98 protein-coding genes and 4 pseudogenes (2 of these 102 only partly in view) are annotated in these 115,343 nt (G+C 61.8%); 36 read left to right on the forward strand and 66 right to left on the reverse strand.

Translation table 11 applies throughout. The features are described from left to right. Window positions 1-948, reverse strand: the 5' portion of a protein-coding gene (gene pstS / locus AARI_RS17060) for a phosphate ABC transporter substrate-binding protein PstS (RefSeq protein ID WP_013350489.1). The gene continues 195 nt to the left of window position 1, outside the view; the window shows 948 of its 1,143 coding nt (coding positions 1-948); its start codon is at window positions 946-948; the stop codon falls past the left edge of the window. A 515-nt stretch (window positions 949-1,463) separates the two neighbouring features. On the opposite strand from pstS, the gene AARI_RS17065 reads away from it, so the two are divergent. Next, window positions 1,464-1,724, forward strand: a complete 261-nt coding sequence (locus AARI_RS17065) for a GlsB/YeaQ/YmgE family stress response membrane protein (protein WP_013350490.1) — start codon at window positions 1,464-1,466, stop codon at window positions 1,722-1,724. Between the two features lie 144 nt (window positions 1,725-1,868). Here the strand turns inward: AARI_RS17065 and AARI_RS17070 are convergent, their stop codons facing one another. After that, complete coding sequence (locus AARI_RS17070) at window positions 1,869-2,300, reverse strand: hypothetical protein (protein WP_013350491.1); 432 nt, start codon at window positions 2,298-2,300, stop codon at window positions 1,869-1,871. A gap of 444 nt (window positions 2,301-2,744) precedes the next feature. Between AARI_RS17070 and AARI_RS17075 the strand changes: the two genes are divergently transcribed. Beyond that, a complete protein-coding gene (locus AARI_RS17075; RefSeq protein ID WP_013350492.1) occupies window positions 2,745-3,884 on the forward strand; it encodes a carboxylate-amine ligase in 1,140 nt (379 codons plus the stop codon). A gap of 20 nt (window positions 3,885-3,904) precedes the next feature. Here AARI_RS17075 and AARI_RS17080 read toward each other — a convergent pair whose 3' ends face one another. From AARI_RS17080 to arsB, 3 genes are read right to left on the reverse strand one after another with little or no spacing between them, the layout of a single operon-like run. Beyond that, window positions 3,905-5,338, reverse strand: a complete 1,434-nt coding sequence (locus AARI_RS17080; protein ID WP_013350493.1) for an FAD-dependent oxidoreductase — start codon at window positions 5,336-5,338, stop codon at window positions 3,905-3,907. 42 nt (window positions 5,339-5,380) lie between these two features. Further along, the gene (locus AARI_RS17085) at window positions 5,381-5,794 is read right to left on the reverse strand and encodes an arsenate reductase ArsC (protein WP_102599251.1); all 414 of its coding nucleotides are present in this window, start codon (window positions 5,792-5,794) and stop codon (window positions 5,381-5,383) included. Window positions 5,795-5,808: 14 nt separating this feature from the next. After that, window positions 5,809-6,891: an ACR3 family arsenite efflux transporter gene (gene arsB, locus AARI_RS17090; RefSeq protein WP_013350495.1), complete on the reverse strand. Its 1,083-nt coding sequence runs from the start codon at window positions 6,889-6,891 to the stop codon at window positions 5,809-5,811. A 111-nt stretch (window positions 6,892-7,002) separates the two neighbouring features. Between arsB and AARI_RS17095 the strand changes: the two genes are divergently transcribed. After that, window positions 7,003-7,377, forward strand: a complete 375-nt coding sequence (locus tag AARI_RS17095) for an ArsR/SmtB family transcription factor (RefSeq protein ID WP_013350496.1) — start codon at window positions 7,003-7,005, stop codon at window positions 7,375-7,377. Between the two features lie 163 nt (window positions 7,378-7,540). Here the strand turns inward: AARI_RS17095 and AARI_RS18845 are convergent, their stop codons facing one another. Together AARI_RS18845 and AARI_RS17105 are read right to left on the reverse strand one after the other, a co-directional pair. Continuing rightward, entirely contained in the window at window positions 7,541-7,804 is a 264-nt protein-coding gene (locus tag AARI_RS18845) for a CDGSH iron-sulfur domain-containing protein (protein ID WP_013350497.1), read from the reverse strand. Further along, window positions 7,801-8,664: an iron-containing redox enzyme family protein gene (locus AARI_RS17105; protein ID WP_013350498.1), complete on the reverse strand. Its 864-nt coding sequence runs from the start codon at window positions 8,662-8,664 to the stop codon at window positions 7,801-7,803. The genes AARI_RS18845 and AARI_RS17105 overlap by 4 nt, the downstream gene beginning before the upstream one ends. A 284-nt stretch (window positions 8,665-8,948) precedes the next feature. On the opposite strand from AARI_RS17105, the gene AARI_RS17110 reads away from it, so the two are divergent. Both AARI_RS17110 and AARI_RS19440 read left to right on the forward strand, forming a co-directional pair. Continuing rightward, the gene (locus AARI_RS17110) at window positions 8,949-9,449 is read left to right on the forward strand and encodes a hypothetical protein (protein ID WP_013350499.1); all 501 of its coding nucleotides are present in this window, start codon (window positions 8,949-8,951) and stop codon (window positions 9,447-9,449) included. Window positions 9,450-9,800: 351 nt separating this feature from the next. After that, on the forward strand, window positions 9,801-10,016 hold the full coding sequence (locus AARI_RS19440) for a DUF2188 domain-containing protein (protein ID WP_013350500.1): 216 nt from the start codon (window positions 9,801-9,803) through the stop codon (window positions 10,014-10,016). 122 nt (window positions 10,017-10,138) lie between these two features. Here AARI_RS19440 and AARI_RS17115 read toward each other — a convergent pair whose 3' ends face one another. The 3 genes from AARI_RS17115 to AARI_RS17125 all read right to left on the reverse strand — a co-directional run bounded on the left by AARI_RS17115 (window position 10,139) and on the right by AARI_RS17125 (window position 12,745). Then, window positions 10,139-11,101 carry a cation diffusion facilitator family transporter gene (locus tag AARI_RS17115; RefSeq protein ID WP_013350501.1) on the reverse strand — a complete coding sequence of 321 codons (963 nt, stop codon included), beginning with the start codon at window positions 11,099-11,101 and terminating at the stop codon, window positions 10,139-10,141. Further along, complete coding sequence (locus AARI_RS17120; RefSeq protein WP_013350502.1) at window positions 11,098-11,529, reverse strand: transporter substrate-binding domain-containing protein; 432 nt, start codon at window positions 11,527-11,529, stop codon at window positions 11,098-11,100. Before AARI_RS17120 ends, AARI_RS17115 begins: the two co-directional genes overlap by 4 nt. Before the next feature lie 136 nt (window positions 11,530-11,665). Next, entirely contained in the window at window positions 11,666-12,745 is a 1,080-nt protein-coding gene (locus AARI_RS17125) for an IS110-like element ISAar18 family transposase (protein WP_013350503.1), read from the reverse strand. A gap of 446 nt (window positions 12,746-13,191) precedes the next feature. On the opposite strand from AARI_RS17125, the gene AARI_RS17130 reads away from it, so the two are divergent. From AARI_RS17130 to AARI_RS17140, 3 genes are all read left to right on the forward strand, one after another. Next, on the forward strand, window positions 13,192-14,388 hold the full coding sequence (locus AARI_RS17130; protein ID WP_013350504.1) for an IS110-like element ISAar17 family transposase: 1,197 nt from the start codon (window positions 13,192-13,194) through the stop codon (window positions 14,386-14,388). A gap of 342 nt (window positions 14,389-14,730) precedes the next feature. Then, the gene (locus tag AARI_RS17135) at window positions 14,731-14,922 is read left to right on the forward strand and encodes a hypothetical protein (protein ID WP_041649138.1); all 192 of its coding nucleotides are present in this window, start codon (window positions 14,731-14,733) and stop codon (window positions 14,920-14,922) included. Window positions 14,923-15,022: 100 nt separating this feature from the next. Beyond that, the gene (locus AARI_RS17140; protein WP_231849409.1) at window positions 15,023-16,243 is read left to right on the forward strand and encodes an MFS transporter; all 1,221 of its coding nucleotides are present in this window, start codon (window positions 15,023-15,025) and stop codon (window positions 16,241-16,243) included. 69 nt (window positions 16,244-16,312) lie between these two features. Here the strand turns inward: AARI_RS17140 and AARI_RS17145 are convergent, their stop codons facing one another. Together AARI_RS17145 and AARI_RS17150 are read right to left on the reverse strand one after the other, a co-directional pair. Then, on the reverse strand, window positions 16,313-17,356 hold the full coding sequence (locus tag AARI_RS17145) for a hemolysin family protein (protein ID WP_013350506.1): 1,044 nt from the start codon (window positions 17,354-17,356) through the stop codon (window positions 16,313-16,315). Continuing rightward, window positions 17,353-18,699 carry a hemolysin family protein gene (locus AARI_RS17150; protein WP_013350507.1) on the reverse strand — a complete coding sequence of 449 codons (1,347 nt, stop codon included), beginning with the start codon at window positions 18,697-18,699 and terminating at the stop codon, window positions 17,353-17,355. Before AARI_RS17150 ends, AARI_RS17145 begins: the two co-directional genes overlap by 4 nt. Before the next feature lie 329 nt (window positions 18,700-19,028). On the opposite strand from AARI_RS17150, the gene AARI_RS17160 reads away from it, so the two are divergent. Beyond that, entirely contained in the window at window positions 19,029-20,261 is a 1,233-nt protein-coding gene (locus AARI_RS17160) for a glutaminase (RefSeq protein ID WP_013350508.1), read from the forward strand. An 8-nt stretch (window positions 20,262-20,269) separates the two neighbouring features. On the opposite strand, the gene AARI_RS17165 is transcribed toward AARI_RS17160, so the two are convergent. Together AARI_RS17165 and AARI_RS17170 are read right to left on the reverse strand one after the other, a co-directional pair. Then, window positions 20,270-22,174 (reverse strand): glycerophosphodiester phosphodiesterase, encoded by a 1,905-nt coding sequence (locus AARI_RS17165; protein WP_013350509.1) that lies wholly within the window; start codon window positions 22,172-22,174, stop codon window positions 20,270-20,272. A gap of 120 nt (window positions 22,175-22,294) precedes the next feature. Next, window positions 22,295-22,765, reverse strand: a complete 471-nt coding sequence (locus tag AARI_RS17170; protein WP_013350510.1) for a hypothetical protein — start codon at window positions 22,763-22,765, stop codon at window positions 22,295-22,297. Window positions 22,766-23,091: 326 nt separating this feature from the next. Between AARI_RS17170 and AARI_RS17175 the strand changes: the two genes are divergently transcribed. After that, window positions 23,092-24,009: an LLM class flavin-dependent oxidoreductase gene (locus AARI_RS17175; RefSeq protein WP_013350511.1), complete on the forward strand. Its 918-nt coding sequence runs from the start codon at window positions 23,092-23,094 to the stop codon at window positions 24,007-24,009. A 66-nt stretch (window positions 24,010-24,075) separates the two neighbouring features. Here AARI_RS17175 and AARI_RS20180 read toward each other — a convergent pair. From AARI_RS20180 to AARI_RS20305, 7 genes and pseudogenes are all read right to left on the reverse strand, one after another. Next, window positions 24,076-24,254, reverse strand: a pseudogene (locus tag AARI_RS20180) (ectoine/hydroxyectoine ABC transporter ATP-binding protein EhuA); the annotation flags it as partial. Between the two features lie 28 nt (window positions 24,255-24,282). Next, window positions 24,283-24,975, reverse strand: coding sequence for an Abi family protein (locus tag AARI_RS17180; protein WP_013350512.1), 693 nt, complete (start codon window positions 24,973-24,975; stop codon window positions 24,283-24,285). Between the two features lie 230 nt (window positions 24,976-25,205). Beyond that, window positions 25,206-26,603, reverse strand: a complete 1,398-nt coding sequence (locus AARI_RS17185) for an IS1380-like element ISAar12 family transposase (protein WP_013350513.1) — start codon at window positions 26,601-26,603, stop codon at window positions 25,206-25,208. Window positions 26,604-27,296: 693 nt separating this feature from the next. Continuing rightward, complete coding sequence (locus tag AARI_RS17190) at window positions 27,297-28,337, reverse strand: M14 family zinc carboxypeptidase (protein ID WP_041650389.1); 1,041 nt, start codon at window positions 28,335-28,337, stop codon at window positions 27,297-27,299. Between the two features lie 104 nt (window positions 28,338-28,441). Further along, a complete protein-coding gene (locus AARI_RS17195) occupies window positions 28,442-28,936 on the reverse strand; it encodes a hypothetical protein (RefSeq protein ID WP_041649143.1) in 495 nt (164 codons plus the stop codon). Further along, the gene (locus AARI_RS17200) at window positions 28,929-30,476 is read right to left on the reverse strand and encodes a sodium/proline symporter (protein WP_013350516.1); all 1,548 of its coding nucleotides are present in this window, start codon (window positions 30,474-30,476) and stop codon (window positions 28,929-28,931) included. Before AARI_RS17200 ends, AARI_RS17195 begins: the two co-directional genes overlap by 8 nt. Then, window positions 30,473-30,601: a hypothetical protein gene (locus AARI_RS20305; protein ID WP_255209574.1), complete on the reverse strand. Its 129-nt coding sequence runs from the start codon at window positions 30,599-30,601 to the stop codon at window positions 30,473-30,475. The genes AARI_RS17200 and AARI_RS20305 overlap by 4 nt, the downstream gene beginning before the upstream one ends. A gap of 102 nt (window positions 30,602-30,703) precedes the next feature. Here AARI_RS20305 and AARI_RS17205 point away from each other — a divergent pair, with 102 nt between their 5' ends. Beyond that, on the forward strand, window positions 30,704-32,305 hold the full coding sequence (locus tag AARI_RS17205; protein WP_013350517.1) for a PucR family transcriptional regulator: 1,602 nt from the start codon (window positions 30,704-30,706) through the stop codon (window positions 32,303-32,305). A gap of 91 nt (window positions 32,306-32,396) precedes the next feature. Here the strand turns inward: AARI_RS17205 and purU are convergent, their stop codons facing one another. Then, window positions 32,397-33,269: a formyltetrahydrofolate deformylase gene (gene purU / locus AARI_RS17210; protein WP_013350518.1), complete on the reverse strand. Its 873-nt coding sequence runs from the start codon at window positions 33,267-33,269 to the stop codon at window positions 32,397-32,399. A gap of 440 nt (window positions 33,270-33,709) precedes the next feature. Between purU and AARI_RS17215 the strand changes: the two genes are divergently transcribed. Continuing rightward, window positions 33,710-34,378, forward strand: a complete 669-nt coding sequence (locus AARI_RS17215; RefSeq protein WP_013350519.1) for a GntR family transcriptional regulator — start codon at window positions 33,710-33,712, stop codon at window positions 34,376-34,378. Window positions 34,379-34,405: 27 nt separating this feature from the next. Here AARI_RS17215 and AARI_RS17220 read toward each other — a convergent pair. Continuing rightward, window positions 34,406-35,548 (reverse strand): annotated as a pseudogene (locus AARI_RS17220) (BCCT family transporter); the annotation flags it as partial. Between the two features lie 9 nt (window positions 35,549-35,557). Here AARI_RS17220 and AARI_RS17225 point away from each other — a divergent pair. Then, window positions 35,558-35,896 (forward strand): MFS transporter, encoded by a 339-nt coding sequence (locus AARI_RS17225; RefSeq protein WP_049862690.1) that lies wholly within the window; start codon window positions 35,558-35,560, stop codon window positions 35,894-35,896. 70 nt (window positions 35,897-35,966) lie between these two features. On the opposite strand, the gene AARI_RS17230 is transcribed toward AARI_RS17225, so the two are convergent. The 17 genes and pseudogenes from AARI_RS17230 to AARI_RS17315 all read right to left on the reverse strand — a co-directional run bounded on the left by AARI_RS17230 (window position 35,967) and on the right by AARI_RS17315 (window position 61,226). Continuing rightward, window positions 35,967-36,263 carry an antibiotic biosynthesis monooxygenase family protein gene (locus tag AARI_RS17230; protein WP_013350520.1) on the reverse strand — a complete coding sequence of 99 codons (297 nt, stop codon included), beginning with the start codon at window positions 36,261-36,263 and terminating at the stop codon, window positions 35,967-35,969. Window positions 36,264-36,365: 102 nt separating this feature from the next. Beyond that, a complete protein-coding gene (locus tag AARI_RS17235; RefSeq protein WP_013350521.1) occupies window positions 36,366-36,896 on the reverse strand; it encodes an ASCH domain-containing protein in 531 nt (176 codons plus the stop codon). 79 nt (window positions 36,897-36,975) lie between these two features. Then, window positions 36,976-39,570, reverse strand: a complete 2,595-nt coding sequence (locus AARI_RS17240) for a sigma-70 family RNA polymerase sigma factor (RefSeq protein WP_041649146.1) — start codon at window positions 39,568-39,570, stop codon at window positions 36,976-36,978. A gap of 307 nt (window positions 39,571-39,877) precedes the next feature. Then, entirely contained in the window at window positions 39,878-41,185 is a 1,308-nt protein-coding gene (locus tag AARI_RS17245) for a glycoside hydrolase family 10 protein (protein WP_013350523.1), read from the reverse strand. Next, the gene (locus AARI_RS17250; protein WP_013350524.1) at window positions 41,182-42,546 is read right to left on the reverse strand and encodes a glycosyltransferase; all 1,365 of its coding nucleotides are present in this window, start codon (window positions 42,544-42,546) and stop codon (window positions 41,182-41,184) included. The genes AARI_RS17245 and AARI_RS17250 overlap by 4 nt, the downstream gene beginning before the upstream one ends. Continuing rightward, window positions 42,543-43,463: an ATP-grasp domain-containing protein gene (locus AARI_RS17255; protein ID WP_013350525.1), complete on the reverse strand. Its 921-nt coding sequence runs from the start codon at window positions 43,461-43,463 to the stop codon at window positions 42,543-42,545. Before AARI_RS17255 ends, AARI_RS17250 begins: the two co-directional genes overlap by 4 nt. Beyond that, the gene (locus AARI_RS17260) at window positions 43,463-44,371 is read right to left on the reverse strand and encodes a PIG-L deacetylase family protein (RefSeq protein WP_157867187.1); all 909 of its coding nucleotides are present in this window, start codon (window positions 44,369-44,371) and stop codon (window positions 43,463-43,465) included. The genes AARI_RS17255 and AARI_RS17260 overlap by 1 nt, the downstream gene beginning before the upstream one ends. 609 nt (window positions 44,372-44,980) lie before the next feature. Further along, window positions 44,981-46,147 (reverse strand): annotated as a pseudogene (locus tag AARI_RS17265) (ISL3-like element ISAar19 family transposase); the annotation flags it as partial. Window positions 46,148-46,155: 8 nt separating this feature from the next. Next, window positions 46,156-47,463: an ISL3-like element ISAar19 family transposase gene (locus tag AARI_RS17270; RefSeq protein WP_013347368.1), complete on the reverse strand. Its 1,308-nt coding sequence runs from the start codon at window positions 47,461-47,463 to the stop codon at window positions 46,156-46,158. Window positions 47,464-47,688: 225 nt separating this feature from the next. Then, complete coding sequence (locus AARI_RS20310) at window positions 47,689-52,326, reverse strand: SdrD B-like domain-containing protein (protein ID WP_049862691.1); 4,638 nt, start codon at window positions 52,324-52,326, stop codon at window positions 47,689-47,691. Between the two features lie 579 nt (window positions 52,327-52,905). After that, the gene (locus AARI_RS17280) at window positions 52,906-54,105 is read right to left on the reverse strand and encodes a helix-turn-helix transcriptional regulator (RefSeq protein ID WP_081461191.1); all 1,200 of its coding nucleotides are present in this window, start codon (window positions 54,103-54,105) and stop codon (window positions 52,906-52,908) included. 81 nt (window positions 54,106-54,186) lie between these two features. Further along, entirely contained in the window at window positions 54,187-55,212 is a 1,026-nt protein-coding gene (locus AARI_RS17285) for a hypothetical protein (protein WP_013350529.1), read from the reverse strand. 119 nt (window positions 55,213-55,331) lie between these two features. Then, window positions 55,332-55,646: a hypothetical protein gene (locus tag AARI_RS17290; protein WP_013350530.1), complete on the reverse strand. Its 315-nt coding sequence runs from the start codon at window positions 55,644-55,646 to the stop codon at window positions 55,332-55,334. A gap of 258 nt (window positions 55,647-55,904) precedes the next feature. Next, on the reverse strand, window positions 55,905-57,287 hold the full coding sequence (allB, locus tag AARI_RS17295) for an allantoinase AllB (RefSeq protein ID WP_013350531.1): 1,383 nt from the start codon (window positions 57,285-57,287) through the stop codon (window positions 55,905-55,907). A 151-nt stretch (window positions 57,288-57,438) separates the two neighbouring features. Then, complete coding sequence (gene gcl, locus AARI_RS17300) at window positions 57,439-59,232, reverse strand: glyoxylate carboligase (RefSeq protein ID WP_013350532.1); 1,794 nt, start codon at window positions 59,230-59,232, stop codon at window positions 57,439-57,441. Window positions 59,233-59,501: 269 nt separating this feature from the next. Beyond that, window positions 59,502-60,401, reverse strand: a complete 900-nt coding sequence (locus tag AARI_RS17310; protein WP_013350534.1) for a 2-hydroxy-3-oxopropionate reductase — start codon at window positions 60,399-60,401, stop codon at window positions 59,502-59,504. 33 nt (window positions 60,402-60,434) lie between these two features. Continuing rightward, window positions 60,435-61,226, reverse strand: coding sequence for a hydroxypyruvate isomerase family protein (locus AARI_RS17315; RefSeq protein WP_013350535.1), 792 nt, complete (start codon window positions 61,224-61,226; stop codon window positions 60,435-60,437). Between the two features lie 700 nt (window positions 61,227-61,926). On the opposite strand from AARI_RS17315, the gene AARI_RS17320 reads away from it, so the two are divergent. Both AARI_RS17320 and AARI_RS17325 read left to right on the forward strand, forming a co-directional pair. After that, window positions 61,927-63,390, forward strand: coding sequence for an NCS1 family nucleobase:cation symporter-1 (locus AARI_RS17320; RefSeq protein WP_065763537.1), 1,464 nt, complete (start codon window positions 61,927-61,929; stop codon window positions 63,388-63,390). Between the two features lie 9 nt (window positions 63,391-63,399). Then, window positions 63,400-64,146, forward strand: coding sequence for an aspartate/glutamate racemase family protein (locus AARI_RS17325; protein ID WP_013350537.1), 747 nt, complete (start codon window positions 63,400-63,402; stop codon window positions 64,144-64,146). Window positions 64,147-64,475: 329 nt separating this feature from the next. Here AARI_RS17325 and AARI_RS17330 read toward each other — a convergent pair whose 3' ends face one another. From AARI_RS17330 to AARI_RS17340, 3 genes are all read right to left on the reverse strand, one after another. Beyond that, window positions 64,476-65,006, reverse strand: a complete 531-nt coding sequence (locus AARI_RS17330) for an ASCH domain-containing protein (RefSeq protein WP_013350538.1) — start codon at window positions 65,004-65,006, stop codon at window positions 64,476-64,478. Window positions 65,007-65,049: 43 nt separating this feature from the next. After that, complete coding sequence (locus AARI_RS17335) at window positions 65,050-65,361, reverse strand: hypothetical protein (protein ID WP_013350539.1); 312 nt, start codon at window positions 65,359-65,361, stop codon at window positions 65,050-65,052. A 703-nt stretch (window positions 65,362-66,064) separates the two neighbouring features. Continuing rightward, the gene (locus AARI_RS17340) at window positions 66,065-66,751 is read right to left on the reverse strand and encodes an NAD(P)H-binding protein (RefSeq protein WP_013350540.1); all 687 of its coding nucleotides are present in this window, start codon (window positions 66,749-66,751) and stop codon (window positions 66,065-66,067) included. 176 nt (window positions 66,752-66,927) lie between these two features. Here AARI_RS17340 and AARI_RS17345 point away from each other — a divergent pair, with 176 nt between their 5' ends. From AARI_RS17345 to AARI_RS19815, 7 genes are all read left to right on the forward strand, one after another. Then, window positions 66,928-67,149 (forward strand): hypothetical protein, encoded by a 222-nt coding sequence (locus AARI_RS17345; protein ID WP_013350541.1) that lies wholly within the window; start codon window positions 66,928-66,930, stop codon window positions 67,147-67,149. A gap of 9 nt (window positions 67,150-67,158) precedes the next feature. Next, window positions 67,159-67,686, forward strand: coding sequence for a DUF488 domain-containing protein (locus AARI_RS17350; protein ID WP_013350542.1), 528 nt, complete (start codon window positions 67,159-67,161; stop codon window positions 67,684-67,686). A gap of 293 nt (window positions 67,687-67,979) precedes the next feature. After that, window positions 67,980-68,966, forward strand: a complete 987-nt coding sequence (locus tag AARI_RS17355; RefSeq protein ID WP_013350543.1) for a siderophore ABC transporter substrate-binding protein — start codon at window positions 67,980-67,982, stop codon at window positions 68,964-68,966. A gap of 100 nt (window positions 68,967-69,066) precedes the next feature. Further along, window positions 69,067-70,038, forward strand: coding sequence for an ABC transporter permease (locus tag AARI_RS17360; RefSeq protein WP_013350544.1), 972 nt, complete (start codon window positions 69,067-69,069; stop codon window positions 70,036-70,038). 4 nt (window positions 70,039-70,042) lie between these two features. Then, complete coding sequence (locus AARI_RS17365; protein ID WP_013350545.1) at window positions 70,043-71,077, forward strand: iron chelate uptake ABC transporter family permease subunit; 1,035 nt, start codon at window positions 70,043-70,045, stop codon at window positions 71,075-71,077. Continuing rightward, window positions 71,074-71,829, forward strand: coding sequence for an iron ABC transporter ATP-binding protein (locus AARI_RS17370; RefSeq protein WP_013350546.1), 756 nt, complete (start codon window positions 71,074-71,076; stop codon window positions 71,827-71,829). The genes AARI_RS17365 and AARI_RS17370 overlap by 4 nt, the downstream gene beginning before the upstream one ends. Before the next feature lie 286 nt (window positions 71,830-72,115). Beyond that, window positions 72,116-72,280, forward strand: coding sequence for a hypothetical protein (locus AARI_RS19815; RefSeq protein WP_157867188.1), 165 nt, complete (start codon window positions 72,116-72,118; stop codon window positions 72,278-72,280). Here the strand turns inward: AARI_RS19815 and AARI_RS17375 are convergent. Together AARI_RS17375 and AARI_RS17380 are read right to left on the reverse strand one after the other, a co-directional pair. Beyond that, window positions 72,277-73,548: an MFS transporter gene (locus tag AARI_RS17375; RefSeq protein WP_013350548.1), complete on the reverse strand. Its 1,272-nt coding sequence runs from the start codon at window positions 73,546-73,548 to the stop codon at window positions 72,277-72,279. The genes AARI_RS19815 and AARI_RS17375 overlap by 4 nt on opposite strands. A gap of 363 nt (window positions 73,549-73,911) precedes the next feature. Next, window positions 73,912-74,694 (reverse strand): carbonic anhydrase, encoded by a 783-nt coding sequence (locus AARI_RS17380; protein ID WP_013350549.1) that lies wholly within the window; start codon window positions 74,692-74,694, stop codon window positions 73,912-73,914. Between the two features lie 271 nt (window positions 74,695-74,965). On the opposite strand from AARI_RS17380, the gene AARI_RS17385 reads away from it, so the two are divergent. The 6 genes from AARI_RS17385 (at window position 74,966) to AARI_RS17410 (ending at window position 81,167) form a co-directional block, all read left to right on the forward strand. Further along, the gene (locus AARI_RS17385; protein WP_013350550.1) at window positions 74,966-75,601 is read left to right on the forward strand and encodes a TetR/AcrR family transcriptional regulator; all 636 of its coding nucleotides are present in this window, start codon (window positions 74,966-74,968) and stop codon (window positions 75,599-75,601) included. A gap of 4 nt (window positions 75,602-75,605) precedes the next feature. After that, a complete protein-coding gene (locus tag AARI_RS17390) occupies window positions 75,606-77,210 on the forward strand; it encodes a carboxyl transferase domain-containing protein (protein ID WP_013350551.1) in 1,605 nt (534 codons plus the stop codon). Between the two features lie 12 nt (window positions 77,211-77,222). Further along, window positions 77,223-79,283: an ATP-binding protein gene (locus tag AARI_RS17395; protein ID WP_013350552.1), complete on the forward strand. Its 2,061-nt coding sequence runs from the start codon at window positions 77,223-77,225 to the stop codon at window positions 79,281-79,283. Next, a complete protein-coding gene (locus AARI_RS17400; RefSeq protein ID WP_013350553.1) occupies window positions 79,280-79,804 on the forward strand; it encodes a MaoC family dehydratase in 525 nt (174 codons plus the stop codon). Before AARI_RS17395 ends, AARI_RS17400 begins: the two co-directional genes overlap by 4 nt. Beyond that, a complete protein-coding gene (locus AARI_RS17405) occupies window positions 79,797-80,597 on the forward strand; it encodes an HpcH/HpaI aldolase/citrate lyase family protein (protein WP_041649151.1) in 801 nt (266 codons plus the stop codon). The genes AARI_RS17400 and AARI_RS17405 overlap by 8 nt, the downstream gene beginning before the upstream one ends. Before the next feature lie 66 nt (window positions 80,598-80,663). Further along, a complete protein-coding gene (locus AARI_RS17410; RefSeq protein WP_013350555.1) occupies window positions 80,664-81,167 on the forward strand; it encodes a hypothetical protein in 504 nt (167 codons plus the stop codon). Here AARI_RS17410 and AARI_RS19450 read toward each other — a convergent pair. Continuing rightward, the gene (locus tag AARI_RS19450; RefSeq protein ID WP_081461194.1) at window positions 81,066-81,581 is read right to left on the reverse strand and encodes an MFS transporter; all 516 of its coding nucleotides are present in this window, start codon (window positions 81,579-81,581) and stop codon (window positions 81,066-81,068) included. The genes AARI_RS17410 and AARI_RS19450 overlap by 102 nt on opposite strands. Before the next feature lie 1,005 nt (window positions 81,582-82,586). Here AARI_RS19450 and AARI_RS17415 point away from each other — a divergent pair. Beyond that, window positions 82,587-82,949: a transcriptional regulator gene (locus AARI_RS17415; protein ID WP_226910790.1), complete on the forward strand. Its 363-nt coding sequence runs from the start codon at window positions 82,587-82,589 to the stop codon at window positions 82,947-82,949. A 38-nt stretch (window positions 82,950-82,987) separates the two neighbouring features. On the opposite strand, the gene AARI_RS17420 is transcribed toward AARI_RS17415, so the two are convergent. Then, the gene (locus AARI_RS17420; RefSeq protein ID WP_157867189.1) at window positions 82,988-83,338 is read right to left on the reverse strand and encodes a hypothetical protein; all 351 of its coding nucleotides are present in this window, start codon (window positions 83,336-83,338) and stop codon (window positions 82,988-82,990) included. A 197-nt stretch (window positions 83,339-83,535) separates the two neighbouring features. Next, window positions 83,536-83,904 carry an MFS transporter gene (locus AARI_RS17425; protein WP_157867190.1) on the reverse strand — a complete coding sequence of 123 codons (369 nt, stop codon included), beginning with the start codon at window positions 83,902-83,904 and terminating at the stop codon, window positions 83,536-83,538. A gap of 101 nt (window positions 83,905-84,005) precedes the next feature. On the opposite strand from AARI_RS17425, the gene AARI_RS17430 reads away from it, so the two are divergent. Continuing rightward, a complete protein-coding gene (locus AARI_RS17430; RefSeq protein ID WP_013350558.1) occupies window positions 84,006-85,307 on the forward strand; it encodes an MFS transporter in 1,302 nt (433 codons plus the stop codon). Between the two features lie 93 nt (window positions 85,308-85,400). Here AARI_RS17430 and AARI_RS17435 read toward each other — a convergent pair whose 3' ends face one another. Beyond that, entirely contained in the window at window positions 85,401-85,838 is a 438-nt protein-coding gene (locus AARI_RS17435; RefSeq protein WP_013350559.1) for a DUF6069 family protein, read from the reverse strand. 881 nt (window positions 85,839-86,719) lie between these two features. Here AARI_RS17435 and AARI_RS17440 point away from each other — a divergent pair. After that, window positions 86,720-87,554, forward strand: a pseudogene (locus AARI_RS17440) (IS5 family transposase). A 338-nt stretch (window positions 87,555-87,892) separates the two neighbouring features. Here the strand turns inward: AARI_RS17440 and AARI_RS17445 are convergent. Continuing rightward, window positions 87,893-89,200, reverse strand: coding sequence for an ISL3-like element ISAar20 family transposase (locus tag AARI_RS17445; RefSeq protein WP_013349741.1), 1,308 nt, complete (start codon window positions 89,198-89,200; stop codon window positions 87,893-87,895). A gap of 94 nt (window positions 89,201-89,294) precedes the next feature. Here AARI_RS17445 and AARI_RS20470 point away from each other — a divergent pair, with 94 nt between their 5' ends. Beyond that, window positions 89,295-89,732 (forward strand): GtrA family protein, encoded by a 438-nt coding sequence (locus AARI_RS20470; RefSeq protein ID WP_407637063.1) that lies wholly within the window; start codon window positions 89,295-89,297, stop codon window positions 89,730-89,732. A 1,094-nt stretch (window positions 89,733-90,826) separates the two neighbouring features. Here the strand turns inward: AARI_RS20470 and AARI_RS17455 are convergent. The 4 genes from AARI_RS17455 to AARI_RS17470 all read right to left on the reverse strand — a co-directional run bounded on the left by AARI_RS17455 (window position 90,827) and on the right by AARI_RS17470 (window position 94,081). Beyond that, window positions 90,827-92,272, reverse strand: coding sequence for an IS481-like element ISAar22 family transposase (locus AARI_RS17455; RefSeq protein WP_013348684.1), 1,446 nt, complete (start codon window positions 92,270-92,272; stop codon window positions 90,827-90,829). 519 nt (window positions 92,273-92,791) lie between these two features. Continuing rightward, window positions 92,792-93,247: a DUF6069 family protein gene (locus AARI_RS17460; RefSeq protein ID WP_013350562.1), complete on the reverse strand. Its 456-nt coding sequence runs from the start codon at window positions 93,245-93,247 to the stop codon at window positions 92,792-92,794. A 121-nt stretch (window positions 93,248-93,368) separates the two neighbouring features. Next, window positions 93,369-93,698 carry a DUF202 domain-containing protein gene (locus AARI_RS17465; protein WP_013350563.1) on the reverse strand — a complete coding sequence of 110 codons (330 nt, stop codon included), beginning with the start codon at window positions 93,696-93,698 and terminating at the stop codon, window positions 93,369-93,371. Continuing rightward, window positions 93,698-94,081, reverse strand: a complete 384-nt coding sequence (locus AARI_RS17470) for a YidH family protein (protein ID WP_013350564.1) — start codon at window positions 94,079-94,081, stop codon at window positions 93,698-93,700. Before AARI_RS17470 ends, AARI_RS17465 begins: the two co-directional genes overlap by 1 nt. 149 nt (window positions 94,082-94,230) lie before the next feature. Between AARI_RS17470 and AARI_RS17475 the strand changes: the two genes are divergently transcribed. The 3 genes from AARI_RS17475 to AARI_RS17480 are packed head-to-tail and all read left to right on the forward strand — an operon-like array spanning window position 94,231 to window position 96,622. After that, on the forward strand, window positions 94,231-95,277 hold the full coding sequence (locus AARI_RS17475; RefSeq protein ID WP_013350565.1) for an MBL fold metallo-hydrolase: 1,047 nt from the start codon (window positions 94,231-94,233) through the stop codon (window positions 95,275-95,277). Then, window positions 95,274-95,672 carry an MFS transporter gene (locus tag AARI_RS20200; protein WP_226910583.1) on the forward strand — a complete coding sequence of 133 codons (399 nt, stop codon included), beginning with the start codon at window positions 95,274-95,276 and terminating at the stop codon, window positions 95,670-95,672. The genes AARI_RS17475 and AARI_RS20200 overlap by 4 nt, the downstream gene beginning before the upstream one ends. A gap of 29 nt (window positions 95,673-95,701) precedes the next feature. After that, window positions 95,702-96,622: an MFS transporter gene (locus AARI_RS17480; RefSeq protein WP_231849410.1), complete on the forward strand. Its 921-nt coding sequence runs from the start codon at window positions 95,702-95,704 to the stop codon at window positions 96,620-96,622. Window positions 96,623-96,657: 35 nt separating this feature from the next. Here AARI_RS17480 and AARI_RS17485 read toward each other — a convergent pair whose 3' ends face one another. The 8 genes from AARI_RS17485 to AARI_RS17520 form a co-directional block, all read right to left on the reverse strand. Then, a complete protein-coding gene (locus tag AARI_RS17485) occupies window positions 96,658-97,584 on the reverse strand; it encodes a LysR family transcriptional regulator (RefSeq protein ID WP_013350566.1) in 927 nt (308 codons plus the stop codon). A 31-nt stretch (window positions 97,585-97,615) separates the two neighbouring features. After that, a complete protein-coding gene (locus AARI_RS17490; RefSeq protein WP_013350567.1) occupies window positions 97,616-97,903 on the reverse strand; it encodes a hypothetical protein in 288 nt (95 codons plus the stop codon). A 106-nt stretch (window positions 97,904-98,009) separates the two neighbouring features. Then, window positions 98,010-99,239, reverse strand: coding sequence for an acyl-CoA dehydrogenase family protein (locus AARI_RS17495; RefSeq protein WP_013350568.1), 1,230 nt, complete (start codon window positions 99,237-99,239; stop codon window positions 98,010-98,012). A gap of 28 nt (window positions 99,240-99,267) precedes the next feature. After that, window positions 99,268-100,479, reverse strand: a complete 1,212-nt coding sequence (locus AARI_RS17500; RefSeq protein WP_013350569.1) for an acyl-CoA dehydrogenase family protein — start codon at window positions 100,477-100,479, stop codon at window positions 99,268-99,270. A gap of 266 nt (window positions 100,480-100,745) precedes the next feature. Then, window positions 100,746-101,714, reverse strand: a complete 969-nt coding sequence (locus AARI_RS17505; protein WP_049862693.1) for a FecCD family ABC transporter permease — start codon at window positions 101,712-101,714, stop codon at window positions 100,746-100,748. Between the two features lie 70 nt (window positions 101,715-101,784). Further along, on the reverse strand, window positions 101,785-102,834 hold the full coding sequence (locus tag AARI_RS17510) for a FecCD family ABC transporter permease (RefSeq protein ID WP_013350571.1): 1,050 nt from the start codon (window positions 102,832-102,834) through the stop codon (window positions 101,785-101,787). A gap of 1 nt (window position 102,835) precedes the next feature. Beyond that, on the reverse strand, window positions 102,836-103,690 hold the full coding sequence (locus AARI_RS17515; RefSeq protein WP_013350572.1) for a siderophore-interacting protein: 855 nt from the start codon (window positions 103,688-103,690) through the stop codon (window positions 102,836-102,838). 24 nt (window positions 103,691-103,714) lie between these two features. Further along, complete coding sequence (locus AARI_RS17520; protein WP_013350573.1) at window positions 103,715-104,719, reverse strand: ABC transporter substrate-binding protein; 1,005 nt, start codon at window positions 104,717-104,719, stop codon at window positions 103,715-103,717. A 182-nt stretch (window positions 104,720-104,901) separates the two neighbouring features. On the opposite strand from AARI_RS17520, the gene AARI_RS18855 reads away from it, so the two are divergent. Next, window positions 104,902-105,672, forward strand: a complete 771-nt coding sequence (locus AARI_RS18855) for a 4'-phosphopantetheinyl transferase family protein (protein WP_013350574.1) — start codon at window positions 104,902-104,904, stop codon at window positions 105,670-105,672. Window positions 105,673-105,694: 22 nt separating this feature from the next. Here the strand turns inward: AARI_RS18855 and entS are convergent, their stop codons facing one another. The 4 genes in view from entS to AARI_RS17545 are tightly spaced (at most 49 nt apart) and all read right to left on the reverse strand, a layout consistent with a single transcriptional unit that may run on beyond the window. Further along, complete coding sequence (entS, locus tag AARI_RS17530) at window positions 105,695-107,047, reverse strand: enterobactin transporter EntS (protein WP_013350575.1); 1,353 nt, start codon at window positions 107,045-107,047, stop codon at window positions 105,695-105,697. Continuing rightward, window positions 107,044-107,238, reverse strand: coding sequence for an MbtH family protein (locus AARI_RS17535; protein WP_013350576.1), 195 nt, complete (start codon window positions 107,236-107,238; stop codon window positions 107,044-107,046). Before AARI_RS17535 ends, entS begins: the two co-directional genes overlap by 4 nt. Window positions 107,239-107,287: 49 nt before the next feature. Next, window positions 107,288-111,316, reverse strand: a complete 4,029-nt coding sequence (locus AARI_RS17540) for a non-ribosomal peptide synthetase (RefSeq protein WP_013350577.1) — start codon at window positions 111,314-111,316, stop codon at window positions 107,288-107,290. Then, a protein-coding gene (locus AARI_RS17545; protein WP_322786116.1) for a condensation domain-containing protein crosses the window boundary here: on the reverse strand, window positions 111,316-115,343 show its 3' portion. 2,590 nt of this gene lie beyond the right edge of the window; the window shows 4,028 of its 6,618 coding nt (coding positions 2,591-6,618); the start codon falls outside the window, past its right edge; the stop codon is at window positions 111,316-111,318. Before AARI_RS17545 ends, AARI_RS17540 begins: the two co-directional genes overlap by 1 nt.

Here is a 115,343-nt window from a genome sequence, read left to right on the forward strand (position 1 = left end):
CACCATCGGGTATGCGCCTTCTGCAGTGGTTTTGCGGTCCAGCTCCAAGGAGATGTCATGCTCGTTGCGTCCCTCGACGCGGTGGGATTCAGCCACAGCAGCGGCCGCCGCTTCACCGGTCACAGCCACGAAATCATCGCCTACCTTCAGCTTCACCTTGCCCAGCGAGTCATCCACCAGCGAATCATCGGCGTAGGTCACCGCACCTTCGGCACGCGTCACGGTGGTCACCACTCCGGCATTGCCCTGTGCCTTTTCCAAACCGGTGGCATCGGGCCAGCCGCCATCTGGCTCATGCGGCCAAGCTTCGGGAGCTACAGTGTGCAGGTATTCGGTGAAGTTCTCGGTAGTTCCCGAATCATCAGCACGGGCCACTCCGGTAATTGGCAGTTCTGGCAGTTCTACCTCTGGATTCAGCTTTGCAATGGCCGGATCCTGCCAGGAACGGATCTCGCCGGAGAAGATCCGGGCAATCGTCTTGGCATCCATATTCAATTCCTTGATGCCTGGCAGGTTGAACGCAATGGTAATCGGGGAAATATAGGCAGGGATGTTGATGGCCCCCTGCGGTCCGCAGGTTTCGATGGACCGCGCGATTTCTTCATCCTTCAAGAACGCGTCAGATCCGGCGAACTCGGTGCCGCTAGCCAGGAAACCGGCACGACCCGCACCGGAACCGACTGAGGCATACTGCACCTGCACCTTGGGGTGCTGCGAAGAAAATGCGGTGGTCCAGGCATTCATTGCGGAGTTCTGCGCGCTGGAACCTCCACCGGTCAACGTGCCTTGGAGAGTGGATTTGTTGGATTCGGCGGCTTTGCGCTGTTCCTCGCCCAATGGGTAGTCGGAGCCGCAACCTGCCAAGAGCAGTGTCATTCCGAGCGCGGCGATCGCTGTGAAACCTGCAGGTCGGGCAAAAGCATGTTTGGCAGAGCGAGTTTGGCGCAAGAGAACTCCTGGTACTTCAAGGTGAACATGAGGTGGCGTTAAGTAACCAGTCAAGCATTGTCCGCCGTTTTCCTGAAACCCGCCATGTCACAGATGGACTGGAAAACCTGGCTCATCACTCCTTTCCTGAGTGCCAGCTCAAGATATCTGTCCCAGTTTGTGACGGACGGCTCATATTCCTAATGTCGCTAATAGATAAATTGCAAGCATGAGTTTGGTCCTGTTCGAAACCATGGTTTGCCGCAGCACGGCAGTAATCGCCTGCACCGCGCAAGACCAGTTCGCATGGCCCGGAACCAGCTGGCGGGAGAGGGAATCAGCGCAGTAATCGAAGCCGGATTCCCCGGATCGCAGTGATGCCCTCGCGGTATCCACGGATTTTGACATGCTTTCCTGAGTGTTTCCTGTTCGTTTTGATGTCGATTTTATGAATCAGCTGTGCGGCTTGTAGTGTCCTTCAAGTGCATCGCAGTCTTGATGCTGAACGAAGTTACTCGATCCTTTTGGATGAAGTCATGGGTTTCATTGGCTGGATAGTCCTAGGCCTCATCGCAGGCGCCATTGCCAAGGCGATCAAGCCCGGCGAGCAAGGTGGCGGCTGGATCGCTACGTTGTTGCTGGGTGTTGTAGGAGCCATTGTTGGCGGGTGGATCGGATCCGCTGTCTTCGGTGTCGGAGTCAGCGAATTCTGGAGCTTGTCGACGTGGCTGCTGGCCATCGGCGGTGCGTTGCTTGTCCTCATTATCTGGGGTCTGATCACGCGCAAGAGGGCCTAGCCCGCACAACGGCCAGGGGTCTTGCCTTTCGAGGGCAGGACCCCTGGCCTCTGCCCGGGCACTGGAGAGTTCCCGGGCCGCAGCACGGCATGGATTCGACGCTACGCGTAGCTTGAATGCCTCAGCGTCCAAAGTGACCAGAGATTAGGAATGCCGGTAGGACAAATGTGCGCCCCGCTGGCTTGGAACATATTCCGGAAGCCGGTGGGCTACTGCGGTGCAGTCCCAGTATTTCACTCGGAAAGACAGCACGCCTTCCTTGGCGACCTGCTCGACGAATGATTGGGCGGTAAAACCAGAAGGATAGGCATCTACGGCGTTGAGAGCCGCGTTGGGCAGTGAGACATGCACCAGGCAGAGCTCAGAAGTGCGCGGATCAAGCATGACCAGCAGGACTGGAGACCCGTGCACGGAGGCAAGCCCCATGACGTCGGTGAACGACTCGGAGGGTTCTGCGATGACCACCGGCATTCCCTTGCGCCACCCGCTTCCCTCCAGGTGCTTGCGTCCTTCTCGCGATTCCAGCAGTTCGCTGACGCGCTTGGCAGTATTCGATCTGACTAGATTTGGGGTCATCGTTTTCCTCCGTTGTTTCCGTAACTTTCCGAGTACTCCCCATGAGTCACGCTGCTCGAGCTTTCAGATCGGGCTTGAGGCGATAACCGCCGCAACGATATCCGGCACTTGCAACAGAGTGTCTTCCCAACGTAAGCCCTTTGAGTCGAACAAGATAGCCCTGAAATAACGATATTGCTCTGACTTGGGCATAAATATTCAAAACATACTTAAATAACGGTCAGATGACGTAACATCGTTGCCGCCTACAAAAGGGATTCCCCAAAAGGTGCCGGATTCACGATGGCCAAGGCGGATCACGGCGATTTCCGCAACTTCCAGAAGATTTCTGAAGATTGACTGGAAATTCCTTGCCACCGGGACCGCACTGCGCACCGCGCATTAACCTAGCTCCACCAGCCAGCGACACAGCTGGCCGGAATGCGAGATGGGAGGGGACGCAACATGCGCAAGTTCGGCGTAGAAGAAGTGCTCCTGCTGGTTGATGCTGCCACGTTACGGCCCTCGCCACTGGGAGAGCAGGCAGTGGTGCTGCATCACGGGATCACCTCCTCGGGGAGCGGCTTGGCAACCGAGTTGAAACAGGAGCAGATCGAATCCGTCTGTCCGCCGCAGACAACGCTGGAAGGCCAGCTGCAGGCCATCCGCAGCGGACGCGCCGCAGCCGATGCCGCTGCGCAGGCTGCCGGCGGACGCGCGGTCGCGCTGGCTACATCTCCAGTGGCTGCTGCCTCGCATTTCACCAGCTCGGCGCGGTTCGCGATGATTGCCGATCGCTTCGGCATGACCGCCAAAGAGCAGCTCACCAATGGCTTCCACGTCCATGTGGAGGTATCTTCCATCTGTGAAGCTGTGGCGGCACTGGACCAGATCCGCGTGTGGCTGCCGACGCTGCTGGCGCTAAGCGCCAATTCGCCTTTCTGGCAAGGGGCGGATACCGGCTTCGCTTCCTACCGTTACCAAGCCTGGTCACGGTGGCCGACTTCCGGGCCCACGGAATTCTTTGGAGCCGACACCGGCTATTTGAACTACGGGCAATCACTGCTCGACACCACGGTTCCGCTGGATCAGGCAATGATCTATTCCGATGCGCGGATCTGCGAGCACCAGTCGACGCTGGAAGTGCGCATTGCCGATGTCTGCCTCGAAGCGGAGCATGCAGCAGTGCTTGCCGCCATCATCCGCGCCCTGGTGGAAACCGCCGCACGCGATCCGCAAATTCAACCGCCTGGAATTCCCGCATCCTTGCTGCGTGTGTGGTCGTGGGAAGCCAGCCGCAGCGGTACGGAAGGGAAGCTGATCCATCCTCGCTCAGGAACCCCAGCGCCGGCAGCTGAAGTAGCTGGAGCGCTGCTTGAGCAGCTCGAGCCGGTCCTTGAGGACTACGGGGACCTGGACCAGGTCCGCTTCGAGGTGGCGCGCATTCTGCGCGATGGTTCCGGAGCCCGGGCCCAGCGCCAGGCTTTTGCATCCCGAGGCCGGATTCCAGACATCGTTGCCATGGCTATCGACAGGACGCACGCCGGAGCAGCGGAGGCGGCAGCCTCGCCATTGTCCGTCGGCCGCGCCCCTGCGCCGGACTAGTGCGATTGCTCGCCGACCGGTTACTTGCCGGCCATTTCCTTGTTGCCGTGCAGCGTCCCGGTGGACAACCCCAGGGTCACCGGCTGGGGGCCGCTGCAGCAGGAATCAGCCACGGCTTCTTCGGTGCCGCAGGAGGAGTCGGAATCGGATTCGCCAGGAGCATCGCAGGAACCGCCCAGGTCCGTGGAGCACACACCAGTTTCCGGCAGGTCCAGCTCCACGCGGTCAGCGGCCTGGCTGTCGCCGGACAAGGCCGCGGCGATGGAGCGGACCTGCTCGTAGCCGGTAGCCATCAGGAAGGTTGGCGCGCGGCCGTAGCTTTTCATGCCAACGATGTAGAAGTTCTTTTCCGGGTGCGCCAGAATCTTCTCGCCGTGCGCGCTAACCGTACCGCAGCTATGGAATTCAGGGTCAATCAAGGGACCCAGCTGGCGTGGTGCCTCCACGCTTTCATCCAGGTCCAGGCGCAGCTCCGAGAGCATGGACAATTCCGGTCGGAAACCGGTAGCGGCGATAATGCGGTCTGCCTGCAGTTCCCGGCCGTCGGCCAAGGTGATGTTAACCAGCTCGCCGCAGTCCATCGAGGCAATCGAGACGTTTTCCAGCAGTTCCACGTTGCCGTTTTCCACCAGCCTGCGCAGGGAGGTGCCTAGTTGCCCGCGGGCTGGAAGCTGGTCGGCAGCCCCTCCGCCGTAGAGGCGGATCGGGTTCGCCGCGCCGCGCAGGCCCCACTGGATTTTGGTTTCCGGGTACTGCTTTTGCAGGCGTCCCAGGGCAATGATGGTGTTCGCCGCTGAATGCCCTGCGCCGAGCACCAGCAGGGACTTGCCCGCAAGCTCGGCTTGGTCAACACCCAATGGATCAGGCAATCCACAGATGATGAAACCTTGATCGAGTGCTTCGGCCTCGCCGATTGCGGGAATGCCTGCACGGCCCACGGGGCTGGGCTGATGCCAGGTGCCGCTGGCATCAACCACTGCGCGCCCGAGGAGGTCCACCAGACCATCAGCGGTTTCGGTGCGCACCAAGAACGGTGCGTCATCGCGGCCTGCGGTACGAGTCTTGTCTGCTCCGCGCCCGTCCTCCAGCACCCGGCTGACCTTCACCACACGGTGGCCGTAGCGGATGCGCGGCGCCAGTTCGGGGTGCGCCGCCAAGGGTTCGAGGTATTCGCTGAGTAGTTCGCCACCGGTGGGCAGCTTGGTGATGCGTGGTGCTTCCCAGTCCCCCGCATAGCCTTCCGTCGCGGTTTCCAGCAGGCGGCGGGCGGCGGCATCGATGTTGAATCGCCATGGGGAGAAGAGCTTGATGTGGGACCACTGCGAAATGGCGGCCCCCGCAGTGTTTCCGGATTCAAGAACCAGCACCTCCTGGCTGCGCTCGCGCAGGTGCGCGGCGGTGGCAAGGCCTACGGGGCCGGCGCCGATAACGATGACCGGAAGGTTCTGGTTCATGGAATTCTCCTTGATGGCTGCGGGTATTGGGCCGGAAACTGCTTATGCGGCGGGAAGCAGTTCTGAGATCAGGTTTTCGATGCGCTCACGGATCTCATCGCGGATCGGGCGGACCCCGTCCACGCCCTGGCCTGCTGGATCCTCCAGCTTCCAGTCTTCATAGCGCTTGCCGGGGAAGAATGGGCAGGCATCGCCGCAGCCCATGGTGATCACGACGTCGGAGTCCTGTACGGCCTCGGTGGTCAATACCTTGGGGATCTCGGTGGACATGTCGATGCCCACCTCGGCCATTGCTTCCACAGCCGCTGGGTTCACCGAATCAGCGGGCGCGGAGCCGGCTGAGCGGACCTCGATGCGGCCTTCGGAGAGGTGGGACAGGAAGGCAGCGGCCATCTGCGAGCGGCCGGCGTTGTGCACGCAGACGAACAGGACCGAAGGCTTGGTGGTGGAAGTCATCAGTTGCATATTCCTTAGGCAGAAGTGGTGGAAGATTCGAAAGCTGGGAAGAATTTGCGTGCCCACAAGGCGACGTAGACCAGCGCTACAAGGATGGGAACCTCGATCAGCGGGCCCACTACTCCGGCCAAAGCCTGGCCGCTGGTGGCGCCGAAGGTGGCGATGGCCACCGCGATGGCCAGTTCGAAGTTGTTGCCGGCGGCGGTGAAGGCCAGCGTGGTGGTGCGCGGGTAGCCGAGCTTGAGCCAATGGCCGATGAGCATGCCCGCGCCGAAGACCACGACGAAGTAAGTCAGCAGCGGGATGGCCATGCGCAGCACATCCAGCGGCTTGGAGATGATGTTATCGCCCTGCAGGGCGAAGAGCAGCACGATGGTGAACAGCAATCCGCGCAAGGCCCACGGGCCGATTTTCGGCAGGAACTTGTTCTCGTACCAGTCCCTGCCCTTGGCCTTTTCACCGAAGGTGCGTGTCAGGTAGCCGGCCACCAGCGGGATGCCCAGGAAGACCAGCACCGACGCGGTGATGGCGCCGATGGAGAACTGCGCGCTGGTGGTTTCCAGTCCCAGCCAGGATGGCAGCAGCTGCAGATAGAACCAGCCCAGGGCACCGAAGGCGATGACCTGGAAGACGGAGTTGATGGCTACCAGCACTGCGGCCGCTTCGCGGTCGCCGCAGGCCAGGTCATTCCAGATGAACACCATCGCGATGCAGCGGGCTAGGCCCACGATGATCAGGCCGGTGCGGTATTCGGGAAGGTCAGCGAGGAAGACCCAGGCCAGTACGAACATGAACGCCGGGGCGAGGACCCAGTTGATCACCAGCGAGGTGATCATCAGCTTCTTATCGGCCAGCACACGGCCGGTTTCGTTGTAGCGGACCTTGGCCAGCACCGGGTACATCATGACCAGCAGGCCAATGGCAATGGGCACCGAAACGCCGGCGATGGTGAACTTGTCCAGCAGCTGGCCGAGTCCCGGGAAGATCCGTCCTAGTCCTAAGCCGATGGCCATGGCCAGCAGGATCCAGAGGGCCAAGTAGCGGTCGACAAACGACAGCTTTTGGGCCACAGGGGCAGTATCGGGCGCGGATGTCACTGAATCATCACTCCAAAGTTGAGGTATCGACGATTGTCGATGTCTCGAGTATGATTTCTTATATCGACGTTTGTCAATCTCTGACGCCTGCCAAGAAAAGAGCCGAGGTCCGTGAGCACAGCCACCGTGAAACCTGCCAGCGGGAATTGCGGCGTGCCAGCAGCCGACGTCTGCTGCGCGCCATCGCCCGGAGAGGCAATCCTGAATGCCGGGGAGGCCGAAGCGCTGGCGCTGCGCTTCAAGGCCCTGGGGGATCCCAACCGCCTGCGCATCCTATCCATTGTCTCCGCCAGCGAGTCGGCAGAGACGTGCGTCTGCGACCTGCCCGAACCACTGGGCCTCAAGCAACCGACGGTCTCGCACCACCTGAAAATCCTGGTGGATGCCGGAATCCTGCACCGCGAAAAGCGCGGGGTGTGGGCGTACTACTCTGTCGTGCCTGGCGCATTGGAATCCTTGGGCGCCAGCCTGGCGACCAGGCCCTAGACTGGCTTGCTGCAACTGCATTCCGGGAGCCTGGGGTCGCGCAACCTGGCATCCATCCAATAGCTCCATTTCCCTGCCCTCGCAATCAGCTCAGCGAGCAGCATCGAAACGATGCAGGTGCCAGCATTGCCGGCTCGACATGGACCGGATGCGCAATAGCCCATTACAGGCAAGACCCCGACGCCCTTGCCGTCGGGCACGAGCCAGTACCCTGCTTCGGACGCTCGAACTTCATGAGCTTATGCGTGCCATCGGAAAAGGGCTTGATGGCAGAGCCCCCGCAGCGGCATAGCGCTACGGGTCCTTGCCGGGCGTCGATGGATTGCCCCTCGGCATCCACGATTTCAAAATCTCCCCTGAGCAGCAATGGGCCCTGCGGGCAGACGGTAATCATGGCTGCTCCCGAAGCGCTGTGTCCGTCGATCATACGACTGCCCCTGCCCCGGCATGCAACGCCGATCTGCCAGCTTCCCACGCGTCCGAGTACTTCGCGCCGGCCAACGCGTCAACGGCGGCCGCGGCTTGGGCGCCGAAGATTATGTCGGGTACCGGATCCGGTTCGTCTTCAGCCAGCCCGCCAGCTAGGTCGCGGCCGGCGATTTGCTCATGGACCGCATCAGCTTCCACATGCTCATCGAAGTAATCGGTCACCGGGGATTCATATCCCAAGCGCCGGAACCCGCGGGCATAAGCCGCCTGGGGTATCGAGGAAGTCATCTCGTACAGGGCCAGGTGGCCGGTGATGGCTCCCCGAAGCCGCCGGTGCATGCCGAAGAGCGAAATCATGTTCACTGCCGCCAGCGTCACCGCCGGAATGCTGTCTATGTACGCGCCGAAGTCATCACGCAGGCCCAGGCCCCTCATCGTCTTCCTGAACAGCTCGCTATGCATTCGCGGCAAATGCCCATTTCCGTACTCATCAGCCTGGATCTCCACCATTGCGGTTTTTGCACAGCCCTCAAGTTTAGGGATCGCCCAGGTATGTGGATCAGCTTCCTTGAGCTGGTAAATCGACTTAAGAATCAAGAATTCGCGTGCTTGAGCGGCATCGACCTGGCGCTGGATGAACTTCGAGACCGACGGTCCAGCATCATCAGCAGCGAGCTCGAACAGGGCTTGGGCCACCTCGGACGACATCGGTTCCACGCTGGGAAGCGGACCTGCCACATCGCGAAGCGCTTGCTCGAAGTCCTCCTCGATCCGGGCTCGAAGCGAAATGAGCCCGGGGTCCCATTCCCAGCGATCATCGACCTCTGCAAATCCCCGATGGTGCAGTTCGTAGAGCACGAAAAGGCTCAGCTGCAGGGGGCAGTGCCCGTTCGCCGGTCAAGCGAGCGTTCGGATAGGTAAGTCCCCGGTGCTCAGTTGGCAGTCCGAAGCAACGCCACTTAAATGAATCGTCTCCGATCCGCAGATTCCGCTTCGCCCTGCGGAACAGGAGGCATCCTCAGAAGAACACTCCACGATGATCACCGAGCGCCAAAAGCGAAACCCGGGGAATCCCACGGCTCAACGCCGCAGGGCTTCGTGGGCGGTCGCCTTTCTGAGAACTGCCATCAACGGAGGATTAAGTGAACACGCCTGAACACCAAATGCGCGCCATGCAACACGTCGAGAGACTTTTGAATTGCCCCGAGGCCAGAACCCATCTCATTGCGTACGGCTGGACGGAGGGCATGCCCGTGGTATTTGTGCAACGCTCTGATCTGGCGGATGAAGTCATGGGCTTCGTATCGGTCCATGGGCGGGCTGTACTTTTGGTTCTTGATGATGGCCAGGCTGATGGCCTGCAGCTATGGCGCATCACAGTACCCAGCCCGCTCTTTCCCAAAGTTTCCCCTTTGCCAGCTGGCACCACCAGCAGCGAACTCTGTTTCAGACAGTGCACGGAGAAACTGCTGCTCTTTCGCGTCGCTTTTTGGTCCCATAGCGCGGCAATCCATGAGATTCCCTGCTTTGTCCGCATCGACTGGCCCAGACAGGCATCCCCCTCGCCCGCGGATATCGGCGAGGCCGACAGAGTAGGCCGAGCCGCAACGGACGAAGTCCCCAGGCCGCCACACGCTGGCTGAAGGATCCGTACGGTAGTTCCAGGCAAATGGGCGCTGTCTGGCGCTTGGGCCATGGCCTGAAAGTACAGCGGCCATTCTGCTTCGGCTGCGCGCTGGCGCGTAATCCGTTCTCCTTGCTGACGGGAGAGATTGGGCTCACTATCAGTGGATTTCCCGGTTTATAACGGCTGTCCCTCGTGATTGTTTTCGTGTTTTCCCGTTTTTCGGCACGATTGAAGGCCACGGAGAGATTCTTCCAAGCGCAAGCGACGATCCTCTTTTCTGGAAATCGCCTGCGAGCAACCGCGTTCTGCCAGGATAGCTGGCATATTAAAGTAGACGACCAGTCATCGGATCCAGCGAGAGGGCTTCATGAGCACGAACCATTTCCATGTACTAGCCAAAGAGGAATCGTGGGTCGTCACATTAGGCGGCATGCATCTGAAAACGTGCGACTCGCAATCCGGGGCCTACCGCGAAGCCGTAGCCAAGGCTGCGGAACTCGGAGCCGGTGAAATCTACGTGCACGATGAAGATGGCGAACTGTCCTGGCACGAATCAGTGCCGCACGATCACCGGAAGAATTAGTCACTGCCGTTCCGGCCAAGCTGGGCTGCTGGCTCCAACACCAGCGCCCTGCCGCGCAGGTTCTCCTCGCCGGATCGCCGTGCTTCCACTGCGCTCCAGGCGAGGGGCCCGGGCCTCGGTTTTCAGCCCTGCTTGAGGAATTCAGGCAGCTCGGGAACTATCGTCACCACCACGTCATAAGCTTTCCAATCGGTTCCTTCAAGCAATTTTCGCGCTTCCTCTGATTGGGCAAGTGTCACGGTTTCGGATTCCGGAACGATGAACGCTTCCGTGTGCTGGACCTGGCCGAGTTCGCGCACCCATAATCCCGCAGTGCGAACCCAATCCAGGGAATGAAGCTGTTCCTCCATGGCCGGGATCAGCGGGTGCGGATCCGTGCCGTCGATGCCCTTGGAACGGCGATCCAGTAAATCCGTCGTCGCGGACTTAGTGCTGTCCCAGCCGTCCTTGAGAATGCCGGCAGCGATCACCAGGGCCGCCGTGGAATCCAGCCACCACAATCCAACGCCGATTCCGGCCACGCCGACGATCGAAGCCGCATTGGTCTGCCAGTCGGCCTTGGCCATTTTGGAGTCAGCGTAGAGCAACTTGTTGTGCAGGGGTTGGGCAGCCTTGATTTTCAGCCGACCCAGCACCACGGCCGGTGCCGCGATCAGCGCCATGACCGCCATCATGATCCATCCTTGCCATACCGTATGGCCAAACAGGTTCATGGTCCCGATGGTCGGGTGCTCGAGTTTAACCAGAGCCGATACTGATTCGTACGCGAGCATCGCTCCGACGACGAGCAACGCTACTCCTGCGACCAGATGCCCGGCTCCCATGGACCGGTGGTAGCCGTAGGGGTGGGAGGGCCGACGAGTCCTCCGGGTGAACTGCAGTGATGCCAAGAAGGCCAGCTGCGGCAAGACTGAAAGCATGTCTTCGATCCACGCTGTGCGCATGGCCTGCGAATTCCCCACTACTAGTGCAACAAGGGTAATAGTGAGCGCCGTGTATCCGATGCTGATCCACTCTAGCTTCGCGGCCCGCGCCATGAGTTCACGTTGTTCGTGAGGCAAATGGGTTCCGGGAGAGTTTTTCATGGCATCTCCTGCGTCTGGTCCAGGAAATATTCAAGCTCGGACAGGAAAGCGTTTTCGCCCGGAGGCACGAGCAATACAATTTTCTTTTCCTTGCCTTGGGCATCGGTGGTGGTCGTGTAGGGAAGAGTTACTCCAGCCTTTTCCGACCACGGTGTCTTGGAGGTGATGCCTCCTGCCACCAAATCCAGCTGGCCTGCTTTCAGTTGCTCGACTAGCTGCTCTTCACCGCCAATGGTCCATTGAATTTCCGCACCTGCATGCTGGGCAAAGTCTTCTATGAGCGCTGGTTCGGCGCCCTGGGGTGCTCCATCCCGGATTTCCACGAAATCCGAAGCAGGAGACACGCCGACCCGAAGTGTCCCTGCACGGACTGTGTCCAGGGTTCCCTCGGGGTCCACCGGCACCGCTTGGACGCAGGCTGTCGCCAAGAAGACGCATCCAAGCGCCGCTGCCCGTTATCTTTTTGATAGTCCCTAAAAAGAGGATCATAGGGACTGTCGGCCGACCAATCTCGGCATGGTGTCTTGCCCCTGTCTAACCAATGATCCGAATCTTCTATATCTGTCAACAAGACGAAAGCGGGGCGTCGGGCAACGAATGAAGTGCGTTTAATATGCGATACAGGCGCCTGGCTAAGTACCTTTTCAAAATTCTCCGGACTTCACGTGACGACTTGCCTTCGGGCTTTCTCCGTTCTGCGTAAGCACGAGTGTCTGGATCGTGAATTGTTCTCACGATAGTAGCCATATGCAAAGCGCTGTTCAGCCGACGATCACCACCACGATTCAACCTATGGCGCTCAACATTGCCAGATGAAGCAGGAATAGGATTAACGCCAGCCAACGCGGCAAATGCTGCCTCGGAACGCACCCGGCCAAGATGCGACCACGCAGCATAAACCACCGCTGCAGTCACCGGACCGACACCGGTAACCTCAAGTAGTGGAGCAGCAGGGCTGGACTCGATCAGCTCCGTGATCTTCTCTTGGTTGTCCTTGAGATCAACGTTGAGCACGAGCACACGTTTCGCCATTCGAGTCGACTCAGCACGAGCAAACACACGATCAATGCCTTCATCACGCTCTCGCCACGAAGAAACCTGGACGATCTGTGTTTCAGTCAGTGGTTTCCGAGCGTCAACACCTAAATCCACGATCCGCAAAAGGGCAGTGAGAGCATTGATCTTTGACGTCCGCTCCAGAGTCATCTGTTCCCTCGCCGCGGTCAGAACCCGCAATGCCGCCCGAATCCCATCGGCCTGCCTCGGAATCCGCAATTCTTGCTCAATCAACGGCAGGGCCGCAGCGGCAATCGCGGCGGCGTCAATTGGATCGGTTTTTCCAGCGCCACGCCGGGCAGGGGCATACCGGCGGGGAGCTTCGACCACACGATAGCCGCTATTGGACACCGCACCGGCTAATAGTGCTCCATAGCTGCCGACGCCTTCGATAACCCAAAGTACTCGAACTTCACTTTGAGTTCTTCGATTGACCCACGCGATTGCACGTTTCCTGCCGGCAAGCGAATTGGGAAAACTCTCCGTCCCTATCTGCTCGCCGTTTGGAGCGATCACGGCGTAGGTGTGGGTTCGCGCGTGGGTATCGACGCCGATAATAAACGCGTAAGTGTTCGCGATCGTGGTCATCGTGAGTTCCTCTCGATTAGGCAGCCCTACCCGCTGCCTCCCGGTGGGCCGATGAGCCGGCGGTGTTCACTCGCGAGGCATTCCTGTGATGAGCCACAACGCTTTACGTTGGGCAATCTTCTTATCAAGCCATCGAAACGGACAAGATCGGCGCTGGTCACATCGTCGCAACCGGACAATTCGGATCCAAGGCCACCAGATCGCCGAGGGGGTGTTGAGTCACAGTCGAGACGAGGTAACCAGAACCTACCCTGCCAGCCAGTCACAGACCAGCCACCTCAATACTCACAGGGGGGTGTTGCCACCGAGATTGGGATGGCAGCGTGGTGATTGCTGATTAGGGGCGCGGCGCCAGAAAATGGACGCCTGTCATAACGTGGATGTAAGACTTCGCTACCGACGGTTGGTCGACCTTGAACAGAAACTAGTTCAAAGGAGCACTAGCCATGATCACCACGGACATCGATATTTTCCTCGGACTCGACGTAGGGAAAACCGACCACTGGGCCTGCGCCGTCACTAAGGACGGCACCAAAATATGGAACAAGACCCTGCCTAACGACGAAGCCAAACTCGTCTCGGTCTACCAGAATCTCAGTGCCAAAGGCACCGTCCTGGTCGTCGTGGACCAGCCAGCCACCATCGGAGCCCTCGCTGTTGCGGTCGCCCAGAACCTCGGTATTCCGGTGGCCTACCTGCCCGGACTTTCGATGCGGCGGATCGCAGATATGTATCCCGGCACGGCGAAAACCGACGAAAAAGACGCGTTCATCATCGCGGACGCGGCCCGCACCATGCCGCACACGCTGCGCAGCATCCAGGTCTCTGATGAGGATGAAGCCACCTTGGGCATGCTCACCGGATTTGATCTGGATCTAGCCAGGCAGATCACCCAAACCAGCAACAGGATCCGCGGACTGTTCACCCAAATCCACCCACCACTAGAACGAATCCTCGGCCCATGGCTGGAACACGACGCGGTACTTGAAGTCCTCGCAGCCTGGCCCACCCCAGCCGCGCTGAGGCATGCCGGCAAAGCCCGGATCGATGCGAAGCTGAAGAAATACGGAGCTCGCCGGCACACCGCGTGGGCTTCAACCGTCATCGACGCCTTGGATGAACAGAGCGTCATCGTGGTCGGCACCGACGCCGCAGGCTTGGTCATCCCTCACCTAGCACGACAAATGATTTCCTTGCACGCACAGCGAGCTGATGTTGCTGCACATCTTGAAACCATGGTGGAGGCCCACCCTCTTTACCCGGTCCTGACATCCATGCCAGGGGTCGCTGTCAGGACCGCCGCGATCATCATTGCCGAGATCTCCGGCAAGACCTTCACCAGCGCCGCAGCGTTGTCTTCCTACGCTGGTTTGGCACCGACCACGCGCCAGTCAGGGACTTCGATCAAGTCCGAGCGAGTCAGCCATTCAGGCAATAAACGATTGAAACGTGCGCTCTTCCTTTCGGCGTTCGCGTCCATCCGTTTCGATCCAGCCAGCCGCGAATATTACGACCGGAAACGAGCTCAAGGTAAACGCCATAACCAAGCACTCATCGCGTTGGCGCACCGTCGACTGACGGTCCTGTTTGCGATGATCCGGGATGGCTCACTTTATGATGTTCCGGAGCTGAAAATAGCTTGACACAGAACATAGGGGCACCCCCCTCACCTTCCGAGCGTGGAACGAACTTTGCCAGAACATCATTTCTCCTGAGCTTGATCGGGCCGGGTGGACTCCAAACTACTCCGAGGGCTCGAGTTGCAATGGAACGCCAGAGAAATATCGGCGAATTCCCAGCTCGCTACTTAAACCTGCCGAAAGACTGAACCGCGCCGATCTGAAATTTCGCGAAGCCATGGGCAAGCTCGGCGACGGGCACGAGCAGAGAACGGTCATCACCTTGGCCGGGTATCTCCGGCACTAAGAATTTGTGGTCTGTCCATACCGGCACCTGCTTGGACTGCAACAACCTTAGTTCGCCAGATGCAGTCCCTGGCCGCCGGGTTGCCACTGGGCAAGGATTTGCTTCTGCTAATTAGCATCGACTGGCAGAACATCCCAGTGGGCCTGGTGTCCAGCACCGCCAGCTTCCTGTGCTCGGTCATGATCGTGCAATTCGCCCTGGACTACTGGCTCTATACGTGCTTGCCACACGCGGACATTCCCATTCAATGACACGAATGCCAGATCGCCGCCCGGCCCGTGCCACAATCCGAAGTGGAGAACTGCGCCCGGAACCCGTTGGCGCGTCCAATGCGAGGAGGCATCGGCAGCAGTGCAAGCCAATATGGAGCAGGCCCAGCAACGGACCAACGCGGCCTGGATCATCATCGTGGCCTCCGGGGTCGTGGCAGGCCTGCACATCTGGAAGCTCGCCCCGGCGCTGACCGTCATCCAGGACGAGCTGCGCTTCTCGCTGATCTTCTCCGGCGTACTGCTAGGCGTGGTCCAGATTGCCGGCATGGCCGGCGGGCTGGCCGTTTCCCTGCTCTCGGAAGTCATCTCCCAGCGACGCACCCTGATCCTCGGCCTGCTGCTGCTGGTGCTCGGCAGCGCGCTGGGCGCCTTCGCCCCCAGTGCTCCGTTGCTGCTGGCCACCCGCATCCTGGAAGGCGCGGGTGTCATCATGGCCACCGTCATGGGGCCGGGACTGGTGCGCCTGCATGCCCCGATCAGGAACCTGAATATGGCCGTGGGGTGGTGGGCCGCCTACATGGGCATGGCCACCTTCATCGGCGTCTTCTCCACCGCGCTGGTGCTCCAGCACCTCTCCTGGCACCTGTGGTGGGGCATCCTCGCGTTCATCACCCTGCTGCCCATTCCGCTGATCTTCAAGTTCGTGGGCGCGGATGAACCCGCCGGATCGGCGGCTCTGCGCGAGGCCGCCCAGCGCATCGCCATCACCGCCCGGGCATCGCGTGTGTGGATCAGCGGACTGATTTTCGGGTGCTACACGGTGCAATGGATGGCAGTAGTGGGGTTCCTGCCCACCATCTACGAGGAATTCGGATTGGATCCGGTGGCCGGTGGTTTGGCCTCGGCCGTGGTGGGCGGGCTGAACGCGGTGGGCGCGATCATCTGCGGAGGGCTGCTCCAGCGTGGCGCCAATGGGCGCACGCTGCTGCTAGCCGGTTTCGCGCTGATGTCCCTGGCATCGTTCTGCACCTTCGCCTTCGACTACCCGCCTGGGTTGCTGTGGATCCAGATGATCTGCGTTGGCTTCTTCTCGCTGGCCGGAGCGGCCATCCCGACCACCATGACCCGCGTGGTGGTCGACCTGGCTCCGCCCGGCGGTTCGGCCCCTGCCTCGATGGGGCTGACCCAGCAGATCTTCAACATCGGCAACTTCACCGGCCCGATGCTGCTGGCATCCATGGCGACACTCACCGGCGGCTGGAATGCCACCTGGTTGCTGACCACAGGCTTCGCGCTGCTCGGGGCAATGCTGACCTTGCTGCTTTCGCGCAAGAACTCGCCCTTCGCCACGGCGGATTAGTCCCCGGTGCCAGAAAGGGCCGAAGCCAGGACGGAATCCCGTCCTGGCTTCGGCCCGTGCACTGCGCGGCTAGCTGACGCTGCGGTGCTCGTCCCTGATCTGGCCGACCAGCTCTGCGAGCATGTCTTCCAAGGTCACCATGCCGGTGACCTTGCCCGTTTCGCCATCACGCACCAGGGCCAAATGGGCTCCGGAGAGCTGCATTTCCTGCAGCGCGGTGCGCACGCTTTGCTGATGCCCAAAGGACGGCAGCTCGCGGATGCCGCTGCGCTGCAGCGGCTGCGTCCGGGCTTGCGCGTCGGCGCCGAGCACGTCCTTGACGTGGACATAGCCCACCGGGGTGCCGGCGGCGTCCACCAGCGGGAAGCGCGAGAAGCCATGCGCGGCCGCCGCCTCGATCTGCTCTATCGTGGCATCCACCGGCAAGGTCTGCACCTTATCGAAGCTGATCGCTACGGACTCGATGCTCCGGGCATCGAAGTGCAAGGCGCCCAGCAGCAGCTGCTCGTCATGCGCATCGAGCAGGCCCCCCTCCCGGGATTCGGCCACCATGGAAGAGACCTCGTCGCGGGTGAAGGTGCTGGCCACTTCGTTCTTCGGAACGACGCCGAAGATCCGCAGCACCAAGTTGCCCATGGCATTCATCAGCCACAGCACCGGGCGCAGCACCTTGACCAGGACGACCATGCTCGGGCCCAGGATCAGCGCCATGCGCTCGGGTCCGGCCAAGGCCATGTTCTTGGGCACCATCTCGGCAAGCACCACGTGCAGGTAGGTCACCGCGATCAGCGCAATCGCGTAGGACAGCGCGTCGATCATGCCTGCCGGAACGCCGACGGCTTCGAAGGGCCCGGCCACCGCGTACTTCACCAGCGGCTTGGTGACATAGCCCAGCGCCAGCGAGCAGACGGTGATGCCCAGCTGGGCACCGGCCATGACAAGCGAAACGTTCTCGATGGCCCACAGCGTCATCTTGGCGCTGCGGTTGCCTTCCATGGCCTTGGGCTCGATGATGCTCCGGCGCGCGGAGATCAGCGCGAATTCGGCGCCGACAAAGTAGAAGTTCGCTGCCAGCAGCGCGACCGTCACCAGAATTCCCATAAGGTCGCTCATCGTGCGTCCTCCCCTTCTGCCTGCTCGGACACCGTCACGTCGACACTGGCGATCCGCTGCCCATCGGTGGCGTGGATGGTGAATTCAAGTTCCTTATGTGGTCCACCGGGCTCGCCCGGGACCACGAGGCGCACGACATCGCCCACCTCGCCGAACTTGCCCAGCTGCACGGTCAGCAGTCCTGCCAAGGTCTCGTAGTCCGAGTCCTCGGGGATCTGGCAGCCCAGCAGCTCATTGGCCTCATCCGGGCGCAGTGCCGCATCCAGCCGCCAGGAGTTCCCGGAGAGCACCTGGATGGTGGAATCCTCCGGGTCGTGCTCGTCGCGCACTTCGCCGACGATTTCCTCCACGAGGTCTTCCAGCGTGAGCATGCCGGCGACGTCGCCGGTTTCGTCGATCAGTACCGCCAGTTGCAGCCCGCCGTTGCGCATCTGGTCCATCAGCTCATCGAGCTCGATGGTATCCGGGACCAGGAAGGCATCTTCTGCGCTGTCTCCGGCCGCGGACTGTTGCCGCTGCGCGTAGGGGATAGCGAGCAAGGCGCGGATGTGAACCATGCCCAGCACGCGGTGCCCGCCTTCGTCCACCAGCGGGAAGCGGGAATGCCCGGTACGTGCGGCAAGCTCCAGCACTTCGTGCACCGTTTCCTGGGCGGTCACGGTGATCATCCGCGACCGGACGGTCATCACATCATGGGCCCGGCGGTTGCCGAAGGCCACGGTCCGGCGCAGCATTTCGGCAGTTTCCGAGGGAAGCAGTCCTTCGCGGGCCGAGTGCCCCACCAAGGCCACCAGCTCCTCGGCCGAACGGGTCGAGGCCAGCTCTTCTTGCGGCTCGATGCCGAAGCGGCGGACAATCCAGTTGGCGTTACCGTTGAAGAATGCGAGGAAAGGCTTGGTCACGACGCTGAAGCCGCGCTGGAACCCCACTACGGCCTTGGCCGTGGCAAATGGCTTGGCAATGGCCAAGTTCTTCGGAATCAGTTCGCCGAAGACCATCGTCAGGATGGTGGCCAGCACCAGCGCGATGCCTATGGACACCGAACGGGCCAGCGTCTGGTTGAGTCCGAAATCCTGCAGCGGTCCAACCACCAGGGCGGCGATGGCAGGCTCGGCCAAGAAGCCGATTCCGAGATTGGTCAGGGTAATGCCCAGCTGAGCCCCGGAGAGCTGGGTGGAAAGGGTGCTCATGCCCTTGAGCACACCGGCAGCGCGGCGGTCGCCCTTTTCGGCGGCTTGCTTGACCTGGCTGCGGTTCACCGTGATGAGTGAGAATTCTGCGGCTACGAAGAGGCCACACCCCAAGATCAGGATGATGGCTATGCCCAGCGAGATCCACTCCATTGTTCACACCCCCTGTCCTGCGGCGCCTGTCCGGCAATCCTGCCGGGCAGAGGGTTGGATAAGTGAGATCTACAATCGCCTGAAGCGTCCATCATTCCCTTCCGACCGAAGTATCTTCCTCCGGTCTGACATGCTTCCAACTATTCTCCAGCACCATTTCGGCGATTATGCCCGGGGAGGGCAATTGTTTGCCATATCCTCGGAATCCGCACAGCATCCTCACAACTACCGGCCCGGACTGCCATGCAATTGCGCGCGGCACGCTAGGTTGGAAAGCAGCAGCCAGCACGAAATGAGCACCCTCCGATTCGAAAATAAGGAATGGCACCATGCAGAACCCGATACCCGATTATCTGCACGAAGTTCTCGACGCCCTGCGCGATGACACCTCCGGCGAGCGCGCCAGCTACATCCCGGAGCTGGCCGATGCTGATCCGGACAAGTTCGCGCTGGCAGTCACCACCGCCATGGGCAGCACCTACACCGCTGGCGATGCGCAGGACGAGTTCACCATCCAATCCATCTCCAAGCCCTTCGCCTATGCGGCGGTGATCATGGATCGCGGGCTGAGCCACGTGCTGGAGCACATCGGGGTGGAGCCCTCCGGCGAGGCCTTCAACGAACTGTCCTTGGAAGATGGCACCAACCGCCCGAAGAACCCGATGATCAATGCCGGGGCCATCGCCGTGCACGGCCTGCTGGTGGGCGAAGAAGCCACCGGGGCGCAGCGCGTGGACCGGGTGCTGGAATTATTCTCCCGGCTGGCCGGACGCCAGCTGTCCATCGATGAAGAGGTATTCGCTTCCGAGCTGGGCACGGCGGACCACAACCTGTCCATGGCCCATATGCTGCGCAAGCACAAGATCATTGCCGATGACCCGCATGAGGTGGTCTCCGGCTACACCCGGCAGTGCTCCATCCTGGTCACCGTTGCGGACCTGTCAGCCATGGCCGCGACCCTGGCCAATGGCGGGGTGCAGCCGTGCACCGGGGAACGGATCATGGATTCAGCCATCGCACAGCAGGTGATGTCCGTGATGGCGGTGGCCGGCATGTATGACGGCGCCGGGGATTGGCTAACTAGGGTCGGGATTCCCGCCAAGTCCGGTGTGGCCGGCGGCCTGGTGGGCGTATTACCCGACCAGGTGGGCATCGGTGCTTTCTCCCCACGCCTTGATTCCCACGGCAACAGCCAGCGATCCCGGCTCGCCTTCGAGCGGCTTTCCACGGATATGGGCATGCATTTGTTCGCGCCCAGCCCCGGCCGGCTCGATGTTATCGATGTCCGCCGAAGCGGGGTGAGGGAAACGTTCCACCTGCAAGGCAACGTGCAGTTCACCGCGGCCGCCGAGCTGCTGGACTTGATGGCTGAATCGGATTACGGCGAAGAAGTGCACATCGACATTTCCCGGGCCTTCTCCTTCACCGACGTGGCCCGCAGAATGACCTTGGAAGGGTTGCGCCGCTTGCGCGATGAAGGTCGCCGGGTGTTCCTCCATGACCCGCTGCAGTCCCTGGCGGATCCTGATCTGGGCGACGGGACGTACCCGGAAACCCCGTAGGCCCGGGATTACCGGAAGATATCCAGGTAGGCCAGCGAGTAGCCCACCTGGTATTCGGAGGCGGGGTTGGTGGCCACCATCGCTCGGTTATCCACCGCCAGCTTCACATTGTCGGTGACAATGCCGTCCACCGGAATGCTCAGCAACTGGCGGATGGTCGCTTGGTCATTGACGGTCCACACGTAGACTTCCTTGTCCCGTGCATGGGCTTCGGCAAGTAGTTCTTCGCTGAAGGAAGCCTGTTCCACGGTGTAGAAGTCCCCGTTGGTCTTCGGCAGTCCGCCGAAGCTCATGGCCACGGTCAAACCAACGCGCAGCTTAGGCCGCTGCTTCTTGATCTCTTGGACGGCATGCCCGTTCAGCGAATGGTAGATGTTCTTTTCGGTGGTGCCGGTGGCATCGACTTCAGCCAGGAAGCGCTTGAGGTAGCCTGCCTTCTCGTGACCGGTGACCTTCAGCTCCACCAGAACCTGGATACCCAGCTCATCGGCGCGCTTCAGGTACTGTCCCATGGTGGGGATTTTGTCGGTGAATCCGCCTTCACGGACCGTGACTTCCTGGACCTCAACCAAAGTCATCTCATAGATGTTCTGGTTCCTTCCCGCAACCATCAGCAGGTTGGTGTCGTGGCTGGCTACGAAGTGCCCGTCCTTGGTTTCTTGGAAATCGGCTTCGACAACATCGGCTTGGTTCGCCGCGGCAGCTTCCAGCCCGCCCAGGGTGTTTTCCACTCCGCCACCGGAATAACCGCGGTGACCGATGACCAGCGTATTCTCTGCACCTTCGGTGGTGTCACCCATGGCCGGCATGGCGGAGAAACTCACCGAGATCACCAAGCCGAAGGCCACCGATGCCAGCGAAGCCCGGGTGCCCCTCTGCTGTGCCGTGCGGTGTGCCAGCGAGCGCTCTTCGAGGATGACTGGCAGGCCCAGGCGTTCGCGGCACAGTGCCACCAGAACTTGGATCATCACGACGGTCGCCGCACCGATAATCAAGAAGCCCAACGAGTGCCCCAGTCCAATGCTGATGCTGGCCAGCATCGCCGAGGTCTGGGCCGTGACCAGGGAGTCGGCAAGGTCGGTGCCCCAGACCAGCAGCTCGACCATCACCGAGGCGCCCAGCACCGCGGCACCCAGCGGGATGCCCAGCAACAGCAGGTGGCGGAAGAAGTTCTTATGGGTCGCCCTCAGGCTCTCGCCCACTGCCGCCAGCGGGCGTTTGCGCCCCACTACCAAGAGTGGCAAGGTGAGGATCAGGCGCAGATTGGCATAGATAATCGCGGCGATCATCACCGCATAGATTCCCGTGCTCAATGGCGCCTTGAGGTACTCGCGGGTGATGAACGGCGGGATTCCCACGCCTTGGATCAGCACCGAAGACAATCCGAGCCCGCCCATGGGGAGAGCCAGGAAGAAGTACACCAGCATCACCGGCGAAGGATAGGAGAGCAACCGGCCCAAGCACTTGGCTACGTCCTGGCACATGGCCCAAACGCTCGGCGGCTGGCCGGATTGCTGCCGGTTTACCATCACCACGATGGTGGTGAATTGGAGGCTGACCGCGATCAAGGCAATCATCGCAATAGCGATCAAGAGCGCCACCGACACCGGGTGGGCCAGGATTGCCGGGTAGGTCCGGTCGGTGATGTTGCTTAGCGAGCTGGCTTCCAAGGCCTTGCCGAAAAGGTACTTAATGACTGGCAGGACCACGAAACCGTTGATCGACTGCATCAGGACAATGATTCCGAGATAGCGGAAGATCCGCGCATGGCTCAGTTTCATGATGCGTGCCAAGAAGGGCACAGCTTCGAGGAATTTCGGCCAGCCCTGCCGCAGGGTTGGGGGTAAGGCAGGGGAATTCTTCTGGCGTTGCCCGCCGGTTTTCATTCCGTTGTCCACTGAGCCAAATCCCATTTCCGCCACTCTAGTCTGCTAGAACGGCTAGCTACTATTCTAACTCCGCCCCTTGTGTTTTCCTGTATGCAGCGTCGGCGCACTCTGCTTGCCCCTACCCTTGGTTGAGGCCAGTTGTTCCTAGCGTTCGAAGGCCGGTGTGATCGCTGTGCACTCCACCGGTTCGCCTGGTGCACCGGTTTGAGTGGCGATGGCTTTTCGCCCATCGAGCAGGATGCGGCAGGTCGCGGTGCTGCCCTCGCCCGGGGTGGCCGTCACCGCGGCTTCAGCCTGGGCGGTAATGATGCTGTCCACCGACCAGCTGGATCGCGATGAGTCTTTGCCCTCGACCACCAGCATCGCGTTTTCCACTTCCACCGGGCTGCCTGGATCTCCGCGCTTCTCTGATTCCAGATATGACACTGCATCCAAAGTGCCGCCCCCGCCGGAAACTTCGATTTCATAGGTTACCGCCCAGGCATCGGAGATGGCCTTGTCATAGGAATCCACGGCACCGCATCCTGCAAGGCCGCAGGCCAGAACCATGAGCGAGCTGGCCACTGCCAGCCGCGAGGAGAGACGCGATGGGGATAGGTCCGTGGTGCGATGCATGCTGATCCTTTGCAGAAATTCCGGTGTGCGGGTGTTCGGTTTTCCAGCCTAGGCCGGATGCGCGGAGCATGCATGGCAATCAAGAATGATCTCAGGTTCCTTGGCATCAGCCTCAGGTAGGAGAACCGAGCGGCCTGCAATTGCTCCGAAAGACGCCGTGGATGAGCAGGCCGAGGACATGCATGACGCCGGAAGTTACATGGCGTCCCGGATAGCCATCTGCCCGTAGTGACGGAGTAAACTCACCCACGGATCGCCCACCGTCGAAAGGACCTGACCATGCCGTTGCGGCAGACCCTTGACAGCCATGCAACAGGAAACTTCGCATGAGACTCTCCATACTCGACCAGGTCCCGCTCACCGAGCATGCACCCACCGTCCCCGAAGCACTTTCCAGCGGCCTGCAGCTAGCCCAAGAAGCCGAACACCTGGGCTATCACCGCATCTGGTTTGCCGAGCACCACCACTCGAAATCCTTTGCCAGTGCCGCCCCGGAAATGATGACTGCGCTGGCGCTGGAACGCACCAAGAGAATCCGCATCGGCACCGGTGCGATCCTCTTGCCCTACTATCAGGCGCAGAAAGTCGCAGAGTCCATGGGCTTGCTGGTAGCCGTGCACCCGGACCGGGTGGATATCGGGGTAGGGCGCGCGGCACTGTCCGATCCGCACTATGCGCAGAAGATTGCCGCCCTGGTCCATGATCTCGACGCCGTCCACGAGCCCTCGGATACCGAACCGGCAGGCCGCCTCTGGGTTCTGGGTGCCGGCGGTTCCACCGCCCCGTTGCCCGGGACGCTTGGTGCCGGCTACGTGCATGGCCACTTCCTGCGTCCAACCGGCGGCGAGCCGGCCACCCGCGCCTACCGTGAAGCGGTGGCCAATGCCGGGCACCGCGCGCACACCGTGCTGGCCGTTCGCTTCGCCACCGCGGACACCGAGGACAAGGCGCAGGCCCTGGCCGATGCGCTGTTGCTGTGGCGGGTACGCAAGGACTTGGGCAATGACGGCCCGGTCCCCTCAGTTGCCACCGCGGCCAGCTACCGCTGGAGCGACCAGGAACGCGCCCGCGCGGCCGAACGCCGCCAGGCGCTGATCGTGGGAACCCCGGATTCAGTCCGCGACCAGCTGCTGGCCCTGGCCGAAGCCCACGGGGCAGATGAGCTGATGCTCAATACCCTTGTCTGCGATCCGGCAGACCGGCTGGAATCCTACCGGCTACTGGCCCAAAGCTTCAGCAAATAGCACAAATGGCCACTGCCCTCCCGAACGCTTGAAGCGTTGGGAAGGCAGGGGCGATTTCCGGTTTTCCTACAGTACGCTGGTCAAGAATTGCCGGGTGCGCTCATGCTGCGGGTTGGCGATGATTTCCCTTGGATCCCCGATTCCACCACGACACCGCCGTCCATGAAGGTCAAGGTATCCCCCATCTCCCGGGCGAAGGCGATCTCGTGGGTCACCACGATCATGGTCATCCCCGAGGCCGCCAATACTGCTTAGACTGATACTGCGACAGGTCTAGGGCCTGGAATTAAAAACCTCTGCCACAGACGATGATGCGAGCACACGAGCTTTAGCCTCCGGATTAATTCGTTCTAGAACAGTCATCATTTCCGTGTGAACGATAGCGGGGTCAAACTCATGAGCAAGGTTAAAGATTTGTTCTTGGTGAGCAATACGATTTCTCAAGATGTGCACTGTGCCTATGATGCGGTCAATATCGCTTCGCTGCGGCTTGCCGGAGAAGGCCTTATGGAGGTAGGTAACCCATAGCGACTTTTCATGAGCACTAGTTGTCATATAGCGCCAGAACCCGAAAGTCAGTTCAGCGATTACTTTCCCCGCCTCGGCGTTTTTCTTTCCACAGTTATCAATTGCGCGAAAAACTTGCCGGCGATTCTTTTCGTTAATATCCGACCCACGCTTCAGTCCGTCAGAATGCGTTTTAACACGCCATAACGGAACAACTACGGGCGATTGCGGATCCAGCAACCAGTGGGTCGAATTCTTCCAGGCACTACTAATGGCTTTGTCATAGGCGTTGCGTAAGGCCACTTCAAAGTGCGAGAAGTCTTTTAGCAAGGCGGCCGACAGGGAGGCGTTCCATTCATAGAGTGCGAGCGCGTCGCCCCTGTCTCCGCCGGCCGAATCCACGTAACGCTGGAAGCGAGGAGAGCCTAGCCATTGATCGATCCAGAAGTCGCTACTCATGAGCTAGCCTCCGGCGGTTAAAGTTCTTAGCCCCGGCAACATAACCCACTAACCCAGATCTTTCATGGAAGCGCAGAACCCCACCGGAACCGGCACCCCACCAGTATCCAGTGGGGTTCTTGATTTCTAGTACGACAAAGAGCGCCATATCGCTGACGCCAGCGCCGGCCACCACACACCGAAATATTGTCCCTCCCACTTGAAAACACTAATGACTAGTACTTGAACACTCAGGTTCGCAGTGAACCGACGCCCCAACGCTGACGCAATCCGTTGATTTGTTCCTTGAGTAACGTGACTAATCGAGCTTCCGGCGTTTGATCATTGATCAGCAACCGGGGTTGGCGACCGCTCTTAGTCAGCTTCCCGGCCATAGACCACACCCGGTACCGCCACCGTTTCAAATCCCAGCTCCCGGCCTGATGCCCCGCAGGCAGTACCACCAACTGCAGCCACAACGTCAGATTCAACGCAAACATGGCCAAGTTAGCCCACGCTTGATTCGCCGCGAACGAAGCGAATGGCAGTTTGCCCAGCCCTGCGGCTTTCAGCGACTTGATCCTGTTTTCACAACGCCCACGGGCGCGATGACGGGCATCCAAGAAAGCGGGATCGTAGCGTGGAGAGTTCGTCAGAAACGCGGTCACTCGATTCCCATCAGTGTCGAACAGGCTTGCTTTCGCCCCCGGATGCAACGGCTCAGCACGAAGATAAATTCTGGTTCCTGGCGGGTAATCGTTTAGTTCAATGACCTTGGAAGCATCAATCACCCACGCGTTATTACGGTGTTCACCGTCCGCGGTGAGCGCTGGCTCCCAGTACTTTTTCTGATTGATCCACCGCACGAAGCGTTCCTTGACCACGGGCAACGTATATGAGGTGGAAAATTGCAGACCCAAAGAATCAACATGCTTCAAGAATTCTCGGGTGGCGCCAGCGCTATCGGTGCGGACCATGATCTTCTCACCGATCAACGTTGTCTGTTCGTCATAGAATTCGTCTGGTAGTTGTTCCAGTGCTTCGGTCAGGATGCTGATATGGTCCTTCGCTGAGTTTGCTGCCTTATTTCCTGGGCGCAAGCGTACGGCGAGGACTTCACCGGTGCCGTTGGTTTTTCCGTAGTCGGCCATGGCGATCATCGGTGAGTAGCCGTACCCGCCTTTATAGTTGCCTTTGGCACCTTCTTTGTCTGAATGAACGTTGACTAGGGACGCGTCGATGTCGATGGTCAGAGGATTGGTTCGGGATGCCCGTATTGCGGGGTTGCGTTTGCCTGCTGCTGCCCATAGTTTGGCCCGCACTTGCCGGTGCATGGTCGCGAATGCGTAGTCAAAAGCCCCGGGATGTTTACTGATTCTGCTGAAGAACCGGCTGAACGTCGGGTCAGAGGCAACCGGACCGAAGAGGCCTTGAGTGGTCCGTAGCTGGTCGGTATCGCTGACTTGCTCGCCGCCGGCGGCGAGCATGAGGGACAAATCTGCGATCATCTTCCCGGGCCGGTGAACGGCTAAAGCAGGAACGAATTGCGAGAGCCTGTTATCGCAGAGCTTGCGGAAACCCAGCGCGTTGAGCAGGTCGCTCAGGGTGGTAAGCCCTGCGTGGGAGACCAGGGCTTGGTTCGTGGTCATGGTTGGTACGTAGGGGTAAAGGCCGGTATTGTTGTTCACCGAGAGAGTGATCCTTTGAACTGCTGAGAATATGGCTTAGACACCTTTATTTTCCCAGTTCAGGATCGCTTTTTCCTCGTTAATGACGCTTAATTACTGGCCCCGTCATGAAATACTTGGGCTAACGCAGGCCATCGGTCAACCGGGGCTTTCAAGTAAATAATTCTAGGGGCGCTTACCTACGGAAGCAACATAGAGCCTTGGCCGCCGCACCGGGACTGCTGCTCAGCACGGTGATGCGCTAGCCAAACAGCCTTTTTAGCAAAATGCATAAAACCGCTCAGCACTTTGCAAAAAAGATCAGCAAAAAGCGTTCATTCTTGCCATTGCGGGTGAATATCGCCCATCCGTAAGCTCGTTCCAACACCAAACTACGAGCGAATGGGAGGCACCACATGACGCGCTTTGCGGGATAAGAAACCCGCGCTAGCCGCACTCTAGCCGCCAGTGCATGGGTCCCGAGTTTGGATCCGGACAGCAGAACCCTGCCTCAACGAGGCAGGGTTCTGTTTTCCCCCACGGGCGGGCATTGCGGATGCGCATGGGTCTTATTTTCCTTCCCTGGCCGGCACTCGTTCAGCCGGCGGTATCCCGCGCCCTGCCTGCGCAAGGCCTGATGGCGGACCGTTCCCGGTCCGCCATCAACGGTATTCGCTATTCGTCGTTTTCTTCGCCCGGCAGGCTGGCCTGCTCCGGCAGGCTGTCCCAGAACGAGGTGTCCATGGTTTCCACGGAGCCATCGGCCACGGCCTTGATGGTGCTCTCCAGCGTCAAGATGGTCTGCTGGCGCAGATAGCCATTGGGCTTCTGTCCGAGCACGTAGTCGGACCGGTAGTGGTCGCTCATCCCGCGCATCTCGAAGAGCAGGGTGGAAATGCCGTATTCGGCCGCGATACCATTGCGCGCAATGGTGTTCGCGGTGCCGCCCACGTACTTGCCCAGATGCCCCCAGCCGGTGGGATCGACGTTCTGGTAGACCACGGCGCCCAGGCGCTTGGAGCCTTCGCGCACCTCCTCGGAGACATCCTCAGTTGTCGGATAGAGGATCGATCCGGAAACGAGCTTCCCGTCCACCGCCGAGCGCGTGCCCTGGTGGTGCAGGTCGATCATGTAGTCGATGTCGTAGGCAGAAAGCACATTGTTGTGCAGCGCTTGGATTTCGGGCTGCGTCTTGGCTACGTGATCCCGGTTGATGTCCACGTTGTTCGCGTTGTAGCGGGTCAGGTGCCGGTCTCCCGAAGCGATGTAGTCATCGAGCGGGAAGTCCACATCTCCCATGGCGCCGTCTGGGTTGAGCATCGGCACAACCAGGATGTTGACATCCTCCAGGACCTTGGCCATCCGGCCGGTTCCCAGGTGCTTGATGACTTCCAGCGCACCCTCGGTGGTCAGCTGCTCGTTGCCGTGCTGCTGGGTGAGGAACATGATCGTGGGATTTGCCGGGTCCGAGAGGTACTTGGCCAGGAACAATTCGCGCCCCTTGGCCGAGTGGCCGATGACTTCCAGTTCCATGGCCGATTGCTTGGCATCCTGCTTGCGCAGCTCGGCGGCCATCGATTCATGGGTATGCAAGATCGAGGTGTTGACCGTTTCATTGCCGTTGTGGTTCGGGCCTTCGCCGACGGCATTGGCCGGGGCTAGTCCCAAGCCAAGGAGCAGTGCCGAGCCTGCAAAGATGCAGGAGCTCTTCTTCAGCACACGGGTTGGGAGTGCTTTGAAATATTCTTCATTGAATTTCCGGTGTCTTCCTGTGATGGGACGGATCATGCGGGTTGCGCCGGCATGCGGCGCTTCTGGCATCAACTGCCGATGAAGAAGTAGCCGCCGTTCAGCCCATCCACCATGACGCGGTAGGACGTGCCTTCAAGCTTCGCTTCGATCACCCAGTTGGGTTTCCAGACCTTGGCAACACTGCGCTGCTCCTTGATGCCGCCGCGCCAGGCCAGCCGGGCCCGGCGCAGGGCCGCCGTGGAGAGCAGGGCTGCGGCCCGCTTTCTGGCAGTGTCGAAATCAATGGTGTTCCACCGCGGATCGGCCACCTGGTCCAGCGCTTGGGCCGATGCGCCTTCCTGCACCTGCCACGGGTCGGAGACAAAGGCCTTTCCCGAGTAGTAGTCCACCAGGGCATGCGCCTGCCCGGTCTGCCCGGCCAGCTGCGGAACGTCGAAGATGAATCCGGCAAAGGGATGATGGCGCAGCTTGGCCGACACGACCTTCATTCCCGGCGCCTTGGCGGCAAGGATGCGCTGCGCATCCTGGGCTCCAACCAGGGTTTCCAGCACCAATTCATTCATCGCGGGCGGCCATTTCCGCCTGGCCGGCGAGCAGGGAGTCCTGGCCGATGAGCATCTTCTTCGGAATGGGGCCGATCTTCGCGGTTTCCTCCAGCGCCCGTCCAATATGCTCCGGCACGGGATTCGATTTCTGGGTGGCGAGGCTGCCAATGACCATTGCCAGCGTGGAAGCCAGAATGCCGGTGACCATCGGGTCGATGCCTGTAGTTTCCGGAGCCCCGGAAACCTGCCACAGCACCGAGACCGCAGTACCGGCAATCATCGAAGAGATCGCGCCCACGGTATTGGCTTTCTTCCACCACACCGCGCAGACATAGGACGGGACAAAGGCGCTGCCCAGCACAGTGGTCGAGAAGATCACCACGGCAGCCACTGCCGGAGGCTCAAAGGCCGCAATAGCGAAACCGATAATCGCCAGCGCCAGCACGGTGACGCGCGAGACCCACACCATCTGCCGGTCGCTCATCTTCTTGCTGATGAACCGGGCGTAGATGTCCTGGCTGGCGATGGTGCCGGCCTGCAGCAGCAACGCGTCGGCGGTGGACATGATGGCGGCCATGATCGCCGCCATCACGATGCCCACGGCGAAGGTCGGCAGCACCGCGTCCGCGACCTCGAAGATCGCGGTTTCCGGGTTGGCTAGGTTCGGCAGGAGGATCAGCGCGAACATGCCGACCAGGTAGGGACCCGGGATGAACAAGAGGTTGAAGATCAGCGAATAGGCCCCGGCGGTGCGGGCCACCGAGGGCTTCTTCATGGCCATGTGGCTGACCACTACATGCGGCCAGCCCATGTAGCCGATGGAGAAGACCAGCAGCGCCCCGAGGATGACGCCCCACTGGCCCTGGTAGCCCAGATCAGCGCCCCACATGGTCAGCAGGTTCGGGTTGATTGCGCCTACGGCCTCATTGCCCTTGGTGAAGCCGCCGATGGCGATCAGCGTGGCCACCAGGATCCAGACCATGCCCACCACCATGATGATGGCCTGCACGAAGTCGGTGTAGGCCACCGCGAGGTAGCCACCCAGGAAGGTGTAGAGCACGATCACGCCGATGGCGATGGCCAAGGCTACCGGGAAGGACACTCCGGAGACCATTTCCAGTCCGCGGCCGCCGGCGATGAATTGCGCGAGGACGTAGAAGAACATGCAGAACAGTGCCACCGGTGCGGCAATGAGCCGGATCCACTTCGAGGGGTAGCGGTGCTCCAGGTACTCTATGGAGGTGATGGAGCCCAGGATCTGGGAGAGCTTGCGCATGCGCCGGCCGAGGACCGAGAGGTTCAGGATTCCACCGCCCAGATCGCCCAGCGCGTACCACATGCTGAAATACCCCTGGGTATAACCCATGGATCCAGCACCCATGAACATGTAGCCGGACATGGATGAGCTTTGCAGGCGAAGTGCGGTGACGCCCGGACCGAGGCTGCGTCCGCCCAGCAGAAAGCCCTCGGCATCCTGCTTGCCGCGCTTCATCGCCCAAACGCCGATGCCTGCCATGGCGACGAAGTAGATGACCAGGAACAGGATCTCGATGCTCATCGCTGCTCCTCCGCATCCTCATGCTTCCAGCCGCGGCTGAGCCACAGGAAAACTCCGGTATAGATCACCCAGAGGGCCGGAACCCCGATGATGACCATGGTCGTGAACGCCGGAAGTCCAAACATCGACGCATTCCCCCTCAAAAACCGAACACTCTGTATTGTGTGAAGCGAATCACTATAGATCCACGTGATTGACAGTTTTGCACAGCTGGAGGCTGATCAACAGTGACACTTGTAGAGAAAACACGCGATGCACGGACAAACTGTCCGGACCAGTCGATCGCCACCATGGACCAGCTGCTCCAGCTGCCCGCGGTGCTCGCCGGGAACCCGCAGCTCTTTGCCGATCAGGCGTCATTGAACCGTCATGTTGGCTGGGTCCACGTGCTGGAGAATTCGGACCCGAGAACCTACCTGCGCGGCCAGGAGCTGGTGCTGACCACGGGCATCGGGTGGGGCCCGGAGACCTGCTTCGAGCAGTACGTTACCGAATTGGTCGAGCTGGATTCCGCCGGGCTGCTGCTCGAGCTCGGCACCCATTGCCCAGCTGTTCCGGCGGCGCTCATCCAGTCCTGCAAGGAGCACTCCTTCCCGCTGGTGGCATTGCACGAACCAGTGGCTTTTGTGGAGATCACCGTGGCACTGCACCAGCTGCTCTTCACCTCCCAGACCCGGCGCATCGAGGCCGGCGGCGAGGTCACCGCCCATTTCACCGCGCTGATGCAGCTCGGCGCTCCGGCCGAAACCATACTCCGGGACTGCGCCAGGCTGCTGAATGCCACGGTGGTGCTGGAGGATTCAGGCTACAACGTGCTGCGCCATGCCAGCGCCGTTCCGATGCCCGCGGACTTCTTCGAGCACTGGCAAGACCGTTCCCGCAGCTTGCACGTGACAGGCAATGCTGGACGCCAGGTGATCCCGGTGCAGATCCATGGCAGGCATTTCGGTTCTTTGATCGCCCCGGACACTGCCACTCATCCGGCAGGATCCCTGCATGTGCTGACAATGGCGGGCATCGCGCTGGGCACCGAGCTCCTGCGCAAGCAGGAACCTGCCTCGTTGGCTTTCGATACGGCCTGTGAACTGCTTGACGACCTGATGCTGCGAAAGGACGCGGACTCGGACCTGCTCGCCGGGAAATTCGAAGCCTCCGGGTTCCCGGTGCACCACCGGCAGCTGCGTGGTTTCGCGATCCCGCTGGCCTCGTGCGCCGACCTGAGAGCAGCAGCCAGGCAGATCGAGCGCACTATCGGCAAGGATCTGCGTCCGGTGATCGGTGCCCGGAATGCGCCCGCGTCCAAGCTCTTCGGCTTCTTCTCCGCTATCCCCGGCAAACTGCCGCCAGACTGGCCCCAGACCTTGCACCTGGATGAGGTGGCCGGATATTTTGACGGACCGCTCTATCTGGGTGCGGCCGTAAATGACTTCGGCCTGCTGGCAGATTCCATCAGGCAAGCCATCGGCGGATGCGAACTGTCCCTGGCTGCAAACCAGCCGGTCGTGCTGGCCGAGGAGTATCCACTGGCACTGCTTGCCCATGAACTGCGCCATGAACCGGCAATGCAGCGCCTGCCGCAGCAGGTGCTCGCCCCGATCCTGGCTTTGGATCCTGCCCGGCGCACCGAGTGCCTGAGGGTCCTCCGGGCCTATTTGGCTTCACCGACCAACCGATCCCAGGCGGCTACCCGCTGCCAGCTCTCCCGGTCGGTGTTCTACCAGCGGCTCGGACTGCTCGAATCCCTGCTGGACATGGATCTGAATGATGCGCAGTCCCTGACCATCTTGTCGCTGGGCTTGGCCGTCTACCAGCAGAGCGTGGCAGCATGAGGTCCCGCTCCGCTGGACGTGTGAGCCCCGGGACGCAGAAAGCCAGCCACGTCGCGATGCGAACGTGGCTGGCTTCCAGAAGTTGCAGCCGCTAGCGCAGCACGACGGTGCGCGAGCCGCTGAGGAAGACCCGGTCCTCGCAGTGCCAGCGCACCGCATCGGACAGGGCTTTGCACTCGGTGTCGCGGCCGGCGGCCACCAGGTGCTCGGGCTCGTAGCTGTGGTCCACTTCCTGCACCCGCTGGGTGATGATCGGCCCCTCATCCAGCTCGCTGTTCACGTAGTGCGCCGTGGCGCCCACGGTCTTCACCCCGCGTTCGAATGCTTGGTGGTACGGCTTGGCCCCCTTGAAGGAGGGCAGGAAGGAGTGGTGGATGTTAATGGCCCGGCCGGTGAGCTTGCGGGTGAGGTCGTCGGAAAGCACCTGCATGTAGCGGGCCAGCACTACCAAATCAACCTCGAAGCGGTCCACTAGGTCCATCAGCTTGGCCTCGGCCTCGGGCTTGCTCTGAGCGGTGACCGGAACGTGGAAGAACGGGATGCCGTTCCACTCGACCTGTTGCCGGTGGTCCGGGTGGTTGGAGACCACTGCCGCGATTTCCACCGGCAGCTCCCCCATCCGGGCCCGGAAGAGCAGATCGTGCAGGCAGTGGCCGAATTTGGAGACCATCACCACCACGCGCTTCTTCTTCCCGGAGGGGCGCAGGCCCCAGGTGGCCTGGTGCTCGTCGGCGAGCTTGCCGAGGCTCGATTCGAGTTCCGCGATCTCCGCGGGCGCATCCCTGGCCTCGGCGACATCGAATTCGATGCGCATGAACAGCGTGCCGGAACGCTGGTCATCATGCTGCTTCAGTTCCCGGATGTCGCCATGGTGCTTGAGCAGCAGCCCTGTGACCGCATGCACGATGCCCGGTCGCTCGGCGCAGGTGAGGGTCAGGACATATTTGTTGTTCGGTTCGGTCATCGTGCCGCTCCTTGGGTTCGCCGAGGTGGCGAAAGCTTCGCCATGGCTCGTGGTGGTGGTGGGGGAAATGATGATGGCTGCTTCTGGTATCCGCCGCGAGGACCTGCGCCGCGGCATCCCAGAGACTTGTCAGGGAGCTATCGCCGGAGGAAATCCGTGCCGGCCCCTGCCGTGGCGGCAGCTATCGGCTGACTCAGCAACCTCTGATCGACTACTGATATATCAATAGCTGATCACAATACTATGTGTGTCGGAGCACAGCGTCAACAACTTTTCCGGCAGATTTTCCATCAGGATTCCGCTGGCCGCTTCCCGGGTTGCCGCCGGGCGGCATGCCGGGGCCAATTGGGCGCACTGGCCCCGGAAAAACGCCGAAATGGAACCCGGGAAGATACTCTTTGTGTGTCGGTAAATGTTTTTTGACCAGTGAAGAGAGCGATATGCCAAGGCCCATCGAATTGACCAGCGCTGCAGCGGAGCCAGGATCCATGGCCGCTCGCGCCTACAACGCGTTGCGCGACCGGCTGGTTCTGCTCGAAATCGCACCTACGCACCCGATCCACGAACCCCAGCTGGCCGAGGAGCTCGGCGTCGGACGCACCCCGATGCGAGAAGCCCTCAAGCGGCTGGAAACCGACCACTTGGTGGTGTCCTATCCGCGCCGCGGCACCTTCGCTACCGCGGTGGATTTCCACGAGCTGAACTACATTTCGGAGATGCGCCAGGTGCTCGAGCCGCTGGCCGCCCGCAATGCCGCCGCGAACAAGGACCCGCAGATCCGCCAAGAGCTGGCCGGCTACCTGGAGCAGATCGACACCCTGGATCCTGCCCTCGACCAGCGTTCGCTGCTCTTGCTGGATGTGCGCATCCACCGGCTCATCTACAAGGCGGCGGCCAACAAGCACCTGGAGGAAACCCTGGTGCGCCTGGACAACCTGGTGACCCGGATCTGGTGCCTGGTCATCGACCAGATGCCGCCGATCGCCGAGCATATTTCCGAGCATTCGGCCCTGCTGCGCGCCATCCTCGACGGCGACGCGCAGCTGGCGGCGCGGCTGGTCTCCGAGCATGTGGCCCACTTCGAGCAGGCCCTGCGCCGCGCCCCTTAGCCGAACTTGTTCCGGGCGCCCCGGACGCTAGCGTCCGGCACCCTCGGGTTCCAGGTCCGCATCGAGCTGCGGCTGGGAGCCGCCCGGCCGGGAATCCAATTCTCCGGACACTGGTTCCGGGCGGCTTGCAGGCGGCGCCGGGGTTGCCGCGACAATGGAATTCTCCCTGGTCATCAGGCTGAACTGCTCGCCCTCATGGCGGTCGATCCCGTCGTCCACTGCCTGCTCGAGCACCTCCATGGCCACCTTGCCACGCAGCACCAGGGGGTCACGGCTCAGGTCTTTCCACAGCGCCACGCACAGCAGCAGCATCACCAGCACGAATGGCAGGGCCGAGACGATGGTGATGTTCTTCAGGCCGTTCAGCGCCTCCGCCGGATGGTCCCCGCCGGCCAGCAGCATCACGGCCGCTACCGCGCCCACCGAAACGCCCCAGAAGACCACCGACTTCTTCGAGGGTTCCTGCGCGCCGCGCTCGCTGAGCGCTCCCATCACGATCGAGGCGGAGTCCGCTCCGGTGACGAAGAAGATGGCAATCAGCACTACGGCCAGCCCCATCAACGCGAGGGAGAACCACTCGGGGAACGGCAGTGCGCCCAGCAGCTCGAAGAGCACCGAGTTGAAGTCGATATCCGGTGCCCCGTCCACCATCCTGGCCAGCGCCTGGCCCATGTCCCCGTTGCGCTCGGCTCGTTCCTGCAGGCCGATGGCGCCGCCGCCGAAGATGGCGAACCAGATCAGCGTGACCGTGGAGGGAACCAGCAGCACGCCGGTAACGAACTGGCGGATGCTGCGCCCGCGCGAGATCCGCGCGATGAACAGGCCCACGAACGGGGTCCAGGAAACCCACCAGGCCCAGTAGAAGATGGTCCACGACGAGAGCCAGGTGGCCATTTCGCCATCGCCTGAGGACGCGGTGCGCGATGCCATCTCGGGCAGGTCCGCGATGAAGGAGCCCACGGCGTTGGGGATCATGTTCAGGATGAACAGCGTCGGCCCGCCGATGAAGACGATCAGGGCGAGAATGACGGCCAGCACCATGTTGATATTGGAAAGCCACTGGATGCCGCGCTCAATGCCGGAGACGGCCGAAGCGACAAACAACGCGGTCAGGATCGCGATGATCAGCACCAGGATCCCTGAGCCCACGGACGGCAGAATGCCGACGGACTGCTCTGGTTGCTGCACTCGGCGCTCTGGGAGATCCTGCTGAGCATGCTGGTCTTCGGCATCGGCATGGGCGCCAGCTATGCGGCCATGCCGGCATTGATTGCCCGCAGCGTGGCAGCCCAGGAACTCGGCAGCTCCGTGAGTTTCAACCAGGTGCTGCGTACCGTGGGTTCATCCTTCGGCACTGCGATTTCCGCCGCCATCATCGCCACCCACCCCGGGCTCCTGGGCGAAGCCAGCCCCGAAGGCATCAACATGACGTTCCTGCTCGGCGCCCTGCTTTGCATCGTCCTCGGAGCGGCGTTGCTGGCCGATTCGGCACGACGCCGGTTGAGGAAGAACAGGTAGGAAAGCCCTGGATGCAGCAAACGCCTCGGTGCCGTGATGGCAACGAGGCGTTTTCCCGATTTCGAAATGCCTAGAGCTCGACGATCTCGAATTCCAAGAGCTCAGCCCCGGACGCGACCGGCTTCTGGCCCGCGGCGCCGGAATGGGCCGCATCGGCGCGCTGCTCACGCCAGTTCTCGAAGTCCTCGCGCGTTGCCCACTGCGTGTAGACAAAGTACTTGTCTCCGCCGTTGACCGGGCGCAACAGCTTGAACCCTTCGAAGCCTGGCGAGGAATCCACCACATGCTTGCGGGCAGCGAAACGCTTTTCCAGCTCCGTCCCAGCTTCGCCGGGAACCGACAGGACATTGATGACGACAATCGACATGTTCAACCTTTCTTGACCGGGCTTCGTTCACGGGAAGCCCCCTGTCCCCACCCTACGCCAGCGCATTCTTGGCAGCAGGCGCACGTGACGAAGTTCGGCCGGCTAGTCGACATGTGCCTCTGGCCAGCAAATTTCAAAACGCTCCAAGATCAGTTCTCCCCCGGCTTTGCCGGTGTCTTCAGGTTTCCAATCAATTCCTATGGACTTCTGCGTACGGCGCCAGAATTTTTCATGTTCTGCGCGCCAGTATTCCAGCGAGAGATCCCCTTCGCCCTCGGCCGCGGCAAACTGCGCGTCTACCTCGAAGAATGAGGAGCGCTCGACGGAGAGCACTCGCAAAATCGCCCGCGGCTGCCCTTGCCCATCGCAAACAATGCAGTGGTCTTCCGGTTGCGGGACACGTTCGTTGTAATAGACGTAGTCGCTAGCCAGAGACGAAGTCGCTCGCTTGGTTCCGTGCAGCATTTCATTCAAAAGCTCATCGGCAAGCGCGGGATGGTCCCCGAAGGATTCGGCGATATGGTGCGGTGCATCGGCCCGCGGAATCCCTTTGCTCGCCAGATACTCAAACCACATCTGTTCAGCAGCTTCTGCATCGACGGGAGGCAGCTCAGGAGCACAATTTTCTGTCATGTGTCGATCCTAGCCGCGGCGCGCATTCCGCCTGGGCATGGAATGGCCGTTGCAGGACAGACGGACTGCCGGACTGCGCCTAGAGTCCTGGAATCTCGAATTCGAACCTCTCCTTCGAGTTCCCTCGGCTCTCAAATGCGATAGTCCGGTCCCCAAGCAGGTAGAACTGCTTCAACTTTAACGTCGCTGGGCCTTCGCAGGTAAGCCTGAATGAATTGGCTCTTACGTGCGAAGAAACGCAATTCCCCTCGTAGGTCATGTTATCCAGCCAAAGCCAGTTAAGCCGCACTTCGAAACTTATGGGATCGCTTTCTGAAGCTCCGTTGATATCGAAGATGTAATTCGCAAAGAATCCGCCTTCCTCTTGTGTCATGACGACCTGGAATTCAGAACCGTCTTGCCCGTCTTCCGGCTCAGCGCTCGGCTCAGCCGTAGGCTCCTGAGTCGGTTCAACCGTTGGTTCAGGGGTTGGTTCCGGAGTCGGCTCGACCGTAGGCTCTTGAGTCGGCTCGACCGTAGGCTCTTGAGTCGGCTCGACCGTAGGCTCTTGAGTCGGCTCGACCGTAGGCTCTTGAGTCGGCTCGACCGTAGGCTCTGGAGTCGGCTCGACCGTAGGCTCCACCGTAGGTTCAGCGGTTGGTTCCGGAGTCGGCTCGACCGCAGGCTCCACCGTAGGCTCTTGAGTCGGCTCGACCGTAGGCTCTTGAGTCGGCTCGACCGTAGGCTCCACCGTAGGTTCAGCGGTTGGTTCCGGAGTCGGCTCGACCGCAGGCTCCACCGTAGGCTCCACCGTAGGTTCAGCGGTTGGTTCCGGAGTCGGCTCGACCGTAGGCTCTTGAGTCGGCTCGACCGTAGGCTCTTGAGTCGGCTCGACCGTAGGCTCCACCGTAGGTTCTGGAGTCGGCTCCACCGTAGGTTCTGGAGTCGGCTCCACCGTAGGTTCAGCGGTTGGTTCCGGAGTCGGCTCGACCGTAGGCTCCACCGTAGGTTCTGGAGTCGGCTCCACCGTAGGTTCAGCGGTTGGTTCCGGAGTCGGCTCCACCGTAGGCTCCACCGTAGGTTCTGGAGTCGGCTCCACCGTAGGTTCAGGGGTTGGTTCCGGAGTCGGCTCCACCGTAGGTTCCGAGGTTAGTTCTGGAGTCGGCTCCACCGTTGGTTCCGGAGTCGGCTCGACCGTAGGCTCCACCGTAGGTTCTGGAGTCGGCTCCACCGTAGGTTCTGGAGTCGGCTCCACCGTAGGTTCAGGGGTTGGTTCCGGAGTCGGCTCCACCGTAGGTTCCGAGGTTAGTTCTGGAGTCGGCTCAAAAGTTGATTCAGAGGTCGCTTCAGGCGATGGCAAAGTCGCTGGCACACGTGTCAGCGGGGAAAATGGCTTCGTGGATGGCGACTCCACTTGGTTTGTGAATTCTAGTTTGTCCTTGCCATCAGGAACAGGCTGTCCCGTCATATCCCGCAAGAACACGTCACGGCTCATTACGGCGGATGGCGTGCCCCCATCCATCGGGGCTTCGACTCCTTGCACTTGCGACTGGGTCTGGGCCGCGCTGTCCGGTATTGCCCATTCCCTTTCATCCTGCACGATCAGTTTAGGTATCAGACCGATAGCGGACGCTGTTACGGCGACACTTACCAAGCCAACGCCTAAAGTGACGGCTAGGCTGCTACCTCCTGCAAGACTCAATCCGGCACCTGATGCAACAGCGGTTGCTGTCCCGGCAGTAGCTCCACCAGCTGCCGTCGCTGTGGCAGCTGAAACTCCCATCCCTGCAACACCTCCCGCGGCAGGAATCCCCAGCGCAGTAATCCCTCCAACAACCAGAGGAAGGACGTAAGCACGCAAAGTTGCACCGATTTCGTCCAGTTCCCCGAACACTACTGCGCAATTCGGGCACGATTTCAAATGGGCTTTGACACTACGCTCATTCCGGTTCCCAAGCGTCCCGCGGATCAAGGCGGGCAGATGTTCGCGAATGTCGGCGCAACTCGCGGGCACCCCGGACTGGCCATTCAAATGCGCGGCCAAGTACGCTTCGCGCAATCCCTCTCGCGCGCGTACCGCTAATGCGGAAACCGCATTGGGCGTAATTCCTAGAATTGGCGCAACGTCTCTCGGCGGCAGTTCTTCTACTTCGGTGAGCCACAGCACCGTCTTCCAGCGCTCAGTCAAGGCCTTGAACGCGACGATAGCAAAGGTGGATTCATGGCGTTCCATCGCATCGTCCGCGTGCGCATCGCCTGGCAGGAATTCCTGGACGTCTTCGACAGTAATCTGCTTTGAGGCCGACTTGTTCCTGGAAAAAGCTTCGCGCGATACAGCAGTCATTAAATAGGCGCGGAAGAACTCATCGGGTCCTGCTCCACGCTCGATGATGCGAAAGACCCGCAGGAAAGCTTCGGAGACGACATCCTCGGCATCGGAGGGAGAGTTCGTATGCCTAAACGCTACGTTCAGCGCCACTTGCCTGTGCCGTCGATACAGGTGGTCTTGGGCTTCGCGGCTTCCGTTCCTAACGCCCCGAATTAAATCTGCATCGCTGACTTCAGCAAAGCGTGCCCCAGAATCTATTGTCATTACGTCCCCATAACGTTTCGCGCGACAAGGCCGGCACCCGCCGCCGATCACCCCAAGGATTCCCCAACCCCTGAAGCCGGCAAACGGCAACCAATTCCCCATCGACGATTCCGCCCGAATTTGGGCGGCATTTTCATCCTTTAGAACCTATCAGGATTTTTCCAATATATCTATAAAATGGACTTGAAAATCCTGAAAGGTGGGCGAGTTCCATCCCCCAAGCTTGCAAGTCACCCACCCGTCAGCACCTTCCCCATAAGACAACTGGACGACTCGAATCCCCATAATTCCTTGCTGCCCAGTTCAGCGCGTACACCTCTTAGATACGCGAGAACGGGAATCATGACGCAAGAAACCGGATTAATTTGGAAATTTTTTCTTCGGGCTGGAATTCGCATAGATTCCGCGGCTACCCCGCATCCTGGCGCGCGTCAGGAAGCTGGCTCCAGGCACCTTCCAAAACGGACCAGATGCTGTCGTCCATCAATGAAGTGGGGGTAATGGAGACATGCAGCAATGAATGGTCCTCGGCATTCCGCAGTTCCTTGCTCACGGAACTGCTGCCCATGGCGCCTTCGCCTTCCCAAAGCCCGATTTCCAAGGAATACTTTTCAGGTTCCTGCTTGATGTACCGCTGCACCAATTCGTTTGTCGAAAACCGATTGGACGATGCAATGCCCCGGAAATTCCAGATGTTCAGGCGGTCGACCACCTGCAGAAGCTGCCCGTAGTCTTGGCCGGAATCAGGGCGCCCCCTTGGATCCTCGTTGGCAGGTGAGCGCACATCCATGGTGAGCACCGGACCGGTTTCGTCCAAGCTGTCAGCCACTTTCTTCATGATGGAGGTGACCGTCTTTGACCGCCATAGATAGATTTGCTCTGACGTGGAATCAATCGTTCCGTCAGCCGACCTTGGCCAATCAGAGCGCTCGCTGAACTTCTCGAAATTCTTCAAGTCATCATCGCCGAACGTGTAGCTGGGGAACATCAGCTCGGTGACGTTGATGCCATCGGGTGCATAGCGCCGAACCGCTTCGCTGACCAGCCCGACAAGCCTTGTTTCAAGTCCGCCCTCTTTCCACGCCGAAATACTTGCCCAGTTCTTGGATGGATGTCCCTCGGTGTTGATTCCTGCTAGCGATGGCTGGCGTTCCAACTCTCTGCCCAGCAGGGTATCGATATTCAAGTAGATTGCTCGACGTTTGCCCTGCGCATCGCAGCGGAAGGCACTAATCGCTTCGGCAACGTAGTCCCGACCAGTTTGCGCGACTTCGCTTGATTCGACATCACGTTGGGCTGGCCAGGGGAAAGCCACCCAGTCGAGACGTCCAATGGAGAGCGATACTCCCGTCGCGTTGACCGAATCCAAACGGCGGGCAATTTCCGGGATGCGGGCAGGATCTTCGGCGGTGATATCTTCAAAACCGACGTTCACCACTCTGGAGAATTGGGGATGTTGGGAGCCTGTTTTGGTGAGGTGCATACTGAAGTCGTCTCCAGGGGAACTGGCGCCGTCTGCGCGAGGGGAATCTTGGCAGGCACGCTGCGGGGGCAACGGCGCGACCACCTTGGGGTCCGGCGTCGGGGCCGGTTGATGCGCTGTAGAAGTCTGGAATCCGGTCATGTAGTAGGCGGCCAGCGAAAAAATGATCGCCAACCCCGCAATGGCTGCCACTGCCAGTTTCCGGCGTTGATGTTGGTTCTTTGCCGTGCTCATGATCTGCTTCCGAGAATGGCAGAGAACTCACCGCTGGAAATGACACCGGTTCTTTGCAGCTTGTTCCATTTGGCTGGCCTCCCGCGGATTTCAAACGCGACCGCTGCGAGCATGGTGAGCCCCATCCCCGTGGCGTAGAACGGCCATAGCGGAAGGGTCCATAGGTTCGCCAGATCCCTCCATGCTGTGTTCAGCGCGATGCCAAGAACCACCGAAGCCAGGGTGACTCCGATGCCAATCCAACCGATGACCATCGCGGTGCGTCCAATTAAGGTTGCTTCTTCGCCGCCGCCGAAGGTAATTAACCCGGCAGGGATGAAATAGAGCAACCCCGCAAGCACCAGGATCTGGGCCAGGGGCACCACCACCATCGTGAGGAAATTGAACAGCAGGAATACGCCGAAGGGCCCGAACCGGAGGTTGCCGTGCATCCGCCAATGTATCTTGATCGATTGCAGCAGGCCCCGTGCCCAGCGGACACGTTGCTTCCACAACGCCTGCAGCGTAGAAGGCGACTCCGCCAGGACAATCGCGCGTGGTTCAAAAACCACACGATATCCGGCACCGTAGAAGCGCCAGGTCAATTCCAAGTCCTCTCCAACCGTATCGGTGCGGAACCCGCCAAGCTCCCTGACCAGATCGGCACGGAATGCGCCTATGTTCCCGGAAACTACTGGCAAGCAATGAATCAAGGACAGCGCCCGCCGCACAACACCCGTTCCCAGATGCGAAAGGACCGAAAGCATCTTGGTCAGCACCCTGTCCAGGTTTACAGGCCGGTCATCACCGCAGACCGCGCCGACTTTCCCATCACGGAATCCAGTGAGCAACCACGGAATAGTCACCGGCGAAAAAATTCCGTCGGCATCGACAAAAACCAGGATCTCTCCAGTAGCGACGGCTATCCCGCGATTAAGTGCCGCGCCTTTGCCGGCGTTCTCCTGGCTGATGGCCCGCACCAGGCGATGTTCCTGCGCCAGCTCATGCATCAGCCGTGCGGTGCCATCGGTGGATCCGTCATCGACAATCACCACTTCAGCGAGGTTTCCCTTGTTGCGCACAATTGATTCAACGCAGGCGCGCAACACCACTTCCTCGTTGTAGGCCGGGATGATTACCGATACCTTGTAGTCCGGGGTCAGCCCGAAATGCCTCGACGCCCGGGTTTGGCGGCGGGGACGAATGACCGCGTTTGCCCGGCTGCCAGGCGGTAACGCGGAAAGCTTCCCACTGCGGGTGAAGAGCAGGCCCCTGCGGCATTCAAAAAGCAAGGCCAAGGGGATCAGCAGCAGCTTCAACACACCCACGGAAAGGATGACCGTGGTCAGCGTGTAATAGCCAAGAACAAGTGCCGAGCTCATGCACAGCCAGCTTGCGCCGTGGACGCCACCCCGGCCAAGCGCAATGCAGCATCCAGCAGTTCCGGCGCCGACTGGCTGTTGGCTCCAAAACGGGCATTGACCTCGAGCACCACCGGTTGCCCATCGCCGCCCAGGCGCACGTCCATGTCTACCGGCCCGACCAGTTCGAGCGACTGCACCGCACTCCTGACGATCCGCGCCACATGCGCGGCGATTGGATCGTCCAACTCGCAGCGGCGCACCGATACTGCGTTGCCCACAAGCCCTTCGCGCAGTTCGGTCTTCTCCACCACCACGCAGGCCTCGATGTCCCCGGTATCAGGGTTCCTGAAGATCATCGGCGCGAATTCGCGTCCGGGGGCAAAGCGCTGCACCACATCCCGCGTGCCAGCCGATACGCGGCCCGCCCCGAGATCCCCTGCCGTAACCAGTCGGACACCTCGCCCTCCGCGCGATACGCGTGGCTTGATGATGATCTGCTCTTCCGGGCTGAACTGTGCCAAGGCTTCGCTGTTGCCGGCGTTGATCCGGGCAAAGTCTGGGACGGGCACATTGTCCCCTCGCAAAGTCAGCATCGTGTAGTACTTGTCATCGCTGATCAGCACGGATTCTTCTGAGGAAATCAGCAATCGGGCTCCGGCCAATTCCAGCAGTTCTCGGATGCGCGCTGCCGAAAGGACCGGGAGTTCTTCGCTGACGGTCGGGATAACCAGTTCAACTGAATGCTCGAGAACAATCTCTTGAAGCCGAGTGGGGTACTGCTGGTCGCTGGCTGCGGGAACCTGGTGGAAGGCGTCGAGCAGCGGATCAATAGTTGGCACCATGTCAGCGCCGATGACGCTGTGTCCTCGCGCATGCAGCTGGCGGGCAAGCGAGCTTCCTGCTGGGCCGCCGACCCCGGTGACTAGGATCTTCATTAGAAATCCCCCACTGTAGTTGATACGAGGCGCATTACTTCGAATCCTTCGGCCCGCTGCTGCTTGACCTGATTGCCACGGAAATTAGCCATGGACTCGATCCGTGCACGGGTCATATAGGGTTTGTTCCGCTGATCTGCATGGAGTTTGATGGCTTCGACTTTGACGTTGGTGTAGTTCTCGACGTCAACGAAGAAGCTTGGAGAGAAATCGTTGCCCACAGAGGGGCTCTCGAAGCAGAGTATGGAGGGCAGTCGCCTCCCGGCGCGCATTACTGCACGGTGCACCGCCTCGTGGTCTTGGTGGATATCAGTAGCTGAATGAGTCAGCACGACATCCGGTTCGAAAGCAGCGATTTCCTCCTCGATCGCTGCAACCATCAGGTTGGAATTCTCCGACAGCCGCGTATCGCAAAAGGACCACACCGTATGGGACTGGGCGCCCAGATAACCAGCTCCGCGTCGGGCTTCTTGAATCCTGCGAGGAGCATGTCCGCCGCTTTCGCCCTGCGACATGACGACAATACGCACATCATGGCCGGCATCGACCAGTTTCGCGATGGTTGCACCGCAAGCCAGCTCGACATCATCGGGATGCGCTCCGACAGCCAGGAAGCGTCGCGGACGGGTGTTGTTCTGAGGCCTTCGTTGCAACGCCAACATCGTCAGACAGAAAATCAACAGCGAGATGGCCATCATTATGGCCACTACTGCCCCGATTTCCGACTGCTCTTGGGAAAGAAGATGCAAGCAGGCCGCAGCGATGAGTACCAAGTTGCCAGTAATCCAGGCAATAATGATGGTCTTGTAATGCGTAAAGTCGCGCACCAGCCATCGGCGGCCCCGCCGACTCAATGCGCTGAAGACCGCCGTTATAGAGGCCACAATGCCGAAGATTGCGAGTGTCATACTCATGACGTTCCCTTTCTATGGAGCGTTCAGAAGCGGATCCACTTCGTTTTTGAGGCTCGTCCTGGCGGCAGCGTAGAAAACGAGATTCCCCATGCCGTGCCGGAGTGGTTTGGAGATTTCTTGGGCACGTGTTTTCTTGCCAACGATGAACATCCATTCGATGGATCCATAGAGGTAGAGGGCATTGGGGCCTACTTCGTGACGGCACTTTCGCAGAAATTCTGACAATACGTATCGGCGAGCAAGCAATCCCCGTGATGGCGAGAGCTGCACGTGTCAGCCCAATACTGGTTTCAACGGAGGGCCCTAAATCTTGGCGGCTTTTCGCTGATGGCTCGCCGGGCGGAGAAAAACAAGTGCCTGAAATTCAGGATGACCAGTGATTTGATCGAGACGTCCTGAGATCCACAAATCCCTTGAAGTCGAGGTTCTGATGAGGGCACTGGACGGACAAGGAATCAGCAACACCCCATACGGGCAGACCTGTTGAGTCAAGCTCAGGGCGGTTTGGAGCAACTGTCCGTTTTTGCACATCGTCCGGATACGCAAAACGCCCGACTGGAAAATTATTTCCAGTCGGGCGTATGCGCGAACTTTCGTGGCTCTTCAGGATTGAGGGTGTAAACGCCGTCTAAACCCACCGGTCTCCAACAACGACCGGGCGATATAGTGCGCCAGATTCTTGAACCCCAACGCGATACCTCGCAGATGCTCCAACCTGCCATTCAAAGCCTCGGTAGGACCATTCGAACTACCAATATGATCAAAGTACGCGAGAATGTCCGTCTTCCTCCTGCGCAGGGTGCCGCCGAGCTTTTTCAGCTCCGGCAACCCTTTCGGTACCTTCGTGCCAACTTCGTTGATCAGTTGCTCCAAGGCCCACCGTCCGACCTCGGGCTTCGGTTGCCGGTAGGCATCCACCATCTTCTGATACACGCTCCAGACCAATTGAACCGGCTCATACTCCGGCTCCTTGAACAGGTCTTCAAGCTTGGTCTTCTGCTTTTCCGTAGCCAAGGATAGTCCCGTGGTCAGCGTTCGCCTGCACTTGTAAAGCGGGTCATCCTTGCGTCCTCGACGCCCATGTTGCTCACGTTGAATCCGTTGCCGGGTCTGGTCCAGCGCCTCGGAACCTAGTTTGACTACATGGAATGGATCCAACACCTCCACCGCGTGGGGTAGCTCCTCGACGGCAGCTGTTTTGAAGCCGGTGAAACCGTCCATTGCGACGACTTCAATGCCCTGTTTCCATTGTTCTTCTTGATCAGCCAGCCAGGTTTTGAATACAGCTTTGGATCTTCCAGGGACCATGTCGATCAGTCGTGCGGTACCGGTGCCGTCACGCACCGCGGTGAGGTCCACAATCACGGTGACGTATTTGTCGCCGGTTCGGGTATGCCGCCAAACATGTTCATCGACTCCCAGCACTTTGACCCCGTCGAAGCGGGTTGGATCATCAATCAGTAAGCGTTGACCTTCAGCCAGCACAGCCTCATTGGCGGTATTCCAGGTGACGCCGAGGCCTTCGGCAATTCGGGAGACTGACAAGTGGTGGCAGACCAGTCCAACCAGCGCCCAGCGTAGCCCGGTCCTGCTGATTTTCTGGCGTGGCGCTACTGCTTGGGACAGCTCTTCACGCCAGACTCGTTGGCAATTGGCGCAACGGTAGCGGCGGTGTTTGATGACTAGGACAGTGGGACGCCAGCCCAATGGTTCGTGGGCGAGGCGGCGAGTGACGGTATCGCGTGGAATGCCTGCTGCTCCGCAGGTTTGGCGGCTCTTCAGGATTGAGGGTGTAAACGCCGTCTAAACCCACCGGTCTCCAACAACGACCGGGCGATATAGTGCGCCAGATTCTTGAACCCCAACGCGATACCTCGCAGATGCTCCAACCTGCCATTCAAAGCCTCGGTAGGACCATTCGAACTACCAATATGATCAAAGTACGCGAGAATGTCCGTCTTCCTCCTGCGCAGGGTGCCGCCGAGCTTTTTCAGCTCCGGCAACCCTTTCGGTACCTTCGTGCCAACTTCGTTGATCAGTTGCTCCAAGGCCCACCGTCCGACCTCGGGCTTCGGTTGCCGGTAGGCATCCACCATCTTCTGATACACGCTCCAGACCAATTGAACCGGCTCATACTCCGGCTCCTTGAACAGGTCTTCAAGCTTGGTCTTCTGCTTTTCCGTAGCCAAGGATAGTCCCGTGGTCAGCGTTCGCCTGCACTTGTAAAGCGGGTCATCCTTGCGTCCTCGACGCCCATGTTGCTCACGTTGAATCCGTTGCCGGGTCTGGTCCAGCGCCTCGGAACCTAGTTTGACTACATGGAATGGATCCAACACCTCCACCGCGTGGGGTAGCTCCTCGACGGCAGCTGTTTTGAAGCCGGTGAAACCGTCCATTGCGACGACTTCAATGCCCTGTTTCCATTGTTCTTCTTGATCAGCCAGCCAGGTTTTGAATACAGCTTTGGATCTTCCAGGGACCATGTCGATCAGTCGTGCGGTACCGGTGCCGTCACGCACCGCGGTGAGGTCCACAATCACGGTGACGTATTTGTCGCCGGTTCGGGTATGCCGCCAAACATGTTCATCGACTCCCAGCACTTTGACCCCGTCGAAGCGGGTTGGATCATCAATCAGTAAGCGTTGACCTTCAGCCAGCACAGCCTCATTGGCGGTATTCCAGGTGACGCCGAGGCCTTCGGCAATTCGGGAGACTGACAAGTGGTGGCAGACCAGTCCAACCAGCGCCCAGCGTAGCCCGGTCCTGCTGATTTTCTGGCGTGGCGCTACTGCTTGGGACAGCTCTTCACGCCAGACTCGTTGGCAATTGGCGCAACGGTAGCGGCGGTGTTTGATGACTAGGACAGTGGGACGCCAGCCCAATGGTTCGTGGGCGAGGCGGCGGGTGACGGTATCGCGTGGAATGCCTGCTGCTCCGCAGGTTTGGCACCAAGGGATCGGGTTGGTGACGTGGCAGAGGATTTCGGCTTTCGCTGCGCTCAGGTGTTGCCCGATTGCGGTCAGTCCCAAGCCGTCAAGATTGGTGAAAGTGGTGAGGTCTGGTGCGGTGAAGGTAGGATTGAGCAACGTCGAGGTCTTTCGAAAATGGCTAGTGTAGTAACTTCCATTCTTCTGGAAGACCTCGACTTTTTCGTGCTCGGCGACATGCCCGGGAATCGGGGTGTTGGTTTCAGGTGGTTACACTCTTATTCCTGAAGAGCCACTTTCGTCAACAGCCTAGATGGTCGATCTTACGACGATCGCTAGAGCCTGCTCGATGAACAGTTCATAGCCTCATTCGATTCATAGGCTTCAGCCATGACGGCGGTTGCTGCGCCGAGACATCAGCACACCGGCAGCTGCCAAGAGGAGTCCAGCAATCAACACGTACATCGCAGTGAACCCGGTGTCTGCAAGCTTGTCATCCTTTTCGGACGACTGCGGAGCTTCGGATGAGTCCTCAGTCGGAGTCGACTTCTGAACGACGTTTTCCTCGGCTTCATCGGATTCACTAGGTTCCGTAGAACCCACAGTCGAGTCAGTAGGCTCAGCCGGATCAGTCGAGTCAGTAGGCTCAGCCGGATCAGTCGAGTCAGTAGGCTCAGCCGGATCAGTCGAGTCAGTAGGCTCAACCGGATCAGTAGGCTCGGTCGGCTCAACAGTAGGTTCCGTAGGGTCCACAGTCGGCTCAGTCGGGTCAACAGTAGGTTCCGTAGGGTCCACAGTCGGCTCAGTCGGGTCAACAGTAGGTTCCGTAGGATCTACAGTCGGCTCGGTCGGCTCAACAGGCTCAGTCGGGTCAACAGTAGGTTCCGTAGGATCCACAGTCGGCTCAGTCGGGTCAACAGTAGGTTCCGTAGGATCCACAGTCGGCTCAGTCGGGTCAACAGTAGGTTCCGTAGGATCCACAGTCGGCTCAGTCGGGTCAACAGTAGGTTCCGTAGGATCCACAGTCGGCTCAGTCGGGTCAACAGTAGGTTCCGTAGGATCCACAGTCGGCTCAGTCGGGTCAACAGTAGGTTCCGTAGGATCCACAGTCGGCTCGGTCGGATCCACAGTCGGCTCAGTCGGGTCAACAGTAGGTTCCGTAGGATCCACAGTCGGCTCAGTCGGATCCACAGTCGGTTCCGTAGGATCCACAGTCGGCTCAGTCGGATCCACAGTCGGCTCAGTCGGATCCACAGTCGGCTCAGTCGGATCCACAGTCGGCTCGGTCGGCTCAACAGGCTCAGTCGGGTCAACAGTAGGTTCCGTCGGATCCACAGTCGGCTCGGTCGGCTCAACAGGCTCGGTCGGGACTGGCTTGACGACAAATCCGAAGTCCAGGGTTGGATCGCGGTCGCCGTCGTTGGTCAGCCCCTCGGACTTGGCTTCCCAAGTCGAGGAATCGCCTTCGCGATCGGTGCCGTTCTCAACCGTTGGAACATAAGGAGCCAATGGCTCCTTGGAAGCTTCCTGGTCGATAATCACGGTGTACGACTGTCCGTCTTCGAGAACCGGAAGATTCTCGAAGGTGTAGAAGCCGTTTTCGTCGGTGGTGGTCGGTCCTACAGGATCACCGTTAACATCGATCACCGGTTCGCCCTCAGGGCCAACCAGGGTGAGAACGACGTTTTCGATCCCAGGCTCGGCATCGTCCTGGATGCCATCCTTGTTCTCATCAACCCAGACGTAGTCGCCAACAGAAACCTTCGGTTCCTGCTTCAGGACTACACCGGCATCCCACGTCGGGTCGATACCCTCGGTAGCCTTGACTTCCTGATCAGAGTATTCCTTGGTCAGGGCGGTGTTCTGCTCGTCCAGGGTGAACTTGATGGTCAGGCCGGTCTGCGGATCAGCATCCGAGTCGGTGGCATCATCCTCGCCAGCATCCTGCGAAGTGAACTCGTACTTCGCAGCCTGCTCTTCGGTCAGCTCGAACTTCACCTGGTAATCGCCAGCTGGCAATTCATCGAAGATATAGCGGCCGTTGGCATCGGTGGCCGTCTCGCTGACGACCTCGCCATTGCCATCAAGTAGAGCGACCTTGACGCCTTCAAGGACCTCGGCATCACCCTGGACGCCGTCCTTGTTGCCATCAACCCAAACGTAGTCGCCTACGGCAAAGGTCTTGGCCGGCGCCTCTCCCGGGACGTTGTAGAAGACGGCGGCTTCGGACGAGCCGTCCGCGGCAACGGTGACCTCCAGCAGTTCTTCGGAAAGCTCATACCCTGCTGGGGCAACGACTTCCTTGACCTTGTAGGTGCCTGGGGCGGGAACCGTCACGTTCTTGATTTCCTCGCCGGAAGCCACGCGCAGGGCACCGTCCATGACAAAGACATCATCGACGACAACCGTGCCTTCAGCGTCCAGGATCTGGAAGCGGGCGTTCTCATCCGAGATGACGTTGAGAGTATCTTCTGCATCGACCTTGGAAATAGACAGCGGGTAGCCATCGGTCGGCGTAATCGTTGCCTTCGTGCTGCCGATGATGTTCTCGATTGCCACGTCTGCTTCGAAATCAACGATCTCGACGAGGACGTTCACCGAGGCAGCACCCTGCGAGGCATCAAGTACCGTACCCTGCTTCTGGTACAGCACCACGGTGCCGGACGGAGCATCGGCGCTCGGAGCGTCGTAGCGGGCCTGGACGTTGCCCTTCAGGTCCTGGACATCCATGCTCGCATTGATGTGGGAATCAACGCTGGAATCCGGGACGAACCCGAGGAATTTCATTCCCGCTGGCAGCACGTCAACGACGTCGAAGATCTTGACACCGGTGTAGTTGCCGTGGGGAATCAGTGCCACGTTGTATACGTACTTCGGCTGGACCAGTTTCCCGTCCGGATCGACTTCAGCGCGAAGATTCTGGGTCCAGTCCTGGTTCGGGCTGTCGCGCACGCTCTTGCGGATCTCCGCTTCGTCGCCGTACGAGGTCGCTTCGCTCACGGCCTCGGACCAGTACAACGCCTTGCCGTCTTCGCCGAAGAGGGTGGCCTTGTTCTTGATCTGCAAGGTCTGCTTTCCAGCGAATTCCTTGGTGTTCAGCGTCAGGTCAAGGGAGAACTGCTTGTCGATTCCCCACTCGGCGACCTTGCCGGCGCCGGCTTCGCTCAGCTTGATGACCAGCTGCTGCTGGTCATTGAGCGAGACAGTGAAATCTTCGGGCGCCATGGTGCGCCACCATTCGTAGGTGGCGGTAATCTGCGAGGCAATCTGCTCGAGGTCGCTGACCTCGAAGACCTTGGTGTCCACGTAGTCGATGATCGTGCTCTTGGTCAGGTCGATGCCCTTGCCTGCCCCAACGGTAAAGGTGTACTTCACCGGAGCCGAAGTGCCGGGATCAATCTCGACCATGGCTGCATCGCTCCTCTTCTTGAAGTAGTTCGGTGCGTTGAACCCTTCCTCATTGGATTCCTGGGCCAGCAGGTTCACAACGTTGTTGTACCCATTCTTGCCCGGCCCGTATTCCGTGTTCAGTTTCCATTCGGCGCGGTTTGCCAGCTGGTACTTGCTTTGGCCCGGTACATCGGTCCAGCCTTTGGAAAGGCCGCTGACGGTGTGGATCGTGGCCTTCGCGCTGACCGATACATTCAGATCGGTTCCCTTGCCGATGTTGATGTGCATCTTCTGGCCCTCAACGAAGTACGTTCCCACGTAGTCGTCGCCGGCAAAAGCGGCCAGGGCGACCGGAGCAATCTGCTCCAGCTCGATGCCCGTAGCGGTCACGAAGGAAGGGTCCCCGGTATTCCAGGTGGCTTGGGTCGGCAATGCATCGGAGATGATGACGTTATCCGTCAGAGTCTTCTTGACGTTGGAACCGTCCCAGGAGCGCAGATCCGAGGCGATGGTATAAGTGATGTCCTGGGCGGGATCCAGGGTGCCGTCCTCGGCAGGATCGACGTTCTGCGAGCTCCAGTTAGCGCTCTTCTTCAGTCCGCCGCTGTTCGGTCCGGGCAGGCCGGAAACGGTACCGGCGATGTTTCCGCCGATGCTCATGGTCGCTTCGCGGTCCGCCTCACCCAAGGTTGCGGTGTTCTTCAGGTTGACGCGGTAGCTGCCGCCATTTTCCTTGTTGACCTTGTCCGCTTCGGCCTGCAGCTGTGCTTCCAGGGCTGCGCGTGCGGACTCATCGGCAACGGCGGCCTTGTAGGTGATCACGGTCTGGGAAGGACCTGGCAGATCCAGCTCGCCAGCAAAGGTACTCCCGTTGACGACGGGGGCGAATTCCACGGCGGATTGGGCCTTGTTCAAGCCGTTCTCGTCCCAGGTGCTTTGCGCCGCGGTGAACGAGCCCGCTATATAAGACATGGTTTCCGGCAGGACATCGGAAATTGCATAGCCCGGATTAGCGGCATTGGTGCCAACGGTGAGGGTGTACTCCACTGGCGCACCGATGACCGCCGGGTCAACGCTGACCTTCTGGGTATCCGGATCGTATTTCATGAACTTGTTCAGATTGCCGTTTTTGGAAATGTGCTTGCTCGAGCCGTCATTCACGTTGGCGAATTCGTCGCCGCCGTTCTTGATGATCACCTCAAGCGAGCTCTCTTCGCCGTCAACCGACCAGGAGATCTTATCCAGCGAGCTGTTTTCGACCGGGTTCACTACGAAATCCAGGGCGAGGACGCCCTGGCCGCTGCCAGCGGGCCATGGGTCGGCGAAGGTCACCAGCACGGTGTTCGGATCATTGGGATCCTGCTGGATGGACTTCACCGCATCATTGCCGGCCGGAACAGAAGCCACGGACACGTTCGCACCGAGCTTGATGGCCACGGTCGATCCCGGAACCACCTTGGTTCCGTCGTACTGGAGCATCATGGTCAGCTGCTGGTTCTCGGTGACTACGGATGTGCCATCGAATTTCTCGTTGCCGAGATTGACATCAACGCTGATACCGGGAGTCGCGGCCGCAGCGATGGTTCCACCCATACCCATCACCGAACCGAAGGACAATAGCACGGCCAGCATGATTGCCAGGACCGAGCGCAGTGCGCCACTGGTTCTAATGGGTAATTGATCTGGTGTGGATGCATCTCCAGACGCAGAACGCCGTCTATACATTTATTGTGTCCTCCGGGAATGTACGAGTTCAATCGGATTCAGGATTTTTCCTTAGGCCAACTAGAACCATAACCGCGCGAGAATCACCCGGGATTTGACGTGCGAACCATAATTTTCAGCTCTTTCACATGTACCGGATCCATTACCGAGCCCGCGTTCCCGGTATGCGTTCCCCGCCGGATGCAGAGACCTGGGGCTTCCCTTTGCGCCCCTGGCTTCCCAGTCAGAGACCTGGATGGAGGAAAATGCTCCGAATAAGCAAGCTAACCGGGGTTTCCGCACCATTCGACAGCATTTGCTGGTCCTCGATTCGCGGCTGCGACGGGCAGGCGAGAAACCAGCCAACGATCTCGCTTGGGGTAATGCGGGCCACAAATGCCTATCACGCTGCGCCTAGCCACAGAATTGGCCCTCCGGTGCAATTTCAGATCCGCGTTTAATCGTTTCACCCTGGAATTCACCCTTCTGGCCAATTCTTCCTAGGATTCAAAGCCCCAAGGTCCGTGCTTGGAGCAGCATTTGTTCCAGGCTCGTTGCCCCAAGTTTCCGGTACAGGCTTCGGATTTGGGTCTTGATGGTGTTCTCCGACCGGAAAGTTTCTTCGGCTATTTCCTTCCGGCTCTTTCCCTCGCGCAGGTGCCAGAGCACCTCCCGTTCACGGGGTGTGAGTGCGGGCCGGGCAACGGGCCCGGAATGCTGTTCGCCAGCCAACCGGGTGAGTCGATGGTCGAATTCCGGAGCGAGTTCAAGCAGGCTGCCGATCGCAGTCCAGCCGGGAATCAGTTTGAGCATAGCAATTTCATAAAGGCCGCCTGAATCCTCATGGATCAGCCGGATCATCGCGACACTCTCGCCGGTTGGTCCTGCCGCGCTGCGCGCAATGATTTCCGCATACTTGGCCAAGTTGCTGCCAACGCGAAGCCCCATGGATTCCCTGCCGTGGCGCAGCTGTGCCATGGCCGCGTCCGGATCGCCATCGACAAGGTTCTTCACTGCCAGCAATGCCGGATCGATTGCGCTGCGGTCGAACTCTTCGGAAAAATAGGAACGTTCGAGCAGTGCGACGGCGGCCAGAATGTCATCAAGCAGCCCTCGCGCCAGCGGAGCTCGCGACGACGCGGAACGTTGCCTGCGCAGTTGGAGGATGAGTTTTTCCGCTGCGGATGGCAGGCCCAGGATGATCTTCTCTGCGGCTAGCAAGTAGGCGTGCACCGGCCACAATTCGTTCATGTCAGGGGTTCGGGGAAGCTTTGACAGCTCGAATCGCACCAGTTCCGCGTCGAGGGTCCTCAGCGCAAGGCACGCGCGAGCCAGGATCGCTTCGCGATCCACACTCGCAATGTCCCGGCTCACTTGGGAAAGGTGCTGTTCGTGTTCGCTCAAGTAGCCAGCGGCGGCAGCGGCGTTGCCTTTCAGCGCATGCAGCAATGCAAGTTTTCCGGCCGAGCCTGAGAGCAAGAAAGCATTGCCGGTTCTCCGAGCGGATTCCAGCGCCAGTTCGTAGGATTGCTGCGCTTCAGTTCCCAGCCCGGCCATGAATAAGCTGTTGCCTGCCTGGGCCTGGGCCAGCGCTGCCAGTGTTGGCCTGACCGCATTGGCCGCATAGGCTTTGTGCAGCGCGTTGCGCATCCGCAGCGCCGCTTCCCCGGACTGGACATACATGCCGTTCATCCGCAGGTAGAGCATTTCCAGCAGGCCGATGCTTACCGCCCAGGCACCCGGGCTAAGGTAGTGCCGGTCCGCTTCCTGCCGCAGGGCTTGCGCCAGCTAATCTTTCTGGTATTCGTCAGCCAGATGCGGAGCTTGCAGGCCAGAATCGTTGCCCGTGAACTCGTCGAGAATCCTCAGGCCCAGCCCGAAGTAGGCGTTCTTCCCGGAGATAAAAGGCGGGATGCGCTGGGCCAGTTCGATGAACTTCGCGAAGTCCAGCAAGAGCAGCTCATTCCAGTGTCCAGTTACCAGCCGATTAAGCACGCTCCAGCGTTGCTGTTCAATTGCGGCATCCGCAGTGGCCTGTAGCCCGTGCACGCTGGTTACCGCTTCGAGCGATGCCTCTTCGAGGAGCTCCATCCGCTGTGCACCGGCAGCTTGGATCCGCTCGCGCAGCAGAGCGCGCACCATCGATGGCATCAGCCACCCTTGTTCCGGATGCTCCTGCAAGAGGCCAGCCTGGACCAGGTCGTTTAGGGTGTGAGGGTCGGAGCGGAAATGGCTGTAGAAGATTTCCACCGTTGATTGGTCGAAGACTGGCAGGATAGCGGCTTCTGACAAGTCCCATTCCGGATCGTGGTGCGCCAGCCAAGTGGAGAGTGCTGCACGCAGCTTCTGGCGTGCTGGATCAGCTAGGCGAGGATCACGCACCAGAAGCTGGACCGCCCCGAGCCACCCTCCGCAGTTGCTGTAGACCTCGGCGGCGGCTTCCCAGGAGCCGGCACCGTCTCCGAGCATTGCGGCGATCTCAGCTTGATCCAAAAGCAGGTCGCGTTGCTGGGCAAAAAGGATCTTGGCCGTCAACGTCAAATGCCACACTGTATGCCCCGGCGCAAGCACCACGGCAGCGTGGAGCTGCGGATCCTGGGCTAGCTGCAGGGAAATCTTCTCGAGTTCTTCCAGCGCTTCGTATGGGTGCTCCGAGAAATCATGGACGACACCTTTTCGGTCGCCGATCCAGGATCTTGCAAACCAGGTCCGCCCGGTTTCGGGCGCTGCGCTCACCAGCAAGAGGCGTGACTCGGGATCTGCCCAGCGCAGGAAGCGCGGCAATGCCGGGTGCACCCGGGTTGTCTCAACCACCGCTACACCTCCAGGCCATTATCGCGCGGGCCAACCCGAGTGCAGCCCTGTCTAGATATTGAGACTACCAATCTCGTCTTTGACTAACCACCGTGTGGCGGCCGCTCTAGCCGCGACCCTCATTGGCTGTCTTCGAAACCGCGGTTCAAGGTTCCTGGCCGGCGCAGATCCCCGAGCGGCGAAAGCACATCGATGCGCGGCGCGCGGCCCTGATTTGCCGGTTCCCCGGGACGAGCGAAATGAGCTGGCGAAGCATAGCCGGTGCGCTTCTCGTTCCGGAGTTGGCGGCGCCAATGGACATAGGTCTTGATCCCGAAAGCCAGCAGCACGGCCATGACCACGAGCCCGAGGACTACGGAGGCCTGGACGACCTCGCCCAGGGAAAGTTCGTCGACATCCTGGGTCAGCATCGAGGCAGCAGTATTCGCGATCATACCCAATTCCTATTATCTAGAGTTGCGACTGCTTCATCCCCAAGTGGATGCCAGTCTATGGGCTGCATTGGCACAGTGGCCGGTGACACGGCAATCGATACGCGTTTGCTATCAATTGCTGGAACGCCCGGGAACCACGTGATGAATACGTTGCAAACCGCAGTGGTTCGCCGCTGCGGATCGGCTAGAGTTTCCAGCGGAAAATGGCTTCGGCATCCTGCTTGCGCAGGATGCCGAAGCCATAGATCGTTGCGGAGCCTAGCTCTCGCGGCGAATCAGCTGCCCCGTTGGCTTCTGGAAGTCCACGTCGGCCCCGGCAATGATGGACCGGCGGACCACGCCGCTTAGCGTCTTGCCCTGGTACGGGGAGATCGGGTTCTTGTGGTGCAGCTTCTGAACGTCCACCTCGAAGGTGTCCTCCGGAGCGAAGACCGCGAAGTCGGCATCCTTGCCTTCCTCGATGCTGCCCTTGGCGCTCAGGCCGGCAAGCTTCGAGGGATTCACGCCCATCCACTGCACAACCTGTTCCAGCTTCAGTCCGCGCTTCTTCGCCTCGCTCCAGATCAGGGGCAGGCCCAGCTGCAGCGAAGCCACTCCGCCCCAGGCCACGCCGAAGTCGCCGTTCTCCACATCCTTCAGATCGATGGTCGATGGGGAATGATCCGAAACGATGCAGTCGATGACGCCTTCTTCCAGGCCCTTCCAGAGCAGCTCGCGGTTGTCGTTCTCGCGGATCGGCGGGCAGCATTTGAAGGCGGTGGCGCCGTCGGGGATTTCCTCGGCCAGCAAGGTCAGGTAGTGCGGGCAGGTTTCCACGGTGAGCAACACGCCCTCGGCCTTCGCTTCGCGGATCATCTGAAGCGCATCCGAGCTGGACAGGTGCAGCACGTGGGCGCGCACTCCGGTCTTGCGGGCGCGTTCGATCACCTGCGCGATAGCGGTGTTCTCGGCATCGCGCGGGCGCGAGTCCAGGAAGCCGGCGTACTTGCCGCCCACCGGCTGCGGGGAGTTGCCGATGATATCGGAGTCCTCGGCGTGCACGATCATCAGCGAGTCGAAGGAGGCCAGTTCGGCCATGTCCTCTTCCATCTCGCCAACGCTCAGGGACGGGAACTCGTCGACTCCCGAATGCAGCAGGAAGCATTTGAAGCCGAAGACTCCGGCCTCGTGCAGCTCACGCAAATCCTTCTTGTTGCCCGGGATGGCACCGCCCCAGAAGCCGACGTTGACATAGGCGTTCTTGGAAGCGGCCGCGCGCTTGATATCCAGTGCTTCGAGGTTCACCGTGGGCGGGATGGAGTTCAGCGGCATGTCCACGATGGTGGTCACGCCGCCGGCCGCGGCGGCCTTGGTAGCCGACTCGAAGCCTTCCCACTCGGTGCGGCCTGGCTCGTTCACATGCACATGGGTATCAACGAGCCCGGGCAGCAGGACCTCGTCGGAGGCCACCTCGATGACGCGCTCTGCGGCCAGCCCGGCACCCAAATCCTGCACGGTAACGATCTTTCCGTCGCGCACGCCGATTTCGCGCGGGGCAATGCCTTGGGCGGTCAGTACTTGCTGGCCGCGCAGCACCAGGTCATAGGTGGTCTCGGTGGCGGTCGGGGACGATGTGCGGCCAACAGCTTCGTTGATGCTCATGAGGTGTTCCTACTCGTTAATTGCTAGGTGCTCTTGGGGCTCGGCAGCTCTATGCCAAGTCTAGATTGTTGTGGCGCGGGGCACACCCATATTGGTGAACCGGTGCCCCGCGCCAAACTTTGCGGGTTGGAGGTCAGCGACGACTGCCCTTTCACGCACCCACGGTGGCCGTGGCTGCCATCGGCACCAACGCGGTTGGTGCATCGGCGGCGTCCAAGGCCAGGTCTTCGAATTCATTGACGGCGTCCAGTTGCGCACCCATGGCAATGTTGGTGACCTTTTCCAGGATCACTTCCACCACGACCGGCACCTGATGCTGCTCGGCCAGCGCGTTGGCCTGCGCGAATCCGGCAGCGAGCTGGCTCGGATCCTCGATGCGCACGGCCTTGCAGCCCAAGCCTTCGGCGACCTTCACATGATCCACGCCGTAGCCCTTGGTCTCCGGGGAGTTGATGTTATCGAATCCCAGGGAGACGTGGTAGTCCATCTCGAAGGCGCGCTGGGACTGGCGGATCAAGCCCAAATAGGAATTGTTGACCACCACGTGCACGTACGGCAGCTTGAACTGCGCGCCGACGGCCAGCTCCTCGATCATGAACTGGAAGTCGTAGTCGCCGGAGAGGGCCACGACCTTTTCCCCGGGCTTGCCACGCACCACGCCCAGGGCCGCCGGTCCGGTCCAGCCCAGCGGGCCGGCCTGCCCGGCATTGATCCAGTTGCGCGGCTTGTAGACATGCAGCATCTGCGCGCCGGCGATCTGGCTCAACCCGATGGTGGACACGTAGGTGGTGTCCTGTCCGAAAGCGGCGTTCATTTCCTGGTAGACGCGCTGCGGCTTGATCGGGATGTTCTCGAAGTTGGTCTTGCGGTGTCCGGTGGACTTGCGTGCGGTGCACTCATCGGCCCACGCCGAATAGTCGGGCAGGGTGCCGGCGGCCTTGCATTCGCGCACGACCTCCAAGATGGCGTCGATGGCGGCCCCGGCATCCGAGGTGATCCCCAGATCAGGGGAGAACACGCGGCCGATCTGCGTGCCTTCGATATCCACGTGGATGAACTTGCGTCCCGCGCGGTAGGTGGCCAGATCTCCGGTGTGGCGGTTGGCCCAGCGGTTGCCCAGGCCAAGCACCACATCCGATTCCAAGAATGTCGCGTTGCCGCACTTGGTATGGGTCTGGATGCCCACCATGCCCGACTGCAGGCGGTGGTCATCAGGGATGGAGCCCCAACCCATCAAGGTCGGGGAAATCGGGATGTTCAACTCTTCGGCCAATGCAACCAATTGCCCACTGGCGTTGGCGTTGATAATGCCGCCGCCAGCGATGATGATCGGCTTTGCTCCCGAAAGGAGCAAGTCCACGATCTTCTCGGCCTGGCCCCGGGTGGCCGCCGGCTGCTGGACCGGCAATGGCTCGTAGGCGTCGATGTCGAAGTCGATTTCGGCCATCTGCACGTTGATCGGCAAATCGAGCAGTGCCGGGCCGGGCCGGCCCGAGCGCATGATCTGGAAGGCCTTGGCGAAGGTGCCCGGAACCAGTCCCGGTTCCAAGATGGTGGAGGCGTATTTGGTGACCGGCTTGGCGATGGACTCGATGTCCACCGCCTGGAAATCTTCCTTGTGCAGCACATTGGTCGGAGCCTGCCCGGTGATGCACAGCATTGGAATGGAGTCGGCGATCGCGGCATACAGCCCGGTGATCATGTCGGTGCCGGCCGGGCCGGAGGTGCCAAGGCACAGGCCGATCTTGCCGGTGGCCCGCGAGTAGCCGTCGGCGGCATGGCTGGCACCCTCGACGTGGCGGTGCAGGGTGTGGCGGATTCCGCCGTGGGCCTTCATGGCCGAATACAGCGGGTTGATGGCAGCGCCTGGCAGGCCGAACGCCTCGGTGGCGCCTTCCTTGGCCAGGATCTGCACGACGGCGTCGATTGCGCGCATCTTGGGCATGGGAATACATCCTTTGGAGCAAGAGTGGGAGAAAGAAAAGATACCTGCGGCGGGAAGCCAAGGTGCATAAGTCACCACAACACCGCTTCCTTGAGCACCAGCTGCCGGCGATGAACTGGAACAAAGCCCATTGCGCGTCGGGTGCGGCGCTCCGGACCCTTGCCGTGTACCAAGGGCCAGAGCGCGTCGTGCTGCAACCGATAGTGCGCAGCCGCCAGCTGAAGAAGCGGGTGACCTCGTTGTTCCCGCCGTAGGAAGATTTGGTGGTGCTAGGCCGGGACCGGGGCGTCAATCTTTCCGGCCAGGCGCTGTACCCCGCGGAAGAGGCCTGAATGGTCCAATGCCCCGTCGCCGGAAGCCACGGTGGAGGTGACCAGCTGGGCAACCAGTGCGCCCAGGGGCAGCACGACCCCCGCCTCGCGGGCCGCGGAGGTCACGATGCCCATGTCCTTGTTGTGCAGGGCCAGGCGGAAGCCGGGGGCGAATTCGCGGTCCAGGATCTTCTGGGCCTTCTGGTCCAGGACCTTGGAGCCGGCCAGTCCCCCGCCGAGCACCGTGATGGCCGCGTCGGTGTCCACGCCATAGGCTTCGAGGAAGATCACGGCTTCGGACAGGGCCTGGATGTTGGCCGCAACGATCAGCTGGTTGGCCGCCTTCACGGTCTGCCCGGAGCCCGAAGGGCCCACCAGCACGATGGTCTTGCCCACCGCTTCGAGCACCGGCTTGGCGGCCTCGAAGTCAGCCTGCTCGCCGCCGACCATGATGGACAGCATGCCCTCGATGGCTCCGGCTTCGCCGCCGGAGACCGGGGCATCCAGCGGGCGCAGCCCGGCATCGAGGGCCGTGGCGGCCAGTTCGACGGCCACGTCGGGGCGGATCGAGGAGTTGTCGATCCATAGCGCGCCGGGCTTCGCGTTCGCGAAAACGCCGTCCGCGCCGAGAACGACAGCTTGGACATCAGGGGAATCCGGGACCATCGTGATGATTGCATCCGCGTCGGCCACGGCTTCGGCGATGGAAGCGGCCTTGGTTCCGCCAGCGGCGGCCAGCTCGTTGCCCGCCTTGTCGCTGCGGTTGTAGCCAGTGACGTTGTAGCCGGTGTTGATCAAGTTCTTGGCCATCGGCAGGCCCATAATGCCCAGTCCGATGAAGGCGATGTTCTGCGACATGTGATTCTCCAAAATCTGTAGTGGGGTAGGCGGTTAGGCGTTGGCGTTGGCCAGCCAGTTGAAGGCGGTAGCCGCATCCTGCTTGTACTCCAAGGCCACCTTGCCGGTGTAGCCCAGTTCCATCGAGCGGCTGATCCACTGCTGCAGCGGCAAGTTGCCAGTTCCCGGGGCTCCGCGGCCTGGCGCGTCGGCAATCTGTATATGCCCGAAGTCCTTGGCGTGCGCTTCGATGACCGCAGCGACATCATCGCCGTTGACCGCCAGGTGGTAGAAGTCGGCCAGCAGTGCGATATTTGCCGCACCCTGCGCCTTGACCGTGTTGACGACTTCCAAGGCCTGGGCCGCGGTTTTCAGCGGATAGGCCTCGGTGCCCGAAACCGGCTCAATGAGCACCGTGCCGCCGACCTCGGCAACGCCCTGCGCTGCCGCGACCAGGTTTTCCAGGGCCAGTTCGTCTTGGGCGGCCGGGCTGGCGCCGTCGATGCGATTCCCGTATAGGGCGTTGAAGGCTTTGCATCCGGTGGCCTGGGCGATGGCCACAACCACGTCGATATTTGCCTTGAATTCCGCTTCGCGCCCAATCCAGGAGACAAGGCCCCTGTCCCCTGCCGGCATGTCGCCGGCGAAGAAGTTCAAGCCGTCGAGCTGGACGCCGGCGTTCTTGAGGGAGGCAACGAAATCGTCGACCTGCTTGTCGCTTGGTGCCGCTTCGCTAAATGGCCACCAGAATTCAACGCTGTCGAATCCCGCCTGCTTGGCGGCTTGTGCGCGCTGCAGCAATGGCAGCTCGGTGAGCAGGATCGAGCAGTTCAGAGTGTATGGCACTTGCTTTCCCTTCGAAAACAGCTTCCAAGTATTCCGCTTTGTGGAAGTTCATTTTTGCTTTACGAAAACTCTAGGGCGAGACGCCAATCACTGTCAAGGTATTTCAACCCCGCTTCACTCAAGCTTGGATTCCAGCCCTTCCGCCCATGAATTCCATCGCTTCTTCCATCTCGGCGCCATAGCAAAGTCCGCCATACGAACGCCACATTGCGCAGGTTTTCCGTCATCTGCTTCATAAAATCCCTACTCAAGAAATATCGCGGGGTGAAAATCGCATATTCTATTGCGATAATGTGATGCACCGCATACAGCGGTGGCTACTCACCTGGCAGATATCTCGGAGTGCCCCCTTTAGCTCAGGAGCAGCCATGCTTTCACCACAGTGCCTCATGCGCCCCGCGCGGCACGCAGTTCGACTGCCTCTGCCAGCCATGCCCTTGCTTGGTTCGCCGGCAGAGTTCTATATCAATTTCGGGCAGCCAATTTACCCTTAAGCGGGCCATGTCCCGGTCCAGCGCCTTCGCGCCCGGGAACAGAACGTCTCACTAACCCAAATTCCGTCACCCCGAATTCCCACTACGGCATCGCCATGTCCGGAAGCGAATCAGTGACTCTTTGACAAGGACGTCAACATGCCGCAGGCAACCCCCGAGATGCTGCCCGCTTCGCAGGCCGCACCTCAAAAGACCCCCCCACAGCCATCGACCAGGCCAACCCCTTCGAGCTGAGCGCTTCGCTCTACAACAAGGACTTGGCGCCGACTACCCGCAAGGCACGCACCTGGAACGCCTACAGCATCCTTACGCTGTGGGCCAATGACGTGCATTCACTGGGCAATTACGCATTCGCCATCGGCCTCTTCGCCCTGGGCATGACCGGCTGGCAGATCCTCGGTGCTCTGGGCATCGGTGCGGTGCTGCTCTTCGCCCTGCTGAATCTATCCGGCTTCATGGGCGAGAAGACCGGGGTGCCCTTCCCCGTAATGAGCCGTATCGCCTTTGGCATTACCGGCGCACAGATCCCGACCTTGCTGCGCGGAGCGGTGGCCATTGTCTGGTTCGGCATCCAGACTTATCTGGCAGCGCAAGTGCTCTCGGTCAGGGTGATCGCGGTTGCGCCGGAAGCCGCGAGCCTTGAGCTGACCAGCTTCCTGGGCCTCAATACCCTCGGCTGGATCTGCTTCGTGGCCCTGTGGGCCATCCAGCTGGTGATTGTCAGCTACGGCATGGAAATGATCCGCAAGTACGAGGCCTTCGCCGGTCCGGTCATTCTGGTGAACTTCCTGTCCCTGGCCATCTGGATGCTCTTCGAATCCGGCTTCAACGTGTCCATGAGCACCGGGGTGCCGAAGTCCGGCATCGAAATGTGGACCGCCATGTTCGGCGCCGCTGCCCTCTGGGTCTCCATCTACGGCACCTTCGTGCTGAACTTCTGCGACTTCACCCGCGGTGCCGCTACCAAGCAGGCCATCGTCAAGGGCAACTTCTTCGGCATGCCGCTGAATATGCTTTTCTTCGGAGCCATCGTCGTGGTTCTGACCGGAACGCAGTTCTCCATCAACGGCCAGGTCATCACCTCGCCGTCCGATGTTGTCGGGGCAATCCCGAATACCGTCCTGCTGCTGTTGGCTTCGGCCGCACTGCTGGTGCTGACCATCGCGGTGAACCTGATGGCCAACTTCGTTGCACCGACCTACGCGTTGACCAACCTGTTCCCGAAGAAGCTGGACTTCCGCGGGGCCGCTTTGATCTCCGGTACCATCGGCTTGGTCATCTTGCCTTGGAACCTCTACAACTCGCCGGAAATCATCAATTACTTCCTGGGCGGCCTGGGCGCGCTGCTCGGCCCGCTGTTCGGGATCATCATGGCCGACTACTGGCTGATCCGCAAGGCCCGGATCAACGTCATGGACCTGTACCGCTCGGATGCCAAGGGCATCTACTACTTCACCCGCGGCGTGAACTACCGCGCCGTGATTGCTCTGGCCATCAGCTCGGTCATCGCGCTGCTGCTGGCCTTCGTCCCAGCCATGCACGTGGTCGGTCCCTTCGCCTGGTTCCTCGGATCCGCCGCGGGCGCCTTAGCCTACCTGGCGCTGGCCAAGCGCCAGCACGACCTGGCCGACATCGATGGTGAGCCGATCGCCGTGACACCAACCTACTAGGACGGCATCATGCGAATTCTTATTTTGAATGTCAACACCACCGAATCAATGACCCGCGCCATCGGCGACTCGGCCCGCCAAGCCGCGTCCCCGGGCACCGAAATCGTGGAACTGACCCCGGATTTCGGGGCCGACTCCTGCGAGGGCAACTTCGAGAGCTACCTGGCGGCCATCGCCGTGATGGACAAGGTGATGAGCTACCGCGAGCCGTTTGACGCAGTCATCCAAGCCGGATATGGCGAGCACGTGCGCGAAGGGCTGCAGGAACTGCTCGATGTCCCCGTCGTAGACATCACCGAAGCGGCCGCTTCCACCGCCCAGTTCCTCGGTCACAAGTATTCGGTGGTCACCACGCTGGATCGCACGGTGCCGCTGATCGAAGACCGGCTGAAGCTCGCCGGGCTGACCGATCGACTGGCCTCGGTGCGTGCCAGCGGCCTGGGCGTGCTGGAGCTGGAATCCGATCCGCAGCGTGCGGTCGCCGCCATCGTCGAGCAGTCCAAGCAGGCGGTGGAACAAGACAAGGCCGAAGTCATCTGCTCGGGATGCGGGGGCATGGCCGAGCTCGAAGAACAGGTCAAGGCGGCCACCGGCGTGCCGATCGTCGACGGGGTGCGCGCCGCGGTGACCATCGCCGAGTCTCTGGTGCGCCTGGGACTGAGCACGTCCAAGGTCCGCACCTACGCTCCCCCACGTCCCAAGAAGGTCACTGGCTGGCCGATATCTGTTGAGTCGGCGAGTCTGGCTGCCCGCTAGCTGATGCCAAGCTAAACAGCAGTTACAGCTAAGTGGAACCACAGCCTGCCGACATAGAGTTGTAAGTACCTCATGAAGGTGCGAGTGATGACATGAGAAACCCCGATGCTTCGGCATCGGGGTTTCTTTCGTCTGAAGTTGTTTTCAAAATTTGCTGCACGCACCAGGAAAGGAATTCCACCAGCAAGCTTCGTTGGGCTGCCGGGGTCCAGGTTCCCTTGTTCAGCTCCGGACGTTGGGTAGACAACCGGTCCGGCCTCCCCGTGAATCAAGAACGCTTCGATCGTTTACCGCTCTAGCAACTCGGCTGAGCAGTGAAGCGTGTGGCTTTAGTCAGCGAAGGATGGTGGCCAGCAAATTTCGAATCGTTCCTTGATCAGTTCCCCACCGGGCTTCGTCGTTTCTTCGGGAGTCCAATCAATACCAATTGATTTCTGGGTTCGACGCCAGAACTTGTCGTGTTCACGACGCCAGTGCTCCAGTGACTGATCGCCCTCGCCCTCGGCCACGGCGAAGTCCGCATCAACGTCAAAGAAGGAAGATCGTTCCACGGAAAGCACGCGGAAGATCATTCGGGGCTGACCTTTTCCATCGCAGACGATGCAGTGGTCGCCAACCTGCGGGACACGCTCGTTATAGAAGGCATAGTCACTGGCTAAAGACGAGGTGGCACGCTTGGTTCCGTGGAGCATCTCATGCAACAGTTCATCGGCAAGCGCAGGGTTATCACCGAAGGACTCTGCAACATGGAACGGCTCCTGGTCCGCTGCAATGCCCGCGCTGGCTATATACTCCGCCCACATCTCTTGCGAGGCTTCAGCGTTAACCGGCGGCAATTCTGCAACGGAGTTTTCAGTCATGGCTTGATCCTAGCCGGATATTCTTGTCCGCAACCACCAATTCCTAATCCAGGAAGTGCCGAACTGCTGCAGTTCCTCGCATCTGCCCAAAAGTAGTCCGCGCTTCGGATCGCGAAGAAACCGGTGCCGGGGTTTTCTCATCGCCATCCACGGGTTCTGGAGCCAGTTCTTCCCTGCGCGCATGAGTATTGGTTGAAACAGTCCGTCGTCGCCAGTGAACATAGGTCTTGATGCCGACTATCAGGACGACGGCCAAAACGATCGCCATGATAACGACAGATACCTGCACAACTTCGCCGATCCCGAGCTTGCTGACGTCCTTGGTGAAGATGGATGCTGCAGAAATCAGATTCATTTCAGGTCCCGCATTCGACTTGTTGCCCGGTCAGTTCTTCTTCTTCTTCTTCTTCCTGCCAGTCTATGAAGCCGATGCGCTGGATAAAGGAAATTGAGCGAATCGATACGAGTTTGTTACCCGACTCCCAGAATTCTGCAGGCGAGGATGCAGGAACTTGATCGGACGCCGACCTGCCGTTTATATCTCGCTTTGGCCCGGTTCCAGTTATCACCTATCCGGCCATCGCAAGACGTACGAAGCTTTGCCCATTCAGGGCCCAGGATACAACCCCGAGCATCTTTGGGAGAGCACTTGTTCTCGAAGATCCGCGGGCTTTCGAACATTCCAACAGAAATTTCTGCGGTGACGAATTGCCAGGTCCAACTGTTCTCGAACCACTACCCAGAGCATCGCACCTTGGGGAAAGTCCACCCGTGTACCCAAAATACGAGCTTCGGTGCGCCACCTGCATCGGAATCAAAACCAGCAAGCGAAGGCGGATTGGCTGGATTATTCACTTACCAAGCCAAATAGCAGTTCGATCCCAGTGCGCTCACAGTGAAGGGTTCTAGAGTTATAAGTACCTCATGAAGGCGCGAGTGATGACAAAGAAAACCCCGATGCTTCGGTATCGGGGTTTTCTTATTTCTCCGGCACTACTGACAGGTCTGTGCCTTTAACGCATGCTGGTGTTACGCAGAGCGTGAAGCCTTACTCTGGGCTAAACGATCGCTTCCACGATCGGCATTCCACCGTCGTAGAAGTTCACCGTTGCCCGGCGAGCTGCGTTGTTGGCCAGCACGTGCGTGATGACCTCGGCGACATTTTCGCGCGAGGTATTCGGTGCCTCGCCCTGGGCTGGCTCCCCACTGAGGTTGCCTTCCTGATCAGCCAAGACCACCCGCTTGCTGGCCGGCTGCTGGGTCAGGACGCCTGGGCCGAGAATGGTGTAGTCCAGCTCGGTCTCGCGCAAGAAGGCATCCGCGTCATGCTTGGCCTTGGCATAGGTGTAGAAGGAATCCTGCGGATCCAGAGTATCCACATCTACCAGCGCGCGGCTGTAGGAAACCATTACATAGCGCTTGACTCCGGCCTGCTGCGCGGCTTTCATCGAGCGCACGGCACCCTCGAAGTCCACTGAGCGGGTGCGCTGCTCATTGCCCCCGCCGGCACCGGCTGAGAAGACCACGGCGCTGGCTCCCTTGAAGGCATCTGCCAACTGGTCAATATCCGAACTTTCAATATCCAGCACTACCGGATTAGCTCCGGCAGCTTCCACTTCTGCGGCGTGCTCGGCATTGCGGATCATTGAGTCCACCGCATAACCCCGCTCGACAAGCTTTGGGGCGGCCAGCAAGGCTACCTTGCCGTGACCTCCAATAAGGACTACTCGATTTTCTTCAGCCACTTGGGCCTCCTTCTGATCGGTACTCGTATCTCTAACAACAGCGCTGCCTACTGCACTATTCCTCATAGCTCGGCAATCAGCACGAGTCTGGGTGCTCCCTCAATGCCGGTTAACTTTTCCATCGATGAGCGTACGCTCGGGTGCAAAGCAATCGCACCCGATGACAGGACCGGCTCATGACGCAGAAAACCCTGAACTTGGAACTAAGCAACGACCAGTTCGCTGATCTCACAAACGCCCTGGAAGACCATCGAGAGTACTTCAAGAAACGTGCCAGCGAAGCCCAGCTGGGCTTCGGACTTGACACCGGCTATTGGCAGTCCCGCGCAGCCGAAGTCCAGGAGCTGCTGCAGCTGGTGCAGGGCACTGCCAAGCAAAAGCAGCAATCCTCAGAATAGGGATCACTGATGGCAGAGATCTTCACCGTTGGCCACTCCGATCGCACGATTGGCGAATTCATCAGCTTACTGACGCAGCAGGGCATCGAGCATGTCTTGGATGTACGCAAACTTGCCGGATCCAGCAAGTATCCGCATTTCAATGCGGACACCCTGGCCCAGTCGCTGGCGCAATCAGGCATCGGATATTCCCACGCCCCTAAGTTGAGCGGCCGGCGGCCGGTGAGCAAGGAGGTGGATTTCGAGGTCAATGCGTGGTGGACCAACCGCAGCTTCCACAATTACGCAGACTACGCGTTGAGCCCGGAATTCCTCGCCGCCCTTGACCAGCTCATCGAGCTCTCCGCCCAAGAACGCACGGCCATCATGTGCGCCGAGGCCGTGTGGTGGCGTTGCCACCGGCGGATCATCGCCGATCATCTCATTGCTCGCGGCCAGAACGTCCTGCATCTAATAGACGCCCATGAACCGAAACCCGCACAGCTCAGCGATGGCGCACAGCTAGGTGAACAAGTGACCTATCCGCGCAAGCCATAGCCTTCTTTTAGGTCCGCTCCTTTTATGACGGCCATTTCTGGCACTTTTGCATGCCGCAGCCAAATCAATTAGCGAAGACATCTGGGCGTTATTTGCTCCGAAAATCCCCCAGTCAGATGGGGTAACACTCACCAGGAAGAAATTACATAGCGATACTCTCATTCAAAACCGCTAATTTGGTGACCTAGCTAACACAACTCTGGCTTAGCCTAATTCACTCAGATAAGGCTAAGCTAATAATCAGATCACTCAATAGCGCAACCAATAAAGGTTGCAGTTCGAAGAAGGAACACATGTCCTCCATGAAGCTTCGCGCCGCAGCTCTGCTGAGCATCGCCGCACTCTCCCTGACCGCTTGCGGTTCCGCAACCGACACCGTCTCGGAGGCCAAGGCCGGCGACAGCAAGACTGTCACCATCACCGACAACGAAGGCGAGAAGAAGATCGAGGTTCCCGCGAAGTCTGTCGTAGCCACCGACAACCGCACCTTCGAAACCCTGGATGCATGGGGAGTAAAGCTGACCGCTGGCGCTGTCACCCTGATGCCGGACACCATCTCCTACACCAAGGATGAAAAGATCCTGGACCTGGGCAGCCACAAGGAACCAAACCTGGAATCGGTCGTTACCGTTGACCCGGACCTGATCATCAACGGCCAGCGCTACACCCAGCACGCCGCCAAGTTCAAGGAACTGGCTCCCGAAGCCACCATCGTTTCCCTGGACCCGCGCGAAGGCGAGCCATTCAACACCGAACTCGAACGCCAGGTCACCACCCTGGGCGAAATCTTCGGCAAGCAGGCCGAAGCCAAGAAGCTCGTTGAGGACTTCGAAGCCGCTGAAAAGCGCGTCACTGATGCCTACGACAAGGACCAGACCGTCATGGGCCTGATCGCCTCGGGCGGCGAGCTGGGCTACTCCGCTCCAACCACCGGCCGCACCGTTGGCCCGATGTTCGACTTCCTGGGCCTGACCCCGGCACTTGAGCTTGAAGAGTCCTCCACCGACCACGAAGGCGACGATGTTTCGGTCGAGGCCATCGCCAAGTCGAACCCGGACTGGATCATCGTCATGGACCGCGACGCAGCAGTTGCAGCCGATGGCGCCGAGTACCAGCCAGCCAAGGAACTTCTGGAGAACTCCGAAGCCCTGCAGAACGTCACTGCCGCCAAGGAATCCCAGGTCGTAGTGATGCCAGCTGACACCTACACCAACGAGAGCATCCAGACCTACACCGAATTCCTCAACGATTTCGCTGACGCTCTGGAAGCTGCCAAGTAAGCGTCTTGGACCCCTGGCCCCTAGTGGCGAAGCCGGATTCCGGCTTCGCCACTAGAGCTATTTTCCCACCACATATTTCCACGGCGGCATTATGACAAGCATGACCTCCTCGGCCAGAACCAAGAGCAAGGTTCTCACGGGCAAACTCGCATTGGGCATCCTCGGGGTGCTGGTGCTGCTGGCGTTCTCCCTGTTCACCGGCGTCTACGACATCTTCGGCAAGGACGACGGCGCCATGATGTTCGCCGTCACCCGCATTCCGCGCACCATTGCGCTGGTGCTGGCCGGAGCGGCCATGGCCATGAGCGGATTGGTGATGCAGCTGCTGACCCAGAACCGCTTCGTGGAGCCGACCACCACCGGCACCACCGAATGGGCGGGCCTGGGCCTGCTGGCCATGCTGGTCTTCTTCCCCACCGCCACCCTGCTGGCCAAGATGAGCGTAGCGATTGTCTTTGCCTTCATCGGCACCATGATCTTCTTCCTGTTCTTGCAGCGCATTTCGCTCAAGGCCTCGCTGACCGTGCCGATCGTGGGCATCATGCTCGGTTCCGTGGTCGGCGCCTTCTCCACCTTCTTCGCGCTGTCCACCGACAAGCTGCAGTCCATGGGCATCTGGCTGGCCGGCTCCTTCACCTCGGTGATCCGCGGGCAGTACGAGGTGCTGTGGATCGTGGCCATCGTGGCCGTAGCCATCTACATCGTCGCCGACCGCTTCACCGTGGCCGGGCTGGGCGAGGAAATCGCCACCAACGTCGGGTTGAACTACCGCCAGGTGATGCTGCTGGGCACCGCGCTGATCGCGGTCGCTACCGGCGTGGTCACCGTGGTCATCGGCAACCTGCCGTTCCTCGGCCTGATCGTGCCGAATATCGTCTCGATGGTCCGCGGCGACGACCTGCGCAGCAACCTGCCGTGGGTCTGCCTGCTGGGCATCGCGATCACCACGGTCTGCGACCTGATCGGCCGCACCATCATCATGCCGTTCGAAATCCCGGTCTCGCTGATCCTGGGCGTGCTTGGCGCAATCGTCTTCATCTTCCTGCTACTGAGGCAGCGTAAAATTGGCTAATCTCATGACTCATCCCGCTTTGGGCACCCACCACTCAGGCCGTTCGGCAGGACCGCTTCCCACCAAGCAGGTCCGCAAGCGCTACTGGATCACCCTGTCCATCATGATCGGGCTGGCCCTGTTCTTCGGCATCGGCCTGCTGGCTTGGGACAATCCCATGCCGTTCGGCTCCGATGGCTTCTGGATCATCGCCAAGCTGCGCGCCAGCAACATCCTGACCATGGTCATCGTGGCCGCCTGCCAGTCCATCGCCACGGTCGCCTTCCAGACGGTCACCAACAACCGCATCATCACACCCTCGATCATGGGCTTCGAAGCCCTGTACCGCGTGGTGCAGACCGGTGCGATCTTCGTACTGGGCGTCGCCGGAGTGACCTTCTTTACCGGGGTCAGCCAGTTCGTGCTGCAGGTGCTCATCATGGTCGGCTTGTCCGTGGCGCTCTACGGCTGGCTGCTCTCGGGCCGCCTGGGTAACATCCAGATCATGCTGCTGGTGGGCATCATCATCGGCACCGGGCTGGGTTCCATCGCCACGTTCATGCAGCGCCTGCTGACCCCGAGCGAATTCGACGTGCTCACCGCACGCCTGTTCGGCTCCATGTCCAACGCCGACATGAGCTACATGCCGGTGGCCATCCCGCTGGTGCTGATCGCCGGCGGCTACCTGGTGCTGTCTTCCAAGAAGATGAACATCCTCGCCCTGGGCAAGGAAACCACCATCAACCTGGGGATCAACCACCGCCGCGAAGTCATGAAGTCCCTGTTCTTCATCTCCATCCTCATGGCTGTCACCACCGCGCTGGTCGGCCCGCTGACCTTCCTCGGCTTCCTCGTGGCCACCTTGGCCTACCAGCTGGCCGACACCTACGACCACCGCTACATCTACCCGATGTCCTTCCTGGTCGGGTTCGTGGTCCTGGCCGGCGCCTACTTCATCATGAAGAACATCTTCTACGCCGATGGCGTGGTGGGCATCATCATCGAAGCCGTCGGCGGCATTACATTCTTGATCTTCATCCTGCGAAAGGGCCGGCTGTGATTACCCTCAAATCCGTCAGCAAGAAGTACAGCGACACGGTCTCCATCGGCCCGGTTACCTTGGAAATCCCCACCGGCGGCATCACCGCGCTGGTGGGACCCAACGGCGCCGGCAAGTCCACCATGCTCACCATGGTCGGCCGCCTGCTGGGCATCGACCAGGGCTCCATCGAGGTCGCCGGCTACGACGTGTCCAAGACCAGCTCGAAGGACCTGGCCAAGATCGTCTCGATCCTGCGCCAGGAGAACCACTTCGTCACCCGCCTGACCGTGCGCCAGCTGGTGGGCTTCGGCCGCTACCCTCACTCCAAGGGCCGGCTGAACCAGGCCGATGAAGAGATCATCTCGCGTTCCATCGACTTCCTAGACCTGGGCGAGCTGGAAGGCCGCTACCTCGATGAGCTCTCCGGCGGCCAGCGCCAGCGTGCCTACGTGGCCATGGTCCTGGCCCAGGATACCGATACGGTACTGCTCGACGAGCCGCTGAACAATCTGGACATGAAACACTCGGTGGTGATGATGCAGCACCTGCAACGCGCCGCCCGCGAGCTGAACCGCACCATCGTGATCGTGCTGCACGACATCAATTTCGCCGGACACTACGCCGATTACATCTGCGCCATGAAAAAGGGCAAGGTCGTCGAGTTCGGCACCCCTGAAGAAATCATGTGCGACGAGGTGTTGACCAAGGTCTTCGAAACCCCGGTAAATGTCATCCCGGGCCCCAATGGCCCGCTGGCGGTGTACTACTAAGCAACGCCATGAACACCAATAGTTGAGCTCCGTGAACGACAACTAGTTCATGGGGCTCAACTGCATCCATTCACCCGCACTGCGGGCCCGGCTTTTGCTATTGCTTGGACTTCCCCAGCGCATTGATCGCGTCAACCATCGTCGCGCCCGGATGCTGGCGGCAGTATTTCTTCACATCCCGGGGTGTGATCCCCTGTGCATCGACGGTGATTTCCTAGGGCTTCGGACTCCCAGTCCAGCCCCAAAGCATCAAGGCCCAGCTGCCTACGAGCAATGCCATGTCAGCATGGCTGGGGATAGCTCAGTTCAGGTCATCGAGCAGCAAGTCCTTAACCATGTTCGCTGCGCCATCAGCCCGTTGATCAGCTGGAGGGAACTAGTAGTTAATCTGGTCATTGAAGACCTGCACGACGAAGCCATCGATTCCATCACGCTTCGGGGCGAAAACTAGCTACGGCTTCCTTGCACCCCTGTTCCATCGCTACGCGGGCTTTTTCCACGTAGTACTGGCGAGCAAGCAAGCACCACAAGTCCTGCAATGGGGAACACCATCAGGGCCATGCGCAACCCGAAGTTCTCGGCAAGGTATCCGACCAGTGGCGGCGAGAACAAGAAGCCCAATCGCATGAGCCAGGAGACGATGCTCAGCCCAGTTCCCGGGGACAGGCCCAGCAGCTTGTCGGCCTGGTCCATCACCGCCGGGACCAGAGTTGCCGAGCCGAATCCAGCCGCGGCAAATCCCAGCAGCGTGCCTGGAACCGTGGGGAAGAACAACGCCAGACCCATACCGATTGCTATCAGCGCTCCCCCGAACTGGGCCATGCCGCGCTGGCCAAAGCGGTTGACCATGCCATCGCCCAGAATTCGGCCAATGAACTGGGCCCCGACCAAAGCGATGAACCCGCTGGCCGCCAGCGCCGCTGGCGCTCCCAGCTCGCCAAGATACAGCGTGGACCACGAATTCCCGGCGTCTTCAACCATCACGCCGGCCACGGAGATCAAGACCAGGGCGCTCATCATCAGCAGCATCCGTCCGCGGGATCCTGCTGGGGCCGCGGCCCGTGCGGTTCCGGGTGCAGGTGGCGCAACAGGTTCTATGACCGCCAGTTCGGCGGATCGAGGCAGGCAGAATTTCAGGGCAGTCAGTGCCACCGCGGCAAAAAGCACCATCGATATGCCCAAATGCACTGGCAATGCCAGGTTCATCTGGATCGCTCCGGCGGCCATCAAACCGCCGATTACCGCTCCGACAGACCACAATGCGTGGAAGGAATTCAGTAACGAACGCCCATAGCGTCGTTGCACCACCAGCCCGTGCGCGTTCTGCCCGACATCCGTAATCGAATCCATGGCGCCGCCCAGGGCAAAAGCCAGCACCACCCAAACCACCCCCGGGGCGCTACCGGCGGCCAGCAATGCCGCACCGGTAGCCATGGTGCCGAAGACGGCAACCAGGGCGGAACCAAATCGGCGCACCAGCGCACCTGCAGCCAACCCTGCAAGGATTGCCCCAATTGGCCACGCGGTGACCAGCAAGCCGTAGCCGGCGGTGTCCAATTCCAGTTCCCGCTTCAGCTCGGGAAGGCGCGGCGCCATATTGGCAAATAGTGCTCCGTTAGTGAGGAACAGGGCCGCGACTGCAGCGCGGGCGCGGGAGTTGACGCTGGATTCGCTGGCTGCCATGGGGCCTTTCACTGCACGCGCATGCGGATTCTTCATGGGGAATGCTTAACTAGCATCCAGCGTCGAGAGTACCAGTGCACCTGCTGGCAAATCTCGAAACCGTGCCGAAAGCCCGGGAATAGGTATTTTGCGTCTGACCAGCTGCATCAGGAAAGCGGCGAGCTGGCCATCCGCCGGCATACGCGTTTCGGCTGCAACTTTGGAAACCCAGCTGGTCCAGCAGCTGGATCGCCCCGTTCGCCAGATGCCCTGCTGCCGCGGAGCCTGCGCTCAGCGTAGCCATAGGCGTTTTCAATATCGTAGTAACAACCTCAGTGAGGGTGCGAGTGATGATCGCAGAAGTTCCCGCCGGTTCCACCGGCGGGAACTTCTGGTTAATTCGCAACCGGAAAATCGGAGCTAGCCATCGAGCCAGCGCACTTCTCCGCTGTCCAGGTCGTAAACAGCTGCCACCACCCGGGTCCGCTTTTCTTGCACTGCTTCGCGAATGATGGCAGATCGCTTCAGTAGCTGCGCAGTTACGGCACGGGCATTGGCTTGCACCACATGGTCCACCTCTTCGCTACCCGAACCTTCAACTTTTGCCCTGCGGGCAACAGGAGCAATCTGTTCAGCAAAGTCGACCATCTCGCCGGGCAATTGCGGATTCTTGGCATCTTCTTCCATTGCCTTCAAGGTGCCTGCCACCGCACCACAGGCCGCATGGCCGAGGATCACCAGCAACGGGACCGAATAGGGACTGGAAACAGCGAATTCCATGCTGCCAACCAAGGTGCCATCGAGCACTCCGCCGGCGGTCCGGGTGACGAACAGGTCTCCGATCCCCTGGTCGAATAAGAGCTCGGGGGTCACGCGGGAATCCACGCAGCCGTGGATCAGTGCGAAGGGGTTCTGGTGCTCGGCCTGCTCGTTGCGCCTTTCGGTTGCTTGATTGGGGTGTTCTGGCATGCCGTCGGCATAGCGCTGGTTCCCGGCGCGCAGTACCTGCAGCACTTCATCGGGGGTCTGCGGGGGTCCGGCGAGGTTTGCCCTGCCCGTTTCCGGGGCCTGCGGTGATGCGCAGGCTGCCAGTCCGGCCAGAGCGATGAGCCCGGAGGAGCCGGCGAGCAGCCCGCGGCGCGACGGTCCGGCTGGAGTTGGATTTTGGCGGTTGAGGAAACGTGGTTCAGGTTGCGGCATCATGCCTTCCAGTGGCGTCTGATCAGCTGCCCAGCAGAAATTAACTAGAGCTTGACAGTAAATAACATCAAGCAGTCTAGTCTTCTGCATTTGATTCATAAATATCAGACGTCACATTTCGGCCCCTGTTAACATGAGCGTTGCATGAGGTGCAAAGGGCAGCGCCACCCGGTATCCCCGCCTGCGGAAGATAGTGATTGACACCACACTTTTTCTCCGGTTGGATGGAAACTGTCAATCGATTGATTGACTCTTGAGTCACAGGGTGGTGTCCATGGAACTGGGAAAGGTCCAGCAAGCAGCCGTAGCCTGCTTTGCCCAGCGCGGTTTTGCCGCCACCGGCATCCGCGAGCTCGGCACCGCCGTAGGGCTGAACTCAGCCACGCTCTACCACTACGTGGGAGGCAAGGAAGACCTGCTGGTGGGCATCATGAACGACTGCCTGGCCGCCATGATCTCCGGTGCCGAGCAGGCGCTGTCCTCCAGCTCCGACCCGGTACGCCAGCTCGCGTTGCTCGTGGCCTTCCACGTAGGGTTCACCGCCACCAACCCGAACACCGCACGTGTCACCGAATACGAGATGCGCGCGCTATCGGCCAAGGCCCGCGAGCAGATGCAGGAACTGCGCGACGCCTACGAGCAGCTCTTCGCCGACGCGCTTCAGGCCGGCGAGCGCCAGGGAAGCTTCAACACGGTGGACCTGGGCATCTCCCGCCTGGCATTGATGGAAATGGGCACCGGCGTCTCGCACTGGTACCGGCCAGATGGACGACTGTCACTAGCCGAAGTGCAACTGAACTTCATTTCCCTGGCCATGCGCCTGCTCGCCGTCCCCGACGAATTCCCGCTAACACCCGAAGAATTGCCCGTACCCCGGGTAATCGCCAGCGAACCAACCATCAAGGACTGACGTCGTGAAAACCCTTCCCTCCCAGCTGAATCCGGAAGACTTCCAGCGCAATGCCGCAGCCCACGCACCGCTGCTGGCCGAACTGCATGAACGCCTGGAACGCGCCGCACGCGGCGGCTCCGAGAAATCCCGCGCACGCCACGTGGAACGCGGCAAGCTGCTGCCGCGCGAACGCCTGGACCAACTGCTCGATGACGGCTCCCCCTTTCTGGAAATCGCCCCGCTGGCCGCCGAGGACATGTACGACGGAGCCAGCCCCGGCGCCGGAATGATTGCCGGCATCGGCTTGGTGCACGGCCGGCACGTGCTGGTCATCGCCAACGACGCCACCGTCAAGGGCGGCACCTACTTCCCGATGACGGTCAAGAAGCACCTGCGCGCCCAGGAAATCGCGCTGGAGAACAACCTGCCCTGCATCTACCTGGTGGACTCCGGCGGCGCGTTCCTGCCGATGCAGGACGAGGTCTTCCCGGATCGCGACCATTTCGGGCGCATCTTCTACAGCCAGGCCCAGCTTTCCGCACGCAAGATCCCCCAGCTGGCCGCGGTCATGGGCTCCTGCACCGCGGGAGGGGCGTATGTCCCGGCGATGAGCGACGAGACGGTGATCGTGCGCAACCAGGGCACCATCTTCTTGGGCGGCCCGCCGCTGGTGAAAGCCGCCATCGGCGAGATCGTCACCGCCGAAGAGCTGGGCGGCGGCGACTTGCATGCCAAGACCTCCGGCGTGGTGGACCACCTGGCCGAAAACGACGAGCACGCGCTGATGATCATCCGCGACATCGTCTCCACACTTCCGGCCAACCCGGCCCCGGCGTGGAACATCGAGGTCCAGGTGGCCGAGCCGCTCTACCCGGGCAGCGAACTGGCCGGAGTGGTCCCGGTGGATGTCAATGCCCCCTACGACGTGCACGAGGTCATCGCCCGCATCGTGGACGGCAGCAAGTTCCACGAGTTCAAGGCCGAATACGGCACCACCATGGTCACCGGCTTCGCGCATATCCACGGGCACCAGGTGGGCATCATCGCCAACAACGGGGTGCTCTTCTCCGAGTCAGCCATGAAGGGCGCGCACTTCATCGAGCTGTGCGACCAGCGCGGCATCCCGCTCATCTTCTTGCAGAACCTGGCCGGGTTCATGGTGGGCCGCGACTACGAAGCCGACGGCATCGCCAAGCACGGAGCGAAAATGGTTACCGCGGTAGCCACCGCACGGGTGCCCAAGCTGACCGTGATCATCGGCGGCTCCTTCGGGGCTGGCAACTATTCGATGTGCGGCCGGGCCTACTCTCCTCGCTTCTTGTGGATGTGGCCGGCTGCGCGCATTTCGGTGATGGGCGGCAATCAGGCCTCCTCGGTGCTCTCCACCATCAAGCGCGATGGCATCGAAGCGGCCGGCGGCAGCTGGAGCGCCGAGGAAGAAGAAACGTTCAAGGCGCCAATCCGCGAGCAGTACGAAACCCAGGGCAACCCGTACTATTCCACCGCCAGGCTCTGGGATGACGGGGTCATCGACCCGGCCGATACCCGCCGGGTGCTCGGCCTGGCCCTGGATGTCTGTGCCCGCCAACCACTGCCGGAGACCCAATTCGGCCTGTTCCGGATGTAGCGCGAGGAAATCATGATGAAGACGAAACTTTTTGATACGGTCCTGATCGCCAACCGCGGTGAAATCGCGGTGCGCATCATCCGCACCCTGCGCGCCCTGGGCATTGAATCGGTCGCGGTCTACTCCGATGCCGATGCCCAAGCACTGCACGTAACCGAGGCGGACTATGCGGTGCGCCTGGGACCCGCCCCGGCCAATGAAAGCTACCTGGATATCGACGCGGTGATCTCCGCCTGCAGGCAGTCCGGCGCCCAAGCGGTGCACCCGGGCTATGGTTTCCTTTCCGAGAACGTGGACTTCGCCCGGGCCTTGGAAGCTGCCGGCATTACCTTCATTGGACCGCCGGTGAACTCCATCAACCTCATGGGCGACAAGATCCGTTCCAAGAACCATGTGGTGGCCCACCAGGTGCCGGTAGTTCCAGGCATCGCCGAGCCCGGGCTGAGCGATGAGCAGCTGCTGGCCGCAGCCGCGGATATCGGCTATCCGCTGCTGATCAAGCCCTCAGCCGGAGGCGGCGGCAAGGGCATGTTCGCGGTGGAATCCGCCGACCAGCTGCCCGAGGCCCTGGCCAGTGCCCGGCGTACCGCCGCCAACGCCTTTGGCGATGACACCCTGTTCCTCGAACGCCTGGTACGCAACCCGCGCCATATCGAGGTGCAGGTCCTGGCCGACGCGCAGGGGAACACCGTGCACCTGGGCGAACGCGAATGCTCGTTGCAGCGCCGCCACCAGAAAGTCATCGAAGAAGCCCCCGCACCGCTATTCGAGAATCTGGAGCACGGTGCGGCGATCCGCGAGCGCATCGGCGCTGCTGCCGTAGCAGCAGCCCAGTCGGTGGGCTATGTCGGGGCCGGAACCGTCGAGTTCCTGGTCAGCGATGAGAACCCCGACGAGTTCTTCTTCATGGAAATGAATACCCGCCTGCAGGTGGAGCACCCGGTCACCGAAGAGGTCATCCGGGTCAACGGAGCCAAACTGGATCTGGTCGACTGGCAGGTGCGCATCGCCGCCGGGCAGCCACTGGACTTCACCCAGGACCAGATCACGCTCGAAGGCCACGCCATCGAGGCCCGGCTCTACGCCGAAGACCCGTCCTCCGGCTTCCTGCCTTCGGTGGGCACCGTGCTGCGCGTGAGCGAGCCGGAGAACGTCCGCGTGGATTCCTCGCTGCGCGACGGCCTGGAGATCAGCGCCCACTACGACCCGATGCTCTCCAAGCTCATCGCCTGGGGCCCGGACCGCACCGAGGCGCTGGCCCGGCTGGATAAGGCCCTGGCCGGCACCGTGGTGCTGGGCGTGCTGACCAACAGCGAATACCTGCGGCTGCTGCTGGCCGACGAGGATGTGGCCGCCGGGCGTCTGGACACCAACCTGATCGAGCGGAAGCTGGACCAGTTCGCCTTCCGCCAGATCAGCGAGCGCGAACTGGCACTGGCAGCTCACCTTGAGGACCAGCGGATTCCTGCGGCGAAAACGCCCTGGGGCCTGCGCGATGGCTGGCGGGCCCAGCAGCGCCGGGCCAGCATCCAGCACTTCGACGCCGCGGCGGCCGAAGGCAAGACCGCGCTGCTCAGGGATCCGGATGCGAGCCGGGTGCACGTGGGCGCCGAAGAATTCACCGTGGGCCAGGAACCGGATGGAATCCTGTCCGTTAACGGCCAGCGCACAGCACTCCAGCACGCCTTCGCCGAAGACGGCACGCTGTGGCTGTGCGAGGACGGGTGGACCGCCGCGGTGCGCAAGCTTTCCCGCGAAGAAGTCCTCGAACGCCACCTGGCCACCCTCGCCATCGAGTCCGGGACCTTCTCCCCGCACGTCGAATCCCCCATGCCCGGCACCGTGATCAGCGTGCAGGTTGCCGATGGCGATGAGGTCGCCGCCGGCCAGCTGCTGCTGAGCATCGAGGCGATGAAGATGGAGCACCAGCTCCTCTCCCCTGCCGATGGCATCGTGCGCATGACCGGCCTGAAGCCCGGGGATCTGGTCAAGGCCAAGCAGGTCGTGGCCACCGTGGAAGCCACCGGGACAACCAAGCCAACCGAAGCACAGCAGCAGGAGCAGGACGCATGAGCGAGAAAACCCCTACCCGCGTCGAGCAGCGCGGCCTCTACTTCGACGAGCTGCAGCTCGGGGCCACCTACGTGCACAAGCCCGGGCGCACCCTGACCGAGGCGGACAACGTCGCGTTCACGACGATGACCATGAACAACCAGGGCCTGCACCTGGATGCCGCGTGGGCTTCCACCCAGCCCTTCGGCAAGCCGCTGGTCAATTCGCTGCTGACCCTGAGCACCATGATCGGCCAGTCGGTGGGCCAGCTGACCGAAGGCACCATCGTGGGGCAGCTGGGCATCAATGACGTGCGCTTCCCGCACCCGATGTTCCACGGCGATACCCTCTACACCGAAACCGAGATCACCGCGCTGCGCGAATCCAAGTCCCGCCCCGGGCAGGGCCTGGCGTCCATGACCCACACCGGCCGCAACCAGAACGGCGACATCGTGGCCACCGCCACCCGAACCTGCCTGATGTGGACCCAGCAGGCGCACCTGGATTCGCTGGAAGCCAAGGGGGAAAGCTCCAATGGCTAGCTTCCTGATGGGTCCTTCCCTGCTGTTCTGCCCGGCCGACCGGCCCGAGCGCTATGCCAAGGCGGCGCAGCGTGCCGATGCGGTCATCATCGATCTGGAAGACGCGGTGGCTGCCGGGAGCAAGGAAGCCGCCCGCCGCGCCTTACTGGATACGCCGCTGGATCCCGCGCGGGTCATCGTGCGCGTGAACCCGGTCGATAGCGAGCACTTCGCCAAGGACCTGGAAGCGCTGGGGCAGACGGCCTATCGCACCGTGATGCTGCCCAAGTGCGAGTCGGCGGCGCAGCCGGCTGCGCTGGCAGGCTACGACGTCCTGGCGCTGTGCGAAACCGCCAAGGGCATCACCAATGCCTCGGACATTGCCGGGGCGCAGAATGTTGTCGCGCTGATGTGGGGCGCCGAGGATTTGATCGCCTCGCTCGGCGGCACATCCTCGCGCGGCCAGGATGGCAGCTACCGCGAGGTGGCACGGTTCGCGCGGTCGCAGGTGCTGCTGAATGCGGTGGCCAACGGCAAGGCCGCAGTTGATTCCGTGTACCTCGATATCCCTGATCTGGAAGGCCTGGGCGAAGAGTCCCGCGATGCCAAGGCATCGGGATTCGCCGCGAAGGCGTCAATTCACCCGAACCAGATGCCGGTCATTCGCGAGGCGTTCGCACCGACCGAAGCAGAACGGGAACGCGCACGGCGGATCCTTGAAGCCGCAGAGGCAAATCCGGGAGTTTTCGCTTTCGAGGGGCAGATGGTCGATGAGCCGCTGCTGCGCCAGGCCCGGGCCACCTTGGGCAAATAAGCTGTTTCCCGCCATGGGCTAAAGTGTGCAGCAATTACAGCCGACAGCTGGCCAACGGAGGTTCACATGCCTGTCGTGAAGAAACCCGGAGCCGATACCCTGGTGTATTTCTGGTTTGCGGTTGGACTGGCCGTGCTCGGCATGGTCATCCAGCAGATCGGCGCCATCATGATGCTCAAGGGCGCGCTGGAGCTGAACATCCTGGAAGTGACCACGCTTCACCTGGTCGCCTGGGGCTGCTACACCGGAGCCCTCATCTTCACCATCGTGGTCATGCACAAGGCCATTGCCATGCTGATTTACCTGGTGCATCACCATCGTCCGCTGCCGCCACGAACGGGGGCGGTGATCCGCGATGCCCCGGTAACGGCCCAGACCCCCGATACGGCCACTGCCGGGCAGACACCCGGTGCGGCAAAGGCCATGGAAGATCCACTGGGCAAGGAAGAGCCGCCCTCCGGGGCCAAGCTAAAAACCTTTCCGCGGCAGGCGCTGGGTGCAGTGCAACCACAGGATCAGCAACAGGGCGCCAAGCACCAAAACACCCGAAACGGCAAAGACCTCGCGTAGCGAGTAAGCGGAGGCAACCAGGCCCAAGACCCATGCGCCCACGGCGGTGCTCACATCCAAAGCGAAGAAGTACGTGGCGCTGGCCCTGCCGCGGGCTTCCGGTTTAGCGCTGAGTACCGAAATTGAATTCATCGCCGGGCTGACCACGCCAGCGCCGAGGCCAAAGCAGGCCCCGGCGATAATGAGCATGGCCATGGAGGCCGAAAAGTAGATCAGCGCCATCGAGCCGGCCGAGAACAGCACGCCGAAGCACACGATCGCAGTCAGCGACATACGACGGCGCAACCACCCCATGAGCAAACGGGAGATCGCCAACGCAACACCGCTGGCGACGAAGAATATCCCCACGTTGCCCAGCCCTTGCTGTTGCCCATAAGCGGCCAAGAAGGTGTTCACGCAGGTCGTGCCGAACATGAAGCACAACGTGACGGTGGCAGGACGCCAGGCACAGTTCTTGCGGAACTCACTAGTCAGCTCTCGAGACTCTCCAGCATAGGGCCCGAGCAGGACATTTCACCCTGGAACCTCATGCGGCCAATCCGAAGCAAGTATGTGAGCTGCTGGCCAAGATCAGCCAGTGGCTTCCCTGGATGAACGCGACCTAAGGGGCCGGGCAGATCACGAACATGATCCCCGTCTTCTAGTTCCAGCACCCAAACGTCGTCGCCTACGTGGTCGGGTTATATACGTCGCGGACGGCCGCGAACTATCGGAGTGAGAACCCGAATAGCGATCTGGTTTATTGAAACCTGCGCTACCTGCCCGATGTCCTCGATATCGTCAGCGCGCCAGCTGATAAAGGCGGGATGACCGGCTGCCGGCGCGAGCACTGCGCCCTCGGAACGGACTGATCCAGCCCCCGAGGCTCGCAAGGATGAGTTCACGCAGTGGCCGGCCGCCTCGTACCCAATCAAAAACAGTCGAAATAAACACCTGCGAACCCACTGGACCCAACGATCAATCTGCGCTCTAAAGCTTGGCCCGCGCATGAAATCGCCACATAAGACAATTATTTTAAATCCGCGACTACTTGCATATATGCAAGTAGTCGGCAAGAATCTCTACATGCGACTCAAACGAGAGGTTGTCGATCATGGATGACAAAAACGGGTCATTCGAAATTCCGCACCCACCACGGAGAGTAATCAACGCCACGGACTGGCTGTTTCTCCTTGCGACACCAGTAATGATGTACTTCGGTGGAGTAGCGGCTGCGACAGGGAATGCGAGCGGCTTGGTCCTAGTAGGTTTCGCGGGGTTGGCATTAATTACGCTCCGCACAGTTCGAGTTGGCCGGCGGAACGAACCGCGCGTACCACGATGGTCAGGCCCAGGATCGATCTTTGTCGCCGTGTTTAGTTTCGTCTGGTCATGGAGCCTTTTCCAGTCTCCGCTATCGAAGGTTCCAGAACAGCTAATATGGCCGATTTTGCCAGTAGCACTCTACGGGATTCTCATACTGGTGATGTTTGCGCCGCGACGGGTGCGGTAAGCGTCATGGAGCTGCAACGTGCACTTTTCTCACCCCCTCGATTCAAGACCTTGGGATTCTTGGTGCAGGTAGAGGAGTCAGATTACCCCTCGATTCAAGAATTTACAGGTCTGTCCATTTCGGATATATCGCGTGCAGTTGGCTTTTTAGATGAGCACGATTTAGTGCATGTGAGCAAGGAGCGGAACGGCCGCTACCCTGTAACCGTGGTCAGCGCCTCTGAAGCCGGTAGGGCAGAGTTTCGACTACTCCTCAAAGACCTCAAGAAATATGGGCCAGGCTTGGAATAAGCGAGCCTGACCCAACATACTATTTTCTCCCTATTGCGCTAAGCGCGCGTGCATAGGATGGCCGTGACTGCGAGTCCGCAAACCACGCCAGCGATACCGCCACCGACGCCTGCTTTGATCAGACGTAGCATGATGTTTCGGGCCAGCTCATAGAACTCTTTTTTCCTAACAAGCTCGGCGTATATCCCGCCGTTCATTCCACCAATCAGCCCGAGCATGTTCTTGCCAACGATGCAATTGGCAAAGGCCTGTCCGGACGCTGCTGGTTGAGCAATGCCAAGTGCTCCCTTCCCGGCAACACCTTGCTCTATTACTGATAGCTGGTTGATCACTTTGGAAGCTTCTGCATCTCCAAGGATGGAGCGTGGTTTGCCACTATCAACCGACACGACTCCAGAGTCGTTCAAAATGACTGCCTCCGTAAAGACGGACTCAAGGGTGGCGGCAAGTTCGTGGCTCTAACTATTCTCCAGAGGCAGGGGGAAGGTGCCGTCAGCGATGATCCTCGGGGCCAGATCGGAACCGCGCGAGGAAATTTCCTTAATACGCTTAGGAAAAAGTAATCCTTTGAATTGGTGGATGATGATTAGATACCACTATTTTCCCAGTTCAGATGACCTTTTCGTCTTTTCAAGCTGAAGCCAGCGCCTTGCAATGCGCGCAGAGCCAAGAAGTGCCGCACCGGCAAGGACAGCAGATGCAGGCCGGTGCCAATCGTAAAGAAGCTGGCACCGAGCAGCATGGCCATCCAACGCCCCTTGGCATCAACCAGCCAGCCGGCCAGCGGGCGGGACAGCGCCGCGGTTGCAAAGTACAAGGTGGAGGTCAAGCCAACTTCGGCGGGTGACAGGCCAAGGTCAAAGGCGTACAGCGGGACCAGGGCCACCAGCATCATGGTGGCTACGCGCAGGCTCGCATTCGAGAGCATCAGCGCGAAAAAGGTCCGGCTATACAAAGTTCTCCAAGGGTGTGAGGCCAACAATTATTCTATGCGCGTCACGAACTTCACGTTCCCTTGATGCCAGTGCCATGCTCTTAGCATCATCAAGAAGGAGCGTGCGATTGAACTCCCCGAAGCCATTGCGGATCCATCGAGCCTGGCTGGTCGCCATCGTGACCACGCTGGCGCTTGTCGCCACGGCGGCGTTCCGCTCGACCACCGGCGCGTTCTTTGAACCACTTGAATCCGAATTCGGCTGGCTCCGCTCCCAGTTATCGACCGCAGTGACCATCAACCTGGTGGTCTACGGCCTGGCAGCGCCTTTCGCCGCGACCTTGCTGGAACGCTATTCCATGCGCAAGGTGGCTGCGATCGCCCTGGTCCTGGTGGCCTCGGGGGCCGGATTATCGGTATTCATCAGCCAAGTCTGGCAGTTGTGGGTACTGTGGGGCGTGCTGGTTGGGCTGGGCACCGGAGCGATGGCGCTGGTTTTCGGATCGGTAGTGGCCAACCGCTGGTTCTCCGAGCGCCGGGGCCTGGTGATGGGCATCTTTTCCGGCGCGAATGCCACCGGCCAGCTGGTATTCCTGCCAAGCATCGTGGTGATCATCGAGCAGTACTCCTGGCGGATCGCGGCCCTGGTAGTTGCCGTCTTCGCGGTGCTGATCATCCCGTTGCTGCGCTGGCCCTTCGCCAATTCCCCTGCCGAAGCCGGTGTGCTGCCCTACGGCGGGGCCGGAGCTGCAGCCCCGCCGGAGGCCGAACCCCGGCAGGGTTCGATGGCCGCCGCGACGCTCAAAGCCCTGTTCTCGGCCTCGTGCTACCCGGCATTCTGGGTCTTGGCGCTGACCTTCTGGATCTGCGGCTGGTCAACCAATGGCCTGGTGCAGACGCACTTCATTCCGGCAGCGCATGATCATGGCATGCCGGCCACGACCGCGTCCGGGCTCCTGGCGCTGGTTGGCATTTTCGATATCCTCGGCACCGTGTTCTCCGGGTGGCTGACCGACCGTGTACGCCCGTGGCTGCTGCTTGCGGTGTACTACGCGTTGCGCGGACTCTCGCTGATGTTCCTGCACTCGCTGATGGGTCCAACCGTCGAGCCGCTGATGTGGATCTTCATTGTCTTCTACGGTTTGGACTGGGTGGCCACCGTGCCTCCCACGGTGGTGCTCTGCCGCCAGTACTTCGGTCCGGTTAAAGCCACCGTGGTCTTCGGCTGGGTCTTCGCCTTCCACATGATCGGCGCCGGCGCAGGCTCGCTGACCGCAGGGCTGTCGCGGGAAACCACCGGCAGCTACCTGGCCGCGTGGATTACCGCTGCGGTGCTGTGCCTTGCGGCAGCCGTCAGTCTGCTGTTCTTGCCGCGCATGCGCAAAGCCTACGAGGATCCGCAGCTCGAACAAGTCGGGGTGTAACCGCACGGCACCACTGCGGCACAGCCGCTTAACGCAAAAACCTCGCAGAGCTGATCATTGCTGATCGTTCTGCGAGGTTTTTGCGCATCAGGCTCAGGCGAGCGCAACGTCCTTGGAAGGAACGTGCAGCTTATTGTTGCCGTAGTGCACGGAGAAGAACCAGCCGATACCGGTCACGATATGGATCAGGCTCAGGCCCACGGCGGTAGCGGCATCCGCTGCGTTCATGATCGGGAAGGCGATCGACACGACAGCGATGGCCAGGCCAATCCACTGCGCGATCTTGCAGATGCCCTTGTTTGCCCGTCCGATCAGGAAGACCACCAGGCCGAAGAACAGGATTGGGATCAACGTGAACTGCAGCAGGTGGTCAAAAGCGACAACATCGGTTGGATTAGGTCCGATCCTGCGGGATGCCCCAGCGGCGCCAGCCAGGAAGAAAATGATGACGTTCAGGTAGCTGGTGCCCAGCGCCCCGATAATCACCTGGATGAAATTGAATGGGCTGTTGGGCTGTCCCTGAGCCGTCATGGCACTCCTAGAATTGTTGAAAGTTCTCAACCATTCTATTCCTGACCGCCTGTGCCGCGGCTCTCAATAACCCGTGAGAACCGCGACACTTAGCATAGCTATATGTTTTCAACTCCGGACGGCGGTTCAGCGGGCAGCTAACCGCACGATCCTGGTTCCGGGTCGACGGCACGTATGGAACGCAACCAAGGCCCAAGGCGCGGGCAAGGAGATCGGCGCAGCGAGTCGAATGCTGCTGGCATCTACCAGCAGATCCCGTGCGGCAGTAAAGATTCACCGATCTATGGGATCGAGCCCTTCGGCGTTCTGACCCTTGGATGGCTTCTTCGAATTTTTGTATGCCTTGACTGCAAATACCGCCAAGGCGACCACGACAAGAGTGGGGAGAATATAGTAGAAGATCATCTCGTAGAAGTTAGGCTCTAAAGGTTCATAGTTGCCAAGCCTACTTACATGGACACTTTATGTACATCATAACTATTTGAGGTAGGCGGAAAGCCTGAATGCTGACCGCCTCCTCCCCAACCAGCATCCCCGACCCTTGGCCATCAAGTTCAGAGCATCCGGAGGAATTTCGCTTGGCTCCGGATAGTTCAGGTAGCCCCCTCCGCCTCTGCTGGCGTTTCTTACGCTGTCAGCATTGGATGCATTGATGGACTCTGCGCCGACAAAGACTCCGCAATCGATCTGGGCATTCTGCCGCACCGCCGATGGGTCCAGCTAGATCATCTAAGAGATCGCGCCAATAGGTGAGCAACATCCCCAGCAAGTATTCAAAGTCAGCGTATTTAACCAAGTCAGACACGTCATCAAGCAGTGAAGCAGGCACGGACAGTATTAAACATATTTCGATCAAGAAAACGTTTGACACAGGAAATCACGTGCCTGCCCTACCATGTCCCATCATCGAGCCCCTCTGGCGTCAATTCGAAGCACTGATCCCCGACCGGGCGCACACCCACCCGCTGGGGTTGCCACAAGCCAAGGATCAGCGACCGGATCATCTTCGACAAACTCATCCAGGTCCTCGTCCTGGGCGCGGCCTACGAGAAAATCAGTGACACGACTTGCTCGGCCACTTCCATCCGACGGCGCCGCGACGAATGGATCGCCTCAGGGATATTCCGCGACCTGGAGCAGATCTGCCTGTAATCCTACGACCGGATCATCAGACTGGACCTGGAAAACCTCGTCATCGACGGTTGCCTGGTCAAAGCGCCGTGCGGCGGCGAAGTCGCCGGAAAATCCCCGGCAGACCGCGGCAAACAAGGCACCAAACGCTCGCTGATGACCGATGGGAAAGGCATCCCGATCGGCTGCGTCACCGCGGGCGCGAACCGGCATGACTCCCTGTTACTGCGTCCCACCCTCGAACGCCTTGCCCGTTTCGGCTACCAATTGCCAGAGCAGATCACCGTGCACCTGGATGCTGGCTACGGCAGCCGTAAAACACGAGACCTGCTCACCGAGCTAGGTTGTGACTGGAAGATCAGCACCAAGGGCGAACCCCTGCAAGCTGGGATCCGTTGGGTGGTGGAACGAACAAATTCGTGGCACAACCGCGGGTTCAAGAAATTGGCGATCTGCACCGAGCGCAAGATCCGGGTCATTGACGCGTTGATCAGCCTCGCCAACAGTGTCATCGTGATCCGCAGGCTGATCGGGGAAGCGTGGGTGACACAACGCTCGGATGCAAGTCCTATTCGAAAGCCTTAAAGACGGGTTGTTCCCTATTGGCGCGGGCTCTTAAACAAACTTTCAGATAGACGCCCGCGAATTTCAGTATTCTTGCAACACGCATAGGCCAGAACCGTCGAAACTACGCCACGAGCTAGTGATCAGCGAAAGCAAATGACAGAAGCACATAACACCAATTTAAGCCAGACACTGCACAAATTACAGTAAGCTGAACTACTGACGTCTAGCTTAAATCTCCACCAACCATAATCAGCGGGTATGAATGTCTAACAATCAAAGCGTGATCATACGACTAGTAAGATTCCTTGGAGTCGGCGGGTTTTGTTTCGTCCTGACGCTAGCAGTTAACTGGCTCTTCAGGATTGAGAGTGTAACCAAGGCCTAAACCCGCCAGTCTCCAGCAACGACCGTGCGATATAGTGCGTCAGATTCTTGAACCCCAACGCGATACCCCGCAAATGCTCTAACCGGCCATTGAGGGCTTCAGTAGGCCCATTTGAACTGCCGACGTGGTCAAAATACGCGAGGATGTCCGTCTTCCTCCGCCGCAGGGTGCCACCGAGCTTCTTCAGCTCCGGCAACCCCTTCGGGACCTTTGAGCCAACCCCGTTGATCAGTTGCTCCAACGCCCACCGCCCGATCTCTGGTTTCGGTTGCCGGTAGGCATCCACCATCTTTTGATACACGCTCCAGACCAGTTGAACCGGCTCATACTCCGGCGCCGTAAAAAGGTCCTCAAGCTTGGCTTTCTGCTTGTCAGTGGCTAAGGACAGCCCCGTGGTCAAGATCCGACGGCACTTATACAGCGGGTCATCCTTGCGTCCCCGCCGGCCATGCTGTCCGCGCTGGACCCGCTGCCGGGTTTGATCCAGGGCCTCGGAACCCAATTTGACGACATGGAACGGATCCAAGACCTCCACCGCGTGGGGAAGCTCTTCGGCAGCTGCGGTTTTGAAGCCGGTGAACCCGTCCATCGCGACCACGTCAATGCCCTGCTTCCACTGGTCGTCTTGTCCGGCCAGCCAGGTCTTGAATACGGCTTTGGACCTTCCTGGAACCATATCCAGCAGGCGTGCGGTGCCGGTGCCATCGCGCACGGCGGTGAGATCCACGATGACGGTGACGTATTTGTCGCCGGTGCGGGTATGCCTCCATACGTGTTCGTCTACGCCTAAGACCTTGACGCCGGAAAACCGTGCAGGGTCATCGATCAGCAGGCGTTGGCCTTCAGCCAGCACTGCGTCGTTGGCGGTATTCCAAGTGACGCCGAGGCCTTCGGCGATCCGTGAGACGGAGAGGTGTTGGCAGACCAAACCGTTCAAGGCCCAGGCCAGGCCGGTCCTGCTGATTTTCTGGCGTTCCGGTGCAGCTCTGGACAGATCTTCACGCCACACCCGTTGGCAGTGGCCGCAGCGGTAGCGTCGGTGTTTGATGACCAGGACGGTCGGACGCCAACCGAAGGGTTGGTGGGCAAGTCTGCGGGTGACGGTATCCCTCGGTGTTCCTTCGCCCCCGCAGGTGCGGCACCACGGGTTCGGGGTGGTGACGTGGCAGAGGATCTCGGCTTTCGCTGCGCCCAGGTACTGCCCAATTGCGGTGAGTCCTAAGCCATCAAGTCCGGTGAAAGTGGTGAGGTCTGGTTCGGTGAAGGTAGAATTGAGCAACGTCGAGGTCTTTCAAGAATGTTTGTGTGGAAACTTCCATTCTTCTGGAAGACCTCGACTTTTTCGCGTTTTGGCGACATGCCCGGGATCCCGGGTGTTGGTTTTAGGTGGCTACACTCTCAATCCTGAAGAGCCAGTTAACTATGCTTTGAAATTCACAGTGCTCCTCGAACACCCAACCACTGCTTTCCTGATAGCAAATTCAGTTGCTACGGTCGTATCGTTTATACTTACGCGGCAATTCACCTTTCAAGATAGGAACACATCTAAGCGTAAACGATTCCAAGCTCCAGCTTTTTTATGTATTTCGATTGCAGCAATTGCAATAAATACAGCACCCTTGTATATCTCCAGGTGGGTGCTAGGGTGGCACTACCCTCTGGTCTCATACTTCGAACAGGAAGTCTCAGATTTCATCTCGGGACCGATCGTTGGGACTCTACTCGCGATGCTCTTCCGCTGGTGGGCGTTGCACAAGTTTGTCTTTCCTGTTCCAAGTGACCAATTGGAAAAAACGAAAGGGCTGGTATGAAAAAGAATATTCGCCACATCATGGTTTATCCGATAGCAGCAGAACCCCGGAAAGAAACCCGTTAAAACAGAGAAATCGTAAGTAGCGGGTCAGCTAACAGTCATCGAACGTTTCGCCGATGGATCATTCTAGGCAAGCACACTGAAGTCCGTAGATCCTTCGCTTGCTGCCGCAGCCTCTGTTGGGGGCACCCCGGTTGCAACGCCCGCAGCGGCGATCACAGGCTGCAAATACAGCTCAAGAAGTGGCTATGTCACTTACAGCACTTGCACCGTTTCCCATACTTGGTCTGGCAGCATCACAGTTTCATTTGTCGCAAGCTACAAGTTCAACTCAGGAATGTCGTCCATCACCTACCGTGGCAACGCAAGCCAGCAGTGTTTCGTCGCCACTTGCACGCGTCCAGATTTGGTGTTGAACCAGAAAACGTCAAGCGGTAGCGGCTTCACCAATCCCGCTATGGTGCAAGCAACTTCCACAGTAACCGCTGGGTTGGGCTCATGGGAGGTATGGTTGCAGCTACAGGTCGGAAAAACTTCAGCTAGAGCAGTTCATTCATAGGAGGTACACCATATGAACGTCAACCCTGTAGTTCCATGGGAAATGCAAGCTTTGTCTTATGGCGTTTTCGCACTCTACCTAGCGCTGCTAGCAACTGCTTTCGTTCTCATTGCTCGTAGTCCTCGACTGTCAAGCGGATCAAAATTGATCTATGCCCTGTTGATTGTCCTGGTTCCATTAGCCGGCGCTGTTGTCTCGATCATCGTGGCTACGTCGAAACATCAACAACGAGCAGTATCAAGAAGCGAGTTCTTGCAAAAAAGAATCGCTTAATTCATGTATGAGCTAAGCGATTCTTTTTTGCCTACCGGCATTAGCTAGCCGAAATGGCGGTACCGAGTGATGAGAGCCCGACTCGCCGGATGACTCGCCGGCCCGACTCGCCGGATGTAATCACTCGGTAGTTTGTTTACACACGAACTCACCACATCGCTTACAACCAAACTCAGGACATCGTAGACACGCGGCATCAGCACATCGCTGACAACCAAACTCACAACATCGCTGACACCGTGCGCAACGAATCTCCTTAGCTAGGAAACGGCGACGTCAGACGAATAGTAGATGTCCTCATACTCGATCCGCTTCTGAGTCCAGGCCGGCTTCGGATCCCTGATCCGGGCTCCATACACCTGCCACAACGGCACCAAACGCGCACTGGAATGCAGCCTGACCGGTAACGGAAATGACAGTGATTGCTCACCATCAACAGTGCTGTAAAGCGTATAAGCATCCTTGCTCAAGACCAGCTGGTATTCACCGATCAGGTGAGCTGGCACCTTGAAAACACGGCCACGAAAATAGATCTGCGGATTCGTCCGTCGAATCTGGATCACATCATCGCGTTGATCCGTCAGTACGCTGGGGCTACCGGTGTAGTTTTCAACCTTCGTACGTCCCAACACCTGAAGCCCATCATCCACTACGCCCTCCGGAACCAAATCGGCTTTCACGGCCAGAGCCTTGTCCAAGTACGACTGGGCTTTGGCCTGTATCCGGGCAATATCGATGGCCACGCCATCCGAACCACGATGATCACCGGCTTCCCACGCTTGAGCAGGCGTCAGATACGTGTGCCCCACTTTCAGCGCCTGGTGGCGCCGACGGTGGTTATAGTGATTCCGATACTGCTCCAACAACGTGGAAAGCTCCGCCAGGTTATGTGGTGCATGCGCGTCGAGGAACCGGGTCAACGTATTATGGCTGCGTTCGTTCTTGCCTTGCGTTTGCGGATGACTGAACCGGCCCGTAATCGCTTCGCAGCCCACGCTAGCCAAGAATATTTCAGTCTGGTTCACCAGGCCCTGCCGAGAAAGATTGAAAGCACCACCATTGTCGCTGAGAAGTTGTTGCGGCACCCCATACTCCGCGAACGCTGCCTTGAGCGTTTCCATCGCATCTTGCGCGTTCTCCATTTGCTCAAAGCACCGCGTACCCACGTCGAATCGGGAGCCGTCATCAATGAGCTGATAGATCATCGCCTTGGTCGCGTCCTGGTCGAACAATCGATATTCCAGTCCGTCGATCTGCCACATTTCCATCGGATGCGAACGGGCGAAGCGCAGCCATGATTTACGGGGGCGTTTGCGCGGGTTTCGCTTGGTAGCTCCGGCCTCGGCAAGGATCCTGCCGATCGTGGCCACCGAGGGGCGTAGCTCACCGAACTCCTGAGTATCAAGGCTTTCGAACCAGATAGATAAGGGCCCGTTGTCCCACCCGTCCTTGGCCAGTCGCTTGCGGATGCGTAGGACCGTGGTTTTGGTTTGGTCGCTGTAGATGCGCCGGTCTGTTTTCGGGGCTCTGGAGTGCGGGTTGAGTGCTTTGTTCCCTTCGGCAACGAATCGCTCTTTGACTTTGTAGTAGGAGGGTCTGCTGATTCCCAGTTCCTTGCAGAACTGCGAGATACTCAAGGAGTCTGGCAGGCCCGGATCGAACTCGATGATTTGGCGGCGTATCGACGCCGATAATGAATTTGACACGTTTAATTATCAAATTGATCGCTGACCAGAAGGGGCCTGCCAGCATGTCTTGCTACCTGTCAGCGATGTGCTGATACATCCTGTAAGCGATGTTGTGAGTCAGGGTGTAAGCGATGTTCTGAGAGAGGACAGCCCGACTCGCCGGATTAGTAGTACCAAATCGCCCTATTCGGTAGTCGGCATCGACGGCAACTCATGGATCGTCTTCACGTGCCATTGAATCGTCTGTAATTGTTGGCAAAGGCTGGCAGGGTGATGCTGGTCCATCCGCCCCCAACATGACTCATGGATCGTCTGCCCCGTTTATCCCAAGCGTCCTCTCCCCCAACGCTGAAGAGGTCTACCCAGATCATTTGAAATGCAGTAGTCGCCAGGGTCCGTCTCACAAGCGCGAAAATTCTTCAACGCGGAGACTCGACCGTTGCCACTCACATGCACACCAACTTCTCGGAGGTTCAGAGGGAAGAGTTGGCTTCACTGATCGGTCAAACAACCGGCTGGTCGCGGGTGACTCCTACTTCAGGCGCTCCTTTGCGAGTTTCGCAGCCCGTCCAGTTCCGCGATCTCGTTGAACTTCCTATTCGAGTAGTTCACCGCGACATACCAGGACGCCGCGACCACCAGGTGCATAAGCGTCACCGTCAATGCGGTCCCCCAGTCCTCGGCGAAGAACCACTGCACCACGGCAGAGGCCAGAACGGCCGCAACGCCGATCACCTGGGCGATACGGCAGAATCCCGGCTTGGCCCGGCCGATCAAGAAGGTCAGGAACCCGAGAACGAGAATCGGCGGGGCGGTGAAACGCACGATGTGGATGAAGTCCAGGTTCTGGAACAAGCCGCCGGAGTACTCCATGGATGCGCCAATGACCCTGGCAATGAAATAGGCCAAGACGCTCAGCGACATGGCTCCGAAAGCCGCAATCACCACCTGGGCGAAATTGAACGGCATCTTGAATCTAACGTCAGCCTGCATCGCGAATCATCCCCTTTTACGGCGAATTCGAGCTGAACCGGTAGTTCCACTGTACGCCCGCTGGCGGCAAATGGATCCCGGTGATTTTCCACTGCTTTCGCCCCTCACCGGCACGCAGCCGCTAGTTCGGGCCGAGCACCAGGAACAGCGCATATCCGCCCAGCGCACAAAGCGCCAGCGTGGTCATCAGCGCCGCCACCACGTCCGCCTGGACCTTCTCGTGCTTGACCCCGAGGGCCATGCGCCGATAGCGCGCACGCTGCGAGAGCAGGATCCCCAGAGCCATCGACGAGGACACCGCGATCAGCAGGATCATGCCGATGCCGTAGTGCGGCAGCCAACGCAGGAAAACGGCCGAGACCACGAGAAATGAAACCATTGCCCGGTTCCACGCGAAGACGGTGCGCTCTGGCTGCAACCCCGGGTCGCTGATCTCGATGGGCTCTTTCATCACGAGCTGAGGGACCAGAAAATCATGGCGATCGCTGCCAGTGAGGCCACCACGGCACCGAATGCCAGCAGCGGGACAATGGCGGGAATCGGCAACGGCCGGCCGGTGCGCATGCTGCGTTCCACGCGGACCCAGCGCACGGCTGCACCGGCGGCAATCAGGATGCCGACGCCGATCACCAGCACCGCCAGCCAGGTGCGAACTGGCGACGGGAAGGCCTCTGCGGCGAAGGCCTCCAGCGCTGTGCCGCCCGCGAGGAATGCCAATGAGGTGCGGATCCAGGCCAAGAATGTGCGCTCGTTGGCAAGGGTGAAGCGCGGGTCAGGTTCACTGCCCTGCGGCAATAGCCAGCGTGAAATCCGGCTGCGTTCTGGCTCGGCCATGACCCTCCTTGGTTTGCATCGTTGCTATGAGCATACCCAACCGATTATCGGCTAAACCTATTTAGTTGGTTGATAAAAACAGTTTTACGAATGTGATCCAGCGCATAAGAATGGAATGCAGCACTTGAACCAAAGAAAGGGCGCATTCCATGGCCTCCACCAATCTCAATCCCCACGTCGCTACGCTGGGCACCGCCGGCGGACCACGCTGGTGGACCGGCGAGAACGCTGGCAAGCGTGCGGGGATTTCCACCGCAGTAGTCGTGGGCGAGAGCGTCTACCTGGTGGATGCCGGAACCGGCGTGGGCAACCAGCTGATGAAGGCAGGATTCACCCCAGCGAACCTGCGCGGCATCTTCCTCACGCATTTGCACTCCGATCACACCATCGATCTGGCTTCGCTGGCCATCTTCGGGATGTTCACCCTGCCGGCCGGCAAGGCTCCGATTTCCATCATCGGCCCGGGCGACCGCGGCGCCCTGCCGCCAGCGTCCCCGCGCGCCGCCACCGCCCCGCAGCCGGTCTTCGCGCGCAACCCGACCCCCGGGACCGCCTCGATGTTCGAGCACCTGATGCAGGCCTACGCCACGGACTTGAACGACCGCGTGATCGACGCGCTGCGTCCCTCGCCGCTGGACCACTTCATCGCCTCGGACATCGCGATCCCGGCTGGCACCGGGTACCACCCCAATGGCAACCCGACGCCCGAGGGCTTCGCGCCGTTCGAGATCTACCGCGACGAGCTGGTCACGGTGACCGCAACACTGGTCAAGCACCCGCCCATCGCTCCGGCCTTCGCCTTCCGCTTCGACACCGCCGAAGGCTCGGTGACCATTTCCGGGGACACTGCACCATGCCAGACCCTGGTAGCCCTCGCGCAGGACACCGACCTGCTGCTGCATGAGGCCATCGATTTCGATTGGGTGCAACGCGCCTACGGTTCGGTTGGCACCCTGGAGGCCCAGGCCTCGATGGACCACCACCGCGCATCGCACACCTCGCCGGAACAGGCAATCGCGATTGCCCACGAAGCCGGGGCGCGCACCCTTGCCTTGCACCACTTGGTCCCCGGAACCACGCCCCTGGAAGTCTGGGAGGCCCACGCCGAGAAATTCTCCGGCAACTACCTGGTGCCCAACGACCTGGACACGATATCCTTTTCCCGCGTCACTAGTGAAATGGCGGCAGCACGATGAGCAACACCTTGAATAACGGCACCAGCATGGAGGCACAGGTGCTGGTCCCCTCGCTGAACTCCCCGCAGATGCGCCGGATCCTGGCTTCCAGCTTCATCGGCAGCGCGATCGAATTCTACGATTTCATCCTCTATGCCACCGCGGCCTCGCTGGTCTTCAACAAGGTCTTCTTCGTGGGACTGACCCCGGGCGTGGCAATCTTCGCTTCCTTCGCCACCCTGGCCGTGGGCTACCTGGCCCGCCCGCTGGGCGGCATCATCTTCGGCCACTTCGGCGACAAGATCGGGCGCAAGGGCGTGCTGATCACCTCGATGGCCATGATGGGCGGCGCCTCGACGCTGATCGGGCTGCTGCCTCCCACCGCCCAGATCGGCATGCTGGCCCCATCGCGCTGATCACCCTGCGCGTCATCCAGGGCCTTGCCGTGGGCGGCGAATGGGGCGGCGCCATGCTGATGGCATTGGAGCACGCCCCGAAGGAACGCCGCGGCTTCGCGGCGAGCTTCGCGAATATGGGCGGCCCTGCCGGCGCCGTGCTGGCCACCTTGGCGGTCTCGGCCGTCTCCATCATGCCCAATGAGCAGTTCCTGGCCTGGGGCTGGCGCATCCCGTTCCTGATCAGCATCGCACTGGTGGCCATCGGCTTGGTCATCCGCCTGAAGGTCACCGAGTCCCCACTGTTCCTGGCCCTGGAAGACAAGGCCGAAGAGCGCAAGACCCCCTTCATGGAAGTCATCACCAAGTACCCGAAGTCCGTTATCCGCGGAACCCTGGTAGGCATGAGCTCCTACACCGTGCAGGGCCTGATGACCGTCTGGGCCATCTCCTACGTGGTCGAAGAAGTCGGCATGGACCGCACCGCGGTGCTGAACATCAAGGCCATCGGCGCCGCCCTGACAGTGGTGGGCATCTGGGTATCCTCGCGCTACTCCGACAAGCTGGGCCGCCGCCCGGTCATGATGGTCGGCATCCTCGCCGGCGCCGTGGCCGCCCTGCCGATCATGTGGATGCTGGAACTGGGCCAGCTGTGGCTGTTCGCCATCGCGCTGTTCGTGGCCAACGGCATCATCCAGGCCTTCATCTTCGGGCCGTTCGGCGCGTTCACCGCCGAGCTGTTCCCCACGCGCATCCGCTACACCGGCGCCTCGCTGGTCTACCAGCTCTCCTCCACCGTGGGCGCAGGTTTCACCCCGATGATCGTTGCGGGCCTGGTGCTGCTGGGCGGCGGCTCGCTGTGGATCGCCGGCGGCGTCTGGGCCGCCGCGTTCATCGTGGCCGCGCTGGCAATGCGCGGCATCAAGGAAGGCCGCGATGCCGACCTCGAAGCCGAGGAGATGAGCCACTAGCCTCTCGGTACCTGGAGCGCGGGGCCGGTTGGAACCTATGGGTTCCGGCCGGCCTCGCGCTCTTTCTCGGCTCCGGTTTCCTCGCAGAAGTCCAAGAAGGCGCGCAGCCGCAGGCTCGGGCGTTCCGAGGCGGTGTAGGCCACGCAGATGTCGCTGACCCCTACCTCGCCCTCGATCTCCAGCACCGACAGCGGCAACCCGTCGTAGCTCAGGTTGACCGGCGGGCGCTGCACCAAAACCGTGTAGCCCAGCCCGCGGGCCACCATCCCGCGCACGGCCTCGAAGCTCTGCGAACTCCAGCGCACCTTCAGATCCAGGCCCGACATGCGCAGGTTCACCAGCTGGTTATCGCGCACCGTGGGAATGTCCAGGGAGACGAAGTCGTCATCGGCCAGCTCGGCCAGCGCCACGGATTTGCGGTTCGCCAGCCGATGATTGCCGCCTACCAGCACATAGGGGCGGCCGGACATCACCCGGCGCCAGGAAACCTGCGGCAGCAGGTGGCGGGTGTGGGTGAGCACCGCATCCAGATGGCCCTTGAGCATGCGCTCCTGCAGCTCGGCGCCGTCGCCTTCCACCAAGGTCACCTGCAGGTCCGGGTGGACATTGGTGAAGCGTTCGCAAATCACCGGGATCCAGAAGGCGGCCAGCGAGGAATAGCAGCCGATCACCATCGGACCGGAGAGCTTGGTCTGGCGTTCGACAATCAGGTCCTGCACCTCTTCGGCATGGCGCACCAGCGCCCGCGAATCCAGCAGGAAGTCGGTGCCGACAGCGGTGAGCACCACCCCTCGAGCCCCGCGGCGCACCAGCAGCTGAGAGCCGACGGCACGTTCCAGCTCGTCCATCGACTGCGACATGGCTGCCTGGGAAATATGGCACTGCTTCGCCGCCGCGGAAATGGAGCCGAGTTCCGCTACGGCGACGAAATACTGCAGCTGGCGCAGGGTGTAATTGATCACCCACACAGTCTAGCCAGCGGGCAGCGGGCTATTACCGTTCGTAAAGTCGTCCGGTGTCCCTGACCCGTGCCAGATCCTGCTGGCTCACCCTAGTTCTTTCGCCCAACTGACCGAGGCTGGCGCCGCGTTCCAAGGCCAGCACGATAAGCCGCTCAAGCTGGGCAACACAGCTTTGTAGTTCCGCGGTCACCTCGCCAGTTCCACGGGCTTGCACCTGCAGCAGTGCCAGCCGCTGAACAACGGTGTCAATCGGCGTCCAGTCAAGGCCGAGGACAGGAGGCTTATGCCCGTCCTCGAAAGAAAATTGCCAGCCACTCATGCTGGACATCTTCGCATTCACGACGTTCTGCGGGCAACGCCAGCACTGTTAAATACTGCGAGCCCAGCATCGGCAAAGGATGCTGGACCCGCAAAGACCATGAAGCTTATATCGAGGTTCCAATCGCCCACACGCGCGGAAGCTCGGTGCCATTGACCGCCAGGTCCCCAATCAACCGCGCCTTGAACACCCAGGGGTTGTGGTTGCCGGCAGTACGGGCATTGCGCCAGTGCCGGTCCAGATTCTTGGAGACGCTCGTGGCGCTGGCAGCCAGCGCATCAAAAGCGTGGGTGATGGCATTGAGCACCAGCGGGGTCAGCACCACCTGCGCCTGAGCGCTGGCCAGCTCGGCGTCGTCGTTCGCGGACTCATCCTCTATCTCGGTGACATCACCGTCGTGCAGCGCGAGCGCAGTTTCGTAGGCTCCCTGCAACGCCGCCGAAACGCGTTGAACCGTTGCCGCGGCGGCGAAGGATGCAGCGGAGACCTCTCCGATCACCTGCAGCAGCTGCGGATCTTCGGCAGCCACATTGGCCGCCGCATGGCTGAAGGTCCGCTTGCGAGCCTTCAGCTCGGCGGCGAAGTCCCGCTCTGCCGCTTTGGCGGAGCCGGCCAGCACCGCCAGGAGCACCTGCTGGTAGAACGCTGTCTGGTACTTGAAACGGGTGTCGAAGTCGATCAGGTCTTCCTCGGCCACCACCGCATCGGTGAAGGTGGAGGTTCCGGTACCCGTGGTGCGCTGGCCAAAGCCGTCCCAGTCATCGGCCAGTTCGACGCCGGGCTGGTGGCGGTTGACCGCGGCGATCACGCGCTTTCCGGTATCGGTGCGCTCCGCGTAGGTGTCCAGCCAGTCTGCGAAAATCGAGCCGGTGGAATAGTACTTGGTGCCGTTGATCTTGAATCCGCCCTTGCCGTCCGGGGTGACCTTGGTGATCACGTCCCCGACCTTCACCGTTCCAACCTCGGTCCACGAGTTGCCCACCAGTTCACCGGCGGCGAAGCGGGCCAGCCACTTGTCGCGCCCCGGACCCGGCTCTGCCACCAGCCGATCCTCGACAAACGCGAAGTGCGCGCGCAGCGCCTGGGCGATATTGGAGTCAGCTGCCGCGAGATCCACGAACAGTTCGAAGAGTTCGGGCAGAGTTGCGCCGGAACCCCCGTGCGATTCTGGAACCCTAACCGCACCGAAGCCGGCGGCAGCCAGGTCCGCGACCGCCTGGTAGGGCAATTCGCCGGTGCGGTCGCGTTCGGCCGCGCCCTGCGCGATGCGCGCGAAGAGCGGTGCAAAACGTGCTTTGAGTCCTGCGAGTCGAGTGCCAGTTGCTAATGCAGTCATCGTTCAGTCCAATCCGGGAGAAGTTTTCTTAGGTGTACAGCGAGAGCGGCTGGGACTCTCCGCGCAGGAAGTAAGCACCAACCTCGATCTTCTTGTAGTCCACAGGGTCATGCAGCGAATGGGTGCGCACATTGCGCCAGAACAGGTCCAGGCCGACGCCGCTCTGGGTGGAGGAGGAACCGGTGACCTCGAAGACGCGGTTGGCGACCTCCACGCCGGCCTCGGTGGCCACGACCTTCAGCTCCGCGATCGCCACGGCCAGTTCCGCGCGCTGCGGCTGGGTGACCGCGCCGGCCAGCGAGAGCAGCGCATCGAACCTGCGGCCCAGCTTCTCGGCCAGGGCGGCGACGGCGGCGGTGCGGGCCTTCAGCTCGCCCACGGTGCGCTGGAACACCGGATCCTGCGAGTAGGTTTCCGCCGCTGAGAGGAACCAGGCGTTCTTGCGCCCCAGCAGGATCTGCTTGCCGCGTTCCAGCGCGCCCTGCGCGATGCCCACGTAGAAATTGGCGAAGGCCAGCTGGATGCCCGGGGTGAGCAGGGTGGAGACCGGCTCGTCGGTGACCGGGCCCAGCACGTCGGCCGGCTCGATGCGCACGTTGCGGTACACCAGCGAGTTCGACGCGCTCAGCCGCTGGCCCAGGTAGTCCCAGTCGTCGACGATCTCCAGCCCCTGCGCATCGCGCGGCACCACGAAGGCCAGCAGCTCGCCGGTGCCTTCGACCTGGGCGTTCACGACGATCACCTCGCCCACCCCGGATCCGGTGGAGAAGCGCTTGGCGCCGTTCAGCCGGTAGCCGGCGCCCTCGCGGGTCAGCACGAGGGCCGGGTCCACCGGATTGACCGAGTCGCCCCACAGCCAGCGTTCCTCCACGGTGCGCCGCCACCAGGCGGCCTGCGCCTCGGCCGGGGCGTAGAACGCGATGGAAGACTGGTTGATGTAGTGGTAGGCCAGCAGCTGGGAGATCGACCCGTCGGCGGCGGCCAGGATGCGGATGACCTCGAAGGCGGTCTCGAAGTGCCCTCCGGCACCGCCGAATTCGGCGGGAGCCAGCAGGTCCAGCAGCCCGGCCTCGCGCAAGAGCCGCACCTCGGCGAAGGGCTGCGCGTTGGCGCGGTCGCGGGCCAGCGCGTCGGCGGCCAGGGCGTCCGCAACCCGGCGGGCGACGGCGCGCCAGTGCTCCAGTTCGGCGTCGCGGGCGGTGCCGGTGTACGGGACGCGGGGCAGTGCGGTGACGGTCATGATCGGGCTCCTTGGATTTGGACTTCCGAGGGATTCCGGCAGTTCCGGGCTCCAACGAACCTGGCGTTAGCACTCCCTGCGGATTGCAGGCTTGCTGCGGCGTGGTGGAGCCAGGTCTCCTGGCCTCCGGGATGCCACCGATTCAAGCACGTTCCACCGGCCTGCGGGGCCCGCCCGTCACGCGGCGGAACACCACGCAAGACGGCGTCATCTGCGGGCCTTGCGGCAGCGCGAATGTGACGCCGTGCTAGGCGGCCGGCCGCGCCTCAGCTGCGCTTGCGCGAAAGCACCAGCAAGATCCATACCAGGAACGGCGCGCCAGCAATGGAGGTAACCAGGCCGACCGGCAGCAACACCGGGAACAGGTTCTGTCCAATCAAATCCGCCAGCAGCATCAGCACCGCCCCGGTCAGCGCTGCCCTTCCGGGGGTGGGATGGGTCGTCCCGAACATCCGCTGGGCCAGCTGCGGGGCGACGAAGGCGATGAAACCCACTGGCCCGGCTACCGCCACCGTGGCGCCGGCCAGCAGCACCGACAGCGACAACAGCAGCAGACTCGCGGCGCGCACGCGCAAACCCAGGGCCGCTGCCACGTCATCACCCAGCTCCAGGATATCCAGCCACCGGGCGCACAGCCCGATCAGCACGGTGCCGGCCACGAGAACCACCAAGGCCACCGGGAACAGCAGGTCCCAGGTAGCCAGCGACAGGCTGCCGGTGAGCCAGACCATGGCGCTGTTCAGGTCCGGCAGCTCCGCGCGCAGCAGCAGCCAACTGACCCCGGCGCCCAGTCCGGCGTTCACGCCCAGCCCCACCAGCACCAGCCGAAAGGAACTGATGCCCCCGCGATAGGAGACGGCCAGGACCACCGCCCCGGCCAGCAGCGCGCCCAGCGTCGCCGACAGCGGCAGCCGCCAGGGGCCCAGCAGGAGGATGGCGGGCACCGCGTTGGCGCCGACAATGGAGGCAACGGCGCCCAGGCTCGCACCCGAGGTCACCCCGATGATGTCGGGGCTGGCCAGCACATTGCGCAGCACCGCCTGGGTGACCGCACCGGAGATGCCGAAGCCGACGCCCACCACGATCGCGGCCAGGGCGCGCGGGCCGCGCAGGTCGCGCACCAGGAACATGGTTCCTGAATCGGCTTGGCCACTGGCGACCTGCCACCACAGGCGCACGTCCAGCCCCAGACCCAGGGCGTTGACCAGCAGTAGCAGACCGGCGGCGGACAACATGCCCCAACACAGCAGGGAGCGCCAAGGCAGGGCGGTGCCTCGTCCCGCCTGGGTCGCCGGACGAATGAGCTCAGAGACTGTCAACGGCACTCCTCAGGCGCGAACTGCGCGCAATCACGATGAACAGGGGCGCACCGAGAATGGCCAGCATGATGCCTACGCTCAGCTCGCCGGTGGGCAGCACCAGCCTGCCCGCGGTGTCGGCCAGCAGCATGATGGCACCCCCCAGGATTCCGGAGAGCACCACCGCGCCGGGCAGCCCGCTCGGCGCGATCCGCTTGGCCAGGTGCGGGGCGGCCAGGCCGAGGAAGGCGATGGCCCCCATCGAGGCGGTGGCCGCCGCGGCGAGCACTACCACGGCGAGCAGTCCGATCAGCCGGTCCCGGATGACGTTGCGGCCCAGGCTGGAGGCCACGTCGTCGCCCAGCGCCAGCGCGTCCAGCGAGGAAGCATTCAGCACGGTGAGCAGCAGCCCCAGGAGCAGCCACGGCACCACGTCCCAGAGCACGGAGGCGTCGCGCCCGGAGAGCGAGCCGACGGTCCAGTAGCGGAAGCGGTCCATGGTGACCTTGTCCAGCAGCACGACGGTGCTGGAGACGGCGTTGAGCACCCCGGTGATGATGGTGCCTGCCAGAATTAGGCTGGTGGCGGCGTTGGCGAGCCGGATGCGCGCGGCCAGGCCGAGCACCACGGCGCCGGCGAGCAGTCCTCCGAGCAGCCCGAAGACCGTGTACTGCGCGGGCGACACCAGGTGGAACACGCTGATGGCCAGCACCACGCCGGTGGCCGCCCCGGAACTCACCCCGAGCAGGCCCGGATCGGCTAGGGGGTTGCGGGTGTGCGCCTGGCACAGGGCCCCCGCGACACCCAGCGCGATGCCGCACACCGCCCCGAGCACGGTGCGCGGCACCCGCAGGGCCATGACCGAGGCGTTGGCTTCGGCCAGGTTCCCCGGTGCGCCGCGCAGGTAGGCCAGCACCTCGGCTGCGGGCACCGGCTGGGAACCGTAGAACAGGCTGGCCGCGGCGGCCAGCAGCAAAACCAGGGCGCAGAGCGCGAAAACCGGCAGGCTCCTGCGAGCCCGCCGGTCCACCGCCCGGTCGTGCAGACCGGCGGCCATGCTAGTCCTCGTCGTGGTGGTGGTCGTGGTCTGCCTGGCCGCGGCGCCAGTAGCCGTCGACATCCCAGTTGTCGCGGTCCAGCCCCAGATCGTTCTTCAGATAGCGGCGCAACGGCTTGATGGACATCGACTCGCCGGCCACCCAGATGAAGCCCTCGCCCTCGGGCAGCGGCTGGGCTTTCACCGCCTGCTCCAGCAGGTCGGTGCTCCCGGCCGGGGAGGAACCGCGATGCAGCCAGCGGAGCTGCAATTGCGCCGGGCTGTCCAGAACGATCTCATCGGCCGCGTCGTTGACCTCGATGAACGCGAAGACCTTCGCCTCGGCGCGCAGCCCGGAGACCCATCGGGCCAACGCCGGCAGGGCGGTTTCGTCCGCGGCCAGCACATACCAGTCGAAGACGTCCTTCACCCGGAAGGAGCCGCGCGGGCCGAGCAGGGCCAGCTGCTCGCCAGGCTGCACGGTGCCGGCCCAGCGTCCGGCGACCCCGTGCTCGTGCAGCACGAAATCCAGGTCCATCCACCCCTCGGCCGGGTTGGCGTCCCGGATGGTGTAGTCGCGGCTGGTCATCGAGCGTCCATCGACCCACCGGTCGCCCACCACCGTGGGCAGCACCGGCCGGCCCTGCTCGTCGCGGTCGAAAAACACCTTGACGTGGTCTTCGGCCGCGACGCTGCGCAGCGACTTCAGGTCCTCGCCGGCCACGCGGATGCGGACCATGCGCGCTCCCAGCGGCTGAACCGATTCGACGGTCACCAGCCGGGGCACAAGCGGATGGGTATAGGTGGCGTTTTTGCCGTTTTCCTCGTCCGGTGCGATGATTTCGCCGGATGCCGGATCATGGGTCGTGATAATCATGGTGGGGTCCTTGTGACGTGGTGGCTAGAGGCTCTTGAGCGATTCTTCGATCTGCTCGACCACACGCAGGGCGGCGCCGTAGTTGTCCGGGAAGAAGTGGGTCAGGCCGAAGGCGTGCTTGTCCTTGACCGCCGGCAGCGAGGTCCAGGTGGCCTGCCCTTCAAGGGTGTCCAGCGCGTCGGATGCGCCGTCGGTGTACTGCGGGTAGAAGACCACGGTGGCGTCGTCGATCTTGGAGAGCTGCTCAAAGGAAAGGAACACGCCGTTTTCGGCTTCTTCGTTCTTGACCACCTCGGCGGCCGGCGCCCCCAGATCGTCCAGGACCTTGCCGATCCAGGAAATCTTGGAGTAGACGGTGACGTCCTCGTAGGCGTCCACTGCCGCGAAGGTGTTCTGCGACAGCTGCTGGGCGTAATCGGACTTCACCTGAGCGACCTTGTCCTCGTAGGCCTTTTTCTGCGCCTGGGCCTGCTCGCCGCTGCCCAGGATTTCGGCCATGGCCACCGAGGCGTCGCGGGTGCCGGCGGAACCGTTGGTGCGGATCAGCACGGTGGGTGCGATGGCGTTGAGCTTTTCGAACTCGGCCTTCTTCTCGGAGCTGAGCTCCTGCGATGCGTCGTCGCCGCCGCGGACGAAGCCGATCATCAGGTCGGGCTTCAACTCGACGAGCTGCTCGTAGTCCCATCCGTCCGGGGTGAGGATTTTCGGGAGATTCTCTACCGCGTCATAGTCCGCGACGTTGCCGAAGGAATCATCAAAGGTGTCGCCGGCGGTGGCCAGCGGGGTCAGGCCGGCTTCCACGGCAGGCACGGCGCCACCCTCCAACGCCACCACGCGCTGTGGATCCGACGGGATGCTGACTTGTCCGAACGCGGTATCGACGGTGACGGAGCCATCCGCATTCTGTGCCGTCGCCGCGGCGGAAGTGCCGTTCTCGCCGTTGGCGTTGGAACCGGCGGCGCAGCCGGTGGCAAGCAGGGACAGGGACAAGGCCAGAGCGGCCCAACGAGCGCGTGGAGTGAATTTCATGTGCGAGTACTTTCGGAGTTGTCGAATCCAGCGAAAACTTCGGTGGCAGAGCAGGCCACCTGGGCCAACGTTACCATAGGCTACCCTTACCCAAAAACATCATCCCGCGTGTTCGAAATTATTCGTCTTCTGCGGTCCGGGCGGGTCGCCCGGTACGGCAGGATCCGCCGTAGGCTTGAGGAGTGGAACCCGCAGATCATCCCCGCCCGTCCCCGCAGCCCCTCGCGTACCTGAGTTATCTCACCGCCACCGTCGACGACGTCCGGGACAAGGTCGCCGAACTGGGCGGCTATACGCGTTTGCTGGGCCCCGAAGCCTCTAAGGCCGGCACCTTCAAGGACCCGGCCGATGCCGCGGCGTTGCTCGCATCCAGAGCGTTGCTGCGTCTGCTGCTGGCCCGAGAACTAAACGCCGAGCCCCTGGCGACACGTGGACTGGAAATTACCCGCCACTGTCCGGGCTGCGGCGTCGCGGACCATGGGCAGCCACGCCACCGGCGGCGCGCAGTGTCGTTGTCCCGCACCAGGGAGCTGGTCATGGCTGCTGTGGCCCCCGCCGGCGTCCTGCTGGGCGTCGACGTTGAACGCGGGCCGGCGCTGAGCGCCAAGGGAATATTCCCCGGGTTCGACGACGCGGTACTCGCTCCCGGCGAGCGCGCAGCGGTGGCAGCCGCGGCGCGCCCCGACGCGCTGCGGCTGGCCTTGTTCTCGGCCAAGGAGGCACTGCTCAAGGCGGCGGGGGTGGGGCTGACCATTGAACCGGCCAGTTTTCTGGTTTCCGCCGACCCGCTGGGCCCGCCCGCTGGGTGGACCCCGGGGCACACACCCGGCGTGGACTCCGGCCCGGTCTACCTGCAGCCGGTGGACGCCGGGGCCGGGCATGTGGCCTCGCTGGCCTGCACCGCGCCGCTGATGGTCGAGCGCCTGGACATCGGCAAGCTGCCCGGCCAATGAGCGGCACGGGCCGGCGCCGCGCCTAGCGGTCCTCGGCGGCCCGGATGCCGGGACCAACCTCCTCGTCCAGGATCTCTTCGGGCGTTTCGGGCTCGATCCTAAGCCCGCGCAATTCGCGAGCACCCAATGCCACCACGGCGCTAAGGCCGGCGGCCAGCGCGCCGCCGGCAACGATGGCTCCGCCCGGCCCGAGCGCCTTGGCCAGCAGCGAGAGCAGCGGCCCGCCCAAGGTGTCGCCCACGGTGCCCTGGGCGCTCCACACGGCGCTGACCCGGCCAAGCAGCCGGTCCGGGGTGCGCCCGGCGATGATCGCGTAACGGAAAATTTCGGCCAGCACGTCCCCCACCCCGGTCAAGGCCATGGCCGCCAGCGCTAACGGCAGCGAACTTGTCAGGCCCAGCGCCAGCACGCCAAGGCTGGAAGCGCACAGCACCACCAGCAGCACCCGGCCGGCCGGCCGCACCCGGCCGGTCCAGCCGCTGCTCAGCGAGGCGAGCAGGGCTCCGGCGGCCGGCGCCGAATACAGCAAGCCGGCGGCTTCGGGTCCCAGCCCCAGCTGGCGTTCGGCGAACTCCGGAATCAGCACGTAGGGCGAGGCGCACAGCAGCTGGATGAAACCCAGCAGCATGATCGGGCCGACCACCCGGTCGCGCGCCACGTAGGCCATCCCCTCCCGGGTATCGGCCCATGCCTGCCCGCAGCTGTGGCGGATGGCCGGGAGCAGCCCTGCCTGCCGGAGCTGCGGATCGGCCTGCACCTCGCCGCCCGGCTGCAGTTCGGGCAGGCCCCAGAGCAGGGCCACGCTGGCCACGCTGGCGACGATGACCCAGAGATACAGCCAGCCCGGGCCGGCCGCCGCGTACAGCAGGCCGCCCAGGGCGGGGGTGAGCACCATGCCCAAATCCATGCTGATCGCCATGAGCGCACTCGCGGCCGGGAGCTGGGCCGGTTCCACCGTGCGCGGCACCGTGGCGGACAGCGCGGTGGCGCTGATGCCGCCGGCCAGCCCGTCCACGACCGCTGCCAGATGGAATGCCGCCAGCATCGGCTCGGGGGCGAAGGCGTTAACCGCTAGCAGCGCGAAGCCGGCGACGGCTGCGCCACGGGCCGCCAGGATGATCTTGCGCCGGTCCAAGCGGTCGGCCAGCAGGCCGCCGGACAGCGCCCCGGCGAAGCCTGCCAAACCCAAAACCGTTGCGACCAGGGCGACGTGGACCGACGAACCGGTCAGGGCGTAGACCTGCAGCGGAATCGCGGTGCCCAGCACGCCGATCCCGGCGATGGATACCAGTCGACCCCAAAAGATCAGGGCGAACGCCCGGCTGCTGCGCAGCGGACCCAGGTCGATTGCATGGCGGCGCAGCCATCGGATCACTGGGCGGATTCCCGCGGGGTGATGTCGGTCCAGTGCTCCTGGACGTAGTCATTGGCGGCGTCCAGGTCACACGGGCCGAAGACCTGCGTCCAGCCGGCCGGGACCTGCGCGAAGTCGGGCCAGAGGCTGTGCTGGTTCAACTGGTTGACCAGGACGAGGAAGCTGCCGTCGGTTCGGTCGAAGGGGTTCATTCTCTTGCTCCTTGTGTTGTTTAAAAAATCTGGAAGGTCTTTTGCTCGGTCAGTTGCCGGCGTGCTCGGCTTCGGCACGCGCCAGGTCCTCGCGCAATTGCGGCCCGATGACGCCCAGCGCTGCCGGGCTGGTCATCTCGTGGTGGCCTGCCTCGATAAGCTGCTGGGCGAAGTGCCCCGCGCTGTGCTCGGCCCAGCCGGCCGCGGCGCGCGCCGGGTCGCTGGCAGCCACCCCGTGGCGGCTGATCGTCGCGGTGTATAGGCGGGTGTCCGCGTGCACTCGGTCGTAACGGGCGCCGGGCAGCAGCCCGACGCTGTAGGCGTAGGAGTCCAGGATCGCCTCCAGCTTGTCGCTGGCGAAGTGGCTCCAGACTCCCCCGGCCTCGGCCAGGAACTCCAGCACCTCCTCGCGCCGGTAGGGGCTCGTGAGCCACTGGGGAAGCTCGCGCAGCGCGCCGGCCAGCAGGAAGTTCAGCGCTTCCTGTTCCAGGGCGGCGGCGTCGTCCGGGGCCGGGCCTTGGACCGGGTTCGCGGTGACCGTGTCCGCGTCCAGCAGCGAGAGCGTGAGCACCTCATCCCCTTGCTTCTCCAGCGCGCCGGCCACCATATGGGCCAGGTGCGCCCCGAAGGACCAGCCCAGCAGGTGGTACGGGCCGCGCGGATGACGCTGGCGGATTGCCTGGACTAGGCAGTCGCGCAGCGCGGCCATGTCCTGCGGGGCCGGCCCGGAAAGCCGTGGGGACTGCAGGGCAATGATTTCGCGTCCACGGCCCAGATGCCCGGCCAGCCCGGCGTAGCTCCAGCCCAGGCCACCGGCCGGGTGGAAGCAGTACAGCGGGGCGCCGGCCCCCGTGCCGCCGGCCAGCGGCAGCACCATGTCGAAGGAGGAATCGGTGCCGGCGGACAGCTTGGAGGCCAGCAGTTCCACGGTGGACGCCGCGGCCAGCGCGCCCACCGTCAGCGGGGTCTCGAAACGCGCGCGCAGCAGCGACACGGCGCGCATGGCCTTGAGCGAATCCCCGCCCAGCACGTAGAAGTCGTCCTCCGCGTGCACCGAATCCACGCCGAGCACGGTGCTGAACACCTCGGCGACCGCGATCTGCGCGGCGCCGGCCGGGGCCCGGCCTGCGCTCGGGGCGGGAAGCGGCAACGCGGCGACATCCAGCTTGGTGTTCGGGGTCAACGGCAGCTTCTCGATCAGCACCAGATGGGCCGGGACCATGTAGTCCGGCAGTTCGCGGCGGGCCCTGGCCCGCACGGCGTCCAACAGCCCGGCGCGGGCTTCCTCGGTGTCCGCGCCCGCGGCGGGAACCACGTAGCCGATCAACGCCAGGTGGCCCTGCGGCATGCGGCGGGCCAGCACGGCGGCCGAGCCGACCCGCGGATCAGTGGCGAGCACCGCCTGCACTTCGCCCGGCTCGATGCGGTAGCCGCGGATCTTGACCTGGGCGTCGGAGCGGCCGTGGAAGCGCAGCTGCCCGGAGGCGTCCAGCGAGACAACGTCCCCGGTGCGGTACATGAGTGTGCCCGGGACGCCAAAGGGGTTGGCGATGAAGCGGGAGGCGGTCAGCGCGGCGCGTCCCACGTAGCCGTGCGCCAGTCCGTCGCCGGCCAGGTACAGTTCGCCGGGCGCGCCCTCGGCCACCGGGCGCAGCGCGCTGTCCAGCACGTAGGCTTCGGTGTTCTCGATCGGCCCGCCGACCACCGGCACTGCGCTGCCGCCGGTGCCGGCGCCCAGGGCGTTGATGGTGTATTCGGTGGGGCCGTAGAGGTTGTATCCCTCGGACACCGGGTCTGCGCGCAGCGCATCCCAAACCTCGGCGCCCACCGCTTCGCCGCCCAGCAGCACCAAGGCAGGATGGTGCGTCCCGGCGGCCAACAGCCCCTCGGCCAGCAGCGCCGAGGCCACCGAAGGGGTCACGTTGATGACGTCCACGCGATGTTCACGCAGGTAGCCGACCATCTGCCCCGCGTCGCGGCGCAGGGCCTCGTCCAGCACGTGCACCGTATGCCCCTCGATGAGCCAGAACAGCTCTTCCCAGGACATGTCGAAGGCGAAGGACACGGTGTGCGCGACCACCAGCGGGCGGCCCGGGACCCGGGAGCTGGCAGGGTCGAAGATCTCGCGCCGGTGGTTGGCCAGCATGTTGACCAGGCCGCGGTGCGGTACCGACACGCCCTTGGGTTCGCCGGTGGAGCCCGAGGTGAACATCAGGTAGGCGGTGTCCGCGTGCGTGTAGCCGGAATGAAGCTGCGCCGCCCCGGCCCCGGCATGGCCGGCGGCCGCGTCATCCAGCACCAGCACCTTCGACCCGGAGGCCGCGAGCCGGGTCGCGTCCCGCGACGAGCCCGGTTCCAGCAGCACCGCGTCGGCCCCCGCGGTGGCGAACATCTTCGCGGCTCGGGCATCCGGGTAGGCGGCATCCAGGGGGATGTAGGCCGCCCCGGCAGCCATCACGGCGAAGATGGCTGCCACGAACCGGTTTCCGCGCGGCAGGCCCAATCCCACGGTGGAGCCCGGGCCCAGGCCCTGGGCCCGCAGCCAGCCGGCGATCGAGGACACCTCGGTCCACAACTCGGCGTAGCTGAGGGTGCGGGCCCCGTCGATGAGCGCGGGGCGCTGCGGGTGGGCGGCGGCGGTGCGTTCCAGCAGCGCTAGAAGCGATTCCTCGCCCAGCTGCCGTGCGGTGCCGGCCAGCTTTGAGGACTGCGGCTGCCCCGCAGCCGCGGCCAGCGCGGTGCCCAGCGGGGCCTGCGCATGGGCGGCCAGCGCTGCCAGGGTGGCGATGACCGATTCCACCAGGGCGCCCGCGACCGCGGCCGAAAACTGCTCGCCCTGATACGCCAGAATCAGCCGGTAGGTGTCACCCGGATGCACTATGAAGGTCAGCGGGTAGTGGGTGGCGTCCCCGCCCTCGATTTCCAGCAGCCCGGTGTCAGCGCTGAGCCTGTCCAGCGCCGCGTCGTCCTCCGGAGTATTGCGCATGACGTAGAGGGTGTCGAACAGGGTGCCGATGCCAGCATCCTGCTGGATGGTTGACAGCCCGACGAACTGGGCCTGCAGGCTCTCGCCCTGGCGGGCCTGCACCTGGCGCAGCAGTGCATCCACCCGGGTATGCGGATCCAACTCCGTGACCACCGGGACGGTATTCAGGAACAGGCCGATCATCTCGTCCACCCCGGCAAGCTCCGGAGGACGGCCGGAGACCGTGGAGCCGAAGACTACGGTGTCCTGGCCGGTGAGCCGGCGCAGCGCCAGCGACCAGCCCAGGGAATACACGGTGTTGATCGACACCCGCGCGGTGCGGGCCAGCGCGATCAGCGCGTCGGTCAACCCGTCCGGCAGGTCCATCTCCACGACCTCGGGCAGCACGGCGGAGCGTTCCGCGGCTTCCGGCGCGACCAGCGTGCCGTTGGCGAGGCCGGCTAGCTGGTCGCGCCACACGCCGCGGGCGGCCTGCTCATCCTGTTCGGCCAGCCACTGGAGGTAGTTGCGGAACTGGGCCGGCTCGCCCAGCGCCTGGTCCCGGCCTCCTGCACGGTAGTGCCGCAGCAGCTCGGTGACCAGCAGCGCGTCGGACCAGCCGTCGATCAGGATGTGGTGGTTGGTGACAACCAAGGCGCCTCCCTCGGACCCCAGGTCCGCGTAGGCGAAGCGGATCAGCGGCGGCCGGCTCATCTCGAACTTCGCCTGGCGTTCATCAACCTGCAGCCGTTCGAGCTCGCGCCCGGCGTGCGGGTCCGCGGACAGGTCCAGCTGGCGCCAGGGCAATGGAACGGCGGCGGGAATGAACTGCACGGGGGTGTCGAACTGTTCGTGGGCGAAGCCGGCGCGCAGGATCGGATGGCGTTCAAGCAGGCTGGCGCAGGCCTGGCGCAGCGCGGCCACGTCCACCGGCGCGGCGAAGCGGTAGGTGGACTGCATGGTGTACACGTCCAGCGCCTCCGGGTCGGCGAGCGCGTGGAAGAGCAGGCCGTTCTGCAGCGGGGCTAGCGGCAGCACGTCGATGATCTCCGGTTCGGCCGGCTCGGTATTCTGGGGCTCGGCGTTCTGCGCCTCGGTGGTTGAGGTGGTCACTAGTTTCCCTTCAACAGGTTGGCCAGCGAGGCCATCGAGGCCCCGTCAAGCGTGATCATGGGTTTTCCGGCCGCCGGGGCAGGTGCCGCGGGGGCTTCCCCGCTGTCCCCGGCGGCGGTGGCGGCCGGCGCGGCGGGCACGAGGTGTTCCGCCACGGCGGCCAGGTCGGCGGCGACCGGGTTGGCGAAGACCTGGGAGATCGTTGCCTTGTACCCGGACTTGCGCAGGGCGCTCAGCAGTGACATCGCGGCCATGGAGTCGCCCCCGGCGGCGAAGAAGTCGCTGTCAGCGCCGGCAGTTGGCATGCGCAGCACCTGCCCGTAGGCGGCTGCCACCGCGTCCACAACCGCTGCGTCCGCGCCGCGGGGCGCCGCATGCCGGGCATCGGCCGCGGCCAGGACCTCGCGCGCCGGAGCCAGCCGGGCTGCCAGCAGCCTGCGCAGCACCGGCAGCGCGGTGCCCAGTGCCAGGCATTCGAAGGCCACCACCAGGGCCGAGAGCACCTTGCGGGCGGCGGTTTCGGGCACCTCGGCGCCGAATTCCAGTTCGACTTCCAGCACCTCGCCCACCGAGACGCTGACGGACAGCGGGTATTCGGTGGCGTCCTGGGAGTGGATTTTGCCCAGGCGCGGGGCCCCGTCCGGGGTGTTCCCCTCGGTTTGCGGATAATTTTCAACAACCAGCAGGGTGTCGAACAGGGTGCCCACGCCCAGGGCGCCGGTGATCTTCGACAGCGGCACTCCGGCCGATTCAACGATCCACCGGCCGGCCGCATGGGCGGCGCCCAGCAGCGCCGTGGAATTCTTCTGCTCCAGGTCCACTGCCACCGGCAGGGTGTCGATGAACATGCCCGGCAACTGGGCCATGCCCGGCACGTCGATGGCGCGGCCGGAGCTGACCGTGCCATACACCGGGATGTCGGTGTCAAGCAGTGCGCCGAGCACCAGCGCCCAGGCGGCGTTCGCGGCGTCGGCCACCGTGGCCGAGGCCTTGCGGGCGCGCTTGGCCAGCGCCTTGCGCACGTGGGCGCCGAGCTGGATGCCGATCACCGTGGGCAGCGCCGTATTTTCCGGATCGCGGTGGCGCAGCACGTGGCCCGGACGGCCTGGGGGCAGGACCCGCCGCCATTCGGCGACCCGAGCTTGGTCGTCGCGCGCGGCCAGCGAACGGGCGAAGGCGTCATAGCCGCTGCCGGCAGGGGCTACCGGCTGCGGCACCTCGGCTCCCCCTGCGGCGCGCGCGTAGTGTTCGAACAGCTCATCCACCAGCGGCGGAATGGACCAGCCATCCAGCAGCAGGTGGTGGTTGGCCAGGATCAGCTGGCTATGCGGCTCGCCGGTTTCCGGGTGCGCTCCGAAGTCGACCAGTTCCAGCCGCAGCAGCGGACCGGCTTCCACGTCGAAGCCGCGGGCCATGTGCTCGGCACGGACCTCCTCGGCGAGCTGTTGCCGGGCTTCCGGATCCAGCCCGTGGCTGCGGCGCACGGCCACCTGCGGGGCGAGCCCGGCCAGCGGGACGAACACCGGGGCTCCGTGATCCGGCCAGTACACGGTGGAGCGCAGCTGCGGGTGGACCGCGGCCAGCGCCGCCACGGCCTTCCGCAGCGTCGCCGGGTCCACCGGGCCGAACAGCTCCAGCCCGGCCAAGGACAGGTAGGTGTCGTGCGGGGCGGCGGCCGCGTGCACGGCCATGGCCTGCTGCACGCCGGTCAGCGGCCAGACGCCCTGGGCTGCCGGGCGTTCGGCCAGCAGCCGCGAGGTTTCAGCGGTTCCCAGCCCCACGACGTCATGCAGGGCGCCGGCGGTGCCGGCGGCCAGCGGGTCCATCCCGGACAGGCCTGCCAGCGCGGCGCGGACGGCCTGGGGAAGACCACGGCCGGCGGCGTTGGCCGCGGCCAGCTGCCAGCGCAGCACCAGGTGCGGGCCGTCCGCGGCGTCGGTGACGTAGGCGTTCAGTTCCACCGGGTGGGTGGCGGGCAGCGCCCGGTGCAGTCCCAGCTCGCTTTCCAGCGCGGCGGCGTCCGCCGCCGGCTGCCATTCGCCGTCGGCCACGGCGTCGCGGCCCAGGTAATTGACCAGAAGCTGGGCGCCGGCGGCATCTTCCGCGGCGGCCAGCTTCTCGCCGGCCGAGCCGGCAAGGTGGCGCAGCATCCCGTAGCTGGCGGTATCCGTTGGCAGCGCGGCCGACGCGGCGCGTGCTGCACGCAACCAGGCTTGAGGCGCCGACGCCTGGGTGCCGCCGCTGGCCGCGGCGGACAGGCTCAGTGGCCAGGTGGCGGTGAACCACCCCACGGTGCTGCCGACTTCCACGGTATCGCGGGCGTCGTTGAAGCGGGTGCCGGCCGGGCGTCCGTGGCCCTCGGCCTCCAACAGCACGCAGGTGCCGTCCGCCAGTGTGCCTGCCACCGCCGCGTGCAGCACGGTGTCCATGCCGCAGCCCTCGCCCAGCGCGAGCAGGCCGCGTGTGGTTTCCGCGTCCAGGGTGTGCACGACCTCCCGGGTGTCGGCCAGCGTTCCCAGCTGGCGGGAATCCGAGTAGCGCACCTGTGCCAGGTCCCCCGGATCCAGCACGGAGAGCCAGCGATCTGCCAGCGCCCGGTCGGCGGCCAGGGCCAGCGCGGCTTGGTGCGAGGCGGCGGCCCAGGCGCGCAGGTTGGCGCAGGCGGCTGGAAGGGCCCGGGTGTCCGGCGTGTCATGGGTGTCTTCAACCAGCCGGCGCAGGTCATCGGTCAGCAGGCGCCAGGAGTAGATGTCCACGGCAACGTGGTGCACTGCCAGCGCAAGCACGCCGTAGCCCGACTCGGCCGGGCGGTACACGGCGGCCGCCACGCGGCCTGTCCGCTCATCCAGTTCAAGACAGGCGGTGCGCAAGGCCTCGAAGAACAGCCGCTCGCCGCAGTCGGCGGCCAGCGTGGTCAGCGGCAGCTTCGCGCCGGGCAGCACCTCGGCCCCGGTGCCGTCCACCCGCAGGCGCAGAGCCGGGTGACGTTCGGCCAAAATGGTCAGCGCGCGTTGCAGGCTGGCGGCCTGGACGCCGGCGGGCACGTTGAGCACACGCAGCTGCTGGAAGCCGCGGCCGTCCGCCCCGGTTCGATCCAGCAGGCCGCGGTACCAGGCCAGGGCCGGGGTATCCGCTAACGTCCCGTCGGCGGCCAGTTCGGCCGACCGGGTCGGGGCGGCCTCCGCGGCGGCAGCGGCCAACCCTGCAGCGGTGGGGTTGCGGTAGATCTCGCCCAGCGAAACGACCAGTCCCCGGGCGCGCAGCGCGCCGATCAGCGCGATCACTGCCATGGAGTCCGCGCCCAGCGCGAAGATGTCCCGGGACGGGTCCACCGAGTCGAGCTGGAGCACCTCGGCGACTGCCTGGGCGGCCAGCGCGGTGCGGGTGTCCTCCGCGACGGCGGGCTGCGCAATCGAAGATTTTTCGGGGTCAAGCGAAGCAGGCTCTGCGAGATCGGCTTCGGCCCGTGCGGCCTCGGCCAGCCGTGCGGTGACTATCTCGAGTCCCAGCTGCTCGGGCTGCGGCTGGGTGCCGCCGGCCAGCGCTGCCAGCGCGGTACGCACTGCCTGGGCCAGCGCTGCCGCAACCAGCGGATCCCCGCCAGCCAGCTCGACTTCCAGGGCCAGCTCCTCGCCCGGGGTCAGGGTCAGGCACACCGGGTAGTTGGTGCCGTCCTGGCCGCCGAGCGCAGTGACCTCAAGGCCGGAAACGGCCGTTTCCCCGCGTTGAGGGAAGTTCTCCACCACCAGCAAGGTGTCGAATGGTTCGGCGCCGAGCACCGACTTGATCCGGCCCATGCCCAGGTGGGCGGCGCGGGCCAGCGCGGTGTTCTGCCGTCGGGCTTCGTCCAGCAGCTCCGCGCTGGGGGCTTCCGGACGCGGCTGCAGCCGCACCGGCGCGGTGGTGATGAACATGCCGATCATCTCGTCGATGCCCGGCACTTCCGCATCGCGGCCGGAGCGGGTGGCGCCCAGCGCGACGTCGGCGGTTCCTGTTGCCGCGGCCAGCACGGTGGCCCAGGCTGCCT

It is taken from the genome of Glutamicibacter arilaitensis Re117, assembly GCF_000197735.1.
Taxonomy (GTDB): Bacteria; Actinomycetota; Actinomycetes; order Actinomycetales; family Micrococcaceae; genus Glutamicibacter; species Glutamicibacter arilaitensis.

Bases quoted from the DNA above. Each gene is read 5' to 3' on its own strand.
- AARI_RS17470 (WP_013350564.1), bottom strand. From the start codon at position 94,081: ATGGCCGAGCCAGAACGCAGCCGGATTTCACGCTGGCTATTGCCGCAG.
- AARI_RS17080 (WP_013350493.1), bottom strand. From the start codon at position 5,338: ATGAACCAGAACCTTCCGGTCATCGTTATCGGCGCCGGCCCCGTAGGC.
- AARI_RS17165 (WP_013350509.1), bottom strand. From the start codon at position 22,174: ATGGGATTTGGCTCAGTGGACAACGGAATGAAAACCGGCGGGCAACGC.
- AARI_RS17500 (WP_013350569.1), bottom strand. From the start codon at position 100,479: ATGACCGTCACCGCACTGCCCCGCGTCCCGTACACCGGCACCGCCCGC.
- AARI_RS17360 (WP_013350544.1), top strand. From the start codon at position 69,067: ATGACCTCCTCGGCCAGAACCAAGAGCAAGGTTCTCACGGGCAAACTC.
- purU (WP_013350518.1), bottom strand. From the start codon at position 33,269: ATGACCGAACCGAACAACAAATATGTCCTGACCCTCACCTGCGCCGAG.
- AARI_RS17145 (WP_013350506.1), bottom strand. From the start codon at position 17,356: ATGAGCGACCTTATGGGAATTCTGGTGACGGTCGCGCTGCTGGCAGCG.
- AARI_RS17365 (WP_013350545.1), top strand. From the start codon at position 70,043: ATGACTCATCCCGCTTTGGGCACCCACCACTCAGGCCGTTCGGCAGGA.
- AARI_RS17280 (WP_081461191.1), bottom strand. From the start codon at position 54,105: ATGCTCTACCTGCGGATGAACGGCATGTATGTCCAGTCCGGGGAAGCG.
- AARI_RS17200 (WP_013350516.1), bottom strand. From the start codon at position 30,476: ATGAGCATCGAGATCCTGTTCCTGGTCATCTACTTCGTCGCCATGGCA.
- AARI_RS19440 (WP_013350500.1), top strand. From the start codon at position 9,801: ATGAGCACGAACCATTTCCATGTACTAGCCAAAGAGGAATCGTGGGTC.
- AARI_RS17125 (WP_013350503.1), bottom strand. From the start codon at position 12,745: ATGACCACGATCGCGAACACTTACGCGTTTATTATCGGCGTCGATACC.
- AARI_RS17160 (WP_013350508.1), top strand. From the start codon at position 19,029: ATGCAGAACCCGATACCCGATTATCTGCACGAAGTTCTCGACGCCCTG.
- AARI_RS17310 (WP_013350534.1), bottom strand. From the start codon at position 60,401: ATGTCGCAGAACATCGCCTTCATCGGACTGGGCATTATGGGCCTGCCG.
- AARI_RS17515 (WP_013350572.1), bottom strand. From the start codon at position 103,690: ATGATTATCACGACCCATGATCCGGCATCCGGCGAAATCATCGCACCG.
- AARI_RS17505 (WP_049862693.1), bottom strand. From the start codon at position 101,714: ATGTTGTCCGCCGCCGGTCTGCTACTGCTGGTCAACGCCCTGGGTCTG.
- AARI_RS20310 (WP_049862691.1), bottom strand. From the start codon at position 52,326: ATGCTGGCCGTGCTATTGTCCTTCGGTTCGGTGATGGGTATGGGTGGA.
- AARI_RS17070 (WP_013350491.1), bottom strand. From the start codon at position 2,300: ATGACCCCAAATCTAGTCAGATCGAATACTGCCAAGCGCGTCAGCGAA.
- AARI_RS17405 (WP_041649151.1), top strand. From the start codon at position 79,797: ATGGCTAGCTTCCTGATGGGTCCTTCCCTGCTGTTCTGCCCGGCCGAC.
- AARI_RS17355 (WP_013350543.1), top strand. From the start codon at position 67,980: ATGTCCTCCATGAAGCTTCGCGCCGCAGCTCTGCTGAGCATCGCCGCA.
- allB (WP_013350531.1), bottom strand. From the start codon at position 57,287: ATGAGCATCAACGAAGCTGTTGGCCGCACATCGTCCCCGACCGCCACC.
- AARI_RS17335 (WP_013350539.1), bottom strand. From the start codon at position 65,361: ATGAATCTGATTTCTGCAGCATCCATCTTCACCAAGGACGTCAGCAAG.
- AARI_RS20305 (WP_255209574.1), bottom strand. From the start codon at position 30,601: ATGTTTGGACTTCCGGCGTTCACGACCATGGTCATCATCGGGGTTCCG.
- AARI_RS17135 (WP_041649138.1), top strand. From the start codon at position 14,731: ATGCAGTCCCTGGCCGCCGGGTTGCCACTGGGCAAGGATTTGCTTCTG.
- AARI_RS17245 (WP_013350523.1), bottom strand. From the start codon at position 41,185: ATGAGCACGGCAAAGAACCAACATCAACGCCGGAAACTGGCAGTGGCA.
- AARI_RS17330 (WP_013350538.1), bottom strand. From the start codon at position 65,006: ATGACTGAAAACTCCGTTGCAGAATTGCCGCCGGTTAACGCTGAAGCC.
- AARI_RS17410 (WP_013350555.1), top strand. From the start codon at position 80,664: ATGCCTGTCGTGAAGAAACCCGGAGCCGATACCCTGGTGTATTTCTGG.
- AARI_RS17195 (WP_041649143.1), bottom strand. From the start codon at position 28,936: ATGAATGAATTGGTGCTGGAAACCCTGGTTGGAGCCCAGGATGCGCAG.
- AARI_RS17535 (WP_013350576.1), bottom strand. From the start codon at position 107,238: ATGAACCCCTTCGACCGAACCGACGGCAGCTTCCTCGTCCTGGTCAAC.
- AARI_RS17130 (WP_013350504.1), top strand. From the start codon at position 13,192: ATGATCACCACGGACATCGATATTTTCCTCGGACTCGACGTAGGGAAA.
- AARI_RS17170 (WP_013350510.1), bottom strand. From the start codon at position 22,765: ATGCATCGCACCACGGACCTATCCCCATCGCGTCTCTCCTCGCGGCTG.
- AARI_RS17255 (WP_013350525.1), bottom strand. From the start codon at position 43,463: ATGAAGATCCTAGTCACCGGGGTCGGCGGCCCAGCAGGAAGCTCGCTT.
- AARI_RS20200 (WP_226910583.1), top strand. From the start codon at position 95,274: ATGAGCAACACCTTGAATAACGGCACCAGCATGGAGGCACAGGTGCTG.
- AARI_RS17395 (WP_013350552.1), top strand. From the start codon at position 77,223: ATGATGAAGACGAAACTTTTTGATACGGTCCTGATCGCCAACCGCGGT.
- AARI_RS17510 (WP_013350571.1), bottom strand. From the start codon at position 102,834: ATGGCCGCCGGTCTGCACGACCGGGCGGTGGACCGGCGGGCTCGCAGG.
- AARI_RS17185 (WP_013350513.1), bottom strand. From the start codon at position 26,603: ATGACCACGAACCAAGCCCTGGTCTCCCACGCAGGGCTTACCACCCTG.
- AARI_RS17345 (WP_013350541.1), top strand. From the start codon at position 66,928: ATGACGCAGAAAACCCTGAACTTGGAACTAAGCAACGACCAGTTCGCT.
- AARI_RS17375 (WP_013350548.1), bottom strand. From the start codon at position 73,548: ATGAAGAATCCGCATGCGCGTGCAGTGAAAGGCCCCATGGCAGCCAGC.
- AARI_RS17150 (WP_013350507.1), bottom strand. From the start codon at position 18,699: ATGGAGTGGATCTCGCTGGGCATAGCCATCATCCTGATCTTGGGGTGT.
- AARI_RS17350 (WP_013350542.1), top strand. From the start codon at position 67,159: ATGGCAGAGATCTTCACCGTTGGCCACTCCGATCGCACGATTGGCGAA.
- AARI_RS17250 (WP_013350524.1), bottom strand. From the start codon at position 42,546: ATGAGCTCGGCACTTGTTCTTGGCTATTACACGCTGACCACGGTCATC.
- AARI_RS18845 (WP_013350497.1), bottom strand. From the start codon at position 7,804: ATGATCGACGGACACAGCGCTTCGGGAGCAGCCATGATTACCGTCTGC.
- AARI_RS17380 (WP_013350549.1), bottom strand. From the start codon at position 74,694: ATGATGCCGCAACCTGAACCACGTTTCCTCAACCGCCAAAATCCAACT.
- AARI_RS17415 (WP_226910790.1), top strand. From the start codon at position 82,587: ATGGCCGATTTTGCCAGTAGCACTCTACGGGATTCTCATACTGGTGAT.
- AARI_RS17085 (WP_102599251.1), bottom strand. From the start codon at position 5,794: ATGACTTCCACCACCAAGCCTTCGGTCCTGTTCGTCTGCGTGCACAAC.
- AARI_RS17435 (WP_013350559.1), bottom strand. From the start codon at position 85,838: ATGACGGCTCAGGGACAGCCCAACAGCCCATTCAATTTCATCCAGGTG.
- AARI_RS17465 (WP_013350563.1), bottom strand. From the start codon at position 93,698: ATGAAAGAGCCCATCGAGATCAGCGACCCGGGGTTGCAGCCAGAGCGC.
- gcl (WP_013350532.1), bottom strand. From the start codon at position 59,232: ATGCCCAAGATGCGCGCAATCGACGCCGTCGTGCAGATCCTGGCCAAG.
- AARI_RS17495 (WP_013350568.1), bottom strand. From the start codon at position 99,239: ATGACTGCATTAGCAACTGGCACTCGACTCGCAGGACTCAAAGCACGT.
- AARI_RS17240 (WP_041649146.1), bottom strand. From the start codon at position 39,570: ATGGGGAATTGGTTGCCGTTTGCCGGCTTCAGGGGTTGGGGAATCCTT.
- AARI_RS17325 (WP_013350537.1), top strand. From the start codon at position 63,400: ATGCGAATTCTTATTTTGAATGTCAACACCACCGAATCAATGACCCGC.
- AARI_RS17175 (WP_013350511.1), top strand. From the start codon at position 23,092: ATGAGACTCTCCATACTCGACCAGGTCCCGCTCACCGAGCATGCACCC.
- AARI_RS17065 (WP_013350490.1), top strand. From the start codon at position 1,464: ATGGGTTTCATTGGCTGGATAGTCCTAGGCCTCATCGCAGGCGCCATT.
- AARI_RS17115 (WP_013350501.1), bottom strand. From the start codon at position 11,101: ATGAAAAACTCTCCCGGAACCCATTTGCCTCACGAACAACGTGAACTC.
- AARI_RS17460 (WP_013350562.1), bottom strand. From the start codon at position 93,247: ATGCAGGCTGACGTTAGATTCAAGATGCCGTTCAATTTCGCCCAGGTG.
- AARI_RS17400 (WP_013350553.1), top strand. From the start codon at position 79,280: ATGAGCGAGAAAACCCCTACCCGCGTCGAGCAGCGCGGCCTCTACTTC.
- AARI_RS17075 (WP_013350492.1), top strand. From the start codon at position 2,745: ATGCGCAAGTTCGGCGTAGAAGAAGTGCTCCTGCTGGTTGATGCTGCC.
- AARI_RS17215 (WP_013350519.1), top strand. From the start codon at position 33,710: ATGCCAAGGCCCATCGAATTGACCAGCGCTGCAGCGGAGCCAGGATCC.
- AARI_RS19450 (WP_081461194.1), bottom strand. From the start codon at position 81,581: ATGTTCGGCACGACCTGCGTGAACACCTTCTTGGCCGCTTATGGGCAA.
- AARI_RS17290 (WP_013350530.1), bottom strand. From the start codon at position 55,646: ATGATCGCGAATACTGCTGCCTCGATGCTGACCCAGGATGTCGACGAA.
- AARI_RS17520 (WP_013350573.1), bottom strand. From the start codon at position 104,719: ATGAAATTCACTCCACGCGCTCGTTGGGCCGCTCTGGCCTTGTCCCTG.
- AARI_RS17260 (WP_157867187.1), bottom strand. From the start codon at position 44,371: ATGACACTCGCAATCTTCGGCATTGTGGCCTCTATAACGGCGGTCTTC.
- AARI_RS19815 (WP_157867188.1), top strand. From the start codon at position 72,116: ATGGCTGGGGATAGCTCAGTTCAGGTCATCGAGCAGCAAGTCCTTAAC.
- AARI_RS17180 (WP_013350512.1), bottom strand. From the start codon at position 24,975: ATGAGTAGCGACTTCTGGATCGATCAATGGCTAGGCTCTCCTCGCTTC.
- AARI_RS17475 (WP_013350565.1), top strand. From the start codon at position 94,231: ATGGCCTCCACCAATCTCAATCCCCACGTCGCTACGCTGGGCACCGCC.
- AARI_RS17230 (WP_013350520.1), bottom strand. From the start codon at position 36,263: ATGTCGATTGTCGTCATCAATGTCCTGTCGGTTCCCGGCGAAGCTGGG.
- AARI_RS17385 (WP_013350550.1), top strand. From the start codon at position 74,966: ATGGAACTGGGAAAGGTCCAGCAAGCAGCCGTAGCCTGCTTTGCCCAG.
- AARI_RS17235 (WP_013350521.1), bottom strand. From the start codon at position 36,896: ATGACAGAAAATTGTGCTCCTGAGCTGCCTCCCGTCGATGCAGAAGCT.
- AARI_RS17490 (WP_013350567.1), bottom strand. From the start codon at position 97,903: ATGAGTGGCTGGCAATTTTCTTTCGAGGACGGGCATAAGCCTCCTGTC.